At 68.4% G+C, this 115,343-nt stretch carries 105 protein-coding genes and 1 riboswitch (2 of these 106 only partly in view); of the genes, 49 read left to right on the plus strand and 56 right to left on the minus strand.

From position 1 onward, the window contains the following. Positions 1-192 carry the 5' end (the start) of a DUF3043 domain-containing protein gene (locus ACWZHB_RS04315; protein ID WP_427906633.1) on the minus strand. 465 nt of this gene lie to the left of the window's left edge, so only the first 192 of its 657 coding nucleotides appear in the window; it begins with the start codon at positions 190-192; the stop codon falls past the left edge of the window. Between the two features lie 257 nt (positions 193-449). Between ACWZHB_RS04315 and ACWZHB_RS04320 the strand changes: the two genes are divergently transcribed. Beyond that, on the plus strand, positions 450-806 hold the full coding sequence (locus ACWZHB_RS04320; protein WP_266299384.1) for a HesB/IscA family protein: 357 nt from the start codon (positions 450-452) through the stop codon (positions 804-806). A 231-nt stretch (positions 807-1,037) separates the two neighbouring features. Further along, on the plus strand, positions 1,038-1,964 hold the full coding sequence (locus ACWZHB_RS04325) for a carbohydrate kinase family protein (RefSeq protein WP_427909072.1): 927 nt from the start codon (positions 1,038-1,040) through the stop codon (positions 1,962-1,964). A 60-nt stretch (positions 1,965-2,024) separates the two neighbouring features. On the opposite strand, the gene asnB is transcribed toward ACWZHB_RS04325, so the two are convergent. Beyond that, on the minus strand, positions 2,025-3,968 hold the full coding sequence (gene asnB, locus ACWZHB_RS04330; RefSeq protein ID WP_427909073.1) for an asparagine synthase (glutamine-hydrolyzing): 1,944 nt from the start codon (positions 3,966-3,968) through the stop codon (positions 2,025-2,027). 537 nt (positions 3,969-4,505) lie between these two features. Here asnB and ctaC point away from each other — a divergent pair. Continuing rightward, positions 4,506-5,504, plus strand: coding sequence for an aa3-type cytochrome oxidase subunit II (ctaC, locus tag ACWZHB_RS04335; protein WP_427909074.1), 999 nt, complete (start codon positions 4,506-4,508; stop codon positions 5,502-5,504). A 10-nt stretch (positions 5,505-5,514) separates the two neighbouring features. Then, a complete protein-coding gene (locus ACWZHB_RS04340; RefSeq protein ID WP_101463622.1) occupies positions 5,515-5,931 on the plus strand; it encodes a cytochrome c oxidase subunit 4 in 417 nt (138 codons plus the stop codon). A gap of 128 nt (positions 5,932-6,059) precedes the next feature. Here ACWZHB_RS04340 and ACWZHB_RS04345 read toward each other — a convergent pair whose 3' ends face one another. The 4 genes from ACWZHB_RS04345 to ACWZHB_RS04360 all read right to left on the minus strand — a co-directional run bounded on the left by ACWZHB_RS04345 (position 6,060) and on the right by ACWZHB_RS04360 (position 11,571). After that, positions 6,060-7,556: an MFS transporter gene (locus tag ACWZHB_RS04345; RefSeq protein ID WP_427906634.1), complete on the minus strand. Its 1,497-nt coding sequence runs from the start codon at positions 7,554-7,556 to the stop codon at positions 6,060-6,062. A 349-nt stretch (positions 7,557-7,905) separates the two neighbouring features. Next, entirely contained in the window at positions 7,906-9,177 is a 1,272-nt protein-coding gene (locus ACWZHB_RS04350; protein ID WP_427906635.1) for an FAD-binding oxidoreductase, read from the minus strand. Positions 9,178-9,228: 51 nt separating this feature from the next. Further along, positions 9,229-10,782 carry an alkaline phosphatase D family protein gene (locus ACWZHB_RS04355; RefSeq protein ID WP_427906636.1) on the minus strand — a complete coding sequence of 518 codons (1,554 nt, stop codon included), beginning with the start codon at positions 10,780-10,782 and terminating at the stop codon, positions 9,229-9,231. A gap of 96 nt (positions 10,783-10,878) precedes the next feature. After that, on the minus strand, positions 10,879-11,571 hold the full coding sequence (locus ACWZHB_RS04360) for an O-methyltransferase (protein ID WP_427906637.1): 693 nt from the start codon (positions 11,569-11,571) through the stop codon (positions 10,879-10,881). A 164-nt stretch (positions 11,572-11,735) separates the two neighbouring features. Here ACWZHB_RS04360 and ACWZHB_RS04365 point away from each other — a divergent pair, with 164 nt between their 5' ends. Further along, positions 11,736-12,440, plus strand: a complete 705-nt coding sequence (locus tag ACWZHB_RS04365) for a TetR/AcrR family transcriptional regulator (RefSeq protein ID WP_427906638.1) — start codon at positions 11,736-11,738, stop codon at positions 12,438-12,440. Between the two features lie 19 nt (positions 12,441-12,459). On the opposite strand, the gene ACWZHB_RS04370 is transcribed toward ACWZHB_RS04365, so the two are convergent. The 11 genes from ACWZHB_RS04370 to ACWZHB_RS04420 all read right to left on the minus strand — a co-directional run bounded on the left by ACWZHB_RS04370 (position 12,460) and on the right by ACWZHB_RS04420 (position 23,031). Further along, positions 12,460-13,839, minus strand: coding sequence for an ABC1 kinase family protein (locus tag ACWZHB_RS04370; protein ID WP_427906639.1), 1,380 nt, complete (start codon positions 13,837-13,839; stop codon positions 12,460-12,462). Positions 13,840-14,073: 234 nt separating this feature from the next. Further along, on the minus strand, positions 14,074-14,802 hold the full coding sequence (locus tag ACWZHB_RS04375; protein WP_427906640.1) for a lysophospholipid acyltransferase family protein: 729 nt from the start codon (positions 14,800-14,802) through the stop codon (positions 14,074-14,076). Between the two features lie 117 nt (positions 14,803-14,919). Next, positions 14,920-15,915, minus strand: coding sequence for an ROK family protein (locus ACWZHB_RS04380; protein WP_427906641.1), 996 nt, complete (start codon positions 15,913-15,915; stop codon positions 14,920-14,922). After that, positions 15,912-16,706, minus strand: coding sequence for a hypothetical protein (locus ACWZHB_RS04385; protein ID WP_427906642.1), 795 nt, complete (start codon positions 16,704-16,706; stop codon positions 15,912-15,914). The genes ACWZHB_RS04380 and ACWZHB_RS04385 overlap by 4 nt, the downstream gene beginning before the upstream one ends. Beyond that, entirely contained in the window at positions 16,696-17,976 is a 1,281-nt protein-coding gene (locus ACWZHB_RS04390; protein ID WP_427909075.1) for an ArsA family ATPase, read from the minus strand. The genes ACWZHB_RS04385 and ACWZHB_RS04390 overlap by 11 nt, the downstream gene beginning before the upstream one ends. Then, positions 17,973-18,410: an SRPBCC family protein gene (locus ACWZHB_RS04395; RefSeq protein WP_427906643.1), complete on the minus strand. Its 438-nt coding sequence runs from the start codon at positions 18,408-18,410 to the stop codon at positions 17,973-17,975. Before ACWZHB_RS04395 ends, ACWZHB_RS04390 begins: the two co-directional genes overlap by 4 nt. A 142-nt stretch (positions 18,411-18,552) precedes the next feature. After that, positions 18,553-18,945 (minus strand): polyketide cyclase / dehydrase and lipid transport, encoded by a 393-nt coding sequence (locus ACWZHB_RS04400; RefSeq protein WP_427906644.1) that lies wholly within the window; start codon positions 18,943-18,945, stop codon positions 18,553-18,555. 43 nt (positions 18,946-18,988) lie between these two features. Then, positions 18,989-20,116: a glycosyltransferase family 4 protein gene (locus ACWZHB_RS04405; RefSeq protein ID WP_427906645.1), complete on the minus strand. Its 1,128-nt coding sequence runs from the start codon at positions 20,114-20,116 to the stop codon at positions 18,989-18,991. Positions 20,117-20,160: 44 nt separating this feature from the next. Next, on the minus strand, positions 20,161-21,162 hold the full coding sequence (locus ACWZHB_RS04410) for a peptidase MA family metallohydrolase (RefSeq protein ID WP_427906646.1): 1,002 nt from the start codon (positions 21,160-21,162) through the stop codon (positions 20,161-20,163). A gap of 9 nt (positions 21,163-21,171) precedes the next feature. Beyond that, entirely contained in the window at positions 21,172-22,236 is a 1,065-nt protein-coding gene (locus ACWZHB_RS04415; RefSeq protein WP_427906647.1) for an NlpC/P60 family protein, read from the minus strand. A gap of 225 nt (positions 22,237-22,461) precedes the next feature. Further along, positions 22,462-23,031: a C40 family peptidase gene (locus ACWZHB_RS04420; RefSeq protein ID WP_427906648.1), complete on the minus strand. Its 570-nt coding sequence runs from the start codon at positions 23,029-23,031 to the stop codon at positions 22,462-22,464. A gap of 585 nt (positions 23,032-23,616) precedes the next feature. Here ACWZHB_RS04420 and ACWZHB_RS04425 point away from each other — a divergent pair. The 3 genes from ACWZHB_RS04425 (at position 23,617) to ACWZHB_RS04435 (ending at position 26,469) form a co-directional block, all read left to right on the plus strand. Next, the gene (locus tag ACWZHB_RS04425) at positions 23,617-25,533 is read left to right on the plus strand and encodes a DEDD exonuclease domain-containing protein (protein ID WP_427906649.1); all 1,917 of its coding nucleotides are present in this window, start codon (positions 23,617-23,619) and stop codon (positions 25,531-25,533) included. 104 nt (positions 25,534-25,637) lie between these two features. Next, positions 25,638-26,189: a phosphoribosylanthranilate isomerase gene (locus ACWZHB_RS04430; protein WP_427906650.1), complete on the plus strand. Its 552-nt coding sequence runs from the start codon at positions 25,638-25,640 to the stop codon at positions 26,187-26,189. A gap of 4 nt (positions 26,190-26,193) precedes the next feature. Further along, entirely contained in the window at positions 26,194-26,469 is a 276-nt protein-coding gene (locus tag ACWZHB_RS04435) for an Lrp/AsnC family transcriptional regulator (protein WP_427906651.1), read from the plus strand. Positions 26,470-26,479: 10 nt separating this feature from the next. Here the strand turns inward: ACWZHB_RS04435 and trpD are convergent, their stop codons facing one another. Continuing rightward, positions 26,480-27,541 (minus strand): anthranilate phosphoribosyltransferase, encoded by a 1,062-nt coding sequence (trpD, locus tag ACWZHB_RS04440; RefSeq protein WP_427906652.1) that lies wholly within the window; start codon positions 27,539-27,541, stop codon positions 26,480-26,482. A gap of 90 nt (positions 27,542-27,631) precedes the next feature. Then, entirely contained in the window at positions 27,632-28,048 is a 417-nt protein-coding gene (locus ACWZHB_RS04445) for a hypothetical protein (protein WP_427909076.1), read from the minus strand. A 181-nt stretch (positions 28,049-28,229) separates the two neighbouring features. Between ACWZHB_RS04445 and ctaE the strand changes: the two genes are divergently transcribed. From ctaE to qcrB, 4 genes are all read left to right on the plus strand, one after another. After that, positions 28,230-28,841 (plus strand): aa3-type cytochrome oxidase subunit III, encoded by a 612-nt coding sequence (gene ctaE, locus ACWZHB_RS04450; RefSeq protein ID WP_427906653.1) that lies wholly within the window; start codon positions 28,230-28,232, stop codon positions 28,839-28,841. 59 nt (positions 28,842-28,900) lie between these two features. Then, complete coding sequence (gene qcrC, locus ACWZHB_RS04455; RefSeq protein WP_427906654.1) at positions 28,901-29,776, plus strand: cytochrome bc1 complex diheme cytochrome c subunit; 876 nt, start codon at positions 28,901-28,903, stop codon at positions 29,774-29,776. Between the two features lie 73 nt (positions 29,777-29,849). Further along, positions 29,850-30,989, plus strand: a complete 1,140-nt coding sequence (qcrA, locus tag ACWZHB_RS04460; RefSeq protein ID WP_427906655.1) for a cytochrome bc1 complex Rieske iron-sulfur subunit — start codon at positions 29,850-29,852, stop codon at positions 30,987-30,989. Continuing rightward, positions 30,986-32,617 (plus strand): cytochrome bc1 complex cytochrome b subunit, encoded by a 1,632-nt coding sequence (qcrB, locus tag ACWZHB_RS04465; protein WP_427906656.1) that lies wholly within the window; start codon positions 30,986-30,988, stop codon positions 32,615-32,617. Before qcrA ends, qcrB begins: the two co-directional genes overlap by 4 nt. A 49-nt stretch (positions 32,618-32,666) precedes the next feature. On the opposite strand, the gene ACWZHB_RS04470 is transcribed toward qcrB, so the two are convergent. Further along, positions 32,667-33,164 carry a polyadenylate-specific 3'-exoribonuclease AS gene (locus tag ACWZHB_RS04470; RefSeq protein WP_427909077.1) on the minus strand — a complete coding sequence of 166 codons (498 nt, stop codon included), beginning with the start codon at positions 33,162-33,164 and terminating at the stop codon, positions 32,667-32,669. A gap of 167 nt (positions 33,165-33,331) precedes the next feature. On the opposite strand from ACWZHB_RS04470, the gene ACWZHB_RS04475 reads away from it, so the two are divergent. Further along, complete coding sequence (locus tag ACWZHB_RS04475; protein ID WP_427906657.1) at positions 33,332-34,717, plus strand: class II 3-deoxy-7-phosphoheptulonate synthase; 1,386 nt, start codon at positions 33,332-33,334, stop codon at positions 34,715-34,717. Between the two features lie 226 nt (positions 34,718-34,943). Here ACWZHB_RS04475 and pknB read toward each other — a convergent pair whose 3' ends face one another. Next, the gene (pknB, locus tag ACWZHB_RS04480; RefSeq protein ID WP_427909078.1) at positions 34,944-36,857 is read right to left on the minus strand and encodes a Stk1 family PASTA domain-containing Ser/Thr kinase; all 1,914 of its coding nucleotides are present in this window, start codon (positions 36,855-36,857) and stop codon (positions 34,944-34,946) included. Between the two features lie 124 nt (positions 36,858-36,981). Here pknB and ACWZHB_RS04485 point away from each other — a divergent pair, with 124 nt between their 5' ends. After that, entirely contained in the window at positions 36,982-37,350 is a 369-nt protein-coding gene (locus ACWZHB_RS04485; RefSeq protein ID WP_427906658.1) for an Rv2175c family DNA-binding protein, read from the plus strand. Positions 37,351-37,423: 73 nt separating this feature from the next. Here ACWZHB_RS04485 and ACWZHB_RS04490 read toward each other — a convergent pair whose 3' ends face one another. The 4 genes from ACWZHB_RS04490 to ACWZHB_RS04505 all read right to left on the minus strand — a co-directional run bounded on the left by ACWZHB_RS04490 (position 37,424) and on the right by ACWZHB_RS04505 (position 43,190). Next, the gene (locus ACWZHB_RS04490; RefSeq protein WP_427906659.1) at positions 37,424-38,584 is read right to left on the minus strand and encodes a phytoene/squalene synthase family protein; all 1,161 of its coding nucleotides are present in this window, start codon (positions 38,582-38,584) and stop codon (positions 37,424-37,426) included. A gap of 34 nt (positions 38,585-38,618) precedes the next feature. Beyond that, entirely contained in the window at positions 38,619-40,280 is a 1,662-nt protein-coding gene (locus tag ACWZHB_RS04495) for an alpha-(1->6)-mannopyranosyltransferase A (protein ID WP_427906660.1), read from the minus strand. Positions 40,281-40,381: 101 nt separating this feature from the next. Next, the gene (gene crtI, locus ACWZHB_RS04500) at positions 40,382-42,022 is read right to left on the minus strand and encodes a phytoene desaturase family protein (protein ID WP_427906661.1); all 1,641 of its coding nucleotides are present in this window, start codon (positions 42,020-42,022) and stop codon (positions 40,382-40,384) included. Positions 42,023-42,035: 13 nt separating this feature from the next. Next, on the minus strand, positions 42,036-43,190 hold the full coding sequence (locus tag ACWZHB_RS04505) for a polyprenyl synthetase family protein (protein ID WP_427909079.1): 1,155 nt from the start codon (positions 43,188-43,190) through the stop codon (positions 42,036-42,038). A gap of 253 nt (positions 43,191-43,443) precedes the next feature. On the opposite strand from ACWZHB_RS04505, the gene ACWZHB_RS04510 reads away from it, so the two are divergent. Further along, entirely contained in the window at positions 43,444-44,445 is a 1,002-nt protein-coding gene (locus tag ACWZHB_RS04510; RefSeq protein ID WP_427906662.1) for a methylenetetrahydrofolate reductase, read from the plus strand. 36 nt (positions 44,446-44,481) lie between these two features. Here the strand turns inward: ACWZHB_RS04510 and ACWZHB_RS04515 are convergent, their stop codons facing one another. From ACWZHB_RS04515 to ACWZHB_RS04525, 3 genes are all read right to left on the minus strand, one after another. Next, positions 44,482-44,991, minus strand: a complete 510-nt coding sequence (locus ACWZHB_RS04515; protein WP_427906663.1) for a DinB family protein — start codon at positions 44,989-44,991, stop codon at positions 44,482-44,484. A gap of 122 nt (positions 44,992-45,113) precedes the next feature. After that, positions 45,114-45,692, minus strand: coding sequence for a DUF2867 domain-containing protein (locus tag ACWZHB_RS04520; RefSeq protein ID WP_427906664.1), 579 nt, complete (start codon positions 45,690-45,692; stop codon positions 45,114-45,116). A gap of 137 nt (positions 45,693-45,829) precedes the next feature. Beyond that, positions 45,830-47,416 carry a DHA2 family efflux MFS transporter permease subunit gene (locus ACWZHB_RS04525; RefSeq protein ID WP_427906665.1) on the minus strand — a complete coding sequence of 529 codons (1,587 nt, stop codon included), beginning with the start codon at positions 47,414-47,416 and terminating at the stop codon, positions 45,830-45,832. Positions 47,417-47,504: 88 nt separating this feature from the next. Here ACWZHB_RS04525 and ACWZHB_RS04530 point away from each other — a divergent pair, with 88 nt between their 5' ends. Further along, complete coding sequence (locus tag ACWZHB_RS04530) at positions 47,505-47,984, plus strand: MarR family winged helix-turn-helix transcriptional regulator (RefSeq protein WP_427906666.1); 480 nt, start codon at positions 47,505-47,507, stop codon at positions 47,982-47,984. Between the two features lie 40 nt (positions 47,985-48,024). On the opposite strand, the gene ACWZHB_RS04535 is transcribed toward ACWZHB_RS04530, so the two are convergent. From ACWZHB_RS04535 to ACWZHB_RS04615, 17 genes are all read right to left on the minus strand, one after another. Next, positions 48,025-49,173, minus strand: a complete 1,149-nt coding sequence (locus tag ACWZHB_RS04535) for an LLM class flavin-dependent oxidoreductase (RefSeq protein WP_427906667.1) — start codon at positions 49,171-49,173, stop codon at positions 48,025-48,027. Next, positions 49,170-49,979 (minus strand): DUF1684 domain-containing protein, encoded by an 810-nt coding sequence (locus ACWZHB_RS04540; RefSeq protein ID WP_427906668.1) that lies wholly within the window; start codon positions 49,977-49,979, stop codon positions 49,170-49,172. The genes ACWZHB_RS04535 and ACWZHB_RS04540 overlap by 4 nt, the downstream gene beginning before the upstream one ends. Continuing rightward, positions 49,976-51,340 (minus strand): NtaA/DmoA family FMN-dependent monooxygenase, encoded by a 1,365-nt coding sequence (locus tag ACWZHB_RS04545; protein WP_427906669.1) that lies wholly within the window; start codon positions 51,338-51,340, stop codon positions 49,976-49,978. The genes ACWZHB_RS04540 and ACWZHB_RS04545 overlap by 4 nt, the downstream gene beginning before the upstream one ends. Next, positions 51,337-52,539, minus strand: coding sequence for an LLM class flavin-dependent oxidoreductase (locus tag ACWZHB_RS04550; RefSeq protein ID WP_427906670.1), 1,203 nt, complete (start codon positions 52,537-52,539; stop codon positions 51,337-51,339). The genes ACWZHB_RS04545 and ACWZHB_RS04550 overlap by 4 nt, the downstream gene beginning before the upstream one ends. After that, positions 52,536-54,173 carry a dipeptide ABC transporter ATP-binding protein gene (locus ACWZHB_RS04555; RefSeq protein ID WP_427906671.1) on the minus strand — a complete coding sequence of 546 codons (1,638 nt, stop codon included), beginning with the start codon at positions 54,171-54,173 and terminating at the stop codon, positions 52,536-52,538. Before ACWZHB_RS04555 ends, ACWZHB_RS04550 begins: the two co-directional genes overlap by 4 nt. Beyond that, complete coding sequence (locus tag ACWZHB_RS04560; protein ID WP_427906672.1) at positions 54,170-55,063, minus strand: ABC transporter permease; 894 nt, start codon at positions 55,061-55,063, stop codon at positions 54,170-54,172. The genes ACWZHB_RS04555 and ACWZHB_RS04560 overlap by 4 nt, the downstream gene beginning before the upstream one ends. A 95-nt stretch (positions 55,064-55,158) precedes the next feature. Next, positions 55,159-56,280 (minus strand): ABC transporter permease, encoded by a 1,122-nt coding sequence (locus ACWZHB_RS04565; RefSeq protein ID WP_427906673.1) that lies wholly within the window; start codon positions 56,278-56,280, stop codon positions 55,159-55,161. Beyond that, complete coding sequence (locus ACWZHB_RS04570; RefSeq protein WP_427906674.1) at positions 56,280-57,893, minus strand: ABC transporter substrate-binding protein; 1,614 nt, start codon at positions 57,891-57,893, stop codon at positions 56,280-56,282. The genes ACWZHB_RS04565 and ACWZHB_RS04570 overlap by 1 nt, the downstream gene beginning before the upstream one ends. Beyond that, positions 57,890-58,960, minus strand: a complete 1,071-nt coding sequence (locus ACWZHB_RS04575; protein WP_427906675.1) for an LLM class flavin-dependent oxidoreductase — start codon at positions 58,958-58,960, stop codon at positions 57,890-57,892. Before ACWZHB_RS04575 ends, ACWZHB_RS04570 begins: the two co-directional genes overlap by 4 nt. A 28-nt stretch (positions 58,961-58,988) precedes the next feature. Then, on the minus strand, positions 58,989-59,951 hold the full coding sequence (locus ACWZHB_RS04580; protein ID WP_427906676.1) for an ABC transporter substrate-binding protein: 963 nt from the start codon (positions 59,949-59,951) through the stop codon (positions 58,989-58,991). 32 nt (positions 59,952-59,983) lie between these two features. After that, the gene (locus ACWZHB_RS04585) at positions 59,984-60,745 is read right to left on the minus strand and encodes an amino acid ABC transporter ATP-binding protein (protein WP_427906677.1); all 762 of its coding nucleotides are present in this window, start codon (positions 60,743-60,745) and stop codon (positions 59,984-59,986) included. Beyond that, the gene (locus ACWZHB_RS04590) at positions 60,742-61,722 is read right to left on the minus strand and encodes an amino acid ABC transporter permease (protein WP_427906678.1); all 981 of its coding nucleotides are present in this window, start codon (positions 61,720-61,722) and stop codon (positions 60,742-60,744) included. Before ACWZHB_RS04590 ends, ACWZHB_RS04585 begins: the two co-directional genes overlap by 4 nt. 157 nt (positions 61,723-61,879) lie before the next feature. Next, positions 61,880-61,974: riboswitch (SAM riboswitch) on the minus strand. Between the two features lie 993 nt (positions 61,975-62,967). Beyond that, the gene (locus ACWZHB_RS04595) at positions 62,968-64,140 is read right to left on the minus strand and encodes a glycosyltransferase (protein ID WP_427906679.1); all 1,173 of its coding nucleotides are present in this window, start codon (positions 64,138-64,140) and stop codon (positions 62,968-62,970) included. 1 nt (position 64,141) lies between these two features. Next, on the minus strand, positions 64,142-64,930 hold the full coding sequence (locus ACWZHB_RS04600) for an LppM family (lipo)protein (protein ID WP_427906680.1): 789 nt from the start codon (positions 64,928-64,930) through the stop codon (positions 64,142-64,144). Positions 64,931-65,043: 113 nt separating this feature from the next. After that, the gene (locus ACWZHB_RS04605) at positions 65,044-65,895 is read right to left on the minus strand and encodes a carotenoid biosynthesis protein (protein ID WP_427909080.1); all 852 of its coding nucleotides are present in this window, start codon (positions 65,893-65,895) and stop codon (positions 65,044-65,046) included. A 151-nt stretch (positions 65,896-66,046) separates the two neighbouring features. After that, positions 66,047-67,612 carry a phytoene desaturase family protein gene (locus tag ACWZHB_RS04610; protein WP_427906681.1) on the minus strand — a complete coding sequence of 522 codons (1,566 nt, stop codon included), beginning with the start codon at positions 67,610-67,612 and terminating at the stop codon, positions 66,047-66,049. Then, complete coding sequence (locus ACWZHB_RS04615) at positions 67,609-68,235, minus strand: GNAT family N-acetyltransferase (RefSeq protein ID WP_427906682.1); 627 nt, start codon at positions 68,233-68,235, stop codon at positions 67,609-67,611. Before ACWZHB_RS04615 ends, ACWZHB_RS04610 begins: the two co-directional genes overlap by 4 nt. 117 nt (positions 68,236-68,352) lie before the next feature. Here ACWZHB_RS04615 and ACWZHB_RS04620 point away from each other — a divergent pair, with 117 nt between their 5' ends. From ACWZHB_RS04620 to ftsZ, 15 genes are all read left to right on the plus strand, one after another. Then, positions 68,353-68,802 carry an SAV_6107 family HEPN domain-containing protein gene (locus tag ACWZHB_RS04620; protein ID WP_427906683.1) on the plus strand — a complete coding sequence of 150 codons (450 nt, stop codon included), beginning with the start codon at positions 68,353-68,355 and terminating at the stop codon, positions 68,800-68,802. A 125-nt stretch (positions 68,803-68,927) separates the two neighbouring features. Then, positions 68,928-69,356, plus strand: coding sequence for a DUF3040 domain-containing protein (locus ACWZHB_RS04625; protein ID WP_427906684.1), 429 nt, complete (start codon positions 68,928-68,930; stop codon positions 69,354-69,356). A 401-nt stretch (positions 69,357-69,757) separates the two neighbouring features. Next, entirely contained in the window at positions 69,758-70,189 is a 432-nt protein-coding gene (mraZ, locus tag ACWZHB_RS04630; RefSeq protein WP_056816815.1) for a division/cell wall cluster transcriptional repressor MraZ, read from the plus strand. Positions 70,190-70,385: 196 nt separating this feature from the next. Next, on the plus strand, positions 70,386-71,384 hold the full coding sequence (gene rsmH / locus ACWZHB_RS04635; protein ID WP_427906685.1) for a 16S rRNA (cytosine(1402)-N(4))-methyltransferase RsmH: 999 nt from the start codon (positions 70,386-70,388) through the stop codon (positions 71,382-71,384). Next, a complete protein-coding gene (locus ACWZHB_RS04640) occupies positions 71,381-72,421 on the plus strand; it encodes a hypothetical protein (protein ID WP_427906686.1) in 1,041 nt (346 codons plus the stop codon). The genes rsmH and ACWZHB_RS04640 overlap by 4 nt, the downstream gene beginning before the upstream one ends. Continuing rightward, positions 72,418-74,292, plus strand: a complete 1,875-nt coding sequence (locus ACWZHB_RS04645) for a peptidoglycan D,D-transpeptidase FtsI family protein (RefSeq protein ID WP_427906687.1) — start codon at positions 72,418-72,420, stop codon at positions 74,290-74,292. Before ACWZHB_RS04640 ends, ACWZHB_RS04645 begins: the two co-directional genes overlap by 4 nt. A 195-nt stretch (positions 74,293-74,487) precedes the next feature. Continuing rightward, a complete protein-coding gene (locus ACWZHB_RS04650) occupies positions 74,488-76,068 on the plus strand; it encodes a UDP-N-acetylmuramoyl-L-alanyl-D-glutamate--2,6-diaminopimelate ligase (protein WP_427906688.1) in 1,581 nt (526 codons plus the stop codon). Beyond that, on the plus strand, positions 76,065-77,558 hold the full coding sequence (locus ACWZHB_RS04655; RefSeq protein ID WP_427906689.1) for a UDP-N-acetylmuramoyl-tripeptide--D-alanyl-D-alanine ligase: 1,494 nt from the start codon (positions 76,065-76,067) through the stop codon (positions 77,556-77,558). Before ACWZHB_RS04650 ends, ACWZHB_RS04655 begins: the two co-directional genes overlap by 4 nt. Next, complete coding sequence (gene mraY, locus ACWZHB_RS04660) at positions 77,555-78,631, plus strand: phospho-N-acetylmuramoyl-pentapeptide-transferase (RefSeq protein WP_427906690.1); 1,077 nt, start codon at positions 77,555-77,557, stop codon at positions 78,629-78,631. Before ACWZHB_RS04655 ends, mraY begins: the two co-directional genes overlap by 4 nt. 50 nt (positions 78,632-78,681) lie before the next feature. Next, complete coding sequence (gene murD / locus ACWZHB_RS04665; RefSeq protein ID WP_427909081.1) at positions 78,682-80,118, plus strand: UDP-N-acetylmuramoyl-L-alanine--D-glutamate ligase; 1,437 nt, start codon at positions 78,682-78,684, stop codon at positions 80,116-80,118. A gap of 147 nt (positions 80,119-80,265) precedes the next feature. Next, on the plus strand, positions 80,266-81,642 hold the full coding sequence (gene ftsW, locus ACWZHB_RS04670) for a putative lipid II flippase FtsW (protein WP_427909082.1): 1,377 nt from the start codon (positions 80,266-80,268) through the stop codon (positions 81,640-81,642). A 49-nt stretch (positions 81,643-81,691) separates the two neighbouring features. Continuing rightward, the gene (gene murG, locus ACWZHB_RS04675) at positions 81,692-82,804 is read left to right on the plus strand and encodes an undecaprenyldiphospho-muramoylpentapeptide beta-N-acetylglucosaminyltransferase (RefSeq protein ID WP_427906691.1); all 1,113 of its coding nucleotides are present in this window, start codon (positions 81,692-81,694) and stop codon (positions 82,802-82,804) included. Continuing rightward, on the plus strand, positions 82,801-84,321 hold the full coding sequence (murC, locus tag ACWZHB_RS04680) for a UDP-N-acetylmuramate--L-alanine ligase (RefSeq protein WP_427906692.1): 1,521 nt from the start codon (positions 82,801-82,803) through the stop codon (positions 84,319-84,321). Before murG ends, murC begins: the two co-directional genes overlap by 4 nt. A gap of 8 nt (positions 84,322-84,329) precedes the next feature. Next, positions 84,330-85,007 carry a cell division protein FtsQ/DivIB gene (locus tag ACWZHB_RS04685; RefSeq protein ID WP_427909083.1) on the plus strand — a complete coding sequence of 226 codons (678 nt, stop codon included), beginning with the start codon at positions 84,330-84,332 and terminating at the stop codon, positions 85,005-85,007. A gap of 160 nt (positions 85,008-85,167) precedes the next feature. Further along, a complete protein-coding gene (gene ftsZ, locus ACWZHB_RS04690) occupies positions 85,168-86,430 on the plus strand; it encodes a cell division protein FtsZ (protein WP_427906693.1) in 1,263 nt (420 codons plus the stop codon). A 63-nt stretch (positions 86,431-86,493) separates the two neighbouring features. Here ftsZ and ACWZHB_RS04695 read toward each other — a convergent pair whose 3' ends face one another. Continuing rightward, positions 86,494-86,793: an LppU/SCO3897 family protein gene (locus ACWZHB_RS04695; protein ID WP_427906694.1), complete on the minus strand. Its 300-nt coding sequence runs from the start codon at positions 86,791-86,793 to the stop codon at positions 86,494-86,496. Positions 86,794-86,977: 184 nt separating this feature from the next. Between ACWZHB_RS04695 and pgeF the strand changes: the two genes are divergently transcribed. The 7 genes from pgeF (at position 86,978) to ileS (ending at position 94,399) form a co-directional block, all read left to right on the plus strand. After that, entirely contained in the window at positions 86,978-87,709 is a 732-nt protein-coding gene (gene pgeF, locus ACWZHB_RS04700) for a peptidoglycan editing factor PgeF (protein WP_427906695.1), read from the plus strand. Positions 87,710-87,785: 76 nt separating this feature from the next. Further along, positions 87,786-88,523 (plus strand): YggS family pyridoxal phosphate-dependent enzyme, encoded by a 738-nt coding sequence (locus ACWZHB_RS04705; RefSeq protein ID WP_427906696.1) that lies wholly within the window; start codon positions 87,786-87,788, stop codon positions 88,521-88,523. A gap of 107 nt (positions 88,524-88,630) precedes the next feature. Further along, positions 88,631-89,386, plus strand: a complete 756-nt coding sequence (locus ACWZHB_RS04710; RefSeq protein ID WP_266299555.1) for a cell division protein SepF — start codon at positions 88,631-88,633, stop codon at positions 89,384-89,386. Between the two features lie 89 nt (positions 89,387-89,475). Continuing rightward, positions 89,476-89,778: a YggT family protein gene (locus tag ACWZHB_RS04715; protein WP_067459304.1), complete on the plus strand. Its 303-nt coding sequence runs from the start codon at positions 89,476-89,478 to the stop codon at positions 89,776-89,778. 60 nt (positions 89,779-89,838) lie between these two features. Continuing rightward, the gene (gene wag31, locus ACWZHB_RS04720; protein WP_427906697.1) at positions 89,839-90,696 is read left to right on the plus strand and encodes a DivIVA-like cell division protein Wag31; all 858 of its coding nucleotides are present in this window, start codon (positions 89,839-89,841) and stop codon (positions 90,694-90,696) included. 89 nt (positions 90,697-90,785) lie between these two features. After that, positions 90,786-90,986 (plus strand): hypothetical protein, encoded by a 201-nt coding sequence (locus ACWZHB_RS04725; RefSeq protein ID WP_427906698.1) that lies wholly within the window; start codon positions 90,786-90,788, stop codon positions 90,984-90,986. A gap of 278 nt (positions 90,987-91,264) precedes the next feature. Continuing rightward, positions 91,265-94,399, plus strand: a complete 3,135-nt coding sequence (gene ileS / locus ACWZHB_RS04730) for an isoleucine--tRNA ligase (RefSeq protein ID WP_427906699.1) — start codon at positions 91,265-91,267, stop codon at positions 94,397-94,399. Positions 94,400-94,462: 63 nt separating this feature from the next. Here ileS and ACWZHB_RS04735 read toward each other — a convergent pair whose 3' ends face one another. Continuing rightward, positions 94,463-94,876: an organic hydroperoxide resistance protein gene (locus tag ACWZHB_RS04735; RefSeq protein ID WP_427906700.1), complete on the minus strand. Its 414-nt coding sequence runs from the start codon at positions 94,874-94,876 to the stop codon at positions 94,463-94,465. Between the two features lie 75 nt (positions 94,877-94,951). Here ACWZHB_RS04735 and ACWZHB_RS04740 point away from each other — a divergent pair, with 75 nt between their 5' ends. Next, positions 94,952-95,485: a TetR/AcrR family transcriptional regulator gene (locus ACWZHB_RS04740; protein WP_427906701.1), complete on the plus strand. Its 534-nt coding sequence runs from the start codon at positions 94,952-94,954 to the stop codon at positions 95,483-95,485. 262 nt (positions 95,486-95,747) lie between these two features. Further along, a complete protein-coding gene (locus ACWZHB_RS04745; RefSeq protein WP_427906702.1) occupies positions 95,748-96,263 on the plus strand; it encodes an NlpC/P60 family protein in 516 nt (171 codons plus the stop codon). Between the two features lie 120 nt (positions 96,264-96,383). Here ACWZHB_RS04745 and ACWZHB_RS04750 read toward each other — a convergent pair whose 3' ends face one another. Beyond that, complete coding sequence (locus ACWZHB_RS04750) at positions 96,384-97,259, minus strand: UTP--glucose-1-phosphate uridylyltransferase (protein WP_427906703.1); 876 nt, start codon at positions 97,257-97,259, stop codon at positions 96,384-96,386. A gap of 178 nt (positions 97,260-97,437) precedes the next feature. Here ACWZHB_RS04750 and ACWZHB_RS04755 point away from each other — a divergent pair, with 178 nt between their 5' ends. The 3 genes from ACWZHB_RS04755 to ACWZHB_RS04765 all read left to right on the plus strand — a co-directional run bounded on the left by ACWZHB_RS04755 (position 97,438) and on the right by ACWZHB_RS04765 (position 102,638). Further along, entirely contained in the window at positions 97,438-98,736 is a 1,299-nt protein-coding gene (locus ACWZHB_RS04755) for a DNA polymerase IV (protein ID WP_427909084.1), read from the plus strand. A 59-nt stretch (positions 98,737-98,795) separates the two neighbouring features. Further along, the gene (locus tag ACWZHB_RS04760; RefSeq protein WP_427906704.1) at positions 98,796-99,293 is read left to right on the plus strand and encodes a hypothetical protein; all 498 of its coding nucleotides are present in this window, start codon (positions 98,796-98,798) and stop codon (positions 99,291-99,293) included. A gap of 105 nt (positions 99,294-99,398) precedes the next feature. Continuing rightward, complete coding sequence (locus ACWZHB_RS04765; protein ID WP_427906705.1) at positions 99,399-102,638, plus strand: arabinosyltransferase domain-containing protein; 3,240 nt, start codon at positions 99,399-99,401, stop codon at positions 102,636-102,638. 141 nt (positions 102,639-102,779) lie between these two features. On the opposite strand, the gene ACWZHB_RS04770 is transcribed toward ACWZHB_RS04765, so the two are convergent. Then, complete coding sequence (locus ACWZHB_RS04770; protein ID WP_427906706.1) at positions 102,780-103,709, minus strand: ADP-ribosylglycohydrolase family protein; 930 nt, start codon at positions 103,707-103,709, stop codon at positions 102,780-102,782. Positions 103,710-103,830: 121 nt separating this feature from the next. After that, the gene (rarD, locus tag ACWZHB_RS04775; protein ID WP_427906707.1) at positions 103,831-104,748 is read right to left on the minus strand and encodes an EamA family transporter RarD; all 918 of its coding nucleotides are present in this window, start codon (positions 104,746-104,748) and stop codon (positions 103,831-103,833) included. A gap of 34 nt (positions 104,749-104,782) precedes the next feature. On the opposite strand from rarD, the gene ACWZHB_RS04780 reads away from it, so the two are divergent. Next, entirely contained in the window at positions 104,783-107,206 is a 2,424-nt protein-coding gene (locus ACWZHB_RS04780; protein ID WP_427906708.1) for a cation-translocating P-type ATPase, read from the plus strand. Positions 107,207-107,325: 119 nt separating this feature from the next. Continuing rightward, complete coding sequence (locus ACWZHB_RS04785) at positions 107,326-107,490, plus strand: hypothetical protein (RefSeq protein WP_427906709.1); 165 nt, start codon at positions 107,326-107,328, stop codon at positions 107,488-107,490. A 16-nt stretch (positions 107,491-107,506) separates the two neighbouring features. Here the strand turns inward: ACWZHB_RS04785 and ACWZHB_RS04790 are convergent, their stop codons facing one another. From ACWZHB_RS04790 to lspA, 3 genes are all read right to left on the minus strand, one after another. Further along, positions 107,507-108,376: a hypothetical protein gene (locus tag ACWZHB_RS04790; protein WP_427906710.1), complete on the minus strand. Its 870-nt coding sequence runs from the start codon at positions 108,374-108,376 to the stop codon at positions 107,507-107,509. Beyond that, a complete protein-coding gene (locus tag ACWZHB_RS04795) occupies positions 108,369-109,295 on the minus strand; it encodes an RluA family pseudouridine synthase (RefSeq protein ID WP_427906711.1) in 927 nt (308 codons plus the stop codon). Before ACWZHB_RS04795 ends, ACWZHB_RS04790 begins: the two co-directional genes overlap by 8 nt. A 73-nt stretch (positions 109,296-109,368) precedes the next feature. Continuing rightward, on the minus strand, positions 109,369-109,986 hold the full coding sequence (lspA, locus tag ACWZHB_RS04800; RefSeq protein ID WP_427906712.1) for a signal peptidase II: 618 nt from the start codon (positions 109,984-109,986) through the stop codon (positions 109,369-109,371). A gap of 85 nt (positions 109,987-110,071) precedes the next feature. On the opposite strand from lspA, the gene ACWZHB_RS04805 reads away from it, so the two are divergent. Continuing rightward, positions 110,072-111,025 carry a hypothetical protein gene (locus ACWZHB_RS04805; protein WP_427906713.1) on the plus strand — a complete coding sequence of 318 codons (954 nt, stop codon included), beginning with the start codon at positions 110,072-110,074 and terminating at the stop codon, positions 111,023-111,025. Continuing rightward, a complete protein-coding gene (locus ACWZHB_RS04810; RefSeq protein ID WP_427906714.1) occupies positions 111,022-111,744 on the plus strand; it encodes a hypothetical protein in 723 nt (240 codons plus the stop codon). Before ACWZHB_RS04805 ends, ACWZHB_RS04810 begins: the two co-directional genes overlap by 4 nt. A gap of 13 nt (positions 111,745-111,757) precedes the next feature. Here the strand turns inward: ACWZHB_RS04810 and ACWZHB_RS04815 are convergent, their stop codons facing one another. Beyond that, on the minus strand, positions 111,758-112,606 hold the full coding sequence (locus ACWZHB_RS04815; protein WP_378660517.1) for a TIGR03619 family F420-dependent LLM class oxidoreductase: 849 nt from the start codon (positions 112,604-112,606) through the stop codon (positions 111,758-111,760). 190 nt (positions 112,607-112,796) lie between these two features. On the opposite strand from ACWZHB_RS04815, the gene ACWZHB_RS04820 reads away from it, so the two are divergent. Then, complete coding sequence (locus tag ACWZHB_RS04820) at positions 112,797-113,264, plus strand: VOC family protein (RefSeq protein ID WP_427906715.1); 468 nt, start codon at positions 112,797-112,799, stop codon at positions 113,262-113,264. 60 nt (positions 113,265-113,324) lie between these two features. Here ACWZHB_RS04820 and ACWZHB_RS04825 read toward each other — a convergent pair whose 3' ends face one another. Together ACWZHB_RS04825 and ACWZHB_RS04830 are read right to left on the minus strand one after the other, a co-directional pair. Continuing rightward, entirely contained in the window at positions 113,325-113,747 is a 423-nt protein-coding gene (locus ACWZHB_RS04825) for a QcrA and Rieske domain-containing protein (RefSeq protein ID WP_427906716.1), read from the minus strand. 120 nt (positions 113,748-113,867) lie between these two features. After that, complete coding sequence (locus ACWZHB_RS04830) at positions 113,868-114,830, minus strand: LysR family transcriptional regulator (protein WP_427906717.1); 963 nt, start codon at positions 114,828-114,830, stop codon at positions 113,868-113,870. 217 nt (positions 114,831-115,047) lie between these two features. Between ACWZHB_RS04830 and ACWZHB_RS04835 the strand changes: the two genes are divergently transcribed. Continuing rightward, on the plus strand, positions 115,048-115,343 hold the beginning of the coding sequence (locus ACWZHB_RS04835; protein ID WP_427906718.1) for an NADPH-dependent F420 reductase. It continues 328 nt past the right edge of the window; only the first 296 of its 624 coding nucleotides appear in the window; the start codon lies at positions 115,048-115,050; its stop codon lies beyond the right edge, outside the window.

Raw genomic sequence — 115,343 nt, forward strand, 5'->3', positions numbered from 1 at the left:
GGCTTCCTTGGCGGTCAGCGGGGCGGGCGCGACCGGGCCGCGCCGTTTGCCTTCTGCCTCACGCCTTTTCGGCGTCGGCTTGCCTTTGCCGGGGGTGGTCGAAGCGGTGGCGGCGGCCTGTTCGGAGCCGGACACCGACGGGTCGACGGACTCGTCGATGGTGCTGGACTCGTCGCGACGGAACAATTTCACGTTCACCAGGCTATTCGATGATGCCGACCATCGGGAAATGCGGTCCGCTCAGCGGTGGGGCCGGTCTCATACCGGCTGGTCTGCGACGCAGATCACGCCGTAACAGGGCGTAGTGTGGGCGCAAGCACCCAGGTGGCGTCTACTGGCTGCGCCGAGGGTGGCAAAATAGGAATAGCAGTTGCTGCGACAGCGTTGGAATCAGTCGTGCGCTGTGCACCTGAGGTCCGTTGACGGGCTGAGTCGAACTAGGAGTGTCCATGACTGTGCAGAACGAGACCGCCACCGAGACCCACGGTGCGACGCTGACCGACGCTGCCGCCATCAAGGCGAAGGCGCTGCTCGACCAGGAGGGTCGTGACGATCTGGCCCTGCGGATCGCCGTGCAGCCCGGTGGCTGTGCTGGTCTGCGCTACCAGCTGTTCTTCGACGATCGCATCCTCGACGGCGACATCGTCGTCGACTTCTCCGGTGTGAAGCTGGCCGTCGACCGCATGAGCGCCCCGTACATCGACGGCGCCTCGATCGACTTCGTCGACACCATCGAGAAGCAGGGCTTCACCATCGACAACCCGAACGCCACCGGTTCTTGCGCCTGCGGCGATTCGTTCAACTGATGTTCGGCGCCGCGGGTTAGCGGCGCCGTAACCTCGCCTTCCTGGGCACGCCCGGGAACATTGTGGTTGCGTGGCGAGGTAGCGAACAGGTGAACCACAGGCGGTAGCGCTTGCTAACGTTGAAGTCCGGGATCGGGTGATCCCGGACTTTCTGTTTTCCTACCTCTAGCGTCGAAGGGGCCCTGCCTCGTGTCTGTTGCCGTGTCCGCATCCATCGCCACCGACCACCTCATGCGCTTCCCCGGCCGGTTCGCCGATGCGCTGCTCGCCGATCAACTCGATCATGTGTCCTTGAGCTTCCTCGTCGACGATCTGCAGATCCGCCGTGGCGGAGTGGCGGGCAATATCGCCTATGCGATGGGTCTGCTGAAGCAGCGTCCGGTGCTCGTCGGTGCCGTCGGGGCCGATTTCGCCGAGTACCGCCAGTGGCTGGAGGCCAGCGGCGTCGATTGCTCCGCGGTGCATGTCTCCGCGACGTCGCATACCGCCCGGTTCGTGTGCACCACCGATGAGACGATGGCGCAGATCGCGTCGTTCTATCCCGGTGCGATGAGCGAGGCGCGCGATATCGACATCGCCGCGATCGCCGCCGCGCACGATATCGACCTGGTGCTGGTCGGCGCGAACGATCCCGAGGCAATGGTCGCGCACACCCGTCAGGCCAAGGCACAGGGCATCGCCTACGCCGCCGACCCGTCCCAGCAGCTGGCCCGCCTCGACGGTGAGCAGGCGGCCGAGCTGGTCGACGGGGCCGCCTACCTGTTCACCAACAAGTACGAGTGGGCGCTGCTGCAGCAGAAGACCGGCCTGAGCGAAGCCGACATCACCGCCAAGGTCGGCATCCGGGTCACCACACTTGGCTCCGAAGGTGTGCTCGTCGTCGATGCCGACGGCACCGAGGTCCGCGTCGGCGTGGTGCCAGAGGTATCGAAGGTCGACCCGACCGGCGTCGGCGACGGTTTCCGCGCCGGCTTCCTCACCGCCCACCGCGCGGGCCTGAGCCTGGAACGCGCCGCCCAGCTCGGCTCCCTGATCGCCGTACTCATCCTGGAAACCACCGGCACCCAGGAATGGACCCTCAACACCGAAGACGCCCTCGAGCGCCTGACCAAGGCCTACGGCACCGACGCCGCCGACGAACTGGCCGTCCTGCTCTGACGTACGGAACACGGACGCCCCCTGGATCTTCTTTCGATCCAGGGGGCGTTTCTGTGGGTTTTACAGCGAGACCGGGTAAGTCGGTTCCTGGATCTCCGGCTTGATGCGGTCTTCGACGAAAATGCCGTGCCAGACCATGAAGACCAGGACGGTCCAGAGGCGGCGGCTGTGGTCCGAGACGCCTGCTTTGTGGTCGCGGAGCATCTGGAGGATGGCCGGCTTGTGCAGCAGGTGGTCGGTCTGGGACTCGGCGATCTGGGTTTCGGCCCAGTCGTAGAGTTCGGTGCCGCGCAGCCAGTGGCGCAACGGGACCGGGAAGCCGAGCTTGGCGCGGTTGAGGACGTGGTCGGGGACGATGCCGTCCAGGGCCTGGCGCAGCGCGTACTTCGAGGTCTCCTTGGTGATCTTCTGGTCGAAGGGGATGCCCTCGGCGACGCGCATGACCTCGTTGTCCAGGAACGGCACGCGCAGTTCGAGGGAGTTGGCCATGGTCATCTTGTCGGCCTTGACCAGGATGTCGCCGCGCAGCCAGGTGAACAGGTCCAGGTGCTGCATGCGCGCGACCGGGTCCCAGCCCGCGGACTGGGCGTAGATCGGCGCGGTGACGTCCTGGTGGGTCCACTCGGGGCGGAAGTCGCGCAGGACCGCGCGCAGCTGGGCGTCGTTGAAGCTGCGGGCATTGCCGTAGTAGCGGTCTTCGAGGCGCAGCGAGCCGCGCTGCAGCAGCGACTTGCCGCGCTTGCCGTCGGGGATCTTGTCACCGAGCTTGCCGAGCAGCTTGCGCGCACCGGCGGGCAGGTACTCGAAAGGCTTGAGCGACAACGGTTCCCGGTAGATCGTGTAGCCGCCGAACAGCTCGTCGGCGCCCTCGCCGGAAAGCACGACCTTGACGTGCTTGCGGGCTTCCTTGGCCACGAAGTACAGCGGGACCAGCGCCGGGTCGGCGACCGGATCGTCGAGGTACCAGACGATCTCGGGGATCGCGGCGGCGAACTCGGCGGGGGAGACCACCTTGACGATGTGGCGGGCGCCGATCAGCTCGGCGCTCTCGGCGGCCACGTCGACCTCGGAGTAGCCCTCGCGCTCGAAGCCGGTGGTGAAGGTGATCAGCTTCGGGTTGTGGCGCATGGCCAGCGCGGCGATCGCGGTGGAGTCGATGCCGCCCGACAGGAACGAACCGACGGTGACATCGGCGCGCATGTGCTTGGCGACCGAGTCCTCGAGCGCCGCGGCGATCTCGGCGTAGCGGGCCTTCTCCGAACCCGCGACGAACGGGCGAACCCGGAAGTCGGGACGGAAGTAGCGGGTCACGACCGGCTCCTGGCCGACCTTCACCGTGGCGTAGTTGCCGGATTCGAGGCGACGGATGTTCTTGTGCAGCGACTCGGGCTCCGGCACGTACTGCAGCACGGTGTAGTGCTCGAGTGCGCGCGGGTCGAGCTCGTCGGACAGTTCCAGCGGGCTCAGCAGCTCCAGGAGGCTCTTCTTCTCGCTGGCGAAGGCCGTGCCGCCGGGGCCGGTCGCGATGAACAGCGGCTTGATGCCGAACGGATCGCGCGCGAGGAACAGTTCCGAGGTCTCGGTGTCCCAGATCGCGAAGGCGAACATGCCGCGCAGCTTGCGCACGGCCTCGGGGCCCCAGAAATGGAAGGCGGCCACGATGGCCTCGCCGTCACCGTCGGTGGCGAAGATCTTGGCATCGGGGAATTCGGCGCCGTGCTCGGCGGCCAGCTGCTCGCGCAGTTCGAGGTAGTTGTAGATCTCGCCGTTGAAGGTCATCGCGTAGCGCTGCGGGTTGTCCGCGGGGCCCCAGCGCAGCGGCTGGTGCGAGTGCTCGATATCGATGATGGACAGGCGGTTGAAGCCGAAGATCATGTGATCGTCGTGCCAGGTGCCCTTCTCGTCCGGGCCACGATGTCGCTGGCAGTGCAGCGCGTCGTACACCTGATCGACCACCTCGGTCGTCGCCGTATCAGCTGTCAGGAATCCGAGCAGTCCGCACACGGTGTCGGCAACCTTCTCTCGTTCGGATTGCACGCGTGGCCCAGGGAGCCTGGGAGGCAGCTGGGTTGGCCCCGCGTGCAGTGCCATTCATGGGCGATTGGTTTCATGCACTGTACCGAGATGGGTTCCATCGATGGTACTGAGGAGGCGCATGCGCTCCGCCCAGACGCCCGCTCGCGCGACGTCGACGGTTTCGGACGGAAAACCACAGGTCGTTGCTTCCGGTGCGGTCGCTGCGGAGTGTCGAAAGTGACCCCGCGACAAGACAGTGCCCGCTTTGGTCTACGCTGCGTAGTACTCAGGTCCTTCTCAGGTGTGCGTGCGTCACAGCGGCAATACTTCGAGAGGCCTGAAACTGCTTTGAAGAGGTGTCGGAACGGGCGAATCGCCGCCCGGACGACGCAATGTGTCGGAATGTGTGGCGACCAGGAAGGCGTGAGCGTGGCGCACAAGGCGAGCGAAGAGATCGGGGCACGACCCGAGAAGGGCCGGCAGGGCCGGGTCCTTCGGCGGGCCGGGCTGGCGGTGTCCCTGGGGATGACCGCGTTGCTCGTCTCGGGCTGCTCGATCGACAATGTTTGGCTCCGGTTCGGCTGGCCCTCGGGTATCACCCCGCAGGCCACCCGGATGCGTGAGCTGTGGACCTGGTCGGTGCTGGCCGCGCTCGCCATGGGCGTGCTGGTCTGGGGCCTGACCTTCTGGACGGTCATCTTCCACCGCAAGCGCAAGAACTCCCCGGAGTTCCCGCGCCAGACCGGTTACAACGTGTCGCTGGAACTGACCTACACGGCGATCCCGTTCGTGATCATCGCGGTGCTGTTCTACTTCACCGTGGTCGTGCAGAACTACGTGCACGAGAAGACCGACAATCCGGATGTCACCGTCGACGTGACCGCCTTCCAGTGGAACTGGAAGTTCGGCTACCGCAACGTGAACAACGTCGCCGGTCTCACCTACAACGGCATCGACACGGAGAAGGAGCTGCTGAACGAAGAGCAGCTCGCCGAATACCGTGAGCTCAAGAACGACAAGGGTCACCCGCAGCCGGGTCCGCTGCACGGCAAGCCGGCCAACGACATCCTCTCGTACCTGCACTACGACAAGATCGAGACCTTCGGCTCCAGCGAAGAGATCCCGGTGCTGGTGCTGCCGACCGGTAAGCGCATCGAGTTCCAGCTCGCCGCCGCCGACGTGATCCACGCCTTCTGGGTGCCGGAGTTCATGTTCAAGCGCGACGTGATGCCGAACCCGAAGGAAAACCAGTCCGACAACGTCTTCCAGATCTCGGAGATCGAGAAGGAAGGTGCCTTCGTCGGCCGTTGCGCCGAGATGTGCGGCACCTACCACTCGATGATGAACTTCGAGGTCCGTGCGGTCTCGCCGGAGAAGTTCGCTCAGTACATCAAGGCGCGTGAGTCCGGGCTGACCAACGGTGAGGCGCTCGCGTCGATCGGCGAGTCGCCGGTGGCCACCTCCACGTACCCCTTCAACACCAAGCGCGATGCCAAGAGCGCTTCGGTGAACGAGAGCAAGTGAGGATTCTGATATGAGGATCGAAGCGCGGATCTTCGAACTGCTCACGGCGTTCTTCATCCTGGTGGGCATCGTCTACGGGTTCTTCACCGCCCAGTCGCGCACCGGTATCGAGTGGGCAGGCACCACCGCGATCGTGCTGACCGCGGGCCTGTCGCTGATCATCGGCACCTACTTCCGGTTCGTCGCGCGTCGCATCGACCTGCGTCCCGAGGACTACGAAGAGGCCGAGATCGTCGACGGTGCCGGTGACCTGGGCTTCTTCTCGCCCGGTAGCTTCTGGCCCATCCTGCTGGCGGCCGCTGGTTCGGTCACCGCACTCGGCCTGGCGTTCTTCCAGTTCTGGCTGATCGGTCTCGGCGTGGTGCTCGTGCTCGCCGCCGCCGCGGGCCTGGTCTTCGAGTACTACCTGGGTGCCGAGAAGCACTGAGACAACACGACACGGTCGCCGCGACACCCTCGAACCGAGGGAGTCGCGGCGACCGTTTTCGTTTGGGTGGCCCGAGAACGACCGAGCCGGCCGTGCGACCGCACGACCGGCTCAGTGCATCGAATGCCTCAGTGCGCGAACACGAGCCCTTCTTCCTCGGGTCCCGCCACCTTGCGCGGAGCGGACAGCTGCACGATCCGGCGGGGCAATGCCGCGGCGACAACCGCGCCGATGAGCGCGGTCACGGCGCCGATCAGGAAGGCGATCGTGAAGCCGCGGTCCAGATAGAACACCGCGCCCTGCGTCATCTCCGGCGGGATGGGTGCGATGTAGGAGTTGTTCATGATCGTGAACGCGATCACCGGCAGGACGGCCGGGAACACACTCTGCGAGACCCCGACGATGCTGGCGGTACCTGCCTGCAACTGCGGCGGCACGGCCTCGATCAGCAGATTCGGGATAGCGGCGTAGGCCATGCCCATGCCGGTGCCGAAGATGCCCGCGAAGACGATCAGCAGCGGCTTGCTGTCGTGCACGGCCGCGGTCAACGCGAATCCGAGGGCCATCAACAGCATGCCGATGGTCATCAGAACGCGGGGGCGGACGTCGCGGCGGCCGACAAGCAACCCGACGACGACACCGCCGACTACCACCATCAGCCCTACCGGGGCCTGGAAGATCGCGAAACCCTCGGCGGTGACACCGAATCCGTAGTCGAGCCCGAGCACGGCAGGTGTCATGGCCAGCATCGGCAACAGGATGGTGAACAGACCGCTGGCGCCGTAACAGAGTCCGGCGCCGATGGTGGTGAGCAGCACCGAACGCCGGCCGAGCACATCCAGGTCGATCAGCGGTTCCCGGAGCACTCGCGCACTCACCAGCCACGCCGCCAGCAACACCACGCCACCGGCGAGGTAAGCGATGGTCGAGCTGTCACGCCAGCCCCAGGTGGGCCCGAAGCTGACCGCGATGAGAATGCCCGCGATACCGCCGCCGAGCAGAACCGCTCCGAGCGGATCGATTCGTGAGGGCAGCCGCACCGCCGATTCGGCCGTGGTGAAGAAGATCAGGGCGCCGAGCACGGCGAGACCGATGACGAAGAACCAGAAGATGCTGCGGAATCCGAAGTTGTCGATCAGCCATCCGGTGAGGAACGGCGCGGGAATCGCGATCAGTCCCATGCCGCTGGTCGCGATGCTCACCGCCAGCGCGATCGTCTTCGCCGGGAACACGTCCCGGATCAGCGAATAGCTCAAGAACAGGCAGGGGATGAGCAGGCCGGTGAGCGCGCGACCGGCGATCAGGACCGCGTAGCTGCCCGCGACCGCGGACAGCAACGATCCCGCCGCCGCCACGGCCACGCAACCGAGTAGGGCTTTGCGCTTGCCGTACATGTCCGCCAGCTTGCCGATCAGCGGCGCGGTGACGGCGCCGACCAGCAGGAACGATGTCAGCAGCCAGGCGCCCTGGGTGGTCTGGTAATGCGCGGCGATCGACGGTAGGGCCGTCGAGATCATCATGTAGCTCACCGCGAGCATCTCCAGGAGGAGCACGATCGAGGCGAGCGAGAAGATCAGGCGTGGAGTCCAGCGGTCCGCGGTGGGTGTCGGAGTGGAAGCGACCATCGGAGGTCCTTTCGAGGATGGGGCCCGCATCCGACGAACGATCGGAATGCGTAACCGACATCACACTTTCTCCGGGTGATCCGTAGAGCCCGCTATCCCATCCACTGGGAGATGGATATGCCTGATAGTCAGATTGTCGATGGTGAATCCGGCATGACCAGCGGATTCGCGGTGTATCACATCCTGCGAACACGCGCAGCCGGGTGAATCGCCGAACCGCTTGTGCCCGAACGTGTGCACTGTCGGTGACCGGGATGGGTACGGCCCGCGGCCGACACCATGGCGGCAGCGGGAAACGCACGACGGGTGATCATCGCCCGTCGTGCGTCCTCTGCCGAGGCGTTGTGCCTCAGACGCTGTAGCGCAGCGCCTGCTCGGAGCGGCAGATGTCGTCGATGCCGGAGACGATCTCGCGCAGCTGCTCCGAGGGCAGGGCCGAGGGGCGCAGGCGGCAGGTGAAGGTGATCAGGCCGTAGTCGGCGGGGGTGAGGCCGCGTGCGGCGGCTTCGGCGCGCAGGTACTCCGAGCGCACGCCGTAGGTCATCGCGGAGATGACGGTGAAGCAGCCCGAGCGTTCGCGGTGGGCCGAGAACAGGTCGTGCAGGCCGTAGAAGACCGAACCGTAATTGGCCAGTGGGGCGAACACGCCGACACGGTAGGCGGGGCCGCGCTCGGAGGAGTTGATCACGGTATCGGCCAGGTACTCGGCGTCGCGCATGGTGAGTACCTTCGGCGCGAACATCAGCGCGCCCGCCGCCGCGTTGCGGACCGGCATGCCCGCGCGGCCGCCCGCGGCGGAAGCGATGGCGCCCAACGACTTCCGGGTGCGCGTGCCCACCTCGCGCCGGGCCCGCAGGCCGCGGGTGGGGGCGGTGGGGTACAGGCTCGACCACTGCCCGAAGCGGACGGCGCCGAGGGTCACCTGGCCGGTGCCGACGGGGCGCGCCACCTTCAGCGGGGCGGTGTCGACCCAGCGGCCGACCTGCAGTGCCGCGCTGCCGGGGTTGGTGATCTCGTTGGTCGCGTGCTCGACGAACGAGTCGAAGTCGAGGAACCGGTCGGCGTCGGTGGTGAGCATGGTGTGGTCTTTGTCGACCTCCACCACGTCGAGGGTGAGGGCGGTGATGATGCCCGCGCGACCGCCCGCGCCGAGGATGCGGTGGAAACGCTCGGTGTGGTGGCCGCGCCCGCAGGTGCCGATCCGGCCGTCGGGATCGACGTACTCGAGGTCGACGATCTGGTCGATGAACATGCCGTAGCGGTGCGAGGCGGTGCTCACCCCGCCGACGGAGGCGAAGCCGCCCGCGGTGATGTCGCGATGATCGCCGACCACCGGCAGGCCGAGACCGTGCGCGCCGAGGCGGCGGTCGATCTCGGACAGCTTCGCGCCCGCCTGCACGCGCACGGTGCGCCTGCCCAGGTTGATGTCGAGCACCGAGTTCATCTTGCGCAGCGACAGCGCGCCGCGCTGATCGGTCAGGCCATAGGACTCTTCGGTCTGTTCGCCGCCGCGCACCGTCAACCGTTCCGACCGCCCGCGCGAATCACGCACAGTGCGAACGACATCCGCCGTATCGGTGGGGAGATATTCTTCGGAGATGACGGTCTGCGGCGTGCCCATGACCGCATAGCTAACCACAGGTGCGCGGTTCTTGCGCAGGGTACTTCGCACCTATTTCCGCGTAGGCGCGAGTTGCTTGGTGAACAGGACTTTTCCGGTCGCGTCGCACAAGTTGACGGTCATTTCTCCGGTGCGGCCGTCGATCTTCACCTCGCCGAAGTGCTGGTACTCCGGGTCCATCGGGGAGGTGTTGGGGGTGGGCGGCGCGTGGACGTAGACCGCGTCGGGCCCGAAGGTGGGATCGAGCGGGTTCGGGCCGAACGCGCCTGCGTTGAGCGGGCCCGAGACGAACTCCCAGAACTCGTCGAAATCGGTGAAGGCGGCGCGGGCCGGGGAGTAGTGGTGCGCCGCCGTGTAGTGGACGTCGGCGGTGAGCCACACGACGTCGCTGACCTTGTTCGCCTTGATCGACGAGAGCACCTGGGCGATCTCGGTTTCGCGGCCCGAGGGTGCGCCGGGGGCGGCGTTGGCGGGGCCTTCGAAGGCGGTCTTGCCGTCGGGGACGACCACGCCGAGGGGAAGGTCGGCGGCGACGATCTTCCAGGTGGCCTTGGAGTCCTTCAGGCTGTCGGTGAGCCACTTGACCTGGGCGGCGCCGAGCGTCTGGCCCGTGGGCGCGGTATTGGCGGTGTTGGCGTCCTTGTAGGCGCGCATGTCCAGGACGAAGACATCCAGGAGTGGGCCGTAGGAGATCTTGCGGTAGAGGCGACCGTCGACGGCTTCCTTGGGCTCCAACGGCATCCACTCGTGGAAGGCCTGCCAGGAACGCGTCGCGAGGGTGTCCATGCTGCGCTCGGTGTAGCCCTTGTCGGCGGCGACCGTACCGCCGGGGGACCAGTTGTTGGTGGTCTCGTGGTCGTCCCACTGGACGATCTGGGCGACGGCGGCGTTGAACCGGCGGTAGTTGTCGTCGGTCAGGTTGTAGGCGTAGTTGCCGCGGAACTGGTCGAGGGTTTCCGCGGGGGCGTTCTTGGCTTCGGCGGTGACGTTGCGCCAGATCCGGCCGTCGGGCAGCGTCACCGATTCTTTGAGCGCGTTGTCGGCGTAGATGCAGTCGCCGGAATGCAGGAACAGGTGCGGGTCGCGAGCGGCCATGGCGGAGAACACCTTCATGCCGCCGAGGTCGGGGTTGATGCCGAATCCCTGGCCCGCGACGTCACCGGACCACAGCAGCGAGATATCCGCTGGCGCGGTCGGCGCCGTGCGAAAGACGCCGGACAGAGATTCCGAGCTCGCACCGTCTTCTCCCTCGAGACGCACCCGGTAGTGCACGAGCTGTCCGGCGGGCAGACCGTTCACCCGTACCCGCCCGGTGCCGTCGGTCGCCGGGGTGAGCAGCGGCCCGGTGAACCGCTTGACGTCACTGAACGTCTCGCTCGCCGAGGTTTCCACCACCAGCGTGGCGGGCGTGTCCGACCGTGCCCAGATCAGCGCACCATCGCTGCGCGGATCACCGACGGCGATCCCGTGCGTGAGCGTCGGCCGGGCCCGCACCAGCCCCGGCCCGTCATCACCACAGGCCACCAGGGCAGGAGCAGTCACCACACCGAGTGCGGTTGCGCGCAACAGCGTGCGCCGAGACATCGCGAAATCCGAGACAGCCATAAGCCTTACGGTGCGGCACCGGTCGTAACGCGCGGTCGTTAGCAAGGCAACGGAACATGAACGATGCCGTACGGCAGGCCGAACACGGTTGGCGCGTCAGAGCTTGACCGCCATCTCCAAACCTCCTTCGAACGGCAGCGTTTGGGTGGTGAACCCATTGACTGGATCATCGATGAAGTCGAACAGGTCGCGGTAGCTCGGTGGGCGGTTCTCGGTGTTGTCGACGATGACGACGGCGCCGCGGCGAAGGTGGGGTGCGATCAATTCGATCGCGGGACGGGCCATGACCGGCCAGATATCGATCAGGGCGAAATCGATGGGTTGATCGATGTGCTGAAGGGTTTCGCGGAGGTCGCCCTCGCGGAGATCGACGTATCGGTCGAGGTCGGCGGAGGCGAGGTGCTCGCGCGCACCGGCGGCCTTGGCGGGTTCGTGTTCGGTGCCGATGACCACGCCGGGTCGTCCGTCTTCGGTGGCGACCAGGTGGATCGCCTGGGCGAGATAGAGGGTGGAGACGCCGTACGAAGTGCCCACTTCTACCGCGCATTTCGCGCGGAGGGCGAGGCAGAGGCGGTGGCAGAACAGTGCCTTGTCGTGGTCGAGAGCGACGAATTTGTCGGCGAGGAAGCGGGTGGCGTCGTTGTCGATCGTGCCTGGATCGAGCGCTTCGCCACGTTCGGCGCGGGCGGTGAAATGGTCACCGATATCGACGATCTGGTCGGTGCTTCGCTGCTGCAGCTCGGCGATCAGCCGATCGAGGTGCGGGTTTCGCAGTTCGCTGTGTGTCACGGGGACAACCTTTCTTGCTGGAGATCTTTGCGCGGCACGGCGGCGGCGGTATTCCGGCGCGCGGCAGTTCCGCTGTCGTTCGGGGCGACCGGCCCCAGTCTGCGACGGCATCGCATTAATGTCAATGAGGTGTGAACATCAAGCGCCTGGGTTATCGTGCAGGAGTGCCGGACCAGCTATCACCAGGGCGTCAGCGCCGAAGTCCGGTCGCCCGCGGCGGGCGGCCGACGCTCAACGCCGACCTGATCGCCGCGGCCATGCTCGAGTTGGCCGGGCGCGACGGGTTCCGTGCGGTGACGATGCAGGTCCTCGCCGAACATCTCGGGGTGACCGTGCGTGCGCTGTATCGCCATGTCCGGGACCGGCAGGATGCCGTCGACCGGGCGGTCGAACTCTGGCTGGCGAAATGGCCTGAGCCCGAACTCGATCCGGGCGATTGGCGGGCGAGCTTTGCCGAGTACTGCCGCCTGCGACGCGAAACGAACCGTGCGCATCCGCGTGCGCTGCTCTTCTCGCTCGATGAGCAAGTCGGCGATGTGCGCCTGCACCCGAGGCGCCTCACCGCGCCCGACGCCTTCCTCGGCTTCCTGACCGGCCTCGGCCTGAGCATGCCCGACGCGCTGTTCGTGCACCGCGACCTGACCCTGCGGCTGTACGCCTTCGCCCTACTCGTCGACTACCGCCATGACCTCGGTCAGCCGGGTGTCGACGACTCTCCGATGCCGAGGCGCTGGCTCGATCGCTTTCCCGACCTCGACGTGCCGCACCTGCGCGAAGCCATGGACGTTCCCCGCACCGACCCCGATGAAATGTTCGACCGCATGGTGGACGACATCGCCCACACCATCACCCGGCTCCGCGAGCGCTGAGCTGGGTGATGGGCTCCGCCTACAGCCCCGCCGCCGCGGCGGTTTCGGGGTACCAGCGGGTGCATTCGGCGCGCAGGGGGACGGCAGTGTGGAGTTGGCACAGGACTGCCAGACCGCCGAGGAAGGAGCGCAGGATGGGGGTGTGGCCGGGGGGCATCGTCAGTTGGCGCAGGACGTTCGAGAGGCGGAGGTCGGTGGCGAGGCGGACCTGTTCGCGGAGCCAGGCGGCCGAGAGCGGGTAACTGGGGGCCAGCAGGGCCTCGCGGACCGGTTGAAGGCGGGCGGCGACGGTGGCGATGTCGAGGTCGCGGTCGGGGGCTACGAAGCCGTGGCGGCGCATGGCCGCCTCGAGGTCGGTGGGGGAGTCGGCGATGACCGCGGCGCCCACGTCGCTCGCGACGTCGAGGAAGGCGGCGGGCCAGGGGGTGCAGGCGCCGAAGTCGACGACGCCGAGGCGGCCGTCGGGCATGCGAAGGAAGTTGCCGGGGTGCGGGTCGCCGTAGACGAGGGCGGCGCGGGCGGGGGCGGAGAACAGGAAGCGCATGATCAACACGCCGAGGCGGTCGAGTTCGTCGGCATGGCCGCGAATGATCAAGCGGGACAGGGGAACACCGTCGAGCCACTCGGTGACCAGGACGTCGCCGCGCTGGGCGATCACCCGGCTCACCAGCACGTCGGCGTCGTCGGCGAAGGCCGCGGCGAAGGCGCGCTGGTTGACGGCCTCGCGGGCGTAATCGAGTTCGTCCCGGATCTCGTCGCACAGCGCCTCGACCACCGGGCGGGTGTCGGCGCCGGGCAGCAGCGCGGTGAACAGCGGGGTCGCGCGGCGCAGGGCTTGCAGGTCGGCCAGTACCGCGCGGCGGGAACCGGGGTACATGACCTTGACCGCGACCTGGGTGCCGTCGTGCCAGCGCGCGCGATGGACCTGGCCCACCGAGGCCGCGGCGGAGGCGCGGTCGTCGAATTCGAGGAACAGTGAACGCCACTGCGGGCCGAGGTGTTCGGCGAGTTCGGCGTGGACCGCGCTGGGCAGCATGGCCGGCGCCGAATCGTGCAGGCGCGCAAGGGCTTGGCGGTAGGGTTCGGCCAGGTCGGGGGCGAGGCCGAGTTCGAGCAGGCCGAGGAGTTGGCCCAGTTTCGCGACGCAACCCTTGAGTTCGCCGAGTACCTGGAAGAGGTGCTCGGCGGTGCGCACGCGGATGTCCCGGTCCACGTCGGCGGGATCGCGGCCCGCCGCGCGTTTGCCGAAGCCCGCGATGCGCCTGCCCGCGTAGGCGACCGGGACCGCGGCCAAGCGCGCGCTGCGTACTACCCGGCCGGTGGGCGGATTGCCGTCGCGTGGGAGTCTGCGCCGGGTGAACGGCACGACGCGACCCTCGTCGGATTCGCCTCCGGCCATGTTTACCTCGCTGTCCGCCGACGTCGCCACGTCTGGTGACCCACCTGCCCGTCGGCCAGTGCCTGGCAAAGGCTACCAATCGGGCGCGCGGGTGTCCGGGCAACGACAGACGATTGCGCATTGGCGACGGAGGCTCGGCGCATGAACGGTTCGGTGTTGCCCGGCACGTGACAATCGCGCGTGGGAGCGGAGCGGTCGGCGAGTCAGCTCATCATGCGGCGCAACAGGTTCGGCTCAGCTCGCCTTGGTTTCGGGGATCCGGGTGGCGTCGATCTGGTTGTCGGTGGGCGCGACGCCCTTCTTGAGGCTGTGGGCGTACACGTCGACGTATTCCTGGCCGGTGAGGCGCATCAGTTCGTACATCACCTCGTCGGTGACGGCGCGCTCGACGAAGCGGTTACCGCTCATCCCCTCGTACCGCGAGAAATCAAGGGGCGCACCGAACTTCAGGGTGACCTTCTGGCGACGCCACTTGAACGGCCCGGGCGGCGAGACCTTGTCGGTGCCGATCACCGCGACCGGGATCACCGGGACGCCGGTCTCCAGCGCGAGGCGCGCCATGCCGGTCTTGCCCTTGTAGAGACGGCCGTCGGGGGAACGGGTGCCCTCGGGGTACAGGCCGACGAGGCGACCTTCGTCGAGGAGCTTGGTGGCGGCGGTCAGGGCGTCCTCGGCGGCCGAGGCGCCGCTGCGGTCGATCGGGTACTGGCCGGTGCCGCTGAAGAAGAACTTCTGCAGCCGACCCTTGAAGCCGGGGGTGGTGAAGTACTCCGCCTTGGCCAGGTAGTTGATCCGGCGCGGGCTCAGCAGGGGAGCGAAGAGCCAGTCGGAGAAGGAGAGGTGATTGCCCGCCATGATGGCCGGTCCGTCGGTCGGAATGTTCTCGACCCCTTCGACCTCGGGCCGGTTGTACACGTGCATGAACGGCCCCACGAGAACGAACTTGAGCAGCCAGTAGAACATGGCGTCCTTTCCCCGGGACCGTGATGGTCGTGTAGAGCCTCGTCGGACAACGACTTTACCGCTGGTCGCAGGTCACAACCAACCCAGGATGGTAGCTGGACCACATGCCTGTGACCCTTATCTCGCCACGCGACCGGCCACCGGCACATCGACCGCCGCCCTGGCCAATTCCGCGGCCCCGATCATGCCGGCGGCCTCGCCGAGCTGGGTGGTGCGCAGCCGCGCCAGCGGCCGATGCCCGGCGCCGGTGACCGCATCGGCGTAGTGCTCGCGGGCCTCGTCGAGGAACAGCGGCGCCGAACTACTCACCCCGCCGGCGATCACCACGAGGTCGGGATCGAACAGGTCGCTGACGAAGGCGAGGCCGAGGCCGAGCCAGCGGGCGAAGTCGGCCATCACCCGGACGGCCAGGGGATCGCCGTCCTGGGCCGCGCCCGCGACCCGGCGGCCGGTGAGCGAACCCGGATCGCGGAGCACGTCACGGGCGAGCACCGAACGCACGGGGTCGGTGGCGAGCATCTCGATGGCGGTGTCGGCCAGTGCCGTGCCACTGCAGTAGCGCTCCCAGCAGCCGTGTTTGCCGCAGGGGCAGGCGCGACCCTCGGGGACGACCTGCAGGTGGCCGAGTTCAGGGGCGATGCCGTGACTGCCGCGATAGAGCCGACCGTCGATGAGCAGGGCCGCGCCGATGCCGGTGCCGATCGCGACGAGCACCACCGTCTGCCCGCCCGCCGCCGCGCCGAAGCGATATTCGGCCCAGCCCGCGGCGTTCGCGTCGTGTTCGAGGATCACCGGTAGGCGCAGGCGCGCGGTGAGCCGTTGGGCGACCGGGGCGTTCTGCCATGGCAGGTGCGGGGCGAACAGGACCGTCGACTGATCCGTCGAGATGAAACCGGCGACGGCCAGCCCGACCGCCGCGATCGGATGTCGCCGGGCCAGCTCGCGCACCGAGCGGTCGATCGCGTCCTCGAGCGCCCGCGCCGAATGCGGGGTCGGCGCCTGCACGGTGTCGAGCACCTCGCCCCCGGCATCGACCACCGAGGCGCGAATGTTCGTGCCACCCACGTCGATCCCGACGGTGAGCAGGTGTTGAGGGTCGATCCGGCTGGTCATCCCCGGATCGTCACCGGAATGTCGACGTATTGCGAGCGCGGCGCGCGGGCGGTGGCCGACCGATCCTCGGTGGGGCGACGGCGCTGGGACGTGTTGTCGGCTGCTGATGGCGCGGTGGTGGCGAAAGCGCCTGTGCCCGAGTCGGCCGCGGCTGCGTCGGCCGGCTCGGCAGCGATGTGGGGGGCCTGCGGCGTGCGAGCGGTGCGGGGAGCGGAGTACTCGTCCACTCTGCGGGGCCGCCGGGCGGCGGAGGCGTTCTGGCGGGATGTGCCCCGACGCGGGCCTGCGCCGACGTCGGCTTGTGCGGCAACTGTGCGCTGCTGCGGCCGGTCGGAGGTGGTGGAGCCGGGGTCATGGCCGCCGGTGGGAGCGGCCTGTGGCGATTGACCGGACGTGGCGTCGGGCTCGGCGGGGTACCTCGAACGCCCGCTGGCGTCGGTGCCGGGACGGGTGCCCGAATCCGGGTGTCCCGCAGCGTGATCGGCCCATTCCGGGGGCATCACCGGTTCGACCGGGATGCCGGCGAGGGCTTCGCGCAGGACGGTCACCATGGAGGTGCCGTGGTCGGCGAGGGCGGCGACGACGTCGTGGTGGTCGCCGCGGACCAGCGCGGCGGCCGCGCACACGGGGCACCAGGCGCAACCACCCAGGTCGGCCTGGCCGTCGGCCGCGGTGCGGCGCAGGACCGGTTCGACGCGGGCGAGTAGGACTTCGGCGAGTAGGCGCAGCTCCTCGGTGAACTCGGCGAAGCCGTCGTGGCCGTGGCGCTCGGACTGGGAGTCAGTGCTCATCTGCGGTGGCCTTCGTGTAGTTCGGATCGGCGGGCCACACCCGCGGATCGGGCCGGAAGCGGACCACGAGGTGACCGGTGTCGAGTTCGGCGCCCGCCACCGTGCAGCGTCGCAGCACCGGCGCGAGCCGTACGCGTGTGCGTACCCCGTCGGCTCCCACGATCAGATCGTCCTCCACTCGGCCCAGCCGCAAGGTGCTGGGATCGACCACCGGTAGCCGCATCCGCATCGCGTACACGGAGTCGACACCGGAGCCGGACTCCCATCGAACCATCGGTTCGCCCGAATCCGCTCCCTGAGCGTGCGGGGCGGGCAGCGTGTCGACCGAATAGGAGAACGCCGACAGCGAATGCACCCCCACCGGTTCGGCACCGGCGTGCTGGGCGATCAGGATCGGGACGTCGGTGAGTTGTTCGTGCAGCCGCGCCACCACTTCGAGTTGCTCGGCGCGGCGGTTGAGGTACCAGTGCACGGCCGGGTGGGCGTTGTCGCCGGGCGGGGGCACCGCGGCCAGGACCTTGTTGACCACGACGGCATCCATCCGCAGGCCGAGCAGCGCGGCCGCCGAACGCACTCGACGAGCCTCGGCGACGGCGACCTGTTCGGGGCCGGTGATCAGGCGGGCGCTCGTGCGGGTGCGGTCGGCGAGCAGATCGCGAACCTGCGTCACCGCGACCACGATCCGTTCGACCGCGGCGGCGAGCACCGCCTTGCGCAGATCGAGGCCGATCGCGCTCATCGTGCGTTCGTGCTTGGGCCACAGCCGCTCGAGATAATTGAGCATCGTGTCGGGGGCGGTGACGATGCGCAGCATGTCGGCCGAGGGCGGGCAATCGACGACGATGACGTCCCAGTCGTTCTCCTCGGCGTACTGGCCGATCTCGACCAGCATCAGCAGTTCCTGCACCCCGGGCAGCCCGGTGAGCTCGGCCGGATCCAGTGCGGTCAGGTCGAAGCCGTGATCGTGGCCACCGCCCTTGGCCAGCATCGCCACCACATCGCGGAAGCGGTCCTCGAGCAGGGCGAGGGAATCGATCTCGATCACCTCGATGCCGGGTGCCACCCTGGCCACCCCGGCGACGGTGCCCGGGTCGTGCGGGAAACGAAAACCGAGCGCGTCACCGAGTGAATGGGCCTGATCCAGCGAGGCGATCAGCACACGCTGACCGGAGCGGGCATAGGTCATGCTCGTCGCGCAGGCCAGCGTCGTCTTCCCGACACCACCCTTGCCGACGAACAGTTCGACGCGGGTACCGCCCGGGGCGCTCAGCCTTCGACCCGCTTCTTCAGCTCGTTGAGCGCGGTATCGGTGATGACCTTCTCGGCTTTGCGTTTGAACATGCCGATCATCGGGATGTTCAGGTCGACGGTGAGTTCGTAGACCACCTCGGTGCCGCCGCCCGGCCGGTCGAGGAGTTCGTAGCTGCCGTCCTGTGCCTTCTGCAGGTCACCCTCGAGCAGCCGCCAGCTCACCGCTTTGCCGTCGGCGCGCCAGGTGTAGGACAGCACGTAAGTGTCCTTGACGACGCCCGCGTCGAGCACGAACCGGGCGGTGGCCGCGCGCCCTTGGGCATCACGATCGATGACTTCGACCGACTTCGCGGCGGCCACCCACTCCGGGTAGGACTCCAGATCCGCGATAACGGCCATCACCTGCTGCGACGGTGCGTCGATGAGAATCGATCTCTGAGTCCGGTCGGCCATGGCAGCCAAGCCCTCTTTCTGTATCTTTGGCGGCTGGTGCCGCGGGTTCTCGGCGCTGAACTCCACCTCTTCCCTCCCTCCGGGCACTCCTTCGTCGCACCCTCCGGTCAGTCCAGAGGCGGAGGCGCGCCGAGAACGTGCCTCAGGTCGAGATGAAGACCGTGGGTGCGACGCCTGCGGGGCGACCGGCTTCCAGGCGTGCCTTGAGTTCGAAGGCCATGTTCCGGCCCGCGACCCGGCGGGCCCGGTTGGCCGCGGCCAGCGCGCGCGCCGACTTCGGCTCAGCCGCGGGTTCGGCGTGCAGGAAGTAGTGCAGGATCGCCCCGTCGGGGACGGCCTCGAGCCACACCTCCATGGTGCCGGTCAGCGCGCCCGCCACCGTCCAGCGGATGCCCTTGTCGCCGCGATCCTCGCGCACGTCGAGGCGCAAATCGGGCCACCAGCGGCGCCAGTTGTTCGCGGCGCTCAGCACCTCGGCGATCGCGGCGCCCGGTGCGGCGAGAAAGGTCTGATCTGCGACCTGGATACTGCTCACCTGGCTGAGCGTAGTTCACGCGACACCGGGCGCGGCCAAGGTGTCACCGCAGCAGTTCCCGCAAGCGGGCACCCTGACGGTCCCAATGCCAGTTCCGCTCCACCCACGCCCGGCCCGCGGCGCCCATCTCGGCCGCCTTGTCCCGGTCGGTGAGCAGCTCGACGATGGCGTCGCTGATCTGCGAGACCGACCGGCCGTGCACCACGATCCCGGTCTCGCCCTCGCGCACGGTCTCGGGGGCACCGCCGGAATCACCGGCCACGACCGGGACCCCGGTCGCCGATGCCTCGAGGAAGACGATTCCGAGGCCCTCGACATCGAGGCCCGCCCCGCGCGTGCGGCACGGCATCGCGAACACGTCGGCGATCGTGTGATGGGCGGCCAGCTCGCCCGAGGGCACCCGTCCGGTGAACACGACACTGTCCTGCACGCCGAGCGCCTCGGCCAGCCCGCGTAGCCGCGGCTCGTAGGGGCCACCGCCCGCGATCACCAGCACCGCGCCGTCGACGCGCTCGCGGATCTCGTTCATCGCCACGATCAGCATGTCCTGGCCCTTGCGCGGGACCAATCGCGACAGGCACAGCACGGTCGGGCGCTCGCCGAGCCCATAACGGGCGCGCAGCTCTTCCCGCGCGGCCGGGTCGGGCCGGAACTCGCCCGGGTCGACCCCCGGCGGCAGGTGCTCCAGTGCCGCGTGCGGACCGAAGGCCGAGGCGAAACGGCTACGGGTGTACTTGCTGACATAGGTCACCACGTCGGTGTGCTCGCCGATCGACCGCAGGATCTGGCGCGATCCGGGCAGCATCGACCAGCCGACCTCGTGGCCGTGGGTGCTGGCCAGGATGCGCTCGGCGCCCGCGCGCCGCAGCATCGGCGCCATCGCCGCCAGGGGCGCGGCCGCGCCGAACCACACGGTGTCGCAGTCGTGTTCGCGCAGCAGCGCGCCCGCCCGCTTGATCACCGCGGGGGTCGGCAGCATCAGCGTCGTCGGATGCCGCACCACCTGGAACTTCTGCGCGGCGTCGAACTTCTCGTGGCTGTCACCACGCCAGCGCGGCGCGTAGACCACCAGGTTCTCGGGCGGCAGCTGATTCGACAGTGCTTGCAGATACGACTGGATTCCGCCCGGCCGAGGCGGGAAATCGTTGGTAACCAGCAGAGTTCGGGCCATAAGAGAACAACCTAATCGGTCGGCTGACAGGTGGGCGGACGTGGTCAGACAGCGCGACCGCGCAGCCAGGCCCGCCAGCCGTCGAGCAGCTCGGCGCGCGAGGCTCCGAGCGCGGCGCTGAACGCGGCATCCTGCGCCGCGGGGGACTGCGGGCCGGTCGCCAGCCGCTTGTACAGCGTGATGAGGGCGGTGGTGCCGTAGCGATCGGCGATGAACGCGCAGGTGCTCCACGCGCTCTCGTAGGCGTAGGCCGCGTCGACCCCGGTGAAATCGGCGTCGGCGACCAGCTCGGTGGGCAGGGTGCCCGCGCGTAACCGCGTGGTCAGCGTGGGCGCGATCTGGGAGAAGGTGGTGGCCTGATCGCGCTGGGCGACGTACTCGGCGAAGCCCTCCAGCAGCCACAGCGGTGCGCCGTCGGTCGTGTCGGCCCTGGTGGCGACATGGGTCAGTTCGTGGCGCAGCAGCGTGGCCAAGCCTTCGTCGCCGACTCGGCGGCGCGCGTCGGGGTTGAACACGATGCGCTGGTCGGTGGGCTGGGTGCCGGGCGCGTAGGACCCGGTGAGCGACACGGCGGCCACGTCGGCGCCGGTGGCACCGGCGGACCTGGTCAGTGCGGTGAATTCGGCAGGCGTACTCGCCACGATCACGACGGGCGCGCGATTCCAGTCGGTGCCCCACACCGCGCTGACATCCGAAATGGCCTGTCCCAGTTGCTGTTCGAGAACCTCGAGGTCGCCGCGATGACTGGGATGGGCCACCAGCAGCGCCTCGGACGCGGCGACTTCACGCACCACGATCGGGCCGTAGGGCTGCAGGTCGCGGCGCACCGGGCTCAGCCGCGGGTTGTCGATGCCTTCGGAGGTGTCGAGCACCTCGGCCTCATCGGTGGCCAGCTGCAACCCACCTACGTTGCGCGGCACCAGGATCAGTGCGACGCACGCCCCGGTCAGCAGCGTGATCGAGGCGAGCGTGATACAGAATTCCAGGCGGCCGTTCGACGAGAACCACGAACGCAGGCCCGAGCGGGAAGACGACGGATCGGTCACCGGTCTGGCTCAGTATCGCCGGGCCGAGTGGTACGGGGTGGTGTTGATCGGCGCGACAGCGACCGGCACACCGAAGGTGGAGGCGTGCACCATCATTCCGTTGCCCGCGTAGATGCCGACGTGGGTGATGTCGGGATAGAACAGGATCACATCGCCGGGCAGCAGTTCGTCCTTGGACACCGGCGTGCCGTAGCCCGCCTGCTGGGAACTGGTGCGCGGCACGTTCTTACCGACCTGCTTGAACGCCCACTGCACCAGCCCGGAGCAGTCGAATTGATCGGGTCCGGTGGCGCCCCACACATACGGATCGCCGACGCGGGTGAGGGCGGCGGCCAGCGCGCTGGTGCCACTGCCGGGGACCAGCCCGGCCAGCAGCGAATCACGGTCGAAGCCGGGCGGGAAGGGTGAACCGGCCAGCGTCGACTTGTCGCGGGCCGAGAGCTGGCTCCATGCCTCGACCACGGAGGTTGTCGACGTGGCGAGATCCTGGCGCTTGCGTTCGACGTCGGCGCGCACGGTATCGGCGGCGGCCGTCGCGGTATGCGCGGCTTCGGCGGCGGTGCGGGCGACGGTGTCGGCCGCGGTGGCGGCGTCGGCGGCCTGTTTGAACTGGCGGACCGTGTCGGTGGTCTGCTGGGCGAGCACGTCCAGGGTCGACACCTTGTCCAGCAACTGCTGCGGCGAACCGCTCGACAGCACGGCGAACATGCTGTTGGTGCGCACGCCGGTATAGGCGGCCACGGCGGTGCGGTCGATCATCGGCTGGAACTTGCGCACTTCGGCGCGGGCGGCCTCGACGACGGCGGAGGTGGCGGCGACCTTGTCGTCGGCCTCGCGTTGCAGCGCGAGTTTGGCGTCGAGGTCGATCTGGGCGGTCAGGGCTTGCTGGTTGAGCTGTTCGGCCTGGCGCGAGAGGTCGACCATCCGGGAGATCGCGTCGGACGCGGTGGTCGGCAGGGCTACCGGATCGGCGCCGGAGGGACCGGCGGTGTAGATCGCGCACACCAGGATCGCGGCGGACAGGGTTCCGGCGAAACCACGCGTCGCGCGCGAATTCCGGTGGTGTCCAGTCACAGTGGCCCGTGCCCCGTTCTCTCGTTGTCCGCCGATACAGCGCAATACCTGAGCGCGATCTCCTCGTCAGCCGAGAAGGTCTCGATCAGGTTACGGAACCGCACGCGTGCGTGTCCAGTAAAGATACGTGCGCCGTCCAACCCAGTGGACGGCGCACGTACCCCCGACGATCAGTGCCGTGACGGTGCGCACTTCCCCGTGAATCGCGCATCGACCGGCCTGGAATCAGAAGCGGCGAGCGCCCGCGAAGGGCATCGAGGAGACCGGCGCGAGCTGCACCGGCGTGCCCGAGGTGGCGGCGTGCACGACATTGCCGTCGCCGGCGTACAGGCCGGAGTGGCCGCCGCCGTAAAACGACACCATGTCGCCGGGCTGCAGGTCGTCGATCGAGACCGGGGTGCCCGCGCCCAGCTGGGCGCCACTGGTGCGCGGCAGGTCCATGCCGGCCTGGGCGTAGGACCACTGGACCAGACCCGAGCAGTCGAAGGCGTTCGGGCCCGCGGCGCCGTAGACGTAGGGCGAGCCGATCTTGCTCATCGCGGCATCGAGGGCGATGTCGGCGGTGGTGGCGCGCGGCGCGGTGAAAACCGGCGGCGCGGACGGGATCTCGATACCGGGGACACCCTGGGGCAGCGGAATCTCGTTCGGCACCTCGAAGGTGCCGATGCCGGGCACGGTCACCGGCGTCGCCGATGCCGGGGCGGCCGGCAGGAGGAACGCGCCGATGGTGGCAGCGCCGACGGCTCCGACGGCAACGGCACGCAGCGCCTGACGCTTGACGGTGTTGTTCGCCATGATGCGGTACTTCCAATCTGCCCCACGACGACGTGTCCGTATGACGCGGCGGGCTTCGTCTCGTCGGCCGTTTCCGGTCGGCGGGACTCCGTGAGGTCTCGAAAAGGTTACGAAGACATCACGGGGGTTTGTAAAGTCGGACATCGGTCCAAAGGGGTTTTTGGGTGATATCACCGAGGAATGCGTGCGAGCTGGGTCACACCCGATCACGAAACGATAACGCCAGGTCACGTCGACCGAGATTTCCGAGTGCTACCGGCGCGTCGCCAATAGGCCGCGGGCGGCGGCTTTCGCTCCGCGAATCGGCGAACCCGCAGGTGGTGGGCGCCTGGGGGAATCGTCGCACGTTCGCCGGGTGGTCCACCTCGCGGGCGGCGCGCCGTCGATCGCGGTGCGCGCAGACCGGTAAGGCCGATTACCCGTTGAATTCTGATGAACTGATGTGAATTCGATAAGAATGTGAGCCCGGTCACAAATCAGTTTGATCTTGGGCATTTTGTTCGCACCGGAACGAAAGTCTCGCACCGAATTATCGGCTCCGAAGGCCTGCCGAGCTTGTCGGACCCCCGTCCTACGCTGCTCGCCGTGCCCGATCCCGCTCCGCTCCCCGCTGCCGCACGGCAGTTGGCCTTCGATGAGCTCGATACTCCGCTGTATGCCACGACTTTCGTTGTCGTCGACCTCGAAACGACCGGGACCAGCGCTGATCGGGATGCGATCACCGAGATCGGGGCGGTGAAGGTGCGTGGGGGTGAGGTGCTGGGGGAGTTCGCGACGCTGGTGAATCCGGGGTACGCGATTCCGCCCGCGATCGTGCAGATCACGGGGATCACGACGGCGATGGTGTACGAGGCGCCGCGGATCGAGGGGGTGCTGCCGGGGTTTCTCGAGTTCGCGGCGGGGGCGGTGCTGGTGGCGCACAACGCCCGATTCGACACGGCGTTTCTCAAGGCGGCCGCGGCACGTCAGGACATCGTGTGGCCGAACCCGCAGGTGCTGTGCACGGTGAAGCTGGCGCGGCGGGTGCTCACGCGCGACGAGGCGCCGTCGGCGCGGCTGGGGGTACTGGCGCAGATCCTCGGTGCGTCGACGACGCCGACGCACCGCGCGCTCGATGACGCCCGCGCCACCGTCGACGTGCTGCACGCGTTGATCGGGCGGGTCGGCAATCAGGGGGTGCACAGCCTGACCGAGCTGCTCGACTATCTGCCCGGTGTCACCGGAACCCAGCGCGCCAAGCGCACTTTCGCGACCGATCTGCCCGCCGCGCCCGGCGTCTATCTCTTCCGTGGACCGTCGGACGAAGTCCTCTATATAGGGACGGCGGTGAATCTGCGTCGCCGCGTGCGCAATTACTTCACCGGTTCGGAAACCCGTGGCCGGATGAAAGAGATGGTGGCACTTGCCGTTCGGGTCGACCACGTGGTGTGTGCGCACGGTCTCGAGGCCGGGGTGCGCGAGTTGCGGTTGCTCGCCGCGCACGCACCGCCCTACAACCGCCGCTCGAAGTTCCCCCGGCGTGGGTGGTGGCTCACGCTGAGTGACGAGGCCTTCCCCCGGCTGGTGACCGTGCGCACCCCGACCCGAACAGCGTTGGGGCCGTTCAATTCTCGGACCGACGCCGTCGATGTGGCGTTGACGATCGCCGAATTCGCCGGCCTGCGAACCTGCGCCACCCGCCTGCCCCGCACGGCGAAACACGTCTGTCCGCCCGCTGTCGTCGGCGGCTGCCCCGCCGCACGGCACGACGGTGACCTCGACGTGCCCGGCTACGCCCCGGCCGTCGCCGCGGTCCGCGACCTGCTCACCGGCCGCGCCGACACCGTGCTCCGCGCGATGATCGAACGTATCGAAACCCATTCGGCCGCAGAACATTTCGAAGCCGCCGCCCGGCTGCGCGACCGCGCCGCCACCGTTGTCAGCACACTCCACCGCACCCAGCGCCTGGCTGCGCTGGCCCGCCTCGCGGAGCTGATCATCGCGCTGCCCGACGACGCGGGCGGCTGGGAATTCTCCGTCATCCGCTACGGCCGCCTCGCCGCCGCGGGCACCGCCGCACGCGGTACCCCGCCGATGGCTGTGGTCGACCAGATAGTCGCCGCCGCCGAAACAGTGATCCCCGAGCTGGGCGACGCGGCCTCGAGTGGCGCCGCGCGCCGCCCTGCCGCAGTTGACTCCGCCGACCTGGCTACCGTGCCCGGAGACCTCGCCACCGCACCCGCGAGCGATGCCCGTGCCGACGGAATTCCACCCGTCGCGAGCGTTGTCGTCGGCGTCACTATCGAGCCCGACGACAACATCCCGCCCTTACGCGGCGCGCCCCCCGAGGAAGTCGGCGTCATCGCCCGCTGGCTCGCCAAACCCGGCGCCAGGATCGTGCGGACCAGCGATGGCTATCGCGAGCCGCTGCACGGTGCCGCGCGCTGGGCCGGTTGGGCGCAGCTCGCGCGCACGGCCGCGACCACCAGATCCGAGCGGGAGCAGTACCTCGCCGAGCGCTGACGGCCTGCCACAGCGGCCTGGTCGATCCGGGACGCGTGGGTCCTGGATCATGGACGTCGACTGCGCGCAGCGTGGCGGGGCCTGAGGACAAGGAGTGGCGGCGGATGTTCGTGAAGGTGTGCGGGTTGACCACCGAGGAGCAGATCGATTGGGCGGTCGAGCTCGGGTACTCCGCGATCGGCGTCATGGTGACGACGAAGAGCAAGCGGTATCGCACCCCCGAACAGGCACGCGCGCTCGCCGAGTACGCGCGCGGCCGCATCACCACCTTCGCTGTCGCCCTGGAGGCGAGCGAGGTCGCCGAGGTGGCCGACGCGTTCGACATCGTGCAGCTCTACCAGTGGGCCGACCTGCCGAATCTGGCCTTCTGCTCGTCGAACCCGCCCGCACCCGAGCAGGCCAGCCGATACTTCTTCTACGACGCCAGCGCGGGCTCCGGTGTCTTCGAGGAATTCCCCGACTGGGTGCGCGCGCAACCGGGCAAGGTGGTCCTGGCCGGTGGCCTCGACCCGGACAACGTCGCCGAGGTCATCGCCAAACACCACCCCTACGGTGTCGACGTGTCGAGTTCGGTGGAATCGGCACCCGGCGTGAAGAGTCGTGACCTGATGCGACGGTTCAAAGCGGCCACCGAGCGGCCCGAAGTTCTAGAGTGATCCCATGATTACCGCGATCGTGATGATCCAGGCGCAGAACTCTCGCATCCCCGAGACCGCGCAGGCCCTCGCCGACACCGACGGAGTCGCCGAGGTGTACTCCTGCGCCGGCGACGTGGACCTGATCGCGATCGTGCGCGTCCGCGACCACGCGCGCATCGCCGAAGTGGTCACCGCGGGTATCGACAAGGTGGACGGCGTGGTCCGCACCACCACCCACATCGCCTTCAAGTCCTATTCCAGCGCGGATGTGGAAGCCGGATTCTCGCTGGGGGAGTGAGCCTTCGGGTTCAGCTCTCGTCGAGCGTCTGGGTGAGGTCGGCCCAGCTCTGCAGCAGTTTCGCCGCCGCGCCGCTGTCCACAGCGGCGGCGGCGCGCTCGAGCCCACCGGCCAGCGCGGCGTCCAGGTCGAGATCGACATCGCCGACCCCTCGGGACAGGTCGTAGGCCACGATCGCCGCGGCCGAGTTCAACAGCACCGCGTCACGCACCGGCCCGGCCGTTCCCGCGAACACATCGCGCGCGACCTGGGCGTTGACCACGGCATCCCCACCGCGCAGGTCGTCCAGGTCAACGCGGACGATGCCGAGCCGCGTCGGATCGATCACCGTCTGCCGGATGCGTCCACCACTGACCAGCCACACATCGGTCACATCCGAGGTGGTGATCTCGTCGAGCCCGTCACGCCCGCGCACCACCAGCGCGCTCGAGTCACGCGCCGCGAACACCCCCGCGATCACGGGCGCGAGATCGGCGAACGCGCACCCGATCAGCCCGGCGCGCGGCTGCGCCGGATTGGTGAGCGGCCCCAACACGTTGAACACGGTCGGAATGCCGATCTCCTTGCGCGCCGCCCCGGCGAAACGCAGCCCGGAGTGGAACAGCGGCGCGAAACAGAAACCGATCCCCGCCTCGCGCACCGACCGCGCCACCGACTCGGGGCCGAGCGCGAGCTTCACGCCGAGCGCTTCGAGCACGTCGGCTCCACCGGACTTCGACGATGCCGCCCGGTTCCCGTGCTTGACCACGGGCACCCCGGCCGCGGCCACGACCACCGAGGACATGGTCGAGATGTTCACCGACCCCGAACGGTCGCCGCCGGTGCCGACGACATCGACCGCGTCGCCGTCGACGTGGACCAGCCGCGCGTGCCCGAGCATCCCGGCCACCATGCCCGCCAGTTCGGTCGGCGTCGGGCCCTTGATCTTCATCGCGACGCCGAAGGCGGCGATCTGGGCCGCGGTGGCGTTGTCGGTGAAGATCTCGTCTATCACCCAGGTGGTGTCGTCCGCGGCCAGGTCGCCACCGTCGGCGAGGGTTCCGAGCACCTGGGGCCAGCTGCGCACGCTCATCTGCTCTGCTTCTCCTTCGACGACACCGTTGCGCCACTGTAGTTCGGGCGCGCGGAAGTGGCGCAAGGTCTTTTGCGCCGCTCGGGCAGTTTAAGGGGCGCCACGCGGCGGCTGTAGGGCGTCCCAGCCGTCGGCGACGCCGTCGTGGCGCTGGGCGAGTCCGGCCATCCGCGAACGTTCCTGCGAACAGGTCAGCGGATCGAGCCGTTGCACCCGCTGCAAGATGACCGGAACCAGGTCGTCGGACCCGACCGTGGACGCACCACGTTCGTAACCGTCGTATCCGGCGATCTCGCACGCGGCCTCGATCCGCTCGGCGGGCAGCCGGAGATGATGACGCAACACCGCGTCGGCCTCCCGATCCAGCGCACTCGCTCGATCCAGCGCCGTCGAACACGCTTCGACGTCGTCGAAACTCGACGCGACCACGACAAGATCGTCACGTGAGGCATCCAACTCCCGCGCCGACCCGCCGAACAGCCGCCGCCACATCCGCACCACGACCATCGCCGCCTCCTCGAGTCTCAGCCTATCCACATCCAACGCTGTCACAATGAGTTGTCGCGCGATCGTCGCCAACACGCCGACGGAAGTCGTAGACCCCCTCTGTGCGTGGGTTTTCCGACTCGCGCCACAAACTTTCGTACCCGGGTACATGTGTCGTACTACGAAGAGTCATACTTACCCCGTGACGACCGCAGTAGGCACCCCAGGATCGGCCATTACTCAGCGTGTGCATTCGCTGAACCGGCCCAACATGGTCAGCGTCGGAACCATCATCTGGCTGTCTAGCGAGCTGATGTTCTTCGCCGGGCTGTTCGCCATGTACTTCGTTGCTCGCGCGCAGGCGCACGGGCACTGGCCCCCGGAGCCGACCGAGCTGAACATGAAGCTCGCGATTCCGGTGACGGCCGTGCTGATCGCGTCCTCGTTCACCTGCCAGATGGGTGTGTTCGCCGCGGAGAAGGGCGACGTGTTCGGCCTTCGCCGCTGGTACACGATCACCCTGCTGATGGGCACGTTCTTCGTCGCCGGGCAGGGCTACGAGTACTACCACCTGGTGGAGGAGGGAACTTCGATCGCCGGCAGCTCGTACGGCTCGGTTTTCTACATCACCACCGGTTTCCACGGTCTGCACGTGATCGGCGGTCTGATCGCGTTCGTGTTCCTGCTCGTCCGCACCACACTGAGCAAGTTCACGCCGGCCCAGGCCACCGCCGCGATCGTGGTGTCCTACTACTGGCACTTCGTCGACATCGTCTGGATCGGGCTGTTCGCCACGATCTACTTCGTCCGTTAGCGCGCGGCGCACACTCAGCATTTGCACAAGTCGGTTCCGTCTACTCCAAAGGGACACAGATGAGTTCATCTCCCCCGTCGGCCCCAGAGCCCGCCGGCCCCGGCAACGGGCAGGCCGCCAAGGCCGCTAAGCAGGCGCGTAAACAGCGCCGCGCCCGCCGTCGTATCGCGGGTGCTCTCGCGCTGATGATCGGCCTGGTCGGAGCCGGCTTCCTGGCTACCGCGCTCACCCCAGAGCCGCAGGTCGCAACCGCGAACGAAGACCAGTCCGCGCTCATTCGCGAGGGCAAGCAGCTCTACGACACCTCCTGCGTCACGTGCCACGGCGCGAACCTGCAGGGTGTCGCCGATCGCGGCCCGAGCCTGATCGGCGTCGGCGAGGCCGCGGTCTACTTCCAGGTCTCCTCCGGCCGTATGCCGATGGCATTGAACAGCGCTCAGGCCGAGCGTAAGCCGGTGAAGTTCGACGCGCACCAGACCGACGCGCTCGGCGCCTACGTCGCCGCCAACGGCGGTGGCCCCTCGGTGATCCGCGACGCCAACGGCGAGATCGCCCAGGAATCGCTGCGCGGTGACGACATCGCCCGTGGTTCGGAGCTGTTCCGCATGAACTGCGCCTCCTGCCATAACTTCACCGGCCGTGGTGGCGCGCTGTCCAGTGGCAAGTTCGCGCCGCCGCTGGCCGAGGCCAGCGAGCAGCAGATCTACCAGGCGATGGTCACCGGCCCGCAGAACATGCCCAAGTTCTCCGACCGGCAGCTGACGTCGGAGGAGAAGCGCGACATCGTCGCCTATGTCAAGAACTCCGCCGAGGAGAGGTCGCCCGGCGGCTGGGATCTCGGCGGTTTCGGTCCGGCCACCGAAGGCCTCGCCATCTGGGTCATCGGCATCACCGCCGTTGTCGGCGCCGCGATGTGGATCGGTTCGCGGTCATGATCGGTCAGCGCGCGAAGGCGGCAGCGCAGCGTAACCACGCGGCGCGCCCGAGCATGACGAATTGGATGCAGCCATGAGTGGACAGGAGCACAGCGACATGGGTCGCGAACCCACCGAAGACGAACTCGACGCGATGTCGACCGCCGAGCTGGCTGAGCTCGGCGCCAAACGCGACGACGTCGATGTTGTCTACCGCAACGAGCGGTGGCCGGTGCCGGGCACCAAGGCCGAGAAGCGCGCCGAACGTGCGGTCACGTTCTGGTTCGCCATCTCCGGCCTTGCCGCTGCCGCGCTCATCGGTGTCTTCCTGTTCTGGCCGTGGGAGTGGAAGGGCTACGGCGACGAGGGCCACGCCGCCTATTCGCTGTACACCCCGCTCGTCGGCCTGACCTTCGGCATCTCGGTGCTGGTCATCGGTATCGCGGTGGTGCTGATCCGCAAGCGGTTCATCCCCGCGGAGATCTCCATCCAGCAGCGCCACGACGGCCCGTCCGACGAGGTCGAGCGCCGCACCCTGGCAGCCGAGCTGCAGGACGCGCTCGACACCTCCACCCTGGGGCGCCGCAAGATGATGCTCGGTACCGCGGGCGCCGGTGTCGGCGTGCTCGGTATCGGCGCGCTGCTGGTGTTCGTCGGCGGCATGGTGAAGAACCCGTGGGCGAAGCGGGAGAAGTCGCCGCTGTGGGTGTCGGGCTGGACCCCGGACTACCCGGGCGAGACCATCTACATCCGTCGCGACACCGGCCGCCCCAACGACATCGTGCTGGTCCGTCCCGAGGATCTCGACGCGGGCTCGATGGAAACCGTCTTCCCGTGGAAAGAGAAGTGGCGCGGGGATGCGCACGAGACCCTGCAGTCGCTGCGCGGTATCCGCAACGCGGTCATGATGATCCGTCTGCGCACCGAAGATGCGGAGAAGGCGATCAAGCGTAAGGGCCAGGAGAGCTTCAACTTCGGCGACTACTTCGCCTACTCGAAGATCTGCACCCACCTCGGCTGCCCCACCTCGTTGTTCGAGCAGCAGACCAACCGGATCCTGTGCCCCTGCCACCAGTCGCAGTTCTCCGCGACCGAGTGGGGTAAGCCGGTCTTCGGTCCTGCCGCCCGCGCACTGCCTCAGCTGCCGATCACCGTCAACTCCGAGGGCTTCCTGGTCGCCGCGGGCGACTTCATCGAGCCGCTCGGCCCGGCCTTCTGGGAGCGTCGTTCATGAGCTTGGGAGATATGGCCGCCAACCAGGCCAACGAGATGGACGAGCGGTATCGCGCCGCCGCGTTCGTGAAACGGTCGATCAACAAGGTCTTCCCGACCCACTGGTCGTTCCTGCTGGGTGAGATCGCGCTCTACGCGTTCATCATCCTGCTGCTGTCGGGTGTGTATCTGACGCTGTTCTTCGACCCGTCGATGACCCACGTGGTCTACGACGGTGCCTACCAGCCGCTGCGCGGTGTCGGCATGTCGCGGGCGTACGAGACCGCGCTGAACATCTCCTTCGAGGTGCGCGGCGGTCTGTTCGTCCGGCAGATCCACCACTGGGCGGCCCTGCTGTTCGCGGCGTCGATCATCATCCACCTGTTCCGCATCTTCTTCACCGGCGCGTTCCGCAAGCCGCGTGAGGCGAACTGGGTGATCGGCTCGCTGCTGCTGATCCTGGCGATGTTCGAGGGCTTCTTCGGCTACTCGCTGCCCGACGACCTGCTCTCCGGTACCGGTCTGCGCGCCGCGTTCTCCGGTATCACCATCGGTATGCCGGTCATCGGTACCTGGATGCACTGGCTGATGTTCGGCGGCGATTTCCCCGGCGACATCATCATCCCGCGTCTCTACATCGCGCACGTGTTGCTGCTGCCCGGCATCATCCTGGCGCTGATCGGCGCGCACGTCGCGCTGGTCTGGTACCAGAAGCACACCCAGTTCCCCGGACCGGCCCGCACCGAGCACAACGTGGTCGGCGCGCGCATCATCCCGGTGTTCGCCGCCGATCAGGGCGCGTTCTTCGCGTTCACCCTCGGCATCGTCGGCATCATGGGCGGTGTGCTGCAGATCAACCCGATCTGGAACCTCGGTCCGTACAACCCCTCTCAGGTGTCGGCGGGTTCACAGCCCGACTTCTACATGATGTGGACCGACGGTATGGCGCGTCTGATGCCTGCCTGGGAGATCTACATCGGCAACTACACGATCCCGGCGGCGTTCTGGGTCGCGCTGGTGATGGGCCTGGTGTTCACCCTGCTGATCGCCTACCCGTGGATCGAGAAGCGCCTCACCAACGACACCTCGGCGCATCACAACCTGCTCCAGCGTCCGCGTGACGTGCCGGTGCGTACCGCGATCGGCGCGATGGCCATCGCGTTCTACGTGGTGCTCACGCTGTCGTGTGTCAACGACATCATCGCGCTGAAGTTCGACATCTCGCTGAACGCGACCACCTGGATCGGTCGTATCGGCGTGCTGCTGCTGCCGCCGATCGCGTACTTCGTGACCTACCGGTTCTGCATCGGTCTGCAGCGCAGTGACCGGGCGGTGCTCGAGCACGGCATCGAAACCGGTGTGATCAAGCGTCTGCCGCACGGTGAGTACATCGAGGTGCACCAGCCGCTGGGTGGGGTCGACGCACACGGCCACGCCATCCCGCTGGAATACCAGGGCGCCCCGGTGCCCAAGAAGATGAACAAGCTGGGTTCGGCGGGCAAGCCGGGTACCGGTAGCTTCCTGAAGGCCGATCCCAAGGCCGAGGGCGAGGCTTGGGTCGAGATCGAGGAGGCCGAGGAGCACCGGATGCTCACCGTCCTCGCCGAACAGCAGGCGATCGCCAACAACAGCGAGCCGTCCGGTCACTGACCGACAGCACAAAGGCCCCGAGTCGAATTCGACTCGGGGCCTTCGCTTTCTACAGACGCGGTGTGCGGCGGAAGGCCTCGATGGCCTCGAACTTGGCCAGGTTGTGCCGGGCGTCGGCGAGCGCGTCGTGGGCGTCGTCGGGGATCGGCGGCAGGGGAGGGCTGCCGTTGACGGCCCAGTGCTGGCGCAGTTCGTTGGTGTAGCGCGGCATGTTCTTGGGCAGCGCGGTCATATCGCCCCACAGCTGGCACAGCGCCACGTGGTCGTACGCGCCGACCCACGCCCACAGCTCCGGCAGCACGCTCGGCCGTGGCAGGAAGAACTTGAACAGGTCGTCGCGGATCTGTTCCCTGGTGCGATACAGCGGCGACCCGGCGGGCGGCAGTTTCGGGAGGACGTGCTTGCGCACCCACGGCCCGGCCCGCCGCTCATCGAATTCGGTGGATACCGCGTAATACTCGCGGCCGTCCTCACAGACGACGCCGATCGAGATCAGGTCGATCGTCGAGCCGTCCTCGATGAATTCCGAATCGTAGAAATATCGCAGGGAGATCGCCTCTTCGTGCCGGTGGGTTGCTCGTGGGGCTCCGGCGCGACGGGCGATGGACCCACGAGGTGTCGTCGAAACCCTATGTCGGTACTTCGCGCGCACTGCGCACGGGTCGGTGGGTACGCCGGATATTCGCCCGGGTGCGCGGGCCGTATTCTTATCTGGTGACCTGGACCGTCGACGTACCCATTGATCGCCTGCCGGAACTGCCGCCGCTGCCCGCCGAACTGCGTGGCCGCCTCGATGCCGCGCTGGCCCGGCCCGCCCTGCAGCAACCGTCGTGGGACGCCGACGAGGCCGCCACCATGCGCACCGTGCTGGAGAGCGTGCCGCCGATCTGCCTGCCTGCCGAGGTCGAGGACCTCAAGGGGCAGCTGGCCGCCGTGGCCCGCGGTGAAGCCTTCCTCATGCAGGGTGGTGACTGCGCGGAGACCTTCGCCGACAACACCGAACCCCACATCCGCGGCAATATCCGCACGCTGCTGCAGATGGCGGTCGTGCTCACCTACGGCGCGAGCATGCCGGTGGTGAAGGTGGCGCGGATCGCGGGCCAGTACGCCAAGCCGCGCTCGTCCGACACCGACGCACTCGGCCTGACCTCCTACCGTGGCGACATGGTGAACTCCCTCGTCGCCGACGAGGCGCTGCGCCGTCACGACCCCTCGCGCCTGGTGCGCGCCTACGCCAACGCCAGCGCCGCGATGAACCTGGTACGCGCGCTGACCAGCGCGGGCACCGCCGACCTGCACCGCCTGCACGACTGGAACCGCGATTTCGTCGCCCAGTCGCCCGCGGGCGCGCGCTACGAGACGCTGGCCGAGGAGATCGACCGCGGCCTGCGCTTCATGGCCGCCTGTCAGGTCAACGACCCGAGCTTGAAGACCGCGCGTATCTACGCCTCGCACGAGGCGCTGGTGCTGGACTACGAGCGCGCGATGCTGCGGCTGAGCGAGTCCGAGACCGGCGAACCGCTGCTCTACGACCTGTCCGCGCACTTCCTGTGGATCGGTGAGCGCACCCGTCAGCTCGACGGTGCCCACATCGCGCTGGCCGAACTCCTCGCGAACCCGATCGGCCTCAAGATCGGGCCGACCACCACGCCGGAACTGGCCGTGGAGTACGTCGAGCGGCTCGACCCGAACAACGAGCCGGGCCGGCTCACCCTGGTCGCCCGCATGGGCAACGGCAAGGTGCGCGACGTGCTGCCGCCGATCATCGAGAAGGTGCAGGCCACCGGCCACCAGGTCATCTGGCAGTGCGACCCCATGCACGGCAACACCCACGAGTCGTCCACCGGTTTCAAGACCCGTCACTTCGACCGCATCGTCGACGAAGTCCAGGGCTTCTTCGAGGTGCACCATGCCCTCGGTACCCACCCCGGCGGCCTGCACATCGAGCTGACCGGCGAGAACGTCACCGAGTGCCTCGGCGGCGCCCAGGACATCTCCGACCTCGACCTCGGCGGCCGCTACGAAACCGCCTGCGACCCCAGACTGAACACCCAGCAGTCCCTGGAACTGTCGTTCCTGGTCGCAGAGATGCTGCGGTAACTCTGGAGCGCTGGCGCGCTCGAGTTCGCGCCCCCTTGTGTCCCGTCGATCAGGCACCGTTGCTTGCTCCTTCGTCGCCTACGCAACGGCACCTGATCGACGGGACGGGCGCGAACCGCCGACTGCGTCGGCGGACCCTCCTCGAGGTCGGGTCGTGTGGGGCTGGGTGCGGTCAGCGAGGACCGCGCCCGGGCTTTTCCTTGTCCTTCTCGGGATCCTTGCCCCTTCAAGGCAGGGCGGTGAGCGTCACGACGCTGCCCGCCTCCACATTCGAGCTGAAGCCCGGCACCTGGCCGATGACCAGGGAACTGTCGGAATCGGTGAGGGACTTGACCTCCACCCGCAGGCCGAGCTGTTGCAGCTTCGAGCGGGCATTGCCGACGCTCTGACCCATCACATTGGGGACCTTCACCGCGTTCGACACGATCAGGGTGATGGTGTCGCCCGATTGCAGCGTGGTGCCGACAGCGGGCTCGGTCGCGATCGCCTTGTCGCCCTCGACGTTCTTGTCGTACTGCACGCGCGTCTCGCGAACGATCAGGCCCGCGGTGGTCAGCGCGGCGGCCGCCTCTTCGGCCGTCTTGCCCCGCACATCGGGCACGTTCACCGGCTGAGAGCCCTTGCTGCGGTACACCTTCACCTGCCCGCCCATCGGCAGGATCGTGCCCGGTGCGGGCTCCACCTTCGCCAGTGAACCCTTCGGCGCCGTGCTGGCGGCCTCGCCCGCGTCGATCGGCTGCAGTCCGCCGTCGCGGATCGCCTGGTTGACGGCACTGATCTGATCGCCGGCCTTGATATCGGGCACCCGCGGTTTGCCGTTGGAGATCAGCACCGCGATCGTAGTGCTCTTGGTCACCCGTGACCCGGCCGACGGGTCGGTGCCCACCACCCCGCCCACGGGAATGGTGTCGGAAGCCTTCTGGCGCATCTGTGTCTCGAAACCGGCCTCCTGCAGGACCGCGACGGCCCGCTCGGAGTCCATGCCCGCGATCGGCGGCACCGCGCTGTAGCGGCCGACACCGAGCCACCAGCCGCCGATGCCGACCAGCAGGGTCAGCGCGGTGACGATGCCCACCCACACCAAACCTGTTCGGCGGGCATGGCTGTCGCCGAACGCGGTGGCCGCGGGTATCGGGGAGTATTCCTCCTGCCGCGGGCGCGGCGCGGTCACCACCCTGGTGTGATGCGGTTCCGGTGCGGGGGAATGATGTGCGGCAACGGGATTCGGCGTGTGCGGGCGCTCGCCGGGATGATGCGCGGCGCCGGTCTGGTAGCTCTCGCTGAGATGTTCGGCCGAATCACGTGGCGCGGGCACCCGATACGGCGGCAGGTTCAGTTCCATCGCGATCGACTGCAGTGTCGCGGCCATCTCGTTGGCGTCGGCGAAACGCTGCGCGGGGTCGCGGGAGGTGGCTCTGGCGACCAGCTCGTCGAACTCGGGCGGTACGCCACCGATGAAATTGCTCGGCGCGGGCACATCGTTCTCGACCCGCTGATAGGCCACCGACAGCGAGTTGTCGCCGGTGAACGGCACCCGCCCGGTGAGCAGTTCGAAGATCAGGACGCCGAAGGAGTACACGTCACTGCGGGCGTCGGCGGTGCCGGTGGTGACCTGCTCGGGGGAGAGGTAGGCGGCTGTGCCGAGAATCACGCTCGCGGAGGTGGTGTTGGCCGCGGCCACGGCACGGACCAGGCCGAAGTCGGCGATCTTCACCTCGCCCACGTCGGAGATCAGCACGTTCTCGGGCTTCACATCGCGGTGCACCAGGCCGGCGTCGTGGGCGGTGCCGATCGCGCGCAGCACCGGCTCGGCCACGGCGCGCACGGCGTGTGGCGGCATCGGCCCGCGTTCGCGCAGCAGCTCACGCAGCGTGCCGCCCTCGACCAATTCCATGATCAGGAACGGGTATTCGCCGTCGATGCCCTGGTCGTACACCGCGACCAGCGACGGATGCTTGAGCTTGGCCACCGCCCGCGCCTCGAACTCGAAACGGCTGAGGAACTGCGGGTCGCCGGCGAACTTCGGGTCCATCACCTTGATCGCCACGGGGCGATCGAGCCGGGTGTCGGTCCCGCGGAACACCATCGACATCCCGCCGCGAGCGATCGGCGCATCGATGCGATAGCGCCCTTCCAGCATCTGGCCGATCAAGTGATGTCCTCCGGCATTCAACCGGCCGCCGGGTGCGGCCACCACGATCGTAACCGGGTGTCCTCGGCATGCCAGACGATGCGTGCCGCCCGACACGTACTACCGTTGTGGGGTGAGTTCCTTCCCCTGCGGCGACGACGTGCTGCCCGACACCGAAACCATCGTCTCGCTCCCCGAGGCGGCCGACATACTCGGCATCCCGGTCACCTCGGTGCACCAACTGCTGCGTGACTACCAGATCCTCGCGGTCCGCCGCAACGGGGTCCCCGGCATTCCGTCCCGCTTCTTCGACTCCGAAGACGAGATCGTCCGCATGCTCCCCGGCGTGATCACCGTCATGCGTGACGGCAAGTACAGCAACGAGGACATCCTCGAGTGGCTCTACACCGATGACCCCTCGCTTCCCGGTCGCCCCGTCGACGCCCTGCACGGCCACCTGGCCCGCGAGGTAGTCCGCCGCGCCCACGCCGAACCCTTCTGAGCGTCACACCGGTTCGAACGGGTTCACCAGGGCGGCACCGGAGTCCGTAGCGCGAGTTCGCCTCGGCCGAGGACTAGCGGTGGCCGGTCGGGGTGGTTAAACCCTTGGCGGCGACCACGATTCGGCGACGGCGGGGAACCGTGGCCCGGGTGGTGAAGACCTGGTAGTCGGCGGCTTCGATGCGGTCGAGGATTTCGGCGTAGAGGGTGGCGGCGGTGGCGATCGCGGGACGCACCCGAGGGGCGAGCAGTGCGATGCCGGGGACAGCCTGCCGGTAGATGTCGCGGTTGACGGCGATCAGGTGGGCCAGGGCGCGGCGCACGGGAGCGTCGGTGTGGCCGTGAACGTGGCAGGTGCGTAGGTGGGCTTCGTCGACACCGAAAGCTTTCAGCTCGTCGGCGGGGAGGTAGATGCGGTCGCGGTCGAGGTCTTCGGCGACATCGCGCAGGAAGTTGGTGAGCTGGAAGGCTTCGCCGAGGGCAGCCGCGGCCGGCTCGGCATCGGCGACGGGGACGACGGTGCCGAGGACCGGTAGGAGCTGCAGGCCGATCGCGGCGGCGGACCCACGCATGTACTCGCGGAGCTCGCTCATCGTGGCGTAGCGGGTGCGGTGGGTGGCCGTACCGGGGACGTCCATGCGCATCGCGTCGAGGAACGTCCAGATGTGGGTGTGCGCGATGTCGTAGCGGGTGACGGTGTCGGCGGCCGCGGTGACGATCTGGCGGCGGCGGAGGTCGCCGGTATCGATGTCGCCGTGTTCGAGGGCTAGGCGCAGCTGTTTCTCGACGAGGTCGAGGTGTTGAGCGGGGGAGACGGCCTGCGCGGAGTCACTAGGGCCGTGCCGCCTGCCGGAGGATGATTCGGTGAGCTGCGCGGGGCCGGTGTCGAGCTGGGTGCCGGGGACCGCGACGAGGTGGGCCGGGTCCGAGGTGCGCCGGGCGGCGACGAGGTGGGGCTGGTCCGGGGTGCGCCGGGCGGCGACGAGGTGGGGCTGGTCCGGGGTGCGCCGGGCGGCGTCACGCGGGTCGAGAACGCGGGCGGGATCGTCGGCGTGGTCGACGATGTCATCGACCATCCGCGCGAAGGCGTACAGCGCGTGTACGGCCCGTCGACGCTCCGGTGAGAGCAGCGTGGTCGCGAGGTAGTAGGTGCGCCCGTGCTCGGCGGCGATCCGCCGGCAGGTCGCGTAGGCCGCATCCAGCTCAGAGGTCGGCGGACGGATATCCGTACGCATGCTCACGGTGTCTCGCCGAAGCCCGCGCGAGGGCTCATGCCCGAACAGGCGGCGCCGATTCCGTCGCAACAGGCTTCGAGCTGGCCGAACGCAGATGCAGCGGATCAACGGTGCGCAGCGACACCGCCGCGACCACGGCCGCGAACGTCGCCAGCGCGACATGCCAGAAGTTGTAGAGCCCGATCGACCCGTCCGGCTGGAACACCAGCATCAGCCACGTGCAGATCCCGACCAGCCACATCAACGTCCTGGTCGACAGCGCGAACCCGGCGGCCAGCGCCAGCGGCCACGAGTAGTACCAGGGCAGCGCGGCGGGGGAGAGCAGCACGATCGCGACGAAGGCGATGATGATGCCCATCACAGCCTCACGTTCGCTGTGCCGGAACCGCCACCACGTCGCGACCAGCAACGCGACCATGGCGATCTGGCACAGCAGGCGGGTCACATCCAGCACCGAATCGAAATTCAGCGGGGTCACCCAGGTGACCATGTGCGCGAGAATCGTCGGCAGCGACAGCCAGTTGATGATCTTGTTCGACCCCTGCAACGCGGTGACCCAGCCGAAGCCGACTCCCGCGATCACCGATGCCGCGCCGAATACCAGCGCGAACACGCCGACGCCGATTCCGGCGATCTTGGCGAAGACGAACAGTGGGTGCGGCATATCCGCGGACGGTCTTGCGGCGTCGGGGTGTTTGTTTTCCTCGGCGAGCGCGGCATCGGAATCCACCGCGGCTCGACGCTCGGCTGCTCGTCGTTCCTTCTCGTGCAGAATCCAGATCCACACCAGGAACGGCAGCGCGATACCCGCGGTCGCCTTGATCGCGACACCGATGGCGACGACCACGATGCCCGCCACATGATGGCGTTCGAGCACGAGCGCGATGCCCGCGCACATCAGGCCGACCATCAACATCTCGTTGTGCACGCCACCGATCAGGTGCACCAGCACCAGCGGGTTGAGCACCGCCAGCCACAGCGCCACCGTCGGCTTGCCGCCGAGATGCTTGGTCAGATACGGCACGGCCCACATCATCAGCGCCAGCCCCGGCAGCATGGCGAAGCGAAGGGCGATGGTTCCGGCGATCACATTGTCGCCGGTGATCGAGGTGATCGCGCGGCCCATCAACAAGAACACGGGGCCGTACGGCGCGGTGGTGGTGGTCCAGACCGGGCTCACGTTGTCCAGCAGCACGCCGGGATTGGCGACGGGACCCACCTGATAGGGGTCGAAACCGTCGCGCAACAGGGCGCCCTGGGCGAGGTAGGAGTAGGAGTCGCGGCTGAACATCGGCGCCGCGAACAGCAGTGGCGTGATCCAGATCCCGACGATCGCGCGCAACTCGTTGAGCGTGACCGTCGATTCACCCTTACCGATCGTGGTGCGGCCCAACCGAACCCACGCGGTGATCATCATCAGCACGCCGATCCAGATCACGATCGTCGACAGCGCGTACCCGTGGCCGAACCGAAGCCAGGACAGGTGCAGCGCTTCGAGCAGTGGGTCGCGTTTGCGAACAGCGCCTGCGCCGAACCCACCGAAGGTGATCATGGCCGCGCCGAGGAATCCCATGAGCGCCGCGTGGCCTTCGGGGCTGCGAGCGAACTCACCTGCGGTACGCAGCCAGGTCCGGACGCCGGGATCGCTCCCGCTGGGTAGGTGACGCTGGCGCTCGAGTGTGCGCGTGTTGTCCATGGTGCCTACGGTTGTCTCGGGGGGCGGCATGTTCGGTCGGTCCCCCCGGATGGTCGGCGGTCGCAACCGCGAGCTGATAAGTCGGCCGTCAGTTTACGGCTTCAAGTTGGAACACTAACCCGGTGGTCGCTACCGGTGCGCGCCCGGCTGCCGGTGATTCGTGCCGCGGCCAGCTTGCCCGACAGCAGTGTGGTGGGTACACCCACCCCCGGAGTGGTGCCGCAACCTGCGAGAACGACGTTGTCCACACCCCTTGGCAGATTGCGTGGCCGGAAGGGCCCGGTCTGCCGGAATACGTGTGCGATGGAGAACGGGGTGCCCGCGATCATGCCCTGGGCGGCCCAGGTTGCGGGAGTGTCGAGGTGGTCGACGCGCAAGTGCTCGGTGATGCCGGTGTAGCCGCGCTGTTCCAGCACCGCGAGCAGCTCGCGCAAGTAGGCCGGGCCGAGCCGTTCCCAGTCGATCGGGGCCGCGGTCAGGTTGGGGCAGGGTGCGAGCACCGACAGCGGTTCGAAGCGCCCGCTCGCCCGGTCGACGAACTGCCCGGGATCGGTCAGCGCGGGCCTCGTGAGCAGCAGCGACGGATCGCTCATGAGTTGCCCGCGACCCTTGCGGGCGGCGATCTCGTCGAACGTCCGCGCCCAGGCCGCGCCGAAATCGATGGTGTGATGCGCCTGCACCGGCCACTGCGCGGCGATCTCGGCGGGGATGGTGCCGTGCGCGACTACTGCCGACGGTGAAGCGCGCAGGCCGCGACGGTGGCGCAGGCCGAAGCGGGGCAGCGAGCCGATGTCCGCCGTCAGGACGACCGCATCGCAGGGGCGGGTGCGGCCGTCGGTGGTGCGGACCGCTTCGGCGCGCCGTCCACGGGTCGACGCACCGATGCCGCGGGCCCAGGCGCCACCAGTCGTTGCCGCGCTCGCTCGGGTGTTCCGCAGCCCGTCGGGACGGGCGCTTGTCGCGTAGTCGATACCGGCCACATCGGCGTTCAGCACGAGGTGGCCACCGGCATCGGTGAAGGCGGCGGCGAGTGCGGTGGTGATCGCGCGCATCCCCCCTTCGGGGAAGTAGACGCCGAGGCAGGTGTCCATGTTCGGGATCGCGCCGTAGATCGCCAGCGCGTCGTCCGGTGACATGCCCGCGTACAACGCCTGGAACGTGAAAAGCCTGGTCAGCCGTTCATCGCGCAGATAGGACCGCACGCGCGGCCCCAACTTGCCGAACGCGCCGAGCTTGGCGAGTGCGGCCAGCGCGGCCCTGGCACGCGGCGTGCGCACCATATCGAGCGGCGAATCGAAGTCCGCGTTCATGAACTCGTCGAATTCGGCGTCGTAGACGCGACCGAGCCACTCGCGCAGGCGCCGGTAGGCGCGCGCTTCGGCAGGCCCGCACGCGTTTTCGACCTCGGCGGCCATCTGGTCGGCGTCGTCGAAGACGCGGATGTCGCTGCCGTCGGCGAAGCGCGCGTGATAGGCGGGGGTGAGGCGGTGGATGCGCAGGTCGACGCTCTCCCGCGTGTGCCCGACCGCGGCCAGCGCGTCGTCGATCACCTCCGGCAAGGTGAGTACCGTTGCGCCGCTGTCGATCTCGTAGTCGTCGAACCGGTAGCGCCCGACCCGCCCGCCCGGATGATCGGCCCGTTCCAGCACCGTCACCTCGAGTCCGGCGCCCCGCAGATGCAGCGCGGCCGCGAGCCCCGCCAGCCCGGCACCGACTACGACGACGTGATTCACTTGTCCCACAACACTTTTCCTATCAGGCTGCGCGACGAGTGGCGGCCAGGGCCATGGCGTGCAACAACTGCTTGGCCGTCGGCGTCGCCGAACTGGTCGCGATGGCGGCGAGCCCGGTATCGGTGAGCTCGGTGATCCGCCGTTCGACGTCGTCGACCGCGCCGAGGTCGGTGAGCACCGTGCGCAACCGGTCGACAGCCGCATCGTCGAGATCGGTGCCAAGACCCGTCCGGATCAGCGCGGCGGTGGCCGCATCGGCCCGGCGCAGCGCCTCCGCGATCAACACGGTCCGCTTGCCTTCGCGCAGGTCATCGCCCGAAGGCTTCCCCGTCACCGCCGGGTCGCCGAACACCCCGAGCAGGTCGTCGCGCAACTGGAACGCGATCCCCACATCGGTCCCGTAGATCCGCAACGCGTCCACCAGCGCCTCGTCGGCATCGGCCAGCGCCGCACCGAGATGCAACGGCCGTTCGATCGTGTACGCGGCCGTTTTGTACCGGTTGATCCGCAGGGCGGCCTCGACCGATTCGTCCCCACCGGCCTCGCCGTTGATGTCGAGGAGCTGTCCGCCGAGTACCTCGGTCCGCATCCGCGCCCACACCGGCGCGAACCTGGCCAGCGCCCGCGGGCTCAACCCGGCTTCGTGGACCAGATCATCGGCCCAGGCCAGCGCGAGATCGCCGATCAGGATCGCGACGGCCGAGCCGTAGGCGGCGCCGTCGCCGGGCCAGCCCGCCGTCCCGTGGCGGTCCTCGAAGTCGATGTGCACGGTCGGGTACCCGCGCCGAGTCCGCGAGGAGTCGATGATGTCGTCGTGCACGAGCGCGCACGCCTGCACCAATTCCAGCGCCGAACAGGCGGTGAGTACCGCGGCCGCGTCGTGCCCGGCCGGGTCGCCGCCCGCACCGAGCCACCCGGTCCACGCGAAGCCGGGCCGGGTCCGCTTGCCACCACGAACGACGAACTGCTCGAGCGCCTCGACGGCATCGACGAACACGGGCCCCAGCGGCTCGACGATCTCACGCCGGGTGGCGAAGAAACTGGTCAGAACCTGTTCGACAGCGGCGACGAAGGCCGGTGTGCCCGGTGTCAGCGCGACGAGATCGACCGAGCTCAGCGCGTCGGCGGCGGACCGGGAGAGTGGGGTACCGATTCCGGCGGACAGGGCGGCCTCCAGTGGCGAGGTGGGTGAACAGCGGGACTGGTTGGGCACTCGGTGGTGCGCCTCACCTGCGTCGTCTCGAACGATACGCGGGTGAGCTGGGCGCACTCGCGGCGCACACGGCCGCTGCGACGCAGCCCACACCCGGCGTTTCGGCGGGCTTCAGCCGCCGTGGTCACGTCCATACGGCTTGACACGTTGTCCGGTGTTCGATGGCCGGATTCCCAGTCGGTGCCGGGCAGCCATCGCCTCCCACTAGACTGAGCCGGTGGATTTCGACAATGGACGGGGAAGTTCGACCCCAGATCGACCCGCCCAGCGGCCGTCGATCGTCTCGAACACCCCCTCGGTGGTGCAGAGTCTGCGCACCCATTCGGGCAACGGCGTGCCGTTCTCCGTGGAGTTCAACCCTCCACGTGACGAGGCGGGCGAGGCCCGATTGTGGCGCGCGGTCCGCGAGTTCGAACGCATGCACCCCGCCTTCGTGTCGATGACCTACGGCGCGGGTGGGTCCACCCGCGACCGCACCGTGCGCATCACCGGTGCCCTCGCGCAGGAAACCACCCTGCTCCCGGTCGCTCACCTCACCGCCGTCGGCCACAGCATCGCCGAACTGCGCTCCCTGATCGGCTCCTACGCCGACTCCGGCATCTGCAATGTCCTGGTCCTGCGCGGCGACCCGCCCGGCGACCCGCTCGGCGAATGGGCCAAGCACCCCGGCGGCGTCGAATACGCCGAGGAACTGGTCCGCATCGTCCGCGATCTCGGCGACTTCCACGTCGGCGTCGCCTCGTTCCCCCAGGGTCACCACCGCTCACCCGACCTCGACCACGACACCCACCACCTGGCCGCGAAACTCCGTGCGGGAGCCGAGTATTCGATCACCCAGATGTTCTTCGACGTCGAGCACTACCTGCGCCTGCGCGACCGCGTGATCGCCATGGACCCCATCGAGGGCGCCAAACCGATCATCCCCGAACTGATGCCCATCACCTCCCTGCGCACCGTCGCCCGCGCCGAGGAACTCAGCGGCCGCCCCGTTCCCCCCGAGGTCGTCGCCCGCCTCACCCGCGCCGCAGGCACCGGCCCGGAAGAAGACCGCGCCGCCGTGCGCGCCGAGGGCATCCAGATAGCCACCGAAATGGCCGAGCGCCTCACCGAAGAAGGCGCCCCCTGCCTCCACTTCATCACCTTGAACTTCGCCAAAGCCACCAGCGAAGTCCTCACCAACCTCGGCTACGGAGTAACCGCCGCCCCGCTCAGCGCCTAGAACCGACCGGCCGGGCGCTGGTGCGTCGCGACGCGGTCAGCCGTCGGTCCGGGCTGCGCGCAGTAGCCGCAACTGGCCGATCTCGGTGACGTTTTTCATCAGCTCGCTGTTCACCCACGCGAAGGTGTGGGCGACGGACTTGTCGGGGTCGTCCTGCCACGGAAAGGACGCTGGGGCAGCAAGATCGGCCTCGGTGGCCTGATCCAGAATGGGCAGCCATTCCTCGCGTAGGCCGCGCAGCCAGTCCACGGTCGCTGGCCCTGGCCCCGGCCACCCGATCTCGGTACGGTCTCGTGGAGTGCGTTCTCGCAGGTGATCGATGGCGACGCTCCACCACCACCCGATATGCCAGCTGACCCAACCGAGGGTCGGGACCGGGATCGGATCGGGCTCGGAGTCGGCCCAGTCCGGCTCCCAGGCGCCGCGTTCGTCGAGGTGCAAAGTCCAGCACAAATCCGCGGGCTCCCAGAGGAAGTCTTCGTCCTCCAGCCGGTCGAGATGGAACTCGAACAAAGACCAGATCAGATCGAACTGCCAACGCAGCACAGCAGAACACGATGCATCCACGCGCCACATCTTGCTCGGAACTTTCGACCCCGACCATTGGTTTTGCCGACCAGAAGCCACTGAGCCCAGCATGTTCTGGAACCCGGCTGGTATCGCGCTGACTACTGCGCGACGGCGAGGTCGTTCCAGGTTCGTTCCCAGCTGCGGGTCATCGCGGGGTAGACGATGCCGTAGCGGAAGGGCTTGATCAGGGCCATGTAGAAGCGGCCGAACCAGCCGTTGGGTTTCACCAGGACCGCCATCTGCAGGTGGTAGCCGGTGTCGTCGGGGACCCAGCCCAGGTGCATGATGCCGTGCATCGTGCCGTTGGCGATTTCGGCGGCGTATTCGTCGTCGAGGACGTAGAGGCTGGTGAGCGGACTGTCCTCGACGGGGGTGTCGGTGTCGCGGAGGTCGGCGGGGAGGCGGTCGCGCAGGGAGGTGACTCGGGTGCCGGTGCCAGCGTCCTCGCGGTCCCAGCCGAACCATTCGCCCAGCTTCCAGCGGGCTTTGAACAGCAGGCCGCTGAGGCCGGTGGATTCGGAGGCGCGTTCGGCTTGGAGGGCGGTGAGCAGGGCGCGGAAGTCGTCGGGGCCCCCACCTGGGGTTCGGAACTGCCAGATGTCCTCGACAGCGAAGTCGGGGGCGATGTCATGGATGCGCCATGGCTGATCGGTGTGGGCCGATTCGGGTAGTCGCATGACTGGAACCTCCATCTGTACGGCGGCGTATAAACCGACGATACCGCTGATATACGCCTACGTATAGATAGGGGGCATGTGACGAAGACGGCGTGGCGGCCACGGGGTGATTCCATGGCCGCCACGTGCTGCGAGAACTACTGTGTTGCTGCTTGTTTCGCAGGTTTGACGAAGGTGGTCGTCACCAGCGCGAGGGCGAGTAGGCCGGCGCACAGGTAGCTCGCTACTTCGATACCGGCCGCCATGGCCGCGCGAGCCGCTTCCGCGACGGGGAACGTGTGCGGATTCGCGGCGAGGGTCGGGATCGCCGAGCCCGCGCTGTCGGTAACCGTCGACGACAGCTGGTCCACCTCGGACTCGGGCAGGCCCGCACGGGTCAGACGGTCGCTCAGGTCGGCGCCGAGGGTGCTGAAATACAGGGTGGTGAGAACGGCGATGCCGAGTGCTGAGCCGAGTTCGCGTGCGGCGCTTTGGATTCCCGAGCCCTGTCCCGCGCTCTCGCCGGGCACGTCGGCGAGCACCACATTGGTGACCTGCGCGGTGGCGAAGCCGACGCCGATGCCGTAGACGAACAGGGCGAGCGCGATCGACCACCAGCTGCTGTCCGCCGCGGCGAACAAGCCGAGCATCGCCAATCCCAGCGCTTCGAGGAGCAGGCCGATCCTGACCTGCCCCAGAGCCGAAACCGACGCTGTCAGTGAGAAACTCGCGCCACTGGCGACGAAACTGCCGATCGCCAGCGGCACCAGGGCGAGCCCGGCCTGCAGTGCGGTGTAGTCGAGCGCGAACTGCATCCACAGCGGCAGCACCGCGATGATGCCGAACTCGCCGAGGCCGACGATCAGCGTCACCACATTGCCCTTGCGGAACGAATCGATCGAGAACAGTCCCACATCGATCAGCGGTTCGCCGCCGGTGCTGCCGAGCATCGCTTGCCTGCGCCAGCACAGTCCGAGCGCGAGGGCAGCGCCGATGAACGCGATGAGAACCGGTGAAGGTCCACTGCGCCAAGAGAATTCACCGATACTCAGCGGCTCGGTCACCATCAGCCACCCGTAACGGCGCCCTTCGATCATGGCGAACGCGAGCAGGCCGAGGCCGAGTGCGGACTGGGCGGCGCCGAGCAGGTCGACGCGCCCGGTGTTCTTCGGTGCGGCGGGCAGGTAGATCAGCACGGCCACCATGATCAGCGCGACCGCGGGGATGTTGATGCCGAAGGCCCAGCGCCACGAGAAGTCGGCGAGCCACCCACCGAGCAGGGGGCCCACTGCCGCCGCCGCGCCGATCGTCGATCCCCAGATCGCGAAGGCTTGTCCGCGCGCCTTGCCGGTGAAGGACGCGTTCACCAGCGCCAGTGAGGTCGGCAGGATCATCGCACCGCCGACGCCCTGCAGGAAGCGGGCCGCGATGAGCAAGCCGCCGGTCGGCGCGAGGGCGGCCAGCAGGCTGGTGAGGCCGAAGACGACCAATCCGATCAGGAACAGTTTGCGCGCGCCGTAGAGGTCACTGAGCCGACCGGCGACCAGCAGCAGTGCCGCGAAAACGATCGCGTACGACTCCTGGATCCACTGCGCCTGAATCGACGTGATCCCCAGATCGTCGACGATCGGCGCGAGGATCACGTTCACGATCGTCAGGTCGACCACGATCAACGCGACGCCAAGTGACACGGCGATCAGGCCCAGCCACCGGCGCAGCGGTGGAGTCTCGATTTCTGTCCGCACTATACCTCCATCATAAAGTGACTTTACGATGAAGGTAAATGGTGGGGCGGTAGGTTGTCAATCGAGCGGTCGACGAGAGGACGAGATGGTGGAGCAGACATCCGGCGATGTCGCGATGCGGCGGCAGCGGCTCGCCGCGGGGCTCATCGACTACGGCGCGAGCTTCACTGAACTGGGTCGGCGATTCGCGGATACGCTCGGCGTGCATTCCACCGACGCGTTCGCGCTGATGGAGATCGCCGCCGCCGAACAGGCCGCCGACCCGCTGTCGCCCGCGCTGCTGAGCAAGCGGATCACCCTGACATCGGGGGCGATGACGACCCTGCTCAACCGGCTGGAGCGGGCGGGATACATCACTCGCAGCCGCGAGCACACCGATCGGCGGGTCGTGACGTTGCGGTGCAGCGAGGACGCCCGGCAGCTGGCCGACGAGTTCTTCCGCCCGATCAATGCCGAGCAGGATGCGATCCTGGCCGAGTACGAGCCCGCCCAGCTCGCGCAGTTCGAGAGTTTGCTCGGGCGATTGCGGACGGCGATGGACCGCGGACAGCCGCAGGGCGCCCCGTAGCCGAACTGCGGGGCGCCCCAGGGTTTTCGGTAGTGGGCGGTCAGGCGGCGCGGGCGGCTCGCAATCCCCACGCGTCGGCCAGGAGGCGGTGGGATTCGAGGCGGTCGGCGTGGTGGTGGGTGATGGTGGTGATGAGGAGTTCGTCTGCGCCGGTGACCTTTTGAAGCGCGTCGAGGCGCTCGACCACGGTGGCGGGGGAGCCGACGATCTGGGAGGACAGGCGGTCGTCGACGAGACGTAGCTGGTCCGGGGTGAGGGGGGAAGCTGTTGCGGGGTCGAGGTATTCGGCCGCGCCGCCACTGCGGATGCTGTGCACCCAGTGTCCGTAGGTGCTCGCGTGACGGTGGGCGGTGTCGTCGTCGGCCGCGGCTACTACGTCCGCCGAGACGATGACGTGCGGTTCGGCCAGCAGCTCCGACGGCCGGAACGCCGCCCGATATGCCTCGACCGCGTCCAGCGCGGATCCCGGCGCGACATGGTAGGCCGCCGCGAACGGCAGCCCCGACCTGCCTGCCAGCTCCGCGCTTTCGCCCGCCGAACTGCCGAACAGCCACAACTCGGTGTCGATTCCCTCGCCGGGAACGGCGTGCAGCTCGACACCACCGGCAGTGAAGTAGCGGCCGTCGAGCAGCGCCTGGACCTCGGCCACCTGGTCCGCGAAGTCCAGTGACTCCGCGCCGGGCTGTTGCAGCGCCTCGGCCGAGGCGAGGAACTTCGTGCGGTCGGTGACCCGGCGTGGATCGAAGGGCGGCGGCACCACCACACCGTCGCGCACTTCGGTCCGTCCGGTGACCGTGTCCAGTACGGGGTGCCCGCCTTTGGTGGTCGTCGCGGCGGCACCGAACTGGCTGCGTCGATGCCCTGACCGGCCCAGACCCAGATCGAGACGGCCCGGATGCAACGCGTCGACGGTGCCGAACGCCTCCACGATCGAGGCCGATGTGTGGTGCCCCACCTGCACGGCGCCGGTCCCGACCCGGATGCGTGAGGTCGCCGCGGCGACCAATCCGAGCAGCGTCAGCGACGACGAACTCGCCACCGACACGAAATGGTGTTCGGCCAGCCAGTATCGGTGATATCCCCACTGTTCGGCGTGCCGGGCGAGGTCGACGGTATTGCGCAATGCCTTTGCGGCACTGGAACCTTCGCTGATCGGAGACAGATCGAGAATCGACAGCGGAACGCTCATCGCTTCGGATCCTGTTCTCCCGCTTCGACAGCCACGCGCAGCCGGTTCTCCCGCGGCGCGACGGGGCAGGTCGCGAAGTCGGTGAACGCGCACGGCAGGTTCACGGCGCGGTTGAAGTCGAGGGTGACGGTGCCGTCGGCCTCGACCGCGCCGATGGCGAGCGAGCGGGCGGCCGGGTAGGTGGTGACGCCGCTGGTGGCGTCGGTGAACAGCACCTTCAGGTCGTCGGTGGTGCCGAACGCGAGCAGCGCCTCGTGGCTGTCGCCGATCCGGAACTCGATGATTCCGGCGGCGCTGTGGTGGTGCTCCAGCCCGTCGACGACGGCGCCCGTGGTGACGGTGCGTGCTTGCCCGAACGCGGTGAAACGCCCGGTCACGACCCAGCGCGGATCGGCCGGATAGGCGGCGACGCCGGTGAACGCGGTCAGTGTAGGTGCGGCCGGATCGTGCACGCGCACCGCGAATTGTCCGGAGCGCCGGATCACTTCGAGGACCTTCTCCTCGTTGAGCACACTGATCCCCGGCGCGCCCTCCACGGGCGTCACGATCTGCACGCCGCCGATCCGCTCGCCGTCGACATCGAGCCGGTCGGCGGGCTGCGCGGTGATGAACACCTTCTCGTCGGTGACCCACCAGGTCCCGGGGACGCCGTCCAGGCGCTGCGGGCTGTCGGTGAGCCAGTGCAGCCCCGCCAGGCTGAGCCAGCCGAGCGGATCGCGCAGGCCGTCCTCGCGGGCATGATGCCAGCGCGACCAGTCGTCGGCGAATGTCGTGGTGGCGCTGGGGTTCTCGACAGTGATGGTCATGACGCGCGTGCTCCTTCGGCGACGGTGTGGTGGGGGTGACGCAGACCGAGGTGGTCGCGCAGGGTGGTGCCGGTGTACTCGGTGCGGAAACTGCCGCGTTCCTGCAGTTCGGGGACCACCCGGTCGACGAACTCGTCGAGTCCGGCGGGTGTCAGATGGGGCACGAGGATGAAACCGTCGGCGGCATCGGACTGCACGTAGTGGTCGATCTGCTCGGCGACCTCGGCGGGAGTGCCGATGAACTGCTGGCGGGCGGTGACCTCGATGATGAGTTCGCGAATGCTGAGGTTGTCCGCCTCGGCCTGCGCGCGCCATGCTTTCGCCACGGCCAGTGGATCTTTCGTGTGCCTGACCCGGCCACGGGTGATCTCGGCGGCGGCGTCGGGCTCGATGTCGGGCAGTGGGCCGTCTGGGTCGTAGCCGGAAAGGTCACGGCCCCACACCTGTTCGAGGAACGCGAGCGCCGTCTGCGGGCTCACCTGCTGGTAGCGGATGTCGCGGGCGCGCTCGTGTGCCTCGTCGGTGGTGTCGCCGAGTACGAAGGTGGCCGCGGGCAGCACCAGCAGATCGCCCTGCGCACGACCATATTTCGCCAACCGGCCCTTGACGTCGGCGTAGAACCGCTGGCCCGCTTCGAGGGTGCCGTGCCCGGTGAAGATCGCATCCGCGGTCTTCGCACCGAACTCGCGGCCTTCGTCGGAGTCGCCCGCCTGCAACAACACCGGATGTCCCTGCGGGCTCGGCGGGACGACGAACGGTGCGGCGAAGTCGAACTGAGAACTGCGGAACGCGGTTTCGGGAATCTCGCGAGCGAAAACGCCCCGCTCCCGATCGATCACCAGCGAGTCGGTAGGCCAGCTGTCCCACAGCGCCCTTGTCGCCGCGACGACCTCTTCCGCCCGCCGATACCGCTCGCTGTGCTCGAGGTAGCCGCCGCGCCGAAAGTTCTCGCCCGTGAACGCATCCGAGGAGGTGACCACGTTCCACGCGGCCCGGCCGCCGGAGAGGTGATCGAGCGCGGCGAACTGCTTGGCCACCTCGAACGGTTCGTTGTAGGTGCTGTTGATGGTGCCTGCCAGCCCGAGTCGCTCGGTCACCGCGGCTACCGCGTTGAGCACGGTGAACGTATCCGGCCTGCCGACCACGTCCAGGTCGTGGATCCGTCCGCGATGCTCGCGTAGCCGCAGGCCCTCGGCGAGGAAGAAGAAGTCGAACAGGCCGCGTTCGGCGGTGCGCGCCAGATGCTCGAACGACCCGAAGTCGACCTGCGATTTCGACGCGGGATCGGCCCAGACGGTGGTGTTGTTGACGCCGGGGAAATGCGCGGCGAGATGGACTTGCTTGCGTGGTTTCGAGGTCACAGCACTGTTCCTGTCGTGGCGTATCGGCTGGCGGGGCGAGGCAGGTCGAGGCGATCGCGCAGGGTCGCGGGGCCGTTCGGCTGCGGGTGATCGCTCGCGGAGTCGGTCGTCGGTGCGACGGCCGTTCGCCGGTGCGTGATCAGTGCGCGCAGGGTTGCCTGGAGGGCCAGTGGCCGCACAACCACTCCGTCGGCGATCCCGGACCGCGCGATCTCGGCGAGCAGTTCGTCGAGTTCGCCGACAGTCCCCACATGGCGGAGCTGGGTGGTTTCGGCCGCGCTGGTGGATGCCGTGCTGGGTCGATGCGCGGCGGAGATCTCGGTGTGTTCGGCCCATCGGTCGAGTTCGCGCACCGCCGCCCGCGCATCGTCGGCCGAATCTGCCAGGTGGACAGGGAGATCGAGCAGTATCCGCACGGTGCTGGGGTCGCGGCCCTCGGCGGCGATCGCGGCGCGCAAGGCGGTGCGACGTGCGGCCGCGGTGGGGAGATCGGGGGCGGTGACGCGGATGAGATCGGCGCGGCGGACTGCCACTTCCGTCGACTCAGGAGTGTCGGCGCGAACCGTCACAATCGGTTGGCCCTGGGGCGAGCGTGGGGTGATCGACGGGCCTTTGACCGAGAAGTTGTCGCCGGTGAAGTCGATGTAGTGCAGGCGGTCGCGATCGATGAAACGGCCGGTGGCGACGTCGCGGATCTCGGCGTCGTCCTCCCAGCTGTCCCACAGCCGGGTCACCACCTCGACTGCTTCGTCGGCCTCGTGCCACAGTGACACCGGATCTTGAATGTCCTTGCGGCCGAACGCCTTGGCCTCGGCGGTGGACACGGTCACCTCCCAGCCGGCTCGGCCCAGGCTCGCGAAGTCGAGTGCGGTCACCGCCTTGGACACGTGGAACGGCTCGGTGTGGGTCACCGGCACCTGGGGGATCAGGCCGATCCGCGTGCTCAGCGGGGCGGTGCGGGCGGCGATCGCGACGGCGTCGAGCCTGCCGCGGGTCGCGGCGGCGCCACCGGATTGGATGCCGAACGAGTCGGGCAGGAAGACAGCGTCGAACCCGAGATCCTCGGCCGAGCTGACGACACTGGTCCAGTAGCCGGCGGTGAACAGGTCTTCGGCAGCGGAATCGGCGCGCCGCCAGGACGCGGGATGCGTTCCGGTGCCCGCTATTTCGATGCCGAGAAACAGTCCGGTCTTGCTCATCGGGTGAGGTCCTTTCCGTGGAGGGGATCGATCCGGGTCCCCGGCGCGGGGATCGCCGCGAGCAGCTCCCTGGTGTACGGGTGTTGTGGATCGGTGAACAGGGTTGCGGTGGGGCCGGTTTCGACGATGCGACCGTGGCGCATCACGGCGACGCGGTCGCTGATCCGGCGCACCACGGCCAGGTCGTGGGAGATGAACAGGTAGCCGAGGGCGAGTTCGTTCTGCAGGGTGTCGAGCAGGTCGAGGATCTGCGCCTGCACCGAGGCGTCGAGTGCGGAGACCGGTTCGTCGAGCACGAGCAGGTCCGGGCGCAAGGCCAGCGCACGCGCGATCGCCACCCGTTGACGTTGCCCGCCGGACAGTTCCGCGGGCTTTCGGGTGGTGAAATCCGCTGGGAGCGCGACTTGTTCGAGTAGTTCGGCGACCCGTTTCGCGCGGTCGCCGAGACCATAGGCGCGCAAGGGTTCGGCGATGATGTCGGCGACTGTCCAGCGCGGGTCCAGCGAGGAGTACGGGTTCTGGTACACCACCTGGAACCGTTGACGCAGTTCGCGCAACCGCTTGCGGCGGACGCTGGTGAGGTTGTGACCGTCGAAGGTGACCGTGCCGCTGTCCACCTCGGTGAGTCGCACGGCGATCCGTGCCGTCGTCGACTTACCCGAACCGGATTCGCCCACCAGCGCGAGTGTTTCGCCGCGATCGAGGCTGAACGCCACATCGTCGACGGCGGTGATCGAGCCGGCTCCCGCGTGGAATCGCTTGTGCAGAGCATGAACCGACAGCAACGGAGCTGCCGCCCTGGGACGCGGTGGCCGGAAATCGGTGGGTGAGAGCGCCGGGGACGCGGCCAGCAAACGCTGGGTATAGGGCTGTGCGGGCCGGGCCAGCACCTGTGCGGTCGACCCTGATTCGACAACCCTGCCGTGCTCGAGCACGACCAGCCGATCGGCTCGCTCGGCGGCCACGGCCAGGTCATGGGTGATCAGCAGCACCGCGGTTCCGCGGGCCGCGATCCGCTCGGCCAGTCGATCGAGCACCTGCCGCGCCACTGTCGCGTCGAGCGCGCTCGTCGGCTCGTCGGCGATGATCAACTCCGGCCCGCACGCCAGCGCGATCGCGATCAGCACCCGCTGCCGCTGCCCACCGGACAACTCGTGCGGATATTGCCGGGCCCGCACCCGCGGCCGATCCAAACCGGCTTCCTCGAGCAGATCGAGGGCTTGCAGTGCTGCCCCACGCCGGTCGGCGAGCCGGTGCACCAGCAGCGCCTCCGCCACCTGATCGCCCACTCGCAGTACCGGATTGAGCGAAAGTCCCGGATCCTGCGGTACGAACCCCACTCGTGCGCCGCGCAATCGCCGCAACGCCTTCTCGTCGCGCGGATCGATCCGCTCACCGCCGAATTCGACGGTGCCGGACACCGTCCGCGCCGAAGCGCCGAGAAGCCCGATCACGGCATGCGCGAGGGTCGACTTGCCCGACCCCGACTCGCCCACCAGCGCGACGACTTCCCCGCGCGCCACCTCCACGGTGACGCCACGGAGTGCGTCGACCGACCGATCGCCGGTCCGATAGGCGATGCGCAAATCGTCCACTCGCAGTAGGGGGGCGGGGACGGATCGGTCTGCGCTCATCGGTTGGCCTTTCCCGCGAAGCGGCCCAGATGCTGGGCCGACAACACGACGGCGACGATGACGAGGCCGGGCAATGTGGTCAGCCACCAGGCCGAGGCGAGGAAGTTGCGGCCCTCCGAGATCAGCGAACCCCATTCGGGGGTGGGCGGTTTGGTGCCGTACCCGAGGAAACTGAGCGACGACACCGCGAGCACGGCCATGCCGAATTCCACTGCGGCCAAGGCCAGGACGGGCTGGAACGAATTGGGAAGTACGTGCCGAACGAGGACCGCGTACCAGCGCACGCCCGACGCGTGCGCGGCTTCGACATAGGGTGCGTGCCGCACCCGCAGCACCTCCGAGCGCATCACCCGCGCGAAGTTCGCGATCAGTGAGATCCCCACGGCGAGTGCCACATTGCGGGTGCCGAAGCCGAGGGCGGTCACGAGTGCGAGCGAGAGAAGGAGCGAGGGAATCGACAGCAGCACATCGACCACGCGCATGATCGCGGTGTCGACGATGCCACCCGCCGCCCCCGACAGCAGCCCGAGCAAAGACCCCACCACCAGCGCGATCCCGACCGCGGTGAGTGTGGCGGTGAGCGAGAGCCCGGCGCCGTGCACCATGCGGGTGTAGAGGTCGCGCCCGAGATTGTCGGTGCCGAACCAGTGTGCGGCACTCGGCCCCTGGAACTTCTGCGCGGGCACGCCGATCAGCGGGTCGCCGGAGGCGAACACCGACGGCGCCACCGCCCACCCGACGGCGATCACGAGTACGACACCGGAGAGCACGAGTCCGAGATGTCCGCGCGTCCAGCGGAGCACCGTGGCACCGCGAGAGCGGCGCGCGACGATGCTGGGCGCCGCGGGCCGATCAGCGACCTTGTCGCGTCGTACAAGAACGTCAACCATGTTCGCTCCCTTCGGTATCGGTGGTGCGAGTCCGGTCTGTGCCCGCTCCGCTATTGCCGGGGCGGGGTGGATCGCCGCGCCGATTCGCGCTGACATCAGGCATCGCGCACCGCCTTCGCGACATCTGCCGACGGAGCGCTTTCGGCAGGCGCCACGACCGGACGACTGCGACGCGTACCGGTGATGCGCGGATCGAGCAGCGGATAGAGCAGGTCGACCGCCAGGTTCACACCGACGAAAATCAGCGCCGAGAGCAGCACCACGCCCTGGACAACGGGGATGTCCTGGTTGAGTACCGAGGTCTGGGTGAGCCTGCCGACTCCCGCACGGGCGAACACCGACTCCACCACCACCGACCCGGCCAGCATCGAGCCGACCAGCACACCGGCGATGGTGAAAGCGGGCACGCTCGCCAGCCGGGCGATGTGGCGACGCTGCACCCACCAGCGTGACGCGCCTTTGGCCAGCGCCACATCGGTGAACGGCTGCCGCCACGTCTGTTCCAGACCGGCGGCGAAAACCTGGGCGAGCACCGCCCCGATCGGCAAGGCCAGGGTCAGCGCGGGCAGTAGCGTCCCGCGCAGCCCCGTCCCACCGAATGCCGGGAACCAGTGCAGCCGAAAGGAGAACAGCTGCAACAGGAGTAGCCCGGTCCAGAACGTCGGTACCGAAACACCCAGTGGCGGTAGGGCGCTCAAGGTGTTGCGAAGCCACGGCCGCCGCGTGTAGGTAGCGGCGAACGCGAGGGCCGTCCCGCCGATGATCGCGAAGAACAGGGCGAGAGCGGCCAGTCCGAGGGTGGCCGGTATGACGTCACCGAGGGCTTGGGTCACCGGCTGACCGGTGTTGATGGATCGCCCCAGATCGCCGGTGACGGCATTGCCGAGTGCGGTCACATACTGTTCCCACAGCGGCTTGTCCAAGCCGTAGCGAGCCTGCAACTCGGCGATCGCCGCCTGGTCGACCGGCGCGCCGGTGCCCGCGGTGTCGGCCGCCATCGACACCGGATCCGCGGGCAGCAGATACAGCACCACGAACGAGATCGTGAACGCCGCCCACAGCACCCAGATCGCCTGCAGTACCCGCGAACCCAGGTAGCGAGCCGCCCCGCCGCCCGCCGGGTTCGCGCGGCCCGGAGTGCGGCGAGGGCCGACGCGCCGGCTCAGAAAACCGCCACTCGCCGCGCGCACGTCCCGCGCCCCGTCCGAGCCGCTCATCAGTGCCCGCTCAACCAGGTATCGAAGAACTGCAAGCGCGCCGAGGCCTCGAACTTCAGATCCTGTGTGTGCGCGGCCGCACCGATCGCCTGCGACAGCTCGATCGTGGGGACGTAGAGCCCGTTGTCGAGCACCTGCCGCTGCGCGGTCGCGAGCAGTTCCGCGCGGGCGGCCGGATCGTTGGTGGCCAGCTGCCGGTCGAGGGCCGCGTCGAGCTCGGGGATCGGGCCGCGTGCGGTGATGTTGCGACCGGCGAGGCCGAACGACGTGCGCAGAATGTCGCCGTCGGCACGGGTGGAATTGCCGTAACCCGCGTCGACTTCCCTGGCGTTCTGCCTGGCGATCGCCTCCGGGGTGGAGACGAGATCGAGCTTCAGGTCCACCCCGACCTGGCGCAGTTGCTGCTGCACCAGCTCGAGAATCGCCTGGTTGCCCGCGAACACCTGGCTGAACGTCACCGCGAAACTCAGTCGCTCACCGTTCTTGGCCCGCACACCGTCGGCGCCGGGCACCCAGCCCGCCTGATCGAGGATCGCCTTCGCCTTCGCCGGATCGTAGGCGAGTCGCGTGGACTGATCCAGGTAGGCCGGGGTGGCCGAGGCCAGGCTGGATGTCGCCGGCTTGAACTGTGGACCGAGAACGGTCTCGACGAGTTGCTTGCGATCGATCGCGGGCAGCAGCGCCTGCCGGACCGCCGGATCACGCAATGGGCCCCGAGTCACGTTGAGCTGCAGGCCGAATGGGGTGCCGGGGTTGGAGGTCGACAGAATCCGCCCGCCGACGGCCTCGATCTGCGGAGCGTCCTGGGGTAGGGCGTCGCTCACGGCGTCCAGCTGGCCGGAGGCCAGGCTGCCGGTGCGCACACCCGATTCGGGAACGACCGTGAACTCGATCCGATCCAGGTACGCCTCGCCCTGGTGGCCGAAAACGGGCGAGCCCCAGTGGTATCCGGCGCGCTTGGCCAGGGTCACCGAGGTGTCCTGCTGGTAGGCGGCGTAGGTGAACGGCCCGCTGCCGATGTTGTCGCCGGCGCATCTGGCCTCGGCCGGTTTGGCATTGGTGGAGGTGGCCTGGATGCCGAGCTGCGGGGTCGAGGACGCCTGCAGGAACTGGGCGTTCGGCTGGCTGAACTCGACGCGCGCGGTGAGCTTGTCCACCGCCGTCGTACCGACGTAGCTGGTGAGGTAGCTCGCGCCCAGCTGCGCCTTCGCGGCACCGAGCCGGACGATCGCGTCGAAGGTATCGCGCACCGAGTCGGCGGTGAGCGCGGTGCCGTCACTGAAGGTGACGCCGTCGGCCAGCGTGAAGGTGAACACCTTGGCGTCGGGACTGACCTCCCAGCTCTTGGCCAGCCACGGGGTGATCGCGCCGGTCTTCGGGTCCTGATCGGTCAGCGAGTCGACGATCTGACGGGCCACGTAGATGGTCTGGTTGGTGCCCGACTGCGCCGGGTCCGAGCAGGTCGGCGCTCCGGACAGCCCGTAGCGCAACGTGCCGCCGGGCTGCGGTGGACCGGCCTGACCACCGGAGCCTCCGGTGTCGCCGCCGCACGCGACCACCGTGGTAGCGGCGGCGAGGACGCCCGCGAGAGCGGCGAGTCGATGTCGAATCACGAGGTAACTCCAGAGAATTCACGGCCAGCGGCCAGGGGACGGCTCGGAATGCGGCGGCGCAACTCGGGCGCCACCTCGGCCTGGAACAGCTCGAGACTGCCCAGGTAGTCGGGTTCGGTGCGGCCGTCACGTTCGGCGGACAGGTGGATCACCTCGTGCCCGAACTGCTCGTGATAGCGGCCCACCTTGTCGATCACCTGTTCCGGGCTGCCGACCAGCGCCGACGAACGGGCGAGGAAGTCCTCGACGGTCTCGAACACCACCGGATTGCCGACCTTGCGCTGCAGTGCGGTCCGCGCCTCGAAGAGCGGCCGGAACACCTCGACGGCCTCCTGCGAGGTCCGTGCGACGTGGAAGCCCGCCGTGCCCGCGCCGACCAGGGCGTCGGCCGGATCGTGACCGTAGTGCGCCCACCGCTCGCGGTAGTGGCGGATCAGCTTGGCGTACGGCTCGATGGGGTTGGTGACGTTCGCCGAGAACACCGGATCACCGTGGCGCGCGGCCAGTTCCACCGACTCCCGGCTCGTCGCGCTTCCGTGCCAGATCCGCACTCGCGGCTGCAACGGTCGCGGCAACGCCTTGGCCGCGGTGAGCGCGGGCCGGAACTGTCCCGACCACGTCACCTCGTCGCTGTCCCACAGCGCCCGGAACACCTCGTAGCCTTCACGATTGCGGTCCCACTGATCCTCGGTGGTGACGTGATACAGCTGTGCCTGCGCCGCGCCGTTGCCCTTGCCGATGATCAGTTCGAGCCTGCCGTCGGACAGATTGTCGAGCGTGGAATAGTCCTCGAACGCCCGCACCGGGTCGAGCAGGCTCAACGTGGTGACCGCGGTGAACAAGCTGATCCGCGAGGTGAGGGCCGCGATGTGGCTCAGCACCACCGGGGGAGCGGCGGACAGGAACGGATCCTCGTGGCGCTCACCGACCGCGAACCCGTCGTAGCCGAATTCCTCAGCGCGCTCGGCCTGTTCGATCACGTCGTGCAGGCGATCACGCGTTGTCGGCACCACCCCGGTCACCGGATCGGGCACCCGGGTGATCAGCGTCATCAGCAGGAATTTCATGCGCGGGCTCCTAGCTTCTCGAACGACCTCATGCGGCAGGCTTTTTCGGCAGGCCGGGCGGGTTGATCCGCGACTCGGTGACCTTCTCCGAATCCAGGCCCCAGCGATCGAGGACCTTCTGATAGCTGCCGTCGGCGATGGCGTGGACGAGCGCCTTGTGCACGGCGGCATTGAGGCCGCTGTTCTTCTTGGACAGCACCGCGATCTCGCCCTGCAACGCTTCACCGGCGCCCGAGAAGGTGGCGATGATCTTGGTTTCGCCGGTGGTGGTCGAGTGGTAGATGCCGGTCGGATTGGGGCCGATGTAGCCGTCGAGCCGTTGGGAGGCGAGCGCCAGGTAATAGTCGGTGATCTGCTGGTAGTAGGCGATATCGATCGGCGCCAGCCCCTCGGCGACGTTCTTCTCGCTCCACTTCACCAGCAGCTGTTCCTGATTCGTCCCCGCGCCCACTCCGATGCGCTTGCCCACCAGGCTCTTGCGGTCGGTGAAGACCAGCGAGCTGTCCTTGGGCACCTCGAGTGCGACGTTGTCCTTGCGGTAGGTCGCGAAGTCGTACTTCTCCTTGCGCTCCTCGGTGACGGTGACGTTGGAGATGAACGCATCGGCCTCGCCGGAGTCGATCCGCACGAAGCTCTGCGACCAATCCGCCACCTGTGGAACCAATTTCAGTCCAAGGATGTCGGCGACCAGCGAGGCGAAATCGACTTCGGAACCCACCACGGTCTTGTCATCGGTGGCATAGAACCGCAGCGGCGGGGCGGCACCGCCCGACCCGGTCACCAGCAGCGTGCCGCGATCGCGAATCGCCTGCGGCACTTCGGCGGCAATCGCGTCGACCTTCGCGACCCGCACCCTGCCGTCCTGCGCGGGCGAGAGGTCGAAGGTGACCGAACCCGCCTGGACGGTCTCGGCGGATTCCGGATCGGCGGTGCAGCCGGTGGTCAGCAGCGTGGCCGCCGAGATGATGCCGATCAGTGTGGAGAGCTTCATCGGTGTCGAAACCTGTTCTTCGGAAGGGATACTCAGCGCACGCGGGACAGGAATGCCTGCGTGCGTGGATGTTCGGGGCGGTCGAGGACGGTGGCGGCGTCGCCCTGTTCGACGATCTGTCCTTCGTCGAGGAAGACCACCGTGTCGGCGACCTCACGGGCGAACCCGATCTCGTGGGTGACGATCACCAGAGCCGTGCCGGTGCGGGCGAGATCGCGGATCACCGAGAGGACCTCGCCGACCAATTCCGGGTCGAGCGCGGAGGTGGGCTCGTCGAACAGGATCAGCCGCGGCTTCATGGCAAGGGCCCGGGCGATCGCGACGCGCTGTTGCTGGCCGCCGGAGAGCCTGCGGGGGTAGGCGTCGGCGAAATCGGCGAGGCCGACCCGGTCGAGCAGCTGTTCGGCCTCCGCGACCACCTCGCCGCGCGGGCGGCGCTGCGAGGAGACCGGGGCGAGCACGACGTTCTCCAGCCCCGTGAGGTGCGGGAACAGATTGAACTGCTGGAATACGAAACCGATCCGGCCGCGCTGGGCGCGCACCGCGTGATCGGGCAGCGGGCGCAGCGTATTGCCGCGCTGCCGGTAGCCGATCAGCTCACCGTCGACGTGCACGGTGCCCGCGTCCTGCGCCTCGAGGTGGTTGAGCACCCGCAGCAGCGTGGACTTGCCCGACCCGGACGGGCCGATCAGCGCGACGACCTCGCCGGTGCGCACCGCCAAGTCGATCCCACGCAACACCTCGGTGCCGTTGTAGGACTTGCGAATTCCTCGTGCCTGCACCGCGGCGGTCATCGGGTGGCTCCTCGGGGTGCGGCGGCGATCTCGGTGACCTTGGCGCGTACCCGCTGCCACGGCGTCGGCGGTAGCTCACGCTGGGCGCCCTTGGCGTAGTGCCGTTCGATGTAGAACTGGACGATCGTCAACGCGGTGGTGAGCACGATGTACCAGGCCGTGGCCACCATCAGCAGCGGCACCACCCGGCCGTTGCGGCCGAAGATCACCTGCACCTGGTAGAACAGCTCGGCGATCGCCATCACCGACACGATCGAGGTGCCCTTGAACAGGCTGATCACCTCGTTGGCCGCGTTGGGCGCGATCGTGCGCATCGCCTGCGGCAACACGATCGTGCGGAACTGCCGCCAGCGCGGAATCCCCAGCGCGGCAGCCGCTTCCAGCTGGCCCGCGTCGACGGCGAGCAGACCGGCCCGGATCAGTTCGGCCGAGTACGCCGCCTGATGCAGGGCCAGGCCGATCACCGCCGCGGTGAAGCCGCTGATGACGCCGTTCACCTCGAAATCGAAGAACCCGGGCCCGAACGGAATGCCCACGGACAGCCGGGGATACAGGTACGCGATGTTGAACCAGAACAGCAGCTGCACGATCAGCGGGATCGAACGGAACGCCCAGACGTAGGTCCAGGCGATCACCCGCAGCACCGGATTGTTCGACACCCGCCCGATCGCCAGCAGGGTGCCGATGGCGAAACCGAGGACGGTGCCCCACAGGGTCAGCTCGATGGTCACCCGGAGGGCGGCCAGCACGGACTTCGCGGTGAAGTACTGGGCGAATGTGCCCCAGTCCCAGCCCGGATTGGTGATCAGACCGTGCGCGAACTGGGCCACCAGCAGCAGCGCGATCGCGGCGACGACCCACCGCCACGGGTGCCACGAGCCGGCGATCCGCGGAAGATCGTCGGCGGATTCCGGTGCGGCGGGCGGCGCGTCGCCCGGCGGTGCGGTCTCGGCGCCGGAGACGGCGGACGCGGTCATAGGAGTCCTTCGGGAACAGTGGAACGAGGCACAGTGACCTCCACCCGGCCAGTTACGGGTTCGCGAGCTGGCGGCACTCAGGCCGGACAGGCAATCGCGGTCACTCGGCACTGGTCGATATGGCGGCGGCGGTATCCCACGGTCAGCACGGCAATCTCCTCCATCGAACCCGGCAGAAGCACCCACACCCTCGAACAGGGCGGGTTGCTGCGACGTCGTAGAGCCAGGTCTCTCGGTCGCTCTGGATGGTTGTGCTCCGGCGTTGCGTCCCGAGCTGAATCAGCATGTGGCACAGATGCCGTGGCGGCAACGGTAGAAATCAGCGTGAGCGCAGAGCTTGGAACCGGGTATGGATGTGGGCACAATTGCCCCGGTTCGGCGAGGTCACTGAGCTGCGGTGGGGTTAGCCGCAGAATTGCGACGCGCCGAACGGCCGGTTACTTCACCTGCCCGGATTCACCCGCTGCGCGCGGTAGCGTCGGCCTTCTCTGCGTCGATGAGGAGTACGTCGTGATCATGCCGCGCCGTTCCACCACACTGACCTCGCTGACGGCCTGCGCCGCCGCGCTGGTGCTGGCCGTGTCCCCGGCCGTCGCGGAACCGGCCGCCCCGGTGACGCCCGCCGTCACCCGGGACGCACCGAACTCCACGCCCGCCGCGGGTGCCGGTGATCTACTCGGCGCCTATCAAACTGTCGTCGAGACGCTGAAAGCGATGGGTATCCAGCCGTTCCTCTACCCCACGGTGGCCGCGAACTGCACCGGCGACGGTGCGGGCCTGGTCCCAGCGGTCGCGGGCGCGGTGCCGGGCCCGTGGCCGGCGAACACGCTCCCGATCCCCGGTCTTGACCTGTCCGCCGTGAAATCGGGCCAGACCCTGTTCACCTTCCTGCCCTACGGTCTGGCTCCCGACACCGCCGCGACGAAAACCTCGGGTATGCAGGTGGCCTGGCTCAATATCAGTACCGGGCGGGGCGGTATGGCGTCGATGGGGCCGATCGCGGACATCGTGCGCGCGATGGTTCCGCCCGGGGTTCCTGTCGAACTGCGTCCACTCGCCGAAACCGCGATCCGCGACTTCCTCTTCGCCGCGATTCCCGTCGGTGGCGTCCGCGCGGTCCCCGTGGACACCGGCCGCGGCACCGTGCTGGCCGCCGTCTTCGGCACCACCGACAACGCGGCCGCTCCTGCTTCTTCTTTCCGACGATCGGCATCACCGAAGTGGACTGAGTGGGCGGCGAGGCGTTCAGGCGTGGCGGGCGATCGATTCTTCGGGGGTTACCAGGGGGCGTTGTTTCCAGCGGAGGCGGCCGGTGCGGTGGCGGTGGTGGGAGCGGGTCCACAGGGTCAGGTAGTGGGCTACTGCCAGGGGGTGGGCCAGAGCTGAGGTGAGGTCGGACGGTGCCGGGGGGCGGCGGGTTTCGATGGTGCGGGCGGTGAGGCGGCTGGTGACGGCCGCGAGGTAGCCGAGCAGGCCCGCGCGGCGGGTGCGGCCGCGGCCGAAGAGGGCGGCCAGTGGGGGGATCCAATAGGCGAGGGTGGCGAGGATCGCGATGGCGGCGCCGGTGTCTCGGCGGCCGCCGTAGGCGGACCAGAGCCAGCGGGTGTAGCCGTCGGTGAGTTCGGTTGTGCCGGTGTACATTCTGGTGCTCGCGGCCGGGCCCGCGGTGATCAGGGCAGTACGGTGGCCTGCTCGGCGGACGGCGCGCGCCAGGTCGAGATCCTCGGTGGCACTGGCGGCTACGGCCGCGTGGCCGCCGGCGGCACGGTAGGCCTCGGCGTCGACGGCCAGGAACTGGCCGCACGCGACGGCGGTGGACGGGCGCAGGCTGTGGTTGGCGGGGCCGACCGGCAGGGTCGAGGCCCATGACCAGGCGAGCAGTGGCTGGACCAGGTGTTCGGCGGCCGAACCGGCTTCCTGCACCGGCCAGGCGGAAACCAAACCCGCTTCGCGCCTGCGCAATTCGGTCACGGCCGCGGCGATCGCCTGGGGAGCCAGGCGCACATCCGCGTCGACGAAGACCAGGGCGGCCGCGTCGGTGCGGGCGGCCAGGCGGGCGCACGCGGCGGCCTTACCGGTCCAGCCGGGTGCGGGGTGGGCGGCGGAGCGGAGCACGGTGAAGCGCTCGTCGCCTGCGATCGCGGCCAGTGCGGCGTCGTAGGTGCCGTCGGTGGAGGCGTCGTCGAGGATCAACACGTGCAGGCGGGGGACGCCGGTCTGGGCACGAAGGTCGGCGATCAGCGCGGGGAGGCGCTCGGCTTCGTCGCGAGCGGGCACACAGACCGTGACCGGCTCGATCACGCCCGCGACGCCACGTGGCAGGGTGCGCAAGGTGAGCAGGTTATAGGCGGCGGTGGTCGCGCCGAGCGCGGCCAGGCCGGTGCCCGCCCAGGTCAGGTAGCGGGCCGCCGCGCCCATGTCAGCGGCCCAGTCTGCGACTGGAGATCTCGCGCCACATCTCCGAGGGGGAGAAACCGCCGCGGGGGGCGTGCGGCGGGGCGGGGTTGCGATCGCGGAACGCCAGCCCGGCGATCAGCGCGGCCACCGCGAGGGTGATGCCGCCGACGATGCCGGCCCAGCCCGCGAACGAGCGGGTGTTGGGGTCGGCGTATTTCACCTCGGCGCGCAGGGTCGACACCTCGCCGGCGGGCAGCTTCCACGACACGGTGTTCTCGCTGTTGGAGGTTTCGCGGGTGCCATTGGTCTTGGCCACGCGAGCCGGGAACGCGATGGAGAACTGCACGTCCGAGCCCTGCGGCGGCACCGATTCCAGATCGACCCGGCCGGTGAGACTCACCAGATCACCACTGCGCTGGAAGTCGAGGGTGAACATGCCCTGCGTCTGATCCGACAGCCCACCGAGCTGGCCGACCTCGCCGAACGACAGATCGTCGAAGAACACCTGCGTGCCGACGTACCCGTCCTGGTTGTAGTTCTCCACCCGCACCTTCGCCGCCAGCGGCTCCGGCGCCTTCAGCTGCGGACCTCGGTCTTCGGGCCCGGTCGGCACCACCGCGGCGACGATCCGGCCGGACACCCGGTCGTTCGACGACACCCCCATCGACACCTGTACCCGCAGGCACCCCGCCAGCGCGGGCACGAGCAGTGCCAACAGGACGGCGACGGCCGCTACGCGCCGCGCGGGCACGGAACGACGCGGCGAGGAAGCGGGCATGTCGGCGACGGTACTCGGCTGCACGGTTGACATCGTGCCAGGCTCGAGCCCGAGAGCCCACACGACGGGCCCACCGGACGTCGCCCAGCCGCGCCGATCAGGCCTTTTCCCGCTGATTCGAGGTGTGTCGCGGCGGGCTCGGCCCCTCACAACGCGCGTTGCCGCGCCCGCGCACGGACAAACAAGGGGATTCCGAGCAAGCCCACACCGCAGAAACCCCAGACGGCCGACGCCGGGAGGCCGAGAAACACCGCGTGCGCGAGAGCCGACCCGAGCCAGGTCCACCCGAACACCGCGACCGGGACCGCCACCGACGGATCACGCGCAGGCGGGAGGAGCCGATCGAGCAGGGTGAGCATCACCGCCATGATCACGGCGACGAGTGCCCAACCCAGATAGTTCGTATACGGGATCTCGGGCAGGCCGGGCAGCCCGGCGTCGCGGACCGCCCAGGTCCACTGACCATCGGCGACCATCTGCGGATCGAGGAACAGATCCCAGCCCACCGCACCGACGACGAACAGTCCCACGCGCCGCGTGTTCGAACCGCTGAGCGAGCGCTTCGGCGAGTGGCGCACCGCCGTGGAGCCTGTGTTCGGGGCTTCGGCCCGGCTCGGACCAGGCGCCGCCGAGACCCCGGTCGAGGGGGCCAGGTGTCTGCCGGACGCGAGCATCCCCGCGACGATCCAGATCGGGTACAGCCCACCGGTCCAGGCGAGGGGCACCGCCAGTGGAACATCGGCGAACGCGGGCCCGAGCCGATCGACGGCGTAGACGTAGCTGCCGAACGGGAATCCGGTCGTGGTGCCGACGATTTCGGCGAGGAGCCCAAGACCGGACACGATGACGAAGAATCCGGTGGCCCACCGCAATCCGCGAGTGGTCGCAGCGTGCAGCACAGCAGTCGCGGCCGACAGGGCCACCACGGCGACGGTGATCCGGTCGCGCGCCACACCTGTACTCAACGGATAGGTGATCTGTACGAGCACCAGCGCCATCGCGGTGACGGCGGGAATCGCACGGCGTGGATCGACGCCGAACCAGCCGCGGGTCGCGGCGACACTGCGGCGCACCGCGCCGGCCAGGTCCGGGCCGGTCACGGACGCCGCCGAGCGATCGACCGGGCGCTGCGCGGCGAGTGAACGGCCTTCATCGCTGTCGTGGCAGCGTGAACCGGCGCTTGCGGCCGTCGCCGAGGACCAACCTGGCCGCGCTGCGGCCGCTGGCTCCGGACACACCGCCGCCGGGGTGGGTGGATGCGCCGGTCAGGTAGAGGCCGGGAGCGCCGGGGACTCGCTGGCCCGACAACTCGGGCAGTGGACGCCACAGCATCATCTGATCGAGCGACATCTCCACGTGCATGACATTGCCGCCGCGCAGACCCATCTCCCGCTCGAGATCGACCGGTGTCTGTACGAACCGCTGACGCACCGTCGAGGCGAAACCTGGTGCGTACCGGTCGACTTCGGCGACGATCCGATCCGCCTCGCGCTCGGCGTGTGCCGCCCAGTCGCTGCCGTCGGCCAGTTCGTACGGATGCCACTGCGCCCACAGCGATAGCTGATGTTCGCCAGCGGGTGCGATGGACGGGTCGAGCGCGCTGAAACTCATCGCCAGCACCACCGGACGTGGCGGCAGTGAACCGGCCATGGCGGCGCCGTGGGCCAGCCGAAGCTGGCGGCGGTCCGAGACGAGAAACTGCAGACCGCGGGCGGATTCGGCGGGTGAGGAACCGGGGTATTCGGGTAGCCGGTCGGTGGCCAGGCGCACCACCATGCCGATGCCGGGGCCGACCCGGATGCGCCGCTGCCAGTCGTCGAGGACCGCGGGGTCGAAATCGCCCGCGCGCAGCAGATCGAGCGTCGACAGGATGTGGGAGCCCGCGATCACGGTGTCGGCGTGCAGGGTCCGGCCCGATTCGGTCGACACCTGCCACCCGCTGCCGACTCGGCGCAGCGAGGTGACGGCGTCGCCGGTGTGCAACTCGCCACCGTCGGCGCGCAGACGCGCGATCAACGCGGCACTGAGCGCCCCACTTCCACCCACCGCACGTCCGGGCGGCAGCGCGTGCATGAGCGCGGCGAACCCCGCCATCGGCGCGGTCCCCGGTTCCGACATCGGCGGACCCGACTGCGCGCCGAACCACGCCAGCGACGCCTTGAGCCGCTCATCGTCGAACCAGAAGTCCAGCAGCGCGTCACCGGACTGCAAGAACTCCCGCGACAACGCCGAGCCACCGGCCCGCGCGTCCAGCCCCCAGAACGAACGGACGAGCCTGCCCGGCGTCGCCGGCCCGCCGAACGACCGCATCACCCGCGCGCTGCGCTCGCCCCACACCCCGACGAACCGGCGATAGGCGTCAGCGTCCTTGACACCACACGCCGCCGCGATCGATGCGCACGTCTCGTCGAGATCACGACGGAAAACGATCGGCGGGCGCTCACCGTCGGCGGGCGTGAACCCCCACGGATCACAGTCGAGATAGCGCAACCCGAACCGCTCGAGCTCGAGCTCCTCGATGATCCCGGTGTGCCGGATCATGATGTGCGCCGAAGATCCACGATCGACGAGATGGCCGGGGAACCGCTCCACCGTCGACACCGCGCCGCCAGGGACCTCGTCGCGCTCGAGCACCTGTACCCGCTGCCCGGCCCGTGCCAGATAGCAGGCCGCGACCAGCGCGTTGTGGCCGGAACCGACCACCACCGTCGTCATAGATTCGAGGGGGGCATCGGCAACCTGCGCCCGAGGATGGCGAACGGCCGGGTATCGCCCGCGAACACGAAATTGCGGATCACATCGGTGAATCCGGCCCGCCGGTACAACTTCCAGGCCCGGTTCGCCTCTTCGGGCACCTCCGGCGTCGAGAGCAGCACGGCCGCCTCGACGCGGTCGGCCAGCAGCCGCTCGAGCAACCGCGCCCCGATCCCACGCCCCTGCGCGGCCGGGTGGACGTGCAGCTCGGTGAGTTCGAAATAGTCGGCGAGCAGGTCACGGGCGGCGGCATCGGGCCACCCGCACCGGCGCATCCCGGTCTGCACCTGCTGATGCCACCACTGCCGAGGCGCGCCGCTGTAGCCATAGGCGATCGCCAGGATCGGCGCGGTGCGCAGGTCGACGCCACCCGTGTCATCGGGCAGCACCGCGGCGACGGCCCGCCAGCCGGTCCTGGTGGTGTGCTCGGTCCACATCGGGGCGCGATGGTGCTCGGTGCCGCGGGGGTAGTCCATCGCGGCGACGTACACCGACAGGGCGTCGTGCAGACGTGCGCGCAGGGCGGCGACGCTGAGGTCGACGATGACGGGTGCGGGGGTGTGTTTCGGCTTGACGGCTGTCATGGCTCTCGTCGATGGTGCGCGGACGCGGAAAGTTGTCGGTGGGTGTCCCTATATTCAATCTCAATTCAAACGTTCGAATGTTAGTTCGATCAGTGCGAGGGGCGAAAGGGGCAGCAGATGGCTGGTCACAACGATGGTCGCGCGCACGCGGGCCACGACGGGCGCGCCGGCGGACTACTACGTCAAGCCGATGCCCTACTCACTGATTCCGCCTGGGAGCACGAACCGGGGGAGCGGTTCCGTACCGCGTACCTGGCCGCGCTGCGTGGCGCGGGTTCGATGATCGCACTCACCGGTGCCGACCAGGCGCCGCGTGCGCGATCGCGCAGCGCCTGGGTGTTACTGAGACGCGCCAGCCCGGAGTTCGTGATGTGGGCCGATTACTTCGAGGCGCACTCGCAATTACGGGCCGCGCTGGAGGCCGGATTGGACCGTGCGATCACCGACACACAAGCCGACGAGTTCTGCTCACGGGTGGGCGCATTCCTCTACGACGTCGACGATGCGCTGGTAGCCGCGGCTAAGAGCCGCCCGCAGCCGAGTCGTGGCCGCGACATGACCGCTTAGTTATGACCGAGTAGGTGGTACGCCACCGATCGAACTCGTATCATGGGGAGCAGATAGCCGCCAAGGTCGGCTACCCGTCGCCTACCCGGAGGCGACCAGCCACGCCTAGTGCCGGGGGAGGTACCGTGCCACTCTCCGAGCACGAGCAGCGCATGCTCGAACAGATCGAGAGCGCTCTCTATGCTGAGGATCCGAAGTTCGCCTCGTCCGTCCGCGGCGGACGTCTTCGCTCCACGTCGAGTCGACGCAGACTCCAAGCTGCGGCGTTGTTCGCCGTCGGCCTTTTTCTGCTCGTCGCCGGCATCGCCGCCCCGTTCAAGCCGGGCGGTTTCCCGATCATCAGTCTCGTCGGATTCATCGCCATGTTCGGCGCTGGTGTCCTGCTGATGATCGGCAACTCGCGTCACGCCGCCCGACCGGACGCGACCGAGCCTCCCGCTGCGGGCAGCGGCCCGTCGAGCGGACCCACGGCCCGCGGCGGTCGCCAGCGCAAGTCCGGCGGCTTCTCCGAGCGAATGGAAGACCGATTCCGGCGAAGGTTCGAGCAGGAATAGCTCAGACCTAGCTGGTACGAAGGCGGCGCCACACCCACCACCGGGTGTGGCGCCGCCTTCGTGCGTCTGTGCGCCCGCCGCCCTGATGGCCAACGGGCAGGGCGGTTCCCCCACCTTCCCCACCGCGCCCCACGCTTCCCCCACCAGCTCGCGCGGGCTGGGTCGCACCTGCGATGTTTGCTGAACGTTGTCGGAACGAGGGGTTGCCGACCCGCGCGGGTCGCCCGAACACGGGATAACCGCGAATCTCAGTGATAGCTGGAATGACCTGCGGAATTGTGTTGGCGGGGAGCAGGATCACTCAGGGTTTCGATTGAAAGTGGGGGAAAGTGGGGTAATGTGGGTCGCGCACTACAGGAGAGGCCGTACGGCGAGGTGAATCCAGTAGGGAGGTGGCCGGGATGTTCCTCGGTACCTACACCCCCCGATTGGACGACAAAGGGCGGCTGACGTTGCCTGCGAAGTTTCGAGACGATCTGGCGGGAGGGTTGATGGTCACGAAGGGCCAAGACCACAGCCTTGCCGTGTATCCCAAAGACGAGTTCACCGCGCTCGCGCGGCGAGCGGCGTCGGCGTCCCGAAGTAATCCGCAGGCAAGGGCTTTCGTTCGAGCGCTGGCGGCGGGCACCGACGAGCAACGTCCGGACGCACAGGGCCGGATCACGCTGTCGCCGGACCATCGGCGCTATGCGAACCTCTCGCGGGATTGCGTGGTGATCGGTTCGGTCGACTTCCTCGAAATATGGGATAAGCAGGCGTGGGAGACCTACCTCGAAGAACACGAGGAGGACTACGCGCAAGCCGGAGACGAGTCGCTGGGCGGAATCTTCTGACCCGGAGCACGCGAGTGCTGCGAGGCCTCTGCCCGGGCGTGGACCCTGACGTACTTCCCCGACGCCAGGTGCCTTGCCCCGGTCAGAGACCTCGAAGCATTCGCAGCACCAACTCGTTCGACAAGCACTCATTCGAAAAGCACTGTGTGGCAAGGCGACCCGTCTGCGACGCGAGGCAGTATCCCGGGAGGTCGAGGTGAACCATGACGCCGAGAACCCCCGTCATGTGCCGGTCCTGCTCGAGCGCGCCGACGATCTGCTCGGCCCGGCGCTGAGCGAACCGGGCGCCGTCTACCTCGACGCGACCCTCGGATTGGGCGGTCACGCAGAGCATTTCCTGCGCACCTACCCGCAAGCGCGCCTGGTCGGTCTCGACCGCGACACCACCGCGTTGCGCATGGCAGGCGAGCGTCTGGCGCCCTACGCGGACCGGATCACGCTGGTCCACACCCGTTATGACGGCATCCCCGCGGCACTGGCCGAAGCGGGACTCGACGAAACCGGTTCCGTCTCGGCCGTCCTGATGGACCTCGGGGTGTCGTCGATGCAGCTCGACGAGGCCGAACGCGGCTTCGCCTACTCCGTCGACGCACCGCTGGACATGCGGATGGACCCGACCACCGGCATCACCGCCGCCGACGTGCTCAACACCTACAGCCACGGCGACCTGGCCCGGGTGCTGAAAACCTATGGCGACGAACGGTTCGCGGGCAAGATCGCCTCGGAGGTGCTGCGCAGGCGGGCGGTCAAGCCGTTCAGCACCAGCGCCGAACTCGTCGAGGTGCTCTACGCGAGCATTCCGGCCGCGGCGCGCCGCACCGGCGGACATCCGGCCAAGCGCTCGTTCCAGGCGCTGCGGGTGGAGGTCAACGGTGAGCTCGACTCGCTGCGGGCGGCACTGCCCGCGGCACTGGATGCACTGCGGGTGGGCGGACGGATCTGCGTCATGTCGTATCAGTCGCTCGAAGATCGGCTGGTCAAACACGAACTCGCGCCACGGATCGTGTCCCGGTCCCCGATGGACCTGCCGGTCGAACTGCCCGGCATGGGACCGGAATTCACGATGCTCACCCGTGGCGCGGAAAAAGCGACCGAAGCCGAGATCGAGGTCAATCCGCGATCCGCGCCGGTGCGGATGCGCGCGGCCGAACGAATCGCGGAGAGGTCAGGGAGGACACAGGAGGGGAAACGATGAGCGTGCGGACGAGCACAATCGCGGTGCCGAGCAAGACCGCTCGGCGCGTGGAGGCGGCCGAACGAGTGAAGTCCGGTGCGGCACAGCGGGCCTACGCCCGCAAGCGCACCAGGGAGCAGTTGCTCGACGGCATCGAGCTGCCCGAACAGGCATCGACGATGGCGGGGCGGATCCCGTTCGTCACCGCGATCATCGGTTTGCTCGGCTGCGGCCTCGCCCTCACCCTGTTGCTCACCACCCGCGCCGCCGAGGACAGCTACCAGCTCGGTGACGCCAGGGCGGTCAACCGCAAGCTCGACGACGAGCGGGCCGCGCTGCAGCGCGAGGTCGCCGCCGCTGACTCGGCCCCCGAATTGGCCGCCCGCGCACGCGAACTCGGCATGATCCCCGCGAAGGATCCGGCCCGGCTGGTGATCGGCGCCGACGGCGAGGTGAGCGTGATCGGTAACCCGACGCCCGCCCAGGGTGCGCCGGTGCCGCCGCTGAACGGCCCGCCGACCACCACGCCGAACAGCCCTGCGCCCGGGCACGCCCAGGCGCAGGGGGAGCGGGTGGTGCCGGTCCAGCCGGGCGCGGCCACGGCCAGTCCTGCCGCGCCCACCAGTGTTCCGGCGAACGTGCTCGCGTCACCGGCCGCCCCGGCCGCGAATACACCGCAGGCTCCGGCGGTGTCGCCGCAGCCCGCGGCCGCGCCGGCGCCGGCTCCGCTCGCCCCGGTCGAAGCCACTGTCCCCGACCCCGCGAACGGCCAGGCTCCGGTCCAGGCGCCCGCGGCGGGCAACGGCGAGGTCCTCGCGCCGACGGACGGCGGTGCTCCGCTCGCCCCGGCGACGGTGCCCGATCGAGTCGACGTCGCAGGTCAGGGTGAACCTCTCGCCTCGGCCGACACGCCGCCGCCCGCACCGGGTGTCGTGGCCGACCCGGCCGGTGCGCCGTTACCCGCGGGCGCGGCCCCGACCACCGGCCTACGAGCCCCCGCGGCCGGACCGCCGAGCGAACAGCCACAGGTCGTCGAATCGCCGGACGCTCCCCGATGAAGCGGAGTGGGCCCGCGTCGCAACAGCGACGCGGGCCGGTCTCGTCGAGGGCCCGCGCCGGCTCGCTCTCGCCGGACCGGCCGATCCGCCTTCGCCTCGGTGTCGGCCGGGTCACCCTGCTGGCGACGTTGGCCGTTGTCGCGTTGCAGCTGCTCTACATTCAGAGTTTCGCCGCACCCGCGCTGTCGGCGCAGGCGGCCTCGCAGCGCACCATCAAGGCGACCGAGGCGGCCGTGCGCGGCCCCATCACCGACCGGCACGGCAATCAGCTCGCTTTCACGCTCACCGTGAAAGCCCTGACCTTCCAGCCGGTGACGGAGCGCGAGAAACTGGTCGAAGCCAAGAAGCTCAAGCCGAGCGCACCGGATCCGGAGCAGCGGCTCACCGACATCGCGAAGTTCATCCACGACAAGCTCGGCGCGCCCACCGAGCAGGAACTCCTCGACAAGCTGAAGAGCGACAAGAAGTTCCACTATCTGGCCAAGAACGTCGATCCGCGGGTGGCCGCCGAGATCAAGGAGAAGTTCCCGGAGGTCGGTGTCGAACGGCAGGACCTGCGCGAGTACCCCGGTGGCTCGCTCGCGGCGAATGTCATCGGCGCGATCGGTGGCGACCGGCACGGCCAGATGGGTCTGGAATCGGCACTGGATTCGGTGCTGTCGGGTACCGACGGTTCGCGCACCTACGACCAGGGTTCCGACGGCGCGGTGATCCCCGGCAGCTACCGCGACCTGCAGCCCGCGGTGAACGGCTACGGCGTCGAGCTGACGCTCGACGCGGACCTGCAGTACTACGTGCAGCAGCAGGTGCAACAGGCCAAGCAGGTGTCCGGCGCCTCCTCGGCCTCGGCGGTGGTGCTCGACGCCAAGACCGGCCAGGTGCTGGCGATGGCCAACGACGGCACGTTCAATCCCGCGCTCGGCCCGAATCATTGGGCCTCGGGCAAGATGAACAACCCCTCGGTGGCCGACCCCTTCGAGCCCGGTTCGGTCAACAAGATCGTCACCGCGGCGGCCGCCATCGAATACGGCGTGACCACCCCCGACGAGGTGCTGCAGGTGCCCGGCTCGATCCGGATGTCGGGCGTCACCGTCAACGACGCCTGGCAGCACGACGTCGCGCCCTACACCACCACCGGCATCTTCGGAAAGTCCTCCAACGTCGGCACTCTCATGCTCGCCCAGCGGGTGGGCGAGGACCGGTTCGCCGACATGCTCGATCGGTTCGGGCTCGGTCAGCGCACCGGCGTCGGCCTGCCCGGCGAGAGTGGCGGCCAGGTACCCGCCCGCGATCAGTGGTCGGGTGGTTCCTTCGCGAATCTGCCTATCGGCCAGGGCCTTTCGATGACCACGCTGCAGATGACCGCCATGTACCAGGCCATCGCCAACGACGGCCTGCGGATCCCGCCGCGCATCGTCAAGGCCAAGATCGCCCCCGACGGCAACCGCACCGAGGAACTGCAGCCCGACGGCGTGCGCGTGGTCAGCCCGCAGACCGCGCACACCCTGCGCGAGCTGTTCCAGGCGACCGTCCAGAAGGACCCGATGGGTGTCCAGATGGGCACCGGCGCGCCCGCCTCGATCGAGGGATACCAGGTGGCGGGCAAGACCGGCACCGCGCAGAAGGTTGACCCCGCGTGCCGGTGCTATTCGACCTCGTCGTTCTACAGCACCTTCGCCGGGATGGCACCCGCCGACAACCCCCGCTACGTGATCGGCATGATGCTCGACGCCCCCGTCCGCAGCTCCGACGGCACCGGCGGCGGGTCCGCCGCCCCGCTGTTCCACAGCATCGCCTCCTGGGCGCTGCAGCGTGACCGAGTGCCACCGTCACCGGAGGCCAAGCGGTTGGTGCTCGAGGCAACATCATAAGCGGCTGGCGCCGCTGGTTCTCGGCCCTGTTCCCTCCCTCCGGCTACTCCTTCGTCGCACCCTCCACTCAGTCCAGCGGCGGGCGGGCCGCGAACCACCGAATAACTCAACCCACGTTGTCCGTCCGACACCGCGCGTCGGTAACCTGACTGCTCGTCTCGCCTACGCGCTCGATCACTCTCAGAGAGGAGCCTTGTGCCCGCGCAGTCCAGCCCGCACGCGCTCCGGCCAACCACTCCGTTGTCGACGTCGCTGCAGGCCGTAGCGGACCTCGTCGGCGCCACGACGGCATCCATCGGGGTGACGGTCACCGGCATCGAGCAGCGCTCCAACGCGGTGCGCCCCGGTGACCTGTTCGCCGGGCTGCCCGGCGCGAACTCGCACGGCGCCCGATTCGCCGCCGACGCGATCGCGAACGGCGCGGTCGCCGTGTTCACCGATGCCGCGGGCGCCGAGCTGATCGGTGACGTGGCGGTGCCCGTGCTGGTGCGCGAGCAGCCACGCGCGGTCCTCGGCGAACTCTCGGCCGCGATCTACGGACACCCCAGCGATCGACTGCGCATCATCGGCATCACCGGCACCTCAGGCAAGACCACCACCTCGTACCTGGTGGAAGCCGGGCTGGTCGCGGCCGGACTGTCCACCGGGCTGATCGGCACCATCGAGACGCGGATCGGCGGGCAGCGGGTGCCGAGCGCGCTCACCACCCCCGAGGCGCCGCAACTGCACGCGATGTTCGCCGCGATGGTCGAGCAGGGCGTCGACGCGGTCGTGATGGAGGTGTCGAGCCACGCGCTCGCGCTGGGCCGGGTCGACGGTGTGCGGTTCGCGGTCGGCGCGTTCACGAACCTGTCCCAGGACCATCTCGACTTCCACAAGGATTTCGAGGACTACTTCGCCGCGAAACGTCGGCTGTTCGACGCGGATTCGCCGATCGCCGCGCGCACCGCGGTGATCTGCGTCGACGACGAATGGGGCACCCGCCTGGCCGGTGACCTGGCCGAGCCGGTCACCGTGTCGACCACCGGCGCGGGGACCTGGCAGGTCAGCGGCGACATCAAGACCGCCGGTGGCGAACAGGAATTCACCGCCGCCGGACCCGATGGCGAACTGACGGTGCGCTTGCGTCTGCCCGGCCGCTACAACGTCGCCAACGCCCTCTTGGCCGTCGCCACCTGCGCAGCGGCCGGCGTCGATCCGGCAGTCGCCGCGCCCGCGCTTGCCGTCGTCGACGTGCCGGGCCGGATGCAGCGCGTCGAGCGCGGCCAGGACTTCCTCGCCGTCGTCGACTACGCGCACAAGCCCGCCGCCATCGAATCCGTCGTGACCACCCTGCGCGGCCACCTCACCGAAGCGGGTGTGGGCAGGCTGGCGGTCGTGCTCGGCGCCGGTGGCGACCGTGACGCGGCCAAACGCCCGCTCATGGGCGCCGCGGCGGCCCGCGCCGACCTGCTGATCGTCACCGACGACAACCCACGCACCGAGGACCCGGCGGCCATCAGGTCCGCCGTGATCGCCGGTGCCGGCGAACTCCCGGCCACCGACCGCGGCGAGATCCGCGAGATCGGTGACCGCGCGGCGGCCATCGCCACCGCACTCGCCTGGGCCAGGTCCGGTGACGTGGTACTCGTCGCGGGCAAGGGCCACGAGGCGGGGCAGGAAATCAAGGGCGTCAAGCATCCCTTCGACGACCGCGAGGTAGTCGCGGTGGCGCTGGATGCCCTGCGGACACCACATCGTCCGCACACGGACTCGGAGGACTTGACGGTTTCATGATCGAGATGACACTGCGGGAGATCGCGGACGTTGTCGGCGGCGAGCTCCACGACGTACCCGACCCCCAGGCACTGGTGACCGGTTCGGTCGAATTCGATTCGCGCCGAATCGGTTCCGGCGATCTGTTCCTCGCCCTACCCGGCGTCAACTCCGATGGACACGACTACGCCGCCAAGGCGGTGGCCGCCGGAGCGGTCGCGGTGCTCGCGGCTCGCCCGGTCGGCGTGCCCGCGATCGTCGTCGCACCCGACCTCGGTTCGGTGCCCGCGACCTCGGTCGCGCTGAGCTCCGACGCGGACGGTTCCGGTGCCGCGGTACTCGCCGCGCTGGCCGAGCTGGCGCGCGTGAGCACCGAGCGGCTCGCCGAGCGCACCGGACTCACCGTCGTCGGCGTCACCGGTTCCTCCGGCAAGACCTCGACCAAGGATCTCCTCGCCGCGGTACTCGCGCCGCTCGGTGCGGTGGTCGCGCCGCCCGGCTCGTTCAACAACGAACTCGGCCACCCGTGGACCGCACTGCGCGCGGGCACCGACACCAAGTTCCTCGCCCTTGAACTCTCCGCGCGCGGTCGCGGACACATCGCGGAGCTGGCCCGCATCGCCCCGCCCCGGATCGGCGTCGTACTCAATGTCGGCACCGCCCACCTCGGTGAATTCGGCAGCCGCGAAGCGATCGCGCAAGCCAAGGGCGAGCTGGTCGAAGCACTGCCCGCCGAGGGACTGGCCGTCCTCAACGCCGACGACCCGAATGTCTCGGCCATGGCTTCGCGAACGAAGGCACGCGTGGTGAAGGTGGGCCTGTCCGGCGACGCCGACATCCGCGCCACCGACGTGACCACCGACGACCAGGCCCGCGCCCACTTCATCCTGCACGTCGGCGCCGAATCGATCCCGGTGCGGCTCGCGGTCCACGGCGAACACCAGGTCGGCAACGCGCTGTCCGCCGCCGCCGTCGCCCTCGAATGCGGTGCTGACCTGGCAACCGTCGCCCAAGCCCTGTCCGGTGCCACCGCGGCCTCGGTCCGCCGGATGGACGTGACGACCACCCCTGCGGGCGTCACCGTCATCAACGACTCCTACAACGCCAACCCCGACTCCGTGCGGGCCGCGCTCAAAGCGCTGGTCACCCTCGCGAAGTCGAGCCCGGAACCCCGGCGCAGCTGGGCCGTGCTCGGTGAGATGGGCGAACTCGGCGACACCTCGGTGATCGAACACGACGCGATCGGACGACTGGCCGTGCGCCTCGACGTCGATCGGCTGATCGTGGTCGGCACCGGACGACCCTCCCACGGCATGCACCAGGGAGCGGTGATGGAAGGCTCATGGGGCGAGGAATCGATCCTCGTTCCCGATATCGACGCGGCGATCGCGCTGCTCGACGACGAGATCGCCGCAGGCGATGTGGTACTGGTCAAGGCGTCGAAGGCGGTGGGCCTGTGGGCCGTCGCCGAGCACCTGACCGGGGCAGCGGAAGGTAATACAGCTCGATGAGGCAAATTCTGTTCGCGGCGGGAATCGCACTGGCGGTGTCGATCCTGTTGACGCCGTTGTTGGTTCGGGTATTCGCCAGACAGGGCTTCGGTCAGGAGATCCGGGTCGACGGCCCGGCCAGTCACCAGGCCAAGCGCGGCACCCCCACCATGGGTGGCGTCGCGATTCTGATCGGCATGTGGGCGGGCTACCTCGGCTCGCACCTGATCGGTATCGGCTACGACGCGGAAGGGCCGACGGCGTCGGGTCTGCTCGTGCTCGGTCTCACCACCGCGCTCGGCATCGTCGGCTTCCTCGACGACTTCATCAAGCTGCGCAAACAGCGCAATCTCGGCCTGACCGCCGCGGGCAAGTACATCGGCCAGACCGCCGCCGCGGTCATCTTCGCGGTGCTGGCCCTGCAGTTCCGTAGCCCCGACGGGCTCACCCCCGCCAGCAAGCACCTGTCCTACGTGCGCGACTGGAACACCCTGTCGATGGGCGCGCTGATCTTCGTGATCTGGGTGCTGTTCCTGGTGATCGCCTGGTCCAACGCGGTCAACCTGACCGACGGCCTCGACGGCCTCGCGGCCGGTTCGATGAGCCTGCTGCTCGGCGCGTATGTGATCATCACCTTCTGGCAGTACCGCAATTCGTGCTCCACCAGCCCCGAAGCCGGGTGCTACAACGTGCGCGATCCGCTGGATCTGGCCCTCGTCTGTGCCGCGGCCGCCGCCGCCTGTATCGGATTCCTGTGGTGGAACGCCGCGCCCGCGCGAATCTTCATGGGCGACACCGGTTCGCTGGCACTGGGCGGCCTGATCGCCGGTCTGTCGATCACCACCCGCACCGAGCTACTGATGGCCGTGATCGGCGCGCTGTTCGTCGCCGAGGCGGCCTCGGTGATGCTGCAGGTGGCGGTGTACCGCACCACGCGCAATCGGTTGTTCAAGATGGCGCCGTTCCACCATCACTTCGAGTTGAGTAAGTGGGCCGAAACCACGGTGATCATCCGGTTCTGGATTTTGGCGGGCATCTCCGCCGCAGTGGGCCTCGGCCTGTTCTACAGCGAATATCTGTCACAGGTCGGGTGAGTAGAGACATGGTCGAACACTCGCCCCGCGCCCTGCGTTCCCCGGGCCCGATGCTCGAATTCCTGCGTGGCCGTGACGTTCTCGTCGCCGGTTGGGGCGTCTCCGGACGCTCGCTGATCGAACCGCTGCGCGATATCGGCGCCCACCCGGTGGTCACCGACAACGGCGCCAAGGCACTCGCCGAAGCCGCCGAACTCGGTCTCGAGATCGCCACCAGCGTCGAACTCGAAAGCGCCGACCTGAGCCGGTTCGCGCTCGTGATCACCAGCCCGGGCTGGCGACCGGACTCACCGGTGCTGGTCTCGGCGGTCACCGAGGGCGTGCCCGTCTGGGGTGACGTCGAATTCGCCTGGTGGGTCGATCAGGCCCGCATCTACGGCCCGGTCCGCAAATGGCTGGTGATCACCGGCACCAACGGCAAGACCACCACCACCAACATGACGCACTCGATCCTGCGCGCCGCCGGCATCTCCAGCGTGGCCTGCGGCAATATCGGCCTGCCGATCCTGGACGCGCTGCGCCGCAACCCCGGCCCGCAGGTTCTCGCCGTCGAGCTGTCCTCGTTCCAGCTGCACTGGGCGCCGTCGGTGCGACCCGAAGCCGGTGTCGTGCTCAACGTCGCCGAGGATCACCTGGACTGGCACGGCGGCCTCGATGCCTACGCCGCCGCGAAGGCGCGCGCGCTCACCGGTCGCGTCGGCGTCGTCGGCCTCGACGACCCGGTCGCGGGCGCACTGGCCCGTAAGGCCAAAGCTCGCCGCACGGTCGGCTTCCGGATCGGTGTCCCCGCCGACGGCGAGCTGGGCGTGGTCGACGGCAAACTGCTCGACCGCGCCTTCACCAAGGCCGCGATCCTCGCCGAGACCAGCGACATCAGCCCGCCGGGACCCGCGGGCATCGCCGACGCGCTGGCCGCGTCCGCGCTGACCAGGGCCATCGACGTGGCACCGCAGTTCGTCAAGGAAGGCCTCGCCGAGCACAAGGTGGGCCCGCACCGCACCGCGTTCGTCCGCGAACTCGGCGGTGTCGAGTTCATCGACGACTCCAAGGCCACCAACCCGCACGCCGCGCGCGCCGCGATCATGGCGCACCCGCAGGTGGTGTGGGTGGCGGGCGGTCTGCTCAAGGGCGCCAGTGTCGACGATCTGATCGAGGAGATCGGTGATCGGCTGGTCGGCGCGGTGCTGTTCGGGGCCGACGCGCCGGTGATCGCCGCCGCGATGACGCGACACGCACCCGAAGTCCCGGTCATCGAGCTGGATGCGGGAGACGATGCAGACATGGAGTCGTCGAGATCCCAGCGAGCCGAGGCGGTCATGGGCCGCGCGGTGCGTGCCGCGGCGGGTCTGGCTCGCGCCGGAGATACCGTACTGCTCGCGCCCGCGGCGGCTTCCCTGGACATGTACGACGACTACACCCACCGCGGACGCTGTTTCGTGGATGCGGTGACGGCACTGGAAGATGGTGACATCGGGCGGGCGCTATGACGCACGCGCGCCCGGTGGACCCGCCATCGCCCAAGAGGGGACAACGTGGGTAAAAGCCGGGGCAGCGTGGACGACAAGGGCCGCGGCAGTACTCGCCGCAAGAGTTCGGGGCAGCCGAACTGGGCGGGGGAGCGGTTCGGGGCGTGGTTGGCGCGGCCGCTCGCGTCGTTCCACCTGATCGTCACCATCGCGACCCTGCTCACCGTGCTCGGTCTGGTGATGGTGCTGTCGGCGTCGAGCGTCGAGGCCTATGCCGGTGGCGGTTCGGCCTACGCGCTGTTCGTCCAGCAGGCGATGTTCGCCGCGCTCGGCGCTGTCGCGTTCTATGTGGCGCTGCGCCTGCCGCTGCGGTTCCTGCGCCAGTGGTCGTTCCCGATCTTCAGCTTGTCGGTGCTCGCGCTGGTGCTGGTGCTCATTCCCGGCATCGGCTCGATCCACGGCGGCGCGCGGCGCTGGTTCGACATCGGCCCGCTGTCGATCCAGCCCTCCGAAGTCGTCAAGCTGACCCTGATCGTGTGGGGCGCGCACCTGCTCGCCTCGCGCCGGGGCGCCCAGCTCAAGGACATCCTGGTACCGCTGGTGCCCGCCGGTCTGCTGGTGTGTCTGCTGGTGGTGCTCGAGCCGAACCTGTCGACCACGATCGCGCTCGGCATCGTGTTGATGGCGTTGCTGTGGTTCGGCGGGCTGCCGGTGCGGTTGTTCGTCGGGATCATGGTGACCGGCGTGGTCGCCGCGTCCGTGCTGGCGCTGTCGGCCGGTTATCGCTCCGACCGGGTGCGCGCGTTCTTCAATCCCGGTGACGATCCGCAGGGCGTCAACTACCAGGCGCGCCAGGCCAAGTACTCCCTCGCCGACGGCGGTATCTGGGGCCGCGGCCTCGGTCAGAGCCGCGCGAAGTGGAGCTACCTGCCCAACTCGCACAACGACTTCATCTTCGCCATCATCGGCGAGGAACTCGGCTTCCTCGGCTGCATGCTGGTGCTGGCGCTGCTGGCCCTGTTCGTCTACACCGGTATCCGCATCGCGTTGCGCTCGGTCGACCCGTTCCTGCGTCTGCTCACCGCCACCGCGACCACCTGGATCACCGCGCAAGCGCTGATCAATATCGGCTACGTCGTCGGGCTGCTGCCGGTGACCGGTCTGCAGCTGCCGCTGGTCTCGGCCGGTGGTTCGTCGCTGGCGATCACGCTGTTCATGTTCGGCATCATCGCCAGCGCCGCCCGGCACGAACCGGAGGCCGTGTCGGCGTTGCAGGCCGGTCAGGACGGCAGATTCAGCAGGCTGCTCCGGCTGCCGGTGCCCGAGGTGTACACCCCGCCGAGCGCGCCGCGAAAGGCCGCCCCGCGCGCCAGAACCGAACGCCCACGTCAGCCACCCCGCCGCCAGCCGCCCGCCGACCGCAGGCGACGCGCGCCGGAGAGCCGCGGCACGAGTTCGCTACGGTCGACAAGAGCGTGGGAGCCGACCTACCCGATGCCACACCGCCCGGTGAAACGGCGGACCGGCGGAGGTAGCGGAACGTGACCAGTGCTTCGCGAGTTTCGATACGACAGAGAGAACGAGGTAGATCCAGGTGAGTAACCCGCGATCCGGGTTGTCGGTGATCGTCGCAGGCGGGGGAACCGCAGGCCACATCGAACCCGCGTTGGCAGTCGCCGACGCGCTGCGCAGACTCGACGATTCGATCCGGGTGACGGCCTTGGGAACCGAACGTGGACTCGAGACGAAACTGGTGCCCGAACGCGGGTACCCGCTGGAACTCATCCCGCCGGTGCCGTTGCCGCGCAAACCCTCTGCCGACCTGCTGCGGCTGCCCGGCCGGGTGCGCGCCTCGGTCAAGGCCACCAGGGCGGTGATCGACGACGTGCAGGCCGACGTGATCATCGGGTTCGGCGGCTATGTCGCACTGCCCGCGTATCTCGCCGCGCGCGGCGGGCTGTTCGGCCGCAAGCGCAAGGTGCCGGTGATCGTGCACGAGGCCAACGCGAAAGCCGGGATCGCCAACAAGGTCGGCGCTCGTCTTGCCGCGAAAGTGCTCGCCGCCGTCCCCGATTCGGGGCTGGCGGGTGCCGAGGTCGTCGGAATTCCGGTGCGCGCCTCCATCACCGAGCTCGATCGTCCGGCACTGCGGGCGCAGGCTCGCGCGCACTTCGGACTGCCCGCCGAGGGCCCGGTACTGCTGGTGTTCGGCGGTTCGCAGGGCGCGCGCAGCCTCAACGAGGCCGTGTCCGGTGCCGCACCGCAACTCGCGGCCGCCGGTGTCTCGGTGCTGCACGCGCACGGCCCCAAGAACACCTTGGAATTACCCGCGGCGCCAGCCGCCGAATACATTGCGGTGCCCTACCTGTCGCGAATGGACCTGGCCTACGCCGCCGCCGACGCGGTGGTCTGCCGATCCGGCGCGATGACGGTGGCCGAGGTGTCGGCGGTCGGCCTGCCGGCCTTCTATGTGCCGCTGCCACACGGCAACGGCGAACAGGAATTCAACGCCCGACCGGTGGTGGCCCAAGGTGGTGGCACAATAGTGGCCGACGCCGAGCTGACCCCGAAATACGTGATCGATGAGGTGATTCCGCTGCTGCTCGACCCCGCTCGACTCGCGCAGATGAGCCGCGCCGCCGCAGGCGCAGGCCATCGCGACGCTGCCGACACGGTGGCCAGGATCGTCACCGAGGTCGCCCGATGAGCGAGCCCGAAGCCGAGCGCGGTGGTTCGATCGCAGGCGAGGCCGCCCTGCCACCCGAACTCGCGCGCGTGCACATGGTCGGCATCGGTGGTGCAGGCATGTCCGGCATCGCGCGCATCCTGCTCTCGCGTGGTGGCCAGGTCTCCGGCTCCGATGCCCGCGAAAGCCGCGGCGTGCTGTCGCTGCGGGCCCGCGGTGCCGAGGTGCGTATCGGCCACGCCGCCGACGCGCTCGACCTGCTGCCCGGCGGCCCGACGGCCGTCGTCACCACATACGCCGCCATCCCGAAGACCAATCCCGAACTGGTCGAAGCGAATCGGCGCAATATCCCCGTCCTGATGCGTCCCACGGTGCTGGCCTCGTTGATGCGCGGGCACAACACCTTGCTGGTGTCGGGCACCCACGGCAAGACCTCGACCACCTCGATGCTGATCGTCACGCTGCAGCACTGCGGCGCCGATCCGTCGTTCGCGGTCGGCGGCGAGCTCAACGAGGCGGGCACCAACGCCCACCACGGCAGCGGTGACATATTCGTCGCCGAGGCCGACGAGTCCGACGGTTCCCTGCTGCAATACGACCCGGACGTCGCCGTGGTCACCAATATCGAATCCGACCACCTCGACTACTTCGGCACCGATGAGGCCTACATCCAGGTCTTCGACGATTTCGCCGACCGGCTCGCTTCCGGCGGCCTGCTGGTGGTGTGCCTCGACGATCCCGGTTCGCGCGCGTTCGCCCAGCGGGTCGCGCCGCGCATGGCCGAACGCGGGATCACGGTTCTCGGTTACGGATCGGGCGATCTCACCGACGCGCCCGTGACCGTCGGAGCGCGGCTGCTCGACTGGCAACCGCGTGACGTCGGCGGCATCGTCGAATTCCAGCTCGACGGCGAACCCACCCCGCGCGCGCTGCGACTGTCGGTACCCGGCAGGCACATGGCGCTCAACGCGCTGGCCGCGCTGCTGGCCGCCCGCGCCACCGGCGCCGATGTCGACGAGATCGTGCAGGGCCTGGAGGGATTCGGTGGCGTGCATCGCCGGTTCCAGTTCACCGGCCGGGAAAACGGGGTGCGCGTCTTCGACGATTACGCCCACCATCCCACCGAGGTCAGGGCGGTGCTCGAGGCCGCCGCGCAGCTCGTCGCCCAGGAAGCGCGTGACGGTGCGCGCCTGCAGCGGGGTCGGGTGATCGTGGTGTTCCAGCCGCATCTGTACAGCCGCACCGCCACTTTCGCCACGGAGTTCGGCACCGCGTTGAGCCTGGCCGACGAGGTGGTCGTGCTCGACGTCTACGGCGCCCGCGAAGACCCGCTGCCCGGCGTCAACGGCGCGCTGGTCGCCCAGTCGGTGACCAAACCCGTGCACTACCAGCCGGATATGTCCAAGGTCGGCAAGCAGGTCGCCGGCCTCGCGGGCGACGGCGACGTGGTGATCACCATGGGCGCCGGCGATGTCACCATGCTCGGCACCCAGATCCTCGACGGCCTGCGGGCCAGGCCGCAGCAGGGCGGCCGGTGAGATTGCCGATGCCCGCCGCGCGCGGGTGGCACGGCTACCGTCTCTGGACGGTGGTCGGGGTGGTCGTGGTGACCCTGGTGGTGGCACTGGCCTGGTTCACTCCGGCGCTGTCGGTGCGTACTGTGCGCGTCGACGGCCTGTCGGTGGTGCCGGAGGCCGATGTGCGCGGGCGCCTCGAAATTCCGGACGGCCGTTCGATGTTGCGCATCGATACCACCGCGATCGCGCAGCGCGTCGCCGCGATCCCGAAGGTGCGTTCGGTCCGGGTACAACGTAAATTCCCCTCGACAGTGCTGGTGACCGTCGTGGAGCGAACACCGGTGGTGTATTTCGACGCACCGGACGGCGCCCACCTGATCGACGCCGAGAGCGTCGAATTCGCGATCGAACCCGAACCGCCGATCGGGGTACCGAAATTGCTCACCGAGGGCTCGTTCACCGGCCCCGCGGCCGCCCGAGCAGCGGTAGCTGTGCTGGTGACCCTGCCGCCCGCGCTGTCGGTTCAGGTGGGCGAGGTTGTCGCACGGTCTATTTCGGACGTCTCGCTGAGCCTGCGCGACGGTCGAAAGGTAGTGTGGGGCGGTACGGGCGACGGCGAGCGCAAAGCTGCCGTCGTGTTGCCGCTCCTGACCCGTGAGGGGACCGTGTTCGACGTTTCGAGTCCGAATCTGGTCACGGTAAAGTGAGCGACATTCTTTGTGGCACAAGATTCTGGCTCTCGTCTCGGCGCGCCTGCGCCGGGATCGCAGTGGCTGCGAATAGCGTTCCGCAGCAGTCGGATACTTGACATAACGCCAACCCTATGGTTGAGGTTGAGGGTTTAAGATCGAAGGAAGGCGAGAGCCCATGACGCCCCCGCACAACTACCTTGCAGTGATCAAGGTCGTCGGTATCGGCGGCGGCGGCGTGAACGCCGTCAACCGAATGATCGAACAGGGACTCAAGGGAGTCGAGTTCATCGCGGTCAATACCGACGCGCAAGCCCTGCTGATGAGTGATGCCGACGTCAAACTCGATGTCGGTCGCGAACTCACCCGCGGTCTCGGAGCCGGCGCCGATCCGGAAGTCGGCCGTAAGGCCGCCGAGGACCACAAGGACGAGATCGAAGAGGTGCTCAAGGGCGCCGACATGGTCTTCGTCACCGCAGGCGAGGGTGGTGGCACCGGTACCGGTGGCGCCCCCGTCGTCGCCAGCATCGCCCGCAAGTTGGGCGCCCTGACTATAGGGGTCGTCACCCGGCCGTTCTCCTTCGAAGGAAAACGGCGCGGGAACCAGGCCGAAGTAGGGATCAACCTGCTTCGCGAGTCGTGCGACACCCTCATCGTCATTCCGAACGACCGGCTGCTGCAGCTGGGCGACGCGGCCGTGAGTCTGATGGACGCCTTCCGCTCCGCGGATGAGGTGCTGCTCAACGGTGTTCAGGGTATTACCGACCTGATCACCACCCCCGGCCTGATCAACGTCGACTTCGCCGACGTCAAGAGCGTGATGTCGGGTGCCGGATCGGCACTCATGGGCATCGGCTCGGCGCGCGGTGAGGGTCGTTCGGTGAAGGCGGCCGAGACGGCGATCAACTCGCCGCTGCTGGAAGCCTCCATGGACGGCGCGCACGGCGTGCTGCTGTCGATCGCGGGCGGGTCCGATCTCGGCCTGTTCGAGATCAACGAGGCGGCCTCGCTGGTGCAGGAGGCGGCCCACATCGAGGCCAACATCATCTTCGGTACGGTCATCGACGATTCGCTCGGCGACGAGGTGCGTGTCACCGTCATCGCCGCGGGATTCGACGGTGGCGGCCCGTCGCGGCGCAGTCTCGAGAGCACGACGGCCCCGACGAGCCGGACCGGGGCCAACCCGATCGGTTCCGGTCGCGCGGGCGAGATCGGCCAGGGGCGCGCCCCCGAGGCGCCGACACGGCCCACCGAGCCCGCCACGGCCGGGGTGTCCGGTGGTCGGGCCGCTGCGCCGAACTACCGCGATACCGAGCGGTACCGGGAGTCGGAGCGTCAGCGGGTCACCGAGCGGGCGATGAACGAGGTCAACAATTCGGTGCCGCGTGACGACGGCGACGATGACGACGACATCGAAGTCCCCATCTTCATGCGTCGATAAGGCTGTACGTGAAAGCGCCCGAACTCCTGTCGAGTTCGGGCGCTTTCACGTTGGTGCGAGGGATCAGCCCTTGGCGCTGCCGAGGCAGTACGTGATCTTCGGATCATTGACCACGAGCACCTGGTCGGCGTCCTTGCCGCACAGCTGCTCGTCGACCTGGCCGTCGACGCGGCTGACGACCTTGAAGCTGGCATCGGACGCGGTGCACGGCACGAACTTGTACCCGGTCATCATGCCCTCGTTGTAGCAGCTGCCCTCCTTGAAATTGGGGGCGAGACAGAGGAAGGCGACGGTGCCGCCGCTGCCGAACGTCTCCTCGTAGGAGGTGTAGTCCTCGTGGCACTCGACCTCCTTGTCATGCACCTGGACGACCTGGTAACGGCATTCTCGGCCGAGCAGGCGACGGGCTCGGTCTTGGAGTCGACCACCGCCACCCCGTCGTCGAATCAGGTTCGGTGCGGGTCGAACGAACCCCGCTCGGGTCAGCTTGACCGAAGTCACTGTGCGCGGTGACCGTCCCACCCCGTGATCGCACTACCCTCGAACCATGACTTCCGCACCTCCTACCGTGACCGTTCGCCGGGTGACCACCACCCGCGCCGGTGGCTTCTCCGCCGCGCCCTACGACTCGTTCAACCTGGGTGACCACGTCGGTGACGATCCGGAAGCGGTGCGCCGCAACAGAATTCGGCTGGCCGAGGGCATCGGCCTCACCCCTGACCGGCTGGTGTGGATGGAGCAGGTGCACGGGCGCACCGTCGAGATCGTCGACGGGCCGCGCGCCGAACCGGTCCCGGTGACCGACGCGCTGGTCACGAACGTGCCCGGCCTGGCGCTGGTGGTGCTCACCGCCGACTGCGTGCCGATCCTGCTCTCCGACGACGAGGTCGGCGTCATCGCCGCCGTCCACGCGGGCCGCATCGGTGCCAGAATCGGCATCGTCCCCCGGGTTCTCGACGCGATGGTCTCCGCCGGCGCCCGCATCGACCGCATCGGCGCCTTCCTCGGCCCCGCCGCCTCGGGTCGCCAGTACGAAGTCCCCGCCGCCATGCGCGCCGACGTCGAAGCGCACCTGCCGGGCAGTGCCACCACCACCGTCCGCAAGACCCCCGGCCTCGACCTGCGCGCGGGCATCCGCCGACAGCTCACCGAGGCGGGTGTCGCCGGGATCGCCGTCGACCCCCGCTGCACCATCGAGGACAAAACCCTGTTCAGCCACCGCCGCGGTGCCCCGACGGGCCGCATCGCCGGCGTGATCTGGATGGACGCCGCCGCGTGAACATCGCCCGGATGAGCCGGGTCGCCGGCTCGGAAACCACCGCGGGCCGCACCCGCACGACCACCGGAGCACGCGTATGACCTCGGACACCGCAGCGACGACAGCACGCACCGCGGAACTGTCCGCGCGCCTGGACGGTCTGCTCGCCCGCATCGACGCCGCCGTCGAATCCGCGGGTCGTCCGGCGGGTTCGGTCAAGCTGCTCCCGGTGACCAAGTTCTTCCCGGCCGCCGATGTCGCCATCCTGCACGCTCTCGGCCGACGCGAATTCGGTGAGTCCCGTGAGCAGGAAGCCGCCGCGAAGGTCGACGAACTCGCCTACGACGATGTCGAATGGCACATGATCGGCCGTTTACAACGCAACAAGGCTCGCTCGGCCGCCCGCTGGGCGCACACGGTGGCGTCGGTAGACAGCGAACGTCTGGCAAACGCCCTGGACAGAGCCGCGCAGGACGCACTCGCAGCCGGCGAGCGTATCGCGCCGCTGCGGGTGCTGCTGCAGGTGAGCCTCGACGCCGACCCCGGACGCGGGGGTGTCGCACCCGCCGATCTGCTCACCCTGGCCGACCTGGTAGCGAAGGCTCCCGGCCTGCATCTGGCCGGTCTGATGGCGATTCCGCCCCTTGACGCCCCGACTGATGTGTCGTTTGCGAATCTTGCGACATTGCACACTTCGCTGCTCGCGCAACACGCCGAAGCCACCGAACTTTCTGCAGGTATGTCGGGTGATTTGGAGATTGCGGTCGAACACGGTTCGACGTGTGTGCGTGTCGGAACTGCCTTGATGGGCGCCCGACCGATAACCTCGGCGTAGCAAAGAAACCTCATCAGTCACATTCGACACATACGATTGGGCCGAAGAGGCGCTGAGCAAGAACTTCAACACCCGGCCGCCACCGGGGCCGAAGGAAGGTCGACCAGATGAGTACCCTGCATAAGTTCAAGGCGTACTTCGGCATGGTTCCGCTCGATGAGTACGAAGACGACTACGTCGACGATCATGCCCCTCGTGGCGCCGAGGAGCGCGCGGGCCGCGCCCGCCCGCGCAGCTACGACCGCTATGCCGAAGACCGTTACGGCGCCGACCGTTTCGAGGACGAGGCCGACGACTTCCCGCAGCCGGCGTACAAGTCGGCCTACCAGGCGCGTCGCGACGATTACGTCGCCGACACCTACGCCGACGATCGCTACGAGACGCCGCGACGCCCCACCAGGATCGAAACGGCGCCGTCGTCGGGCCGGTCCTTCCGGGCAGGCGGTGTCGCACCCGGTATGCGTGGCTCCACTCGTGGTGCGCTCGCGGTCGATCCCGACGCCGAGGAGCGCAGGCTGGAGGAGCGCATGCGCCCCGAGCCCGCGCCCGCGCGGCGTCCTGGGATCTTCGAGGACGGAGGTCCCTTGTCCAAGATCACCACGCTGCGTCCGCGCGACTACAGCGAGGCCAGGATCATCGGTGAACGGTTCCGCGAAGGGAATCCGGTCATCATGGATCTGGTCGACCTGAGCAATGCCGATGCGAAAAGGCTGGTCGATTTCGCGGCCGGGCTGGCGTTCGCGCTGCGTGGTTCGTTCGACAAGGTGGCGACAAAGGTGTTCCTGCTCTCACCGGCCGATGTCGACGTATCAGCGGAAGAACGCCGCCGGATCGCCGAAAACGGCTTCTACAACCAGAAATAGAGTCCGCACACCCGTTACCGAGATGGCCGCCCGCGCACTGCGCGGCGCGGCCATTTTGCACGCCGCGTTTTTTGCGGCAGAGTGAAGCCGTGGCCCTGTTCGCGGTTCTGTACCTCGTGCTTTTCATCTTCTGGCTGTTGCTCATCAGTCGGGTGATCGTGGAGTTCATTCGCAGTTTCGCGCGCGACTGGCGCCCGACCGGTGTAGTGGTGATCGTCCTCGAGGCGATCTTCACTGTTACCGACCCTCCGGTGAAACTGCTGAGGCGTTTGATACCTCCTGTGAATCTTGGGGGGATTCGTCTCGATCTTTCGATAATGGTCCTGCTCTTCCTCGTCTTCATCCTGATGTCGATCGTGGGTAGGCTCGGGCAGCCCGTGACCTCCGTGTGACACAATGAATCGAGAAGACCGCTTGCTAGTTCTCCAAAAGACGCGTGAAGGGATCCTTCGATGCCGCTGACTCCTGCCGATGTGCACAACGTCGCGTTCAGCAAACCGCCGATCGGTAAGCGCGGCTACAACGAGGACGAGGTCGATGCCTTCCTGGATCTCGTCGAACAGGAGCTTTCGCGCCTGATCGAGGAGAACGCCGACCTGCGTCAGCGGGTCGCCGAACTCGACACCGAGCTGGCCGACGCCAAGAAGAACCGCGGGCCCGCCCCGGTCAACGCCGCGAAAGCCCCCGTACAGCAGGCGCCTCCCCCAGCGCCAGAACCTGTCCCGCAGCCGGTTCCGGTCGCGCCGCCCGCGCCGATGCCCGTCGCGGCGCCGGTGCAGAACAACGGCCCGGACGCGAACATGCAGGCCGCGAAGGTGCTCACCCTGGCGCAGGAGATGGCTGATCGCCTGACCACCGACGCCAAGACCGAGGCCGAGGGACTGCTCTCGAACGCGCGGGCAAACTCCGAGCGACTGGTCGGCGACGCCCGCACCCGTTCGGAAGCGATGATCGCCGACGCGCGGCAGAAGTCCGACGCGATGCTGTCCGACGCGCAGAACCGCTCCGACACCCAGATCCGGCAGGCCAAGGACAAGGCCGAGGCGCTCACCGCCGACGCCGAGCGTCAGCACGCCGAGATCATGGCCACGATCACGCAACAGCGCACGGTGCTGGAAAGCCGCATCGAGCAGCTGAAGACCTTCGAGCGCGAGTACCGCGTGCGCCTGAAGTCCTACCTGGAATCGCAGCTGGAAGAGCTCGAGAACCGTGGGTCGGCCGTGCCGGTCGACGGTGGCGAGTTCGCGGGCGAAACCAACGGTTCGGCCAACAGTCTCGCTCCGGCTTCCTTCGCCAAGGGCGGCAAGTAAACTGGTTCCCGAGTCGCGCGACGCAGCGCGTCGCGTGATTCGGGAACGCCCAGTTACCCTCGGGCTGCTCGGTTTGCTTGGGAGTCAGCATGCTCGTCTTGACGCTTGTTCTTGCTGCGATCGGCTTCGGACTGCTCGTCGCGGCGCTCGCCACCGGCTCGGTGGTATGGGCCTGGGGATGCATTGTGATCTGTGTTGTCGGTGCCGCGAGTTTGCTCGTGAGCGCACTGGCCACCCGGAAACCGGAGAGCGAACCGACCCCGGCCGGGCGGCACTCCCGGCGGAACTGAACCGGCGCGAAATATCGGCTGGACGCGTCCGGTTAGAATCCAAGTACACATGGCACTGATCCGGCTATCACCGGGGAGCCTTCGGAAGAACAGCGTTCGCGCTCAGTAGAACCGAACGGGTGAGCCCGTCACAGCTCACACAACGAGAGGCCTGGCCCGTTCCGTAGGGAGTGGACCAGGCAAACGGGGTGGTACCGCGGTACGGCGCACCGGCGCCGACATCGTCCCCGTGCCCACATCTCGCGCTCACGGCGCGGCGGCACGAGGAGCAATCCGCGATGGCGGACGAGACAACTACCGGTAGCGCATACCCCCGGGTCGACTTCGGCGCGGCTGCGGGCGCGACGTTCCCGGAGCTCGAAACCCAGGTGCTCGACTACTGGGCCCGCGACGACACCTTCCGCGCCAGCATCGACAACCGGGATGAAGAAGGCGAGTTCGTCTTCTACGACGGGCCTCCGTTCGCCAACGGCCTGCCGCACTACGGCCACCTGCTGACCGGCTACGTGAAGGACCTGATCCCGCGCTTCCAGACCATGCGCGGTAAGAAGGTCGACCGCCGCTTCGGCTGGGACACCCACGGCCTGCCCGCCGAGATCGAGGCGGAGAAGCAGCTCGGCATCACCGACAAGGCTCAGATCGACGAAATGGGGCTGGCCGAGTTCAACGCCGCCTGTAAGTCGTCGGTGCTGCGCTACACCGGCGAGTGGCGCGACTACGTCACCCGGCAGGCCCGCTGGGTCGACTTCGACAACGACTACAAGACCCTCGACCTCGACTTCATGGAGTCGGTCATGTGGGCGTTCAAGTCGCTGCACGAGAAGGGTCTGATCTACCAGGGCTTCCGCGTGCTGCCCTACAGCTGGTACGAGCAGACTCCGCTGTCGAACCAGGAGACCCGCCTCGACGACGCGTACAAGATGCGGCAGGACCCCGCGGTCACCGTCGATATGCAGCTGGTCGTCCCGGCCGAGCATCCCTTCGCGGCCCTCGACGGCGCGAATGCGCTGATCTGGACCACCACGCCGTGGACCCTGCCGTCCAACCTCGCGATCGCGGTGCACCCCGACGTGCGCTACGTGCATGTGCGCGGCGCCGATGACAAGCGCTATGTGCTTGCCGCCGAACGGGTCTCGCACTACGCCCGCGAGCTCGGTGACGAGCCGGAGGTGCTCGGCGAGTACGACGGCGCGGCGCTGGCAGGCCTGTCGTACCGGCCGCCGTTCGACTTCTTCCTCGGCCACCCGAACGCGCACCGCGTGCTCGAGGCCGATTACGTCACCACCGATTCCGGTACCGGCGTCGTCCACCTCGCGCCGGCTTTCGGTGAGGAGGACATGGACGTCGCCTCGGCGAACGGGATCGAGATCGTGCAGCCGCTCGACCCGGCGGGCAAGTTCACCTCGATGGTGCCGCCGTACGAGGGCCTGATGGTGTTCGACGCCAACCCGGTGATCATCAAGGACCTCAAGGCCGCCGGAAAGCTGTTGCGGCACGAGACGATCGAACACTCCTACCCGCACAGCTGGCGCTCCGGCCAGCCGCTGATCTACATGGCCGTGCCGTCGTGGTTCGTCGCGGTCACCAAGTTCCGCGACCGGATGGTCGAGCTCAACCAGCAGATCAGCTGGGTGCCCGAGCACATCCGCGACGGCCAGTTCGGCAAGTGGCTCGAAGGCGCGCGCGACTGGAACATCAGCCGAAACCGCTACTGGGGCAGCCCGATCCCGGTGTGGGTCTCCGACGACCCGGCCTACCCGCGCGTGGACGTCTACGGATCGCTGGACCAGCTCGAAGCCGACTTCGGCGTGCGCCCCACCGACCTGCACCGCCCCTACATCGACGACCTCACCCGGCCCAATCCCGACGACCCGACCGGGAACTCGACCATGCGCCGGGTACCCGAGGTGCTCGACTGCTGGTTCGAGTCGGGCTCGATGCCGTATGCCCAGGTGCACTACCCGTTCGAGAACAAGGAATGGTTCGACAGCCACTTCCCCGGCGACTTCATCGTCGAGTACAACGGGCAGACCCGCGGCTGGTTCTACACGCTGCACGTGCTCTCGACCGCGCTGTTCGACTCCCCGTCGTTCAAAACCGTTGCCGCGCACGGCATCGTGCTCGGTGACGACGGCCTGAAGATGTCGAAGTCGAAGGGCAACTACCCCGACGTCAACGAGGTCTTCGACCGCGACGGCTCCGACGCCATGCGCTGGTTCCTGATGAGTTCGCCCATCCTGCGCGGTGGCAATCTCATCGTCACCGAGCGTGGCATCCGCGAGGGCGTGAGCCATGCGATGCGGCCGCTGTGGAACGCGTGGACCTTCCTGCAGCTCTACGCCTCGAAGCCCGGTGTGTGGCGTACGGATTCGCCGAACGTGCTCGATCGCTACATCCTCGCCAAACTCGCGGTCACCCGCGACGTGGTCACCGAGGCGCTCGAGACCTACGACATCGCCGGTGCCGCCGACGAACTGCGTGGGTTCGCCGACGCGCTCACCAATTGGTATGTGCGCCGGTCGCGTTCGCGTTTCTGGTCCGAGGACCGCGACGCGGTCGACACCCTGCACACGGTCCTCGAGGTGGTCACCCGGCTCGCCGCACCGCTGCTGCCGCTGATCACCGAGGTGATCTGGCGTGGGCTCACCGGCGAGCGTTCGGTGCACCTGACCGACTGGCCGACCGAGACCGAGCTGCCGCACGATCCCGAACTCGTCGCCGCCATGGACGAGGTGCGGGTCGTGTGCTCGACAGTGCTGAGCCTGCGCAAGGCGCAGAACCTGCGGGTGCGGCTGCCCTTGGCCGAGGTCACCATCGCGGCGGCGGATGCCGAGCGGCTCGCACCGTTCACCGAGCTGATCGCCGACGAGGTCAACGTCAAGAAGGTCGACCTGACCACCGACGTCTCCGCGCACGGCCGGTTCGAGCTGGTCGTCAACGCGCGCGCCGCCGGTCCGCGCATCGGCAAGCAGGTCCAGACGGTGATCAAGGCCGTCAAGGCAGGGGAGTGGAGCGAATCCGCCGACGGTGTCGTGACCGCTGCCGGAATCACGCTGCTGCCCGAGGAGTACACCCAGCGCCTGGTGGCCGCCGAACCCGAGTCCACCGCCGCCCTGCCCGGTAATGCCGGCCTGGTGGTGCTGAACTCGGTGGTCACCGAGGAATTGGAGGCCGAGGGCTGGGCCCGCGACCTCATCCGCGACCTGCAGGAAACCCGCAAGTCGCAGGGGCTCGACGTGTCCGACCGGATCAGCGTGGTCCTCGACGTTCCCGCCGAGCGGGCGGAGTGGGCCGCGACCCACCGCGACCTGATCGCCGGGGAAATCCTCGCCACCGCACTGACTTTCGGTGATGCCGGTGCCGATGCCGCCGAGATCACGGGCGGCGTGAAGGTCTCGGTCGCCAAGGTCTGAGTTCTGTACAGCTGAGAAAGGTCCGGGCATTCAGCGCCCGGACCTTTCTTGTTCGGTGGACGGTTACTCGACAACCAGTTCCACCGGGATGTTGCCCCGGGTGGCGTTGGAGTACGGGCACACCTGGTGGGTGGTCTCGATCAGTTGTTCGCCCTGCTCGTTGTGCAGGTGCTCCGGCAGCTCCACGCGCAGCACGACCGAGAGGCCGAACCGGCCGCCCTCGAGGGGATTCAAACCGACCTCGGCCGTCACCGACGCGTCGTCGGCGTCGAGCTTCATCCGCTTGGCGACCAGCTGCAGCGCGCTCGCGAAACAGGCCGAATAGCCCGCCGCGAAGAGCTGCTCGGGGTTGGTCCCCGCGCCGTCGCCACCCATCGCCTCGGGACGGGCGAGCTTCAGATCGAGCACGCCGTCATCGGTGTACGAACGGCCGTCGCGGCCGACCGAGGTGGCGATCGCGGTGTAGATGGGAGCCATGATGTGTCCTCCTAGACAGACTTGTCTGTTCACTTGCGACCGAGAGTAGACAGGTCTGTCTGCTATTGTCAAGGGGTGAGCGAAGCCCGTGATCGTCTACTAGAAACTGCTACTCGGCTGTTCTATGCCGAGGGCGTGCACACGGTCGGCATCGACCGGATCATCGCCGAGGCCGGCGTCGCCAAGGCCACCTTCTACCGGCACTTCAAAAGCAAAGATGACCTGGTCGTGGCCTATTTGCAGCGCGAATACGCGCGCCAGCGCGAGGCGCTGGAATCGGTCGAAGGCGAAGGCTTCGCCACCATTACCACCATCTTCGACACCCTCCGCGACATCAGCTGCGGCCCCGGCTTCCGTGGCTGCCCGTTCCTCAACGCCGCCGTCGAGTTTCCCGATCCGGAACATCCGGTCCGCCGCGTCGTCGACGACTACCGTGCTTGGTTTCGCGAACTCATGGCCGAACGCCTCCGTGTGGGTGGCCATTCCGCCCCCGACGACGCGGCCCGCGCCCTACTTCTCACCCGCGATGGCGTCACGATCAGCGGCGGCGTGGGCGACAGCGACACGGTGCGCGCGGGCATCAAGGCGGCGCTGACCCTCATCGCCTGAGCGTGCGAAAAAAGATGCTGGAAAGTTGCTGAATTTTGTGACATCGGCGAATCAGTCGGGCAGAATCGTGATGTTACTGCTGATGCGCATGGAACCGCTGAGGCGACAGTGACTGCTCGTGACGATTGTCCTGTGGAAACGGTGCCGCGTCGACGATGGCAACATCGCGGCGCGACACCGGATCAGCGGGTGGCGCAGGCGATGCCGCCCGATAGCCGACCAGCCGGAGGCTCAGCACCCGGCCGTGAGGAAGGGCGCGCACATGAAGCGAAAACTCGTGAGACGGTTGGCCTTCGGCTTCGTCACCACCATCACCACCACCCTCGTGCTGGCAGGTCCGGCATGGTCGCAGCCCGGCAGCTCGTCGGGCTCGGGCGAATCCGGCTCGTCGTCGGGTAGCTCCAGCGGCTCCGGCATGATTCCGTTTCCCAGCGCGACCGGCGTCGGCGCACTCACCGCCGCCCTGACCCAGATCGGCAAACCCTACGAGTGGGGCGCCGTCGGCCCGCACTCCTGGGACTGCTCGGCGCTGGTCCAGTGGGCATTCCGCCAGGTCGGCGTCACCCTGCCGCGCACCACCTGGGAGCAGGCGAAAGTCGGCCTCCCGGTGACCTTCGGCGGCCTGGCACCCGGCGATGTCGTCATCCTCAACGGCGACGGCTCGCACGTCGGCATCTACGCAGGCGGCGGCCAACTCCTCGACGCCCACGACTGGGGCATCCCGGTCGGACTACACCCGCTGCGCGAGTTCGACATCTTCGCGATCCGAAGGTTCTGAATTGTTGGCGGCTGGCGCCGCGGGTCGCGGCCCTTCGGGCCCCGATTCTTCTCTCCCTCCGGGCACTCCTTCGTCGCACCCTCCACTCAGTCCAGAATCGGGCGGGCCACGACAACGACCTCAGTCCACCAGTTGCCGTAGCAGCGGGCCGTATTCGGGATGGGCAAGGGCCGAGGCGAACTGGGCTACCAGGTAATCGGCCGGGTTGCCGGTGTCGTACCAGCGACCCTGGATGACCTGGCCGTACACCGCGTGCTCGGCGGCGTAGTTGTTGATCGCGTCGGTCAGGTACACCTCGCCGGTCTGGTGGGTGTACCAGTTCTCGGTCTGGATGCGCAGCTCGTCGATGATGCCCGGCGTCACCACGTATCCGCCGATCGCCGCGAAGGCCGACGGTGCGTCTTCGGGCTTTGGCTTCTCCATCAGGCCGGAGATGCGCAGGAGTCCGTCGTCGAGGTCCTCGCGCACCACCGGCACGCCGTAGCGCTGCGATTCGCCCGGCGACATCGGCAGCAGCGCGAGCACCGGGCATCCGGTGGATTCGTAGGCGGTGATCAGCTGCTGGGCGCGTGGTACCTCGGCGACGAACACGTCGTCGGGCCACAGCACCAGCATCGGTTCGTCGCCCAGATGCCGTGCGGCGTTGAGCACCGGCGTGCCGTTGCCGTACGGGCCGTGCTGGTCGAGGTAGGTGATGTGGCCCTCGCGGGAGAGCTCACCGACTTCCTCGACCGCGTCGGCGTAGGCGGACTTGCCGTCGGCGCGTAGTTGCGCGACCAGCGCCGGATTCGGCCGGAAGTGATCCTGGATCAGCGACTTGCCGCTGCTCACGACGATGGTGATGTCGGTGATCCCGGAGGACACCAGCTCACGCACCGTGTGTTCGATGACCGGTTTGTCACCGACCGGCAGCATCTCCTTCGGCGTCGCCTTGGTCAGCGGAAGCAGCCGGGAGCCGATTCCCGCCGCCGGAATGACAGCCTTGCGGATCTTCATCCCTCGATCATCACATATCCGCCTGGGTGATCGGTGTGCCACGGTTGTGAACGGCTCGAGGGAATTGTCGGTGGCCGGGCGTAGATTGCGACTCGTGCGCACCCACACCCCTGTCGCCGGGGCTCCGGCCAGGCCCGATGCGGCCGTCACTGCCCGGCGCTGGGTGCTGCACATCGATATGGACGCCTTCTTCGCCTCGATAGAGCAATTGACGAGACCCACGCTGCGGGGGCGCCCGGTCCTCGTCGGTGGGGCGACCCAGCGCGGAGTGGTCGCGGGGGCCAGTTACGAGGCTCGGGTCTACGGCGCGCGTTCGGCCATGCCGATGCATCAGGCCCGGCGCCTGATCGGCGTGTCGGCCGTGGTCGTGCCGCCGCGCGGTGCGCTGTACTCGGTGCTGAGCGGGCAGGTGTTCGACGCGTTGCGCAGCTGTGTTCCGGTACTGGAGACGCTGTCGTTCGACGAGGCCTTCGCCGAGCCCGCCGAGTTGGCGGGCGCGAGTGTGGCGCAGGTGCAGGACTACTGCGCGATGCTGCGCGCGCTCGTCCTGGCGCAGACCGGCCTCACCGCCTCGATCGGCGCGGCGACCGGGAAACAACTCGCCAAGATCGGCTCCGGCCTCGCGAAACCCGATGGGATGCGGGTGATTTCCCCCTCCGAGCAGGGTGAACTGCTCGCCTCGCTCCCGGTGCGCAAACTGTGGGGGATCGGGCCGGTCGCCGAGAGCAGGCTGCGCAGCCTCGGTATCGAGACGGTCGGCGCGTTCGCCGCACTGCCGGAATCGGAGGCCGCCTCGATCCTCGGCGGCAGCATGGGCGCCGCCCTGCACCGGCTCGCGCGCGGGATCGACGACCGCCCGGTCGCCGAACGCGCCGAGGCCAAACAGATCAGCGCCGAGAACACCTACGAGCGCGACATCGTCACCATGGCGCAGCTGCGCGCCGCCGTCACCGCGATGGCCGCCTCGGCGCATCGCAGGCTCGAACGCGACGGCCGCGCAGCCCGCACCGTGGTGCTCAAACTCAAGAAGTCCGATATGGGCATCGTGACCAGGTCGTTCACCCTGCCCTACGCCACCGCCGACCTGACCACTCTGGCCGCCGCCGCGCAACGCTCCGCGATCGACCCCGCCGAGCTCGGCCCGATCCGTCTGGTCGGGGTCGGCTACGGCGGATTGTCGCTGGTACGACAGGAATCGCTGTTCCCCGAACTCGATCAGGCCGTGCCCGAGGACCTCGGCACCGTCACCGACACGGCGCCGCCACCGGAAGAGCAGCCGAATCTGCCTGCGGGACTGTGGTTTCCGGGAATGGATGTGAATCACCCGGAATTCGGGCACGGGTGGGTACAGGGCGCGGGCTACGGCGTGGTGACCGTGCGTTTCGAGACCAGCTCGACAGGTCCCGGTGCGGCGCGTACCTTTCCAGCCGACGACACGGGGCTGACACGGGCCGATCCGCTCGCCAGTCTCGCGTGAAGAGTAGCCTCGGCTACCGCGATGGAATCCCGCCCCCCTCGAACGCAAAGGACGAGCAGTTGAAGCTTCGTACGACCGGACGTGTAGCGATCGCCGGACTGGCCGTGGTCGCCGCCCTCGGCCTGAGCGCGTGCAGCGACGACAAGGGTGACAAGCCCGCCGCCAAAACCACCACCAGCGCGAAGGCTTCGGCCTCGGCCGCCGCGGACCTGCCCCCCGTGCCGACCGTGGAGGAGCTCAACCAGCAGCTCACCACCGCGCTCGACCCGTCGGTCCCCAACGACCAGAAGCTGGACTTCGTGCAGGGCGGCGAGGCCGACCCCGAGCTGCCGAACCGGTTGGCCCAGGCCGCCTCGGACGCCAATGTCCAGGTGCAGGTCACCGAGGTGACCTCCTTCGGTGACAGCGTCAACGCGAAGGCCAACTTCACGGTCAACGGTCAGACCAATGTCGTCGACGTGCCGTTCGTGGCCGAAGAGGGCAAGTGGAAGGTCCAGAAGTCGTGGGCCTGCGGCATGATGACCAACCTGGGTCAGACCTCGGTCGCCTGCCCCTGATCTGCCCCGCTCGAGCCCCGTTCGGAGGTTTCCGGACGGGGCTTTTGCGTGCGAGTCGAGACGGTGTTTCGCCTGCTGCCGGTGGCGCGGCTACTATCGGGCCCCGTGGTAGAGACGATCGTGCGGCAGGGGCATCCGCCCAAGGATGTGTCGGAGCCGGCGCGACGTGATCGCCCGGGGTGGGCGCGCATCGTCGCGATCGTCGCGGGACTGATCGGCATTCTCAGTGCCGCGGTGATCCCGTTCCTGCCCGTCCGGGTCGACGCCGCGACGGTGTCGTGGCCCCAGCAGGGTTCGCCCGCCGCGGTGGAATCGCCGCTCATCGCCTACGCGCCCGCCGCCTTGTCGGCCACGGTGCCGTGCGCCTCGTTGAGTTCGCTGGCGGCCACCGGCGGTGTCGCGGTCTCGACCGTGCCACGCCAGTCGGCCGACATGGAGAAGTACGGCTTCGTCGTCAAAGTGGTCGCCGATACCGCGGAACGCCCCGGCCGCGTGGACGTCGTCTCGCGCTCGACACTGGTGTGGACGGCGCCACTGGCGGAGGTGCTCGACCGCTCCTGCGCGCTGACGATCGCGATCACCCCGCAGGAATCCACTGTCACCACAACCGGTCTCGGTGAAGGCGCCACCGTGGCCGCCGATCTGCGTCCCCAGGTCGTCGGCGTATTCAGCGAGTTGACCGGCGCCGCCCCCGCGGACCTCGCGGTGCGCGTCGACGTCGACGCCCGCTACACGTCCTCGCCGACCTGGCTCAAACTGGCCGCGATCGTGCTGTGCCTGCTCGCCACCGCCGTGGCGCTGTTCGCCCTGCACCGCCTCGACGCCCTCGACGGCCGCTCCGCGCGTCGATTCCTGCCGCAACGCTGGTGGCGGCTGCGCCCGGTCGACTGGCTGGTGTTCTCGGTGCTGCTCGTCTGGCATTTCATCGGCGCCAACACCTCCGACGACGGCTACATCCTCGGGATGGCGAGGGGGGCGCGCAGTTCGGGCAACATGTCGAACTACTACCGGTGGTTCAGCGTGGACGAGGGGCCGTTCTACACCCCGTACGTCGACATCATCGGCTGGCTCACCCACATCTCCGCGGTGAGCCCGCTGGTCCGGCTGCCTGCCCTCGGCGCGGGCGTGCTGACCTGGTGGCTGATCAGCCGCGAAGTGCTGCCGCGCCTCGGTGTGGCGGTGCGCCGCGAACGTGTCGCCACCTGGACCGCGGCCTTCGTCTTCCTGGCTTTCTGGCTGCCCTACAACAACGGTCTGCGCGCGGAATTCGTGGTCGCGCTGGGTGTTCTGGTCACCTGGGTCTCGGTCGAACGAGCAATCGCGACCCGACGACTCGTGCCGTTCGCCGTCGCCGTGATCGTGGCCGCGTTCACCCTCACCGGCGCACCGTCGGGCCTGATCTGCCTCGGCGCGCTGGTGGCCGGTGCGCGTGTCGTCACCGCGATGATCGTGGCGCGGTCGAAGTCGGTGGGCTACCTCGCGCAACTGCTGCCGATCCTGGCAGCGGGCACAGTGGTGCTCACCGTCGTCTTCGCCGACCGGACCTTCGCCGGTGTGCGGGAGATGTTCGCCGTGCACAACGTGATCGGGCCGGGGGAGTCCTGGTTCTTCGAATTCCTGCGTTACCAATACCTGCTGCAGCTCAACGCTGATGGCTGGCTGACCAGGCGATTCGGTGTCTTCGCGATGCTGATCGGCCTCATCGTCTGCACCGCCGTCATGCTGCGCCGCGGCGGCCACATCCCCGGAACCGCGGTCGGCCCGGTCCGGCGCATGCTCGGCATCACCCTCGCCGCCATGGTGCTGATGATGTTCTCGCCCACCAAGTGGACCCACCAGTTCGGTGTCTTCGCGGGCTTGGCGACCTGTGTCGCCGCGGTGACCGCGGTCGCGGTGAGCGCAGGAGTCCTGCGGCCGATGCGCAACCGTGCGCTGTTCGCCGCTGGTGTCTTCTTCGCACTGTCGATGACCTGGGTCGGTGCCAACGGGTACTGGTACGTCTCCTCGTGGGGAATCCCCTGGTGGGACAAGCCGCCGACGGTCGCCGGTTACGGCGTCTCGACCTTGTTCGTCGGCCTTACCCTGGTGGCGCTCGCCGTGGCGGCATGGTTCCACGTCCACCCGAACCTGAATCCGAAGGCCGAGGTGGGGCGGTTCGCCGGGATGCCGGTCCTCGCCATCGCCGCCGCGATGATGGTGCTGTTCGAAGTGGCCTCCTTCGCCAAGGCCACCGTCGCCCAGTACCCCGCGTACTCCCTCGCCGAATCCAACTTCTCGGCGGCCTTCGCCGGAGGGTGCGGCATGGCTGATGAGGTGCTCGTCGAAACCGACCCGAACGCCTCGATGCTCGCGCCGCTGTCCGGTGACATGCCCGCGACGATGAACGGCACCGAATCCACCGGCTTCCGGGCCGACGGCGTCGCACCGGTCCTCACCTCGGACGAGGTGGAATCGACCACCGGGCAAGCGAATTCGGTGTCCGACGACCCCGACAAACTGCGCGACGCCTCCACCTCGGCCGGCTCGGAATCGCGACAGGGCTCGTTGCAGCTCCCGTTCGGTCTCGACCCCGCGACCACGCCGGTGCTCGGCAGCTACCGCCCCGGCACGCAGGAGCCCGCGGCGCTGACCACCGGTTGGTTCCGCCTCCCGGACGGCCCACGCGGCCCGTTGCTGGCGATGTCGGTGGCCGGGCGAATCCGCACCGTGGACGCCGACGGCATCGTCCACCCCGGCCAGGAACTGGCTGTCGAGTACGGCACCGCCGCGGCTGACGGCAGCGTCACCGTGACCGGCCGGATCGCGCCGACCGACATCGGCCCGGCGCCGATGTGGCGCAATCTGCGGATCCCGATGGACCAGTTGCCGTCGGAGACGAGCGTTGTCCGCCTGGTCGCCGCAGACAAGGATCTCGGCCCCGATCAGTGGCTCGCGGTCACTCCGCCGCGCATGCCGCAGACCACCACGCTCAGCGCGCTGGTCGGCCGCGACGCACCGGTGCTCCTGGATTGGGCGGTGGGACTGCACTTCCCGTGCCAGAACCAGATGCCCACCTACAACGGTGTCGCCGAGCTCCCCGAATACCGCATCCTGCCCGACCGCAACGGCGCCACCATCACCAACCTCTGGCAGGGCCACGACGGCGGCGGCCCCCTCGGCTGGACTCAGCTCCTGTTCACCGCCCGCACCCTCCCGACGTACCTGAACAACGACTGGGACCGGGACTGGGGCTCCCTCGAGCAGTACCTGCCCCTCGACACCACCGCCACTCCCGCGCAGGTGGATATCAACTCCGGCAACCGCTGGGGCACATGGACTCCGGGCCCCGTCATCACCGCCTGGTAGTCACCGGTCGAGCGTCGAGCCGAATCGCCGCCTGAGCGTCGGCCGGTCGCGTATAGCCCCCGGCGTTTCGCTCCACTGCGGTGATCGACCGTGGCGGCCGTGAGGTGGCGGCACAGCGCGCCGGTCCGGCTGCCGGCCTGGCTAACGGGAGTTGGTGGCTATGCGCAGGGCGAGGTCCGGGAGGTCGGCGCCGGTGAGGCCGGGGTAGCCGTGCAGGATGGCGCGCCAGCGGGCGGGGACCGCGGAGGCTCCCCAGCGGGCGCCGAGCAGACCGCCCGCGATGGCCGCGGTGGTGTCGGTGTCGTTGCCCGCACGGACACACGCCTCGAGCGCGAGCGGAAGGTGCTCGGGCGTCGATTGATCGGTGGTCGTGATCGCCCACCACGCGGTCTGCAGCGCGTGCACCACCCAGCCGTTGTTCGGGAAGTCGGCGGGTGTGCCCTTCTCCGCTTCGTCGAGCCGGTCGGTCCAGTACGCGGATTGCGGTGAGCCGCTGACGTATTCGCGAACCCCGTCGAAATCGGCGTTCAGGACGGCATGCCGGATCGCGTAGGTCCACATCTTGCACGCCTCGACAGCGTTCTCGTCGTGGTGCGTGAGCAACCCGACCCGGCCCGCGGCCGCGACGCATTCGGCGGCGTCGTCGAGATAGGCCAACGCGACCGGCGCGGTCCGCATCAGTGAGCCGTTACCGCCGGTGCGCCCGGTCAGCGACATCGCCACGGCCTGCATGTCCAGCGCGGAGGACGGCCTGGCGGACAAGACGTTTCGAGTCTGGTTCCCGATGTCGGGTGGCTTCGAGTCGTACCAGGAGACGAACCCCGCCGCGACCGCGTCGAGATCGATTCCCGGCCCACTGGCAGCGGCCACGGCCACGGCGACGGCCATCGACGTGTCGTCGGTCCACTCACCCGGCGCCCAGTCGAATACCCCGCCGCCGACCATGTCGACCACCGTGTCCGGCCCCGGCTGCGTGAACTCGTAGCCCGCCCCCAGCGCATCACCGGCGGCGGTGCCGACCAGCACTCCGGCGACCCGATCCGAGTACCCCGCATCGTGCACAGAACCCACCCCTCTCGGGTGCCCACTATCCGATTGTCCGATTAGCGAGCCTACCGGTCGGCTTGTGATCCACCGGCGATTCACACCGGTGTGACACCGAATCGAGCTGCCGATGTGACACCGAAGGGGGCTATCGCGCGGTTACGTCCGTGGCCTCGGCGACCGAGGGCTGCCGGTTGCGGCGCGCTCGCAGCAGAGCGTCGGTGGTGAACACCGCCAGCGCCGTCCAGATCAGGGCGAAACCGGCCCACCGGGAGGGCGGCATGGGTTCGTGCATGACCGCCACGCCCCAGGCCATCTGGAGGGCCGGGGTGAGGTATTGGAGGATGCCCATGGTCGAGAGCGGGACTCGCTTGGCCGCGACGGCGAAGAGCAGCAGCGGGAGCAGCGTGACGGGCCCGGTGGCGAGCATGAGGCCGAAATGGGCGGGGCTGGAGGCCATTTCGCTGCGGCCGGTGGCCATCAGGACGATCAGGAACGCCAGCGCGAACGGCACGGCCACGATGCCCTCGGCCGCGATGCCGGGCAGCGCGTCGAGCCGGATCACCTTCTTTACCAGGCCGTAGGTGGCGAACGAGCAGGCCAGGATCAACGCGATCACCGGCGGCCTGCCGTAATCGACGGTCAGCACCACCACCGCCAGCGCACCGAGCCCCAACGCCACCCACTGCGCCCTGGTGAGCTTCTCCCGGAACAGCAGCACCCCGAAGGCGACGGTGACCAGCGGATTGATGAAGTAGCCGAGCGCGCATTCCACGATGTGGCCCGTGGTGACGCCGAAGACGTACACACCCCAGTTCAGCGACAACGCCGCCGAGGCCGCGGCGGCCATCCGCCAGGTCCTGGCATCGATCCCGCGCAGGCTACCCAGCCGCCCGGTCAGCGTGAGCGCGGCCAGCACCACGACCAGCGTCCAGACGATCCGCTGCGCCACCACTTCGGCAGGTGCGGCGAATGCCAGCAGCCCGAAGAAGGCGGCGAACGAACCCCAGATGAGGTAGGCCCCCGCGCCGAAAACGACACCGGGCGGGGATGAGCTGCGCTGCATTCATCCCATGATACGACCGGCTAATCTGACGAGCATGTCCATTTCCGTGCAGGAACCGGCAGCTGCCGGGCTCACCGCCGCACAGGTCGACGAGCGCCGCCGCGACGGGCGCACCAACGACGTCCCGGCCAGGGCGAGCCGGTCGGTCGGCGAGATCGTCCGCGCGAACGTGTTCACCCGCATCAATGCCATCCTCGGTGTGCTGTTCCTGCTGGTCCTGTCGACCGGCTCGATCATCGACGGCATGTTCGGGCTGCTCATCGTCGCCAACAGCGCGGTCGGCATCATCCAGGAAGTCAGGGCGAAACGGACCCTGGACGAGCTGGCGATCGTCAGCCAGGCCAAGCCGACGGTGCGCCGCGACGGCGTCGCCGAGCAGGTCGCGCCCGGCGAGGTGGTGCTCGACGATCTGATCGAGCTCGGCCCCGGCGACCAGATCGTGGTCGACGGTGAGGTCGAGGAGGCCGCCGCGCTCGAGATCGACGAGTCGCTGCTGACCGGTGAGGCCGACCCGATCGACAAGGGCGTCGGCGCGCCGGTGATGTCGGGCAGCTTCGTGGTGTCGGGTTCGGGCGCCTACCGCGCCACCAAGGTCGGTAAAGACGCCTACGCCGCGAAACTGGCAGAGGAAGCCAGCAAGTTCACGCTGGTGCACTCCGAATTGCGGTCGGGCATCGACAAGATCCTGAAATTCATCACCTACCTGCTCATCCCCGCCGGCCTGCTCAGCATCTACAACCAGCTGGTCTCCAGCGGGGAATCGTGGCGCCCGGCCGTCACCGGCATGGTCGCCGCGCTGGTGCCGATGGTGCCCGAAGGTCTGGTGCTGATGACGTCGATCGCGTTCGCGGTCGGTGTGGTGCGCCTGGGGCAACGTCAGTGCCTGGTGCAGGAACTGCCCGCGATCGAGGGTCTGGCCCGCGTCGACGTGGTGTGCGCCGACAAGACCGGCACCCTCACCGAGAACGGCATGCGCCTGGCGCAGGTCGAACCACTCGGCGCGTTCGACGAGGCGCAGGTGAAGGCCGTGCTGGCCGCACTCGCCGGCGACGACCCGCGCCCCAACGCCAGCGTCCAGGCCATCGCCGAAGCGCTGCCCGACTCGCCCGGCTGGTCACAGACCGCCATCGCGCCGTTCTCCTCGGCCAAGAAGTGGAGCGGCATTTCCTATGGCGCCCACGGTGATTGGTTGCTCGGTGCCGCCGACGTGCTGCTCGACCCCGCCTCCGGCGATGCCGCCCACGCCGAGCAGCTCGGCTCGTCGGGTCTGCGCGTGCTGCTGCTGGCGCGCAGCGACCGCCCGGTCGACGCCGACGACGCGCCCGGCACGGTCGAACCCGCCGCGCTGGTCGTGCTCGAACAGAAGGTGCGCCCCGACGCCAAAGAGACCCTCGAGTACTTTGCGAGCCAGCAGGTTTCGATCAAGGTGATCTCCGGCGACAACGCCGTGTCCGTCGGCGCTGTCGCCTCCTCGCTCGACCTGCCCGGCGGTGACCACGCCGTCGACGCGCGCACCCTGCCCGACGATCAGACCGCGCTCGCCGACGTCCTCGATCACGAGACCACCTTCGGCCGTGTGCGTCCCGATCAGAAGCGCGCGATGGTCGGTGCCCTGCAGTCGCGCGGGCACACCGTCGCCATGACCGGTGACGGCGTGAACGACGTGCTAGCCCTCAAGGACGCCGATATCGGTGTCGCGATGGGAGCGGGCAGCCCGGCCACCCGCGCGGTGGCGCAGATCGTGTTGCTGGACAACAAGTTCGCGACCCTGCCGTATGTGGTGGGGGAGGGTCGCCGGGTGATCGGCAATATCGAACGCGTCTCGAACCTGTTCCTCACCAAGACCGTGTACTCGGTACTGCTGGCGTTCCTGGTCGGTATCGCGGGCGTCGGTTCGCAGATCTTCGGCTACGACCCCATCGGGTATCCGTTCCTGCCGCGCCACGTCACCATCGCGGCGTGGTTCACCATCGGCATCCCCGCCTTCGTGCTCTCGCTCGCGCCCAACAACGAGCGCGCGCGCACCGGCTTCGTCGGCCGGGTGATGCGGCTGGCCGTGCCCTCGGGTGTGGTGATCGGCATCGCGACTTTCGTGGCCTACCTCATCGCCTACGCCGGACCGGAGGCCTCGGAAACGCAGAAGGTGCAGGCGGGTACCACCGCGCTGATCACGCTGATCATGATCGCGGTGTGGGTGCTCGTGCTGGTGGCGCGCCCGTATGTGTGGTGGAAGGTGGTGCTGATCGCGGTCTCGGTGCTGGCCTATGTCGCGCTGTTCACGATCCCGTTCACCCGCGAGTTCTTCAAGCTCGACCCCTCCAACCCGCGGCTGACGCTGGCGGCGGTGGTGTGCGGTGCGATCGGCATCGTGCTGGTCGAGCTGGCCTGGTGGGTACAGGCGCGGCGCTCCGGCGGCGCGGGCAAGCTGTTTCCCCCGGTGGGGGCGCAAGGGGCGTGACCGAGCGCTGACCGGGGCCGGTGGTTCCTCGAGAACCCTTGTGCCGTACGTACATTGGGTGTTGGAGTACCTTTGCCGGTTATGGAGGTAAAGCTGTCGCATCGTCCAGGGACCACCCGGTGACCCCCGACGACCTGGACGATCTGTTCGCCGATCTCATCGGGCAGATCGATCGACTCGACATCGATGCGCTGGATTTGATGGCAGCTGCTTATGACCAGGCCGGAGACGTCGATCGGGCCCGCGCGCTGTGGGATATCGCCGACATCCGCCGCGCCACCTGACGGCGCCGGGTGAGATCTACTCGGTCGGGACCGGGCCGTCATCGGGAACGGGTGTGACGGTGTCGCTGCTGCCGGGCAGGAGCGGACTCACCGCGAACCGGCCCGCGACAGCGTCGGGCGGTAGTGCCTGTACGGCCCTGATACCGGGTTGTGTTGCGAGATCACGCAATTGGGGCAGGGTGCCGCGCACCACGATCCCGGCCGTGCACGCGCAGCCTGCCCGCAAGCGGCTCGCGGTGACGCGGGCGATGTCGGCGCTGCGCTGATCGCGGAACCGCTGGGTCGCGACCAGACCCGCCGCGGCCTCGCCGGACTTCACCGCGGGCTCGTCACCGCCCGGAGTCGCGACGGTGATCACCGGCGTCTGGACCCGATCGATCGGCACGTGCTGGATCACCCCGGAGATCCGCAACCCGTCGGCCACTGCCGGAAGCTGTTGGGGCGCCACGTATTCGGTGAACGACACGAGTGCCCAATGCTGGTCGGCATCGCCACCGCCGAGGGATTTCCTCGCGTCGACCAGGTACTGCTCGACCTGCTCGCCGGGTGCGGGCCCCAGCCGATCGGTGGTCACCGCCGACGCGGGCGGCGGTTCGCGGAACGCGATCACCAGCAGGATCACCGCACCGATCGCCGTGATCCCGAATATCACCGAGTTGCGGAGCGAAACCCGTCGTTCTCGCGAGTCTTCCTCCGCGGCAGGTGTTTCCGCCGGCATGTTGCCGAGGGCCGCAGCGGAGGCATCCTCGGGCGAACCGCTGCCGACCGCGGCGGCCGGATCCCCGTGGCCGTCGGCCGGGGTGCCCGCGTGTGCTGCCGGTGAATCCCCGCGCTCGTCCGACGCCGTGTCCGGCGCTGGTTCGGACGACCGCGGGTCGTCAGGCATTGCGTAATACGTCCAAGGCGCCCGCCAGATCGTCGGGGTACTCACTGGTGATCTCGAGCCAGCGACCGTCGGCGGGGTGGTGGAAGCCGAGCTGACGCGCGTGCAGCCACTGCCGTTCCAGGCCGAGGCGTTTGGCCAGCGTCGGGTCGGCGCCGTAGGTGAGGTCACCCGCGCAGGGGTGGCGCACCGCCGAGAAGTGCACCCGGATCTGGTGCGTGCGGCCGGTCTCGAGGTGCACGTCGAGCAGGCTGGCCGCCTGGAACGCCTCGATGGTGTCGTAGTGGGTGACGCTGGGCCTGCCGTCGCCGGTCACCGCGAACTTCCAGGCATTGCCCCGCGCGCGCCCGATCGGCGCATCGATGGTGCCGCTGCTCGGATCCGGGTGTCCCTGCACGAGTGCATGGTATTGCTTGTCGACCGTGCGTTCCTTGAAGGCGCGCTTGAGCATCGTGTAAGCGTGTTCGGATTGTGCCACCACCATCACCCCGGAGGTGCCCACGTCGAGCCGGTGCACGATGCCCTGCCGTTCGTGCGCGCCCGAGGTGGAGATGCGATAGCCCATCGCCGCCAGGCCGCCGACCACGGTCGGGCCGGTCCAGCCGACACCGGAGTGCGCGGCGACGCCGATCGGCTTGTCCACCGCGACGATGTCGTCGTCGGCGTAGAGAATGTTCATCCCCTCGACCGGGGCGGCCTCGACCGTCAGCTCGCGCTTGGGTTCGGGGAAGATCACTTCCAGCCACGCGCCCGCGGTGAGCCGGTCGGACTTGCCCGCGGCGACCCCGTCGATCTGCACCGAGCCGTCCTCGGTCAGCGCCACCACCGCGGTCCGCGAGAGGCCGAGCAGCCGGGCGAGTCCCGCGTCCACCCGCATCCCGTCCAGGCCATCGGGAACGGGCATCGTTCTGGTTTCTCTCATGCAGCGTCCTCCTGCGTATGCCCGAGGGGCCCTCCGTGGTTACGCAAGCTGCCGCCTCCGGGCCCTGACTCGGTCATACGGTCTCCTCGGTGTGTTTGCGACCGCTGCGGGTGCCGTCCGGTTCGAAACCGAACACGGTGAGCGCGACCAGCAGGATCGCCCCGCACACGATGGCCGAGTCGGCGACATTGAAGACCGGCCACCAGCCGACGGCGACGAAGTCGACCACATGGCCCTGCAGCGGGCCTGGGTATCGGAAGAGCCGGTCGACCAGGTTGCCCAGCGCCCCGCCGAGCACCATGCCGAGACCGATGGCCCACCACAGCGAACGCAGGGTGCGCCCGATCCGGATCACCCCGATCACCACCGCGGCGGCGATCAGGGTGAGCAGCCAGGTCATGCCGGTCGCCATCGAGAACGCCGCGCCCGGATTGCGCACCAGGGTGAACCGCGCGAAATCGCCGATGATCGGCACCGATTCGCCCGGGTCGATGAAGGCGACCGCGAGGCATTTGGTCAGCAGGTCGAGCCCGAACAGCACGACGGCGATGATCAGCAACATCGGTAAACGACGGCGACCAGCGGGTTTCGCCTTCTCGATGGCCTCGGGCACGGCAGCGGCCGACGGGGGGACGGAGTCGTCGCCGGTCTCGGGAACGGCAGCGTTGTCGGTTGGCCGGTCTTCACTCACGCGTCCATCATTCCCTAGTGGTGATCTGGCCTGCGCCGCGGTGCCGAGGAGTCCCAGGTGTTACTCAGGAAGCGGTCGTACGCTGATGGCTGTGACGGTGTTGTCTAGATCTCGCTTACCCCGCGTCGCGCGCCCCGGGGTGTTACTGGTGGCGCTCGTGCTGGGGTTCGCGACCTTCGGCGCCGGGTGCGCCGACCGCTCGGCCCCGGCCGCGGAGGTCGACGGCACCGAACCGCTCGGCATCGGCAAGGAAGTCACCGTGCCGATCTCGGCGGCGGTCACCACGATGATCTCGCCCGGCGAGGAGCCGCGCGATCTGCTGCGGCCGCGCTATGTCGCGGGCACCACCCAGGAGGTGACGCTGCGCACCGACTACCGAATCCAGCAGCAGGTCAACGATCAGCCGGCCCGCGACTTCTCGCCCGCCGCGCTGACCATCCCGATGATCGCGCGCGCGGGCGCCGATGGCGTCGACCTCACCGTCGGCGCGGTCACCACCCCCGACCCGGCGCTCAACAAGGCCTTCACCTCGGCCGACGGGTCACACGCCGGTTTGGGGATGAGCGATCTCGGCGCGATCACCGAGCTGCGCATGGCTCCGTCGCCGGACACCCCGAACAACGCGCGGGCCGCGCTCGAACAGGCCTTCTACCAGGCGGTGTACCAGTCGATCGCGTTCCCGGACCAGCCCGTCGGCATCGGTGCGGTGTGGACGGTGCATCAGAAGATCACCGGCGCGGTCACCCTGGACCAGATCACCACGGCCACGCTCACCAGCCGCGAGGGTGACCGGCTCACCATCGACCTGCAGGTGAATCAGACGCCCACCGACATGGTGTGGGAGTTGCCCAACGACGCGGGCGAGCTCGACATCGACAATTACGTGATGGAAGGTGTCGGCTCGATCACTATCGATCTCGGGATGCCGCTGCCGGTTTCGGGTTCGATCGAGATCGGTGGTCAGCAGACCTATCGTGACGAGCGAAGCGTGAGCACGCTGGTCCAGACGCAGTCGACGCGCGTTTCCTGGACGGAATGATGCGGGTGAGTGTGCTGCGCGTCGGCGCAGTCGCTTCGGCGTGCGTGGGGCTGGTCGGGATCGCGGGCTGTGGGTCCGATGAGGACGAGTGCGGCTCGGCGGGATCGTGCGTGCCGTGGACAGGGCCGGTAACCGCCGCGCCCGGCAGCGGCACCGTCGTGCGGGATCCGGCACAGCTGTCGGCGGGCCTGCTCGCCGCCACGGATCTCCCCGGTGATTTCGCCGCGGTGCCGCCGCGCGCCGAGTCCGAGGCGCCCGCGGTCCCCGCGAAGGCGCTGACCGATCCGCCCGACTGCGCCCGCCTGCTCTCGCCTATCTCGCAGCAGTGGCCGGGGTCGGCTGCCGCCGCGTCGGTGCAGTTCGCGGGGCCGAGTTTCGCCACGATCGATATCGACGCGGCGAGCTATCCGGATACCGCCTTGGCTCCCGCGTTCGAAGCCCTGCAGGCGCAACCCCGGCGCTGTACCAGCTATTCGGGTGAAGACGAGGGCGTGCGGATCGAGTATCGAACCAGCGCGCTCGCACAGCCACCCGCGGGTGATGCGGGCGCGGCGTTCACCCTGACCGCCTCGAGCGAGGGACTCACCCTCACGTCGGCGACATCGCTTGTGCAAGTGGGGAACACGCTGGTTCAGGTTGTCGTCACGGCGCCGGAAGTCGTCGATCCCGGCGTGCTCGCCGATCTCACCGCGGCGCAAGTGCGCAAGCTCCGCGGCTGAGACCGGCTCGGGTTCACGCCGATACGGCGAGCTTCCCGCCGAGATGGCCGAGGTAGCCGCGGACCTCGTCGGCACTCTTGTCGGGAAGCCCGAAGACCACCTCGGTGACGCCTTGGTCGGCCCAGCTCGCGAGCTGCTCGGCATTGTGACGTCCGGCCAGCGCGATCACCCGCGGGGTGCCGTCGCGGCCTGCTTCCTTCCAGACCCGGTGCAGGAGCTCCACTTTGGCGCCGAGGTCACCTTCGGTCGGGGTGGTGATCCACCCGTCGGCGTTGGCGGCCAGCCACCCGAACGATTTCTCGGTGCCGCCCGCTCCGAGCAACACCGGAACCCCGGCGCGCACCGGCTTCGGCCAGGACCAGCTCGGGCCGAATTTCACGAAGTCGCCGGCGAATTCGGCTTCCTCCTGGGACCACAGCGCCCGCATCGCGTCGAGGTTCTCGCGCAACACCGTGCGCCGCTTGTTCGCGGGGACGCCGTGATGGGCGAGTTCATCGGTGTTCCAGCCGAATCCGACGCCGAGCTCCACCCGTCCACCGGACAGGTGATCGAGCGAGGCGATGGTCTTGGCGAGGGTGATCGGGTGGTGCTCGGCGGGCAGCGCCACCGCTGTCGACAGGGTGATCCGCTCGGTGACCGCGGCGGCGGTGGCCAGCGCGACCCACGGGTCGAGCGTGCGCAGATACCGGTCGTCGGGCAGCGATGAGTCGCCGGTCTGCGGATGGGCCGCGGCCCGCACCACCGGAATATGGGTGTGCTCCGGGACGTAGAACGCGTCGAATCCCGCGTCTTCGGCGGCCTTCGCCGCATCGGCGGGCGCGATGCCCCGGTCACTGGTGAACAAGACAACCCCGTAGCGCACGTCCCGGCCCTCCGACTTCGACAGCAAAACTGAAACAGGTTCTAAACCTGAAACAAGTTCTACAGGAGTAAAACGAGTTCTACTAGTCCTGATCTCAACGGATGGCCGAAGAAGCGACGACCTTTCCCCGAGCACGCGAGGGGAATACGCTGGGGTCGTCCGAACATCACTCTCGACACGGAGGTATCCGATGTCTGATGTTTCACCGTTCCCCGAAGGCTATCCGCGGATCTGTCCCGGCCTGGCGTGCGCGGGAGCGGCCGCAGCGATCGACTTCTATACCGCCATTTTCGGCGCTACCGTGCGCATGAAGATGGACGGCCCGGGCGGCACCATCGTGCACAGTGAACTGCTCGTCGGCGACTCGGTGCTGATGGTCGGCGACCCCGTCCCCGAGATCGGCTTCATCGACCCGAAAACCGTCGGCGGCTCCCCGGTGAACCTGATGGTGTACGTCGCCGACGCGGACGCCGCCTTCGCCGCGGCGCTCGACGCGGGCGCTACCGCGACCACTCCGATGACCGACCAGTTCTACGGCGACCGCAGCGGCGCCTTCGAGGATCCGTGGGGTCACCGCTGGACCGTGGCCACCCACATCGAAGATGTGTCTGCGGAAGAAATGGAACGGCGCATGTCGGAAATGATGGACGCAGGCTGATCGAATCGTCACGCCCGCACTGCCGGCAATGTCGCGGTGCGGGTGTGGCGCGCGTTCGGATTACGCGGGAACGATCGATTCCCCCTCGACGCGAACAGGTTTGGCGGCCAGCGGCTCGTTGGCAGGACCGCCGCGCACGGCACCGTCGAGCCCGAACCGGCTGCCGTGGCAAGGGCAATTGATGGTCCCTTTGGCCACGGTCGCGACCTTGCATCCGGCGTGCGTGCAGGTCGACGACAGCCCGACGAAATTGCCCGCGGTCGGCTGCGTGACCACCGTGTCGCCGACGATCACCCCACCACCCACCGGAACATCCGCCACCTTGGCCAGCGCGCCTGCCGGTGCCCCGGGTTCGGCCGGCGCGGCGGGCGCCGATTCGCTCGTCGCCGAGCTACCGCAAGCGGTCAGCGTCGCCGCAACGGCCAGTGCGCCCGCACCCACGACGGCGGTACGACGGTTCAGCGAGCAATCAATGATGGTCATCGGTCGTTCTCCGATCAAAGTATGGCCGTCACGCCGACCGGCTCCTTCCCTGTCAACGACCTACAGCCGCTCCCGGTTCGACCGAATTCGATATTGTCCGATCCCGAGGTGCTGTCACGACTACTGCTGCGTGCCGAGGCCGTCGCCTCCTCTCGCACCGAAGGCCTCGAAATCCCCGAAGTTTTCGAAGCGTTCGGTGCCGCCTGAATGAGCCTCATGGTCCCCACATTCTGCCGTGATCTCGGCCGTCGCTCGCGCCGCGGTGAGGAAGTCGTCGGCCAGCGGCGAGGTGCGCGATGCCGCCATCGCGAGGCACACCTGGCCGGGTGCGAGTTCCGGGATGGGTACGTAGCTGATGTCGGGACGTGAGTAGAACAGTGTCTCCGATCGCCCGACGAACGAGATGCCCCGGCCGGCCGCGACGTGCTCGAGCTTCTCCTCCACGTCGCGCACCCGCAGCCCGGAGTCGGGGTGCGGGCGCGTGGTGGGATGCGTGCTCGGGTCGGCATGCCAGACCAGCGGCTCACCGGCCAGGTCGGCTTCGGTGACCTCCTCCTTGCCTGCCAGCCGGTGGCCTGCGGGCAGCACCACCATGAGCGGCTCGGTGTACAGCGGGGTCACGCGCAGGCCGGTCTCGTCGATGGGCAGCCGCACATAGCCGACGTCGATGCGGCCGTCGAGCAGCATCGGGGCCTGGTCATCCCATTCGATCCGCTGCACATCCACGACCACGTCCGGATGTCGAGCCCCGAACGCCTTCGCCGCCGGGATGACCGGGATGCCGGTCCGGAAGCCGACCGTCAGCCGCCGGCTGCCGTGGGCGGCCACGGTCACCCGGCGGCGGACCGCGTCCGCGGCGGCGAGCAGCGGACCGGCGTCGGCCAGCAGTTGTCGGCCGGCGTCGGTCAGCGCCACGCCGTGGCGATCCCTGGTGAACAGCGAGGCGCCGAGATCGTGTTCCAGCGCGCGGATCTGCCGGCTGAGTACGGGCTGCGCGATATGCAGCTCTTCCGCGGCGCGGCCGAAGTGCAGCGTGTCGGCGACGGCGAGGAAGTAGCGCAGTTTGCGCGGGTCCAGATCCATGGAAACCTCCCGGTCCGGTGATGCCTTCAAGGTATCACCACGGCCGAAAGAGGTCTTGGACGGCCACGCAGGTCGAATGGCATCCTCAATAGGTGCCTACCTGATCGATACCCATTGGGGCCAAAGCGAATTCGGCATCGGAATTCGACATCGGGACTTGATTTCAGGGCCCCGAATCTGAATGCGTCCTATCCAGATCCAGAAAGCAGGCATACCCATGAGCAGCGTCAGCATCATCGGCTTGGGAAACATGGCAGGCACGCTGGCCGCCCGGGCGCTCGCCGGCGGCAACGCCGTCGAGATCATCGGCCGCGACCCGGCCAGAGCCGCGGAAGTGGCCGCCGCGCTCGGCGGCGGCGCCACGGCCGGGACATTCGGCACCACCCCGGCGGGCGACCTCGTCATCCTCGCCGTGCCGTACGCCAGCGCCGTGCCGGTCGTCGACCGGTACGGGGACGCGCTGGCCGGCAAGGTCGTCATCGACATCTCCAACACCTCCACCGCCGACGCCAC

This window comes from Nocardia sp. FBN12, assembly GCF_054031145.1.

Coding starts and splice junctions, on each gene's coding strand:
- ACWZHB_RS04320 (WP_266299384.1), top strand. CDS start 450: ATGACTGTGCAGAACGAGACCGCCACCGAGACCCACGGTGCGACGCTG.
- ACWZHB_RS04325 (WP_427909072.1), top strand. CDS start 1,038: ATGCGCTTCCCCGGCCGGTTCGCCGATGCGCTGCTCGCCGATCAACTC.
- ctaC (WP_427909074.1), top strand. CDS start 4,506: ATGACCGCGTTGCTCGTCTCGGGCTGCTCGATCGACAATGTTTGGCTC.
- ACWZHB_RS04340 (WP_101463622.1), top strand. CDS start 5,515: ATGAGGATCGAAGCGCGGATCTTCGAACTGCTCACGGCGTTCTTCATC.
- ACWZHB_RS04345 (WP_427906634.1), bottom strand. CDS start 7,556: ATGGTCGCTTCCACTCCGACACCCACCGCGGACCGCTGGACTCCACGC.
- ACWZHB_RS04350 (WP_427906635.1), bottom strand. CDS start 9,177: ATGGGCACGCCGCAGACCGTCATCTCCGAAGAATATCTCCCCACCGAT.
- ACWZHB_RS04355 (WP_427906636.1), bottom strand. CDS start 10,782: ATGGCTGTCTCGGATTTCGCGATGTCTCGGCGCACGCTGTTGCGCGCA.
- ACWZHB_RS04370 (WP_427906639.1), bottom strand. CDS start 13,839: ATGGCCGGAGGCGAATCCGACGAGGGTCGCGTCGTGCCGTTCACCCGG.
- ACWZHB_RS04375 (WP_427906640.1), bottom strand. CDS start 14,802: ATGTTCTACTGGCTGCTCAAGTTCGTTCTCGTGGGGCCGTTCATGCAC.
- ACWZHB_RS04380 (WP_427906641.1), bottom strand. CDS start 15,915: ATGACCAGCCGGATCGACCCTCAACACCTGCTCACCGTCGGGATCGAC.
- ACWZHB_RS04385 (WP_427906642.1), bottom strand. CDS start 16,706: ATGAGCACTGACTCCCAGTCCGAGCGCCACGGCCACGACGGCTTCGCC.
- ACWZHB_RS04395 (WP_427906643.1), bottom strand. CDS start 18,410: ATGGCCGACCGGACTCAGAGATCGATTCTCATCGACGCACCGTCGCAG.
- ACWZHB_RS04405 (WP_427906645.1), bottom strand. CDS start 20,116: ATGGCCCGAACTCTGCTGGTTACCAACGATTTCCCGCCTCGGCCGGGC.
- ACWZHB_RS04420 (WP_427906648.1), bottom strand. CDS start 23,031: ATGGCGAACAACACCGTCAAGCGTCAGGCGCTGCGTGCCGTTGCCGTC.
- ACWZHB_RS04430 (WP_427906650.1), top strand. CDS start 25,638: ATGTTCGTGAAGGTGTGCGGGTTGACCACCGAGGAGCAGATCGATTGG.
- ACWZHB_RS04435 (WP_427906651.1), top strand. CDS start 26,194: ATGATTACCGCGATCGTGATGATCCAGGCGCAGAACTCTCGCATCCCC.
- trpD (WP_427906652.1), bottom strand. CDS start 27,541: ATGAGCGTGCGCAGCTGGCCCCAGGTGCTCGGAACCCTCGCCGACGGT.
- ACWZHB_RS04445 (WP_427909076.1), bottom strand. CDS start 28,048: ATGGTCGTGGTGCGGATGTGGCGGCGGCTGTTCGGCGGGTCGGCGCGG.
- qcrC (WP_427906654.1), top strand. CDS start 28,901: ATGAGTTCATCTCCCCCGTCGGCCCCAGAGCCCGCCGGCCCCGGCAAC.
- qcrA (WP_427906655.1), top strand. CDS start 29,850: ATGAGTGGACAGGAGCACAGCGACATGGGTCGCGAACCCACCGAAGAC.
- qcrB (WP_427906656.1), top strand. CDS start 30,986: ATGAGCTTGGGAGATATGGCCGCCAACCAGGCCAACGAGATGGACGAG.
- pknB (WP_427909078.1), bottom strand. CDS start 36,857: ATGCTGGAAGGGCGCTATCGCATCGATGCGCCGATCGCTCGCGGCGGG.
- ACWZHB_RS04490 (WP_427906659.1), bottom strand. CDS start 38,584: ATGCGTACGGATATCCGTCCGCCGACCTCTGAGCTGGATGCGGCCTAC.
- ACWZHB_RS04495 (WP_427906660.1), bottom strand. CDS start 40,280: ATGGACAACACGCGCACACTCGAGCGCCAGCGTCACCTACCCAGCGGG.
- ACWZHB_RS04520 (WP_427906664.1), bottom strand. CDS start 45,692: ATGCGACTACCCGAATCGGCCCACACCGATCAGCCATGGCGCATCCAT.
- ACWZHB_RS04535 (WP_427906667.1), bottom strand. CDS start 49,173: ATGAGCGTTCCGCTGTCGATTCTCGATCTGTCTCCGATCAGCGAAGGT.
- ACWZHB_RS04540 (WP_427906668.1), bottom strand. CDS start 49,979: ATGACCATCACTGTCGAGAACCCCAGCGCCACCACGACATTCGCCGAC.
- ACWZHB_RS04550 (WP_427906670.1), bottom strand. CDS start 52,539: ATGAGCAAGACCGGACTGTTTCTCGGCATCGAAATAGCGGGCACCGGA.
- ACWZHB_RS04555 (WP_427906671.1), bottom strand. CDS start 54,173: ATGAGCGCAGACCGATCCGTCCCCGCCCCCCTACTGCGAGTGGACGAT.
- ACWZHB_RS04560 (WP_427906672.1), bottom strand. CDS start 55,063: ATGGTTGACGTTCTTGTACGACGCGACAAGGTCGCTGATCGGCCCGCG.
- ACWZHB_RS04565 (WP_427906673.1), bottom strand. CDS start 56,280: ATGAGCGGCTCGGACGGGGCGCGGGACGTGCGCGCGGCGAGTGGCGGT.
- ACWZHB_RS04575 (WP_427906675.1), bottom strand. CDS start 58,960: ATGAAATTCCTGCTGATGACGCTGATCACCCGGGTGCCCGATCCGGTG.
- ACWZHB_RS04580 (WP_427906676.1), bottom strand. CDS start 59,951: ATGAAGCTCTCCACACTGATCGGCATCATCTCGGCGGCCACGCTGCTG.
- ACWZHB_RS04585 (WP_427906677.1), bottom strand. CDS start 60,745: ATGACCGCCGCGGTGCAGGCACGAGGAATTCGCAAGTCCTACAACGGC.
- ACWZHB_RS04590 (WP_427906678.1), bottom strand. CDS start 61,722: ATGACCGCGTCCGCCGTCTCCGGCGCCGAGACCGCACCGCCGGGCGAC.
- ACWZHB_RS04595 (WP_427906679.1), bottom strand. CDS start 64,140: ATGGGCGCGGCGGCCCGCTACCTGACCTGGGCGGGCACCGGCCTGGCC.
- ACWZHB_RS04600 (WP_427906680.1), bottom strand. CDS start 64,930: ATGTCAACCGTGCAGCCGAGTACCGTCGCCGACATGCCCGCTTCCTCG.
- ACWZHB_RS04605 (WP_427909080.1), bottom strand. CDS start 65,895: ATGGCGCTGGTGCTCGTACAGATCACCTATCCGTTGAGTACAGGTGTG.
- ACWZHB_RS04610 (WP_427906681.1), bottom strand. CDS start 67,612: ATGACGACGGTGGTGGTCGGTTCCGGCCACAACGCGCTGGTCGCGGCC.
- ACWZHB_RS04615 (WP_427906682.1), bottom strand. CDS start 68,235: ATGACAGCCGTCAAGCCGAAACACACCCCCGCACCCGTCATCGTCGAC.
- ACWZHB_RS04620 (WP_427906683.1), top strand. CDS start 68,353: ATGGCTGGTCACAACGATGGTCGCGCGCACGCGGGCCACGACGGGCGC.
- mraZ (WP_056816815.1), top strand. CDS start 69,758: ATGTTCCTCGGTACCTACACCCCCCGATTGGACGACAAAGGGCGGCTG.
- ACWZHB_RS04640 (WP_427906686.1), top strand. CDS start 71,381: ATGAGCGTGCGGACGAGCACAATCGCGGTGCCGAGCAAGACCGCTCGG.
- ACWZHB_RS04645 (WP_427906687.1), top strand. CDS start 72,418: ATGAAGCGGAGTGGGCCCGCGTCGCAACAGCGACGCGGGCCGGTCTCG.
- ACWZHB_RS04655 (WP_427906689.1), top strand. CDS start 76,065: ATGATCGAGATGACACTGCGGGAGATCGCGGACGTTGTCGGCGGCGAG.
- mraY (WP_427906690.1), top strand. CDS start 77,555: ATGAGGCAAATTCTGTTCGCGGCGGGAATCGCACTGGCGGTGTCGATC.
- murD (WP_427909081.1), top strand. CDS start 78,682: ATGCTCGAATTCCTGCGTGGCCGTGACGTTCTCGTCGCCGGTTGGGGC.
- murC (WP_427906692.1), top strand. CDS start 82,801: ATGAGCGAGCCCGAAGCCGAGCGCGGTGGTTCGATCGCAGGCGAGGCC.
- ACWZHB_RS04685 (WP_427909083.1), top strand. CDS start 84,330: ATGCCCGCCGCGCGCGGGTGGCACGGCTACCGTCTCTGGACGGTGGTC.
- ftsZ (WP_427906693.1), top strand. CDS start 85,168: ATGACGCCCCCGCACAACTACCTTGCAGTGATCAAGGTCGTCGGTATC.
- pgeF (WP_427906695.1), top strand. CDS start 86,978: ATGACTTCCGCACCTCCTACCGTGACCGTTCGCCGGGTGACCACCACC.
- ACWZHB_RS04705 (WP_427906696.1), top strand. CDS start 87,786: ATGACCTCGGACACCGCAGCGACGACAGCACGCACCGCGGAACTGTCC.
- ACWZHB_RS04710 (WP_266299555.1), top strand. CDS start 88,631: ATGAGTACCCTGCATAAGTTCAAGGCGTACTTCGGCATGGTTCCGCTC.
- wag31 (WP_427906697.1), top strand. CDS start 89,839: ATGCCGCTGACTCCTGCCGATGTGCACAACGTCGCGTTCAGCAAACCG.
- ACWZHB_RS04725 (WP_427906698.1), top strand. CDS start 90,786: ATGCTCGTCTTGACGCTTGTTCTTGCTGCGATCGGCTTCGGACTGCTC.
- ileS (WP_427906699.1), top strand. CDS start 91,265: ATGGCGGACGAGACAACTACCGGTAGCGCATACCCCCGGGTCGACTTC.
- ACWZHB_RS04735 (WP_427906700.1), bottom strand. CDS start 94,876: ATGGCTCCCATCTACACCGCGATCGCCACCTCGGTCGGCCGCGACGGC.
- ACWZHB_RS04745 (WP_427906702.1), top strand. CDS start 95,748: ATGAAGCGAAAACTCGTGAGACGGTTGGCCTTCGGCTTCGTCACCACC.
- ACWZHB_RS04750 (WP_427906703.1), bottom strand. CDS start 97,259: ATGAAGATCCGCAAGGCTGTCATTCCGGCGGCGGGAATCGGCTCCCGG.
- ACWZHB_RS04755 (WP_427909084.1), top strand. CDS start 97,438: ATGGACGCCTTCTTCGCCTCGATAGAGCAATTGACGAGACCCACGCTG.
- rarD (WP_427906707.1), bottom strand. CDS start 104,748: ATGCAGCGCAGCTCATCCCCGCCCGGTGTCGTTTTCGGCGCGGGGGCC.
- ACWZHB_RS04780 (WP_427906708.1), top strand. CDS start 104,783: ATGTCCATTTCCGTGCAGGAACCGGCAGCTGCCGGGCTCACCGCCGCA.
- ACWZHB_RS04790 (WP_427906710.1), bottom strand. CDS start 108,376: ATGCCTGACGACCCGCGGTCGTCCGAACCAGCGCCGGACACGGCGTCG.
- ACWZHB_RS04795 (WP_427906711.1), bottom strand. CDS start 109,295: ATGAGAGAAACCAGAACGATGCCCGTTCCCGATGGCCTGGACGGGATG.
- ACWZHB_RS04805 (WP_427906713.1), top strand. CDS start 110,072: ATGGCTGTGACGGTGTTGTCTAGATCTCGCTTACCCCGCGTCGCGCGC.
- ACWZHB_RS04810 (WP_427906714.1), top strand. CDS start 111,022: ATGATGCGGGTGAGTGTGCTGCGCGTCGGCGCAGTCGCTTCGGCGTGC.
- ACWZHB_RS04820 (WP_427906715.1), top strand. CDS start 112,797: ATGTCTGATGTTTCACCGTTCCCCGAAGGCTATCCGCGGATCTGTCCC.
- ACWZHB_RS04825 (WP_427906716.1), bottom strand. CDS start 113,747: ATGACCATCATTGATTGCTCGCTGAACCGTCGTACCGCCGTCGTGGGT.
- ACWZHB_RS04830 (WP_427906717.1), bottom strand. CDS start 114,830: ATGGATCTGGACCCGCGCAAACTGCGCTACTTCCTCGCCGTCGCCGAC.